This is a genomic window from Nitrosomonas marina, assembly GCF_900110145.1.
Lineage (GTDB): Bacteria > Pseudomonadota > Gammaproteobacteria > Burkholderiales > Nitrosomonadaceae > Nitrosomonas > Nitrosomonas marina.
In genome coordinates this window covers 1-84,700 of sequence record NZ_FOCP01000014.1, presented here as the reverse complement: position 1 = coordinate 84,700, position 84,700 = coordinate 1, and the positions used below count along the sequence as shown (strand labels likewise).

The following is an 84,700-nucleotide window of genomic DNA, read 5'->3' as shown; positions in this document are numbered from 1 at the left end:
CAGAATTACACATCATTGCGACATTCTTGAAACTGGCAATGATTCTTACCGTTTCAAGCATCGAAAACAATGCATAAAGACCGATTAACCAACTAAACAAGGTGGAAACTTTTCGACGCCGATAACTGGAAAATTTTCAATGCCGATTGACACCAGTAGCCATCGGCTTGTACTTTAAATCGGGTATTGTTCACCCAATTGCCCAGATGATGTTCAGTGCCATTAATCTTGTCCAGATAAACCGATGATGGTAATCGTGAGCTAATGGCTGTGTGGTGGATGATACGATTTCTGCGTGTATAAAATATACGCAGTGTTTCAAAACGCGGATCGCGAAGAATCTGCGCCATTACTGCCAACTCATGCGCAGATTTGATTCGCCGGTTCAGGAGTGTGGTTCCACCTTGTTCCTTGAAGTCCTTTGGGAAATTACAACCCAGTATCGCGCCACCTGCCCATCGAGCTTGAGCTTCGAGCAGTTCGATGTAAGCGTTTCTACCGGTTTCTTTTTGCGCTTCGCTGGTATCGGGACGAGTTTCAATATTGTCATAGAGATCACCTGTATTGGGTCTGGATGAATTTACAGGAATAGCTTGTTGATTGGCACGCATGATTAATCCTCCTGTCGGTGTTAAACCAATGCCCGTTTTTTTGCTTTTGTTTTGGTTTGTGGTTGGTCTTGGGTTTTGGCCTGTTGAAGCTGGGATTGGTGTTTTTGAATTGTATTTTGCTGAATTGCTTCCTCGATTGCTGCACCCACCTGTCGCTTGACGGCTTGCAGCCCCAATGCGCTTTTATTGGCCAGGTCGTTAAAATCACTCAATTTTTGCGATGTTTGTTCATTGAGCGCAAACACCGGAAACACCGCAATACCATTGACTTGTTGTGCTGCTTCTTGCGCTTTTTCCCTCCCGGTGTTTTTACCGTTGAGTGCGATTAAATGCTGATCGTCATCACCGGCAATCACAATGGGTTTGTTGGGATACTTGTCATGCAGTTGTTGTGCTACCGGTATAAGATTACCCGAATCGAATGCCGCCACAACCGGACAATTCATGGCCTGTGATACGGTATCGGCAGTGGAATAGCCTTCAGCAATGATGATGGCTTTGGTTTTGTCAAGTTGAGCAAGTCCCGTCAGTTCTTCGCTGTTGCCACTCACCACATGGAAGTGACCTTCCTTCTGACTGCCTGCAACAAAGAGTTTAGTGCCATTCGGCTGTATCGTCTGCGCACTCCAGAGTTTTCCTTGTGTATCATAAATCGGCAGCAGCAGATCACCGACAACAAATACAAGACTGTCAGGATGTTCATCACGCACCGTTCTGACTTCCTGCCTGTCCTGACAGATTTTGACGATGGAATCTTGTGGTAGACCATCCGTATTGTGTGGCACGACTTTTAATCCGTTCGGCCTTGCGTTTTTATCCTGCAAATAAGGATGATCAGCATTTGCAGGCGGTGCAATGGCTAATAATTCTTTGACGGCTTCTGCTACTTTGACGTACTGTGTCTGTTGCCCGGCTTTGCGTTCCTGTTGCTTGATCGCAACCTGTGCAGCAAAAGCCGCCTTTTGCGCTTCGGTCAATGAATAACCTTTTGCCTTCCAGCGTATCTCGACTTTGGTGCGATGATTATTAAAATATCCGGCTGGGTGACCGTCCATATGCACCACATAAAAACCGGATTTTTCACCGGGTCGATCTCCTTCTACCTTGATACGGTGTGACAGTCCATCCATGACAGGATGATTGCCGTCCACAATACAACCGTTGTCACGAAGCACAGTAGCAAATTCAGTTTGTGCATCGATGGCGGGATTTTGTTGTACGGTAACATTTTCCGGAAGCCAGCGCTGCAATGCACGGATATCTGCGTTTTCACCCACATACCACGCTTTGGCTACCTTATCCCAGCGTGCACCGGCAGCTTTGGCCTGATCTTTTTCGCTATACGGCACAGCCAGGTATTGGCGTGATGCATGTGATGTATGTTCACTTTCTTTAACAGTATGTTGGTTTCGATCTTTTTGAATCGACTCGTCCGTATTTTGTTGAACGGTATTGGTTTGATCGGTTTCCATAGTCTGCCTCCTTTTGTTAAAGTCTGCATCGTTTTGCATGGCCAGTGCTTCAGCGTGTTTGCGCTGTGCTTTAGCTACGTCAATTTCTTCTTCAGTGCTGCGTGGATTGTTACGAATCCGCAATTCATCAATGCGGGCAAGTTTTACGGCTTTTTCATATTCGTTGCGCTCGGACATGGCATTGATCAGCACGAGTTTCTCAGCTGTATCGACAGCCTGTTGTTGCACGTCGAAATCCGCCACCCAGGCCCAGGTCTGATCATTGCGCTGTGCGTAAAGCCCGAAGAATTCAGGTTCAATGCCTAATTCTTTTGCCGGTACAACATTGTTTTTACCGTCATCATTCTCATTTGTTTCAATTACGTTGCCCTGAATCTGCACACGTCCGTTCCAGTCGGCAGGGATGGACAAACCCAGTTTGTCCTGTGACGTTTCTTCAAACTCGAGATTGTCGATGCTCAAGTTCCTGCAGAATTTGAGTGCGTCGGCAACCAGATACAGGGCATTCTGTTGTTGTGTTGGCAAGTGCTCAATCAGTTTTTGCAGTTGCCGGTTGTTGTGCTGTGCTACTGTTGCAAGATCGGGTGCGAGATTAGCGGTATATGTTGCGATATTTTGTCTGATCTCATCCATTTTAATAGCCTCCTGTTCAACCAATTCCTGTTGTCTGGCAAATGCCATTACATAGACCTGGATTTTTTCTGCATCGGCTGCAGCACGGAATATTTCTGTGGGATCTTCTTCGAGTGCCTTGATCCATGATGCGACGTACGCGACATGCTGACCGGGATCGTGACCGATACCCAATTCATGCCCGAGTAACATACTCGCAATCTCGGCACGCAATTCTTCGCGCGCATAGCCTTCACTACCAAAAGGATGTGCGAGATCACGGTTCAAACGCGATTCATGACCCGTCCAGTGGCCGAGTTCGTGTAATGCTGTGGCATAGTAGCGATCCGGTGTTTCAAACTGGTGTTTGTGCGGCAGGTGTATCCGGTCGGTTGCTGGCAGGTAAAAAGCCCGGTCATATTCACCGTGTTCAATTGCGGCACTGGGCGCTTGCAATATCAGTTCCGCACGCTCAATCGGGTTCCAGTTAGGTGGATCGATGATCAGTTCGGGTAGGTTGTCTATCTGCTCGGCATTGAATACGGAGGCATAAAACACGCGTGGCCGTTCAAGCTTGACGGTTTCCTTGACTGGCTTGCCTTCACTGTTAAGTATCGTTTTGCGGTTATCGTCTTTTTTGATACGTTCATCGGTAAACTTCCAATATTGAATCCAGGTGCTCTTTTCACCTTTGCGTACCTGGGCTCCCAAACCGACAGCCTGTTTATAGGTTAGCCAGCGTGGATCGGCATAATCCTGGCTCATCAGATACAAGGCATTGATGCCCCGGTAGCGTTTTTGAGTAGTTGGGTTATGCGGAAACGATAACAACGGGTCGCCCGATTGCCAGGGTTTTTGCCATGGGGCTGTGCCTTGTTTCAATTGCGCGATCAGACTCTCGGCAACCTGTTCATGGTAGGCTTTTCTGGATTTGTCCATGTTATTGCCCTCCATCAACGGAATGCGGTTGATCGATACTGCTGTCTAACGCATCGTTTTCACTCAATGCGTCTTCTTTGAATGCGCCGAGCAGCTCCGCTTCATCAGGATCGAACTCAGCCTGGAATCCCGGTGTATGTGTATCAATCAGCTTTTGCGCTACCACCTGACGGCGCATTTCCCGATCATTCAGATTACTATCAGCGATATCTGCAATAGCCGCGATATCCAAAGTTGACGGAATATCAGGTGTATCAAATTTCTTGTCATCATCTGCAGGATTATTCATGGCAATCACTCCTCTTGAAGATTGAAGGTAAAAACGGGACGCACCACATGCACAATCTGTGCATGGTCGATGACGCCAAAGTAGCGTGCATCAAATGAGTGGGGATTCAGATCGGATAACAGCAGGTATTCAGATTCACCGAGTACCGCATTAAGCCGGTATTGCGGCAATGCGGCCCCATAGACATCGGTGGATAGCGGTACGCTGTTCGGCAGCCATTGGCCATTAACCGTAATACCGGTTTCATCAATCAAAATCGTATCACCGGCAACAGCATGCACGCGTTTGAGTAGTTGACCATAACCGCCGGGACAATCTCCCGGATTGAAATAGCCTCTGACTACAGCCCAGTCAAACACATCGCGTTGCGGTGGACAGAATGCAACGTATGCACCTTTTAAAACCGGTTCATCGACAATCCGGTACAAACCAACCGGCAAGCTCGGTGTGGTGTTGATATAAAATCCGCCAATCCGCAAGATAATGCTCAGCACAAACAGAACGATACTGAGAATCAGCACGCTAATTGCCAGGATTTTGAACGGCTTGTTCATGATCACAATCCAGAAGTGCCAACACCTGTGCCAGTGCCAGAATCAGCACCGGCACCATCAAAAGAGCCGGTCAGCCGGTCGCTCGATAACGGTGGGTCAACTTTTGCGCGTGCGGCAAATACTTCATCCTGGAAGTACAACGGCTGTACACCGTAAATCGCAGGGCATCCAGCAACATAGATAATCATATCGCCCGGTTTTGTAATTCTGCCGCTGGCATCTTTGGTTGCACCCGGCAAGCGCATGCTTTCATCCGGTGTCAATAAAGCACGCTGTGTTTCCTGCAGTGTGCGTGTGACATGGCCGTGCATCATTGATGACCGTCGACCACTCGTGGTGATCTGCTCCTTGATTACCGTGGTTTGGCCGGTGAGTTTGGATAAATGTTCTGCGGTTTCAATCCGATTGGGTGCAAATGCGGTCTGGATATGACAGTTCGATGTAATCGCTTCATCATGGCCGTAACCGGATTCCCGACTTTTAAGTTGATTTATGTCCTGACAGATCAGATACGCCTTGATACCGTAACCGGCAATAAACGCCAAAGATTCCTGGAAGATTTCCAGTTTACCCAAACTTGGAAACTCATCGAGCATGAGCAGCAACCGGTGTTTGAAGTGTGTTACCGGTTCGCCATTTTGAAATGCCATCTGACCGGCCAATTTCCTGACGATCATATTAATCAGAATACGGATTAATGGCCGCAAGCGTGATTTGTCGTTCGGGTGTGAAACAATGTAAAGGCTGACAGAATTATTCTGGTGCATTAAATCGCGGATACAAAAATCCGAATCGCTGATATTATTTGTCACAACCGGATCGCGATACAAAGCCAGATACGATTTCGCAGTCGATAACACACTGCCTGCTTCTTCCTCGGGTCGATCCAGCATGTCCTTGGCACTGGCTGCAATAACCGGATGCGCATTGCCATTTTCCGGCATGATCATTTCCATCCAGAGTTCACGGATATCACGATCAGGATCGGACAGTAACGCTTCAACTGCCGGTAACGTTGGAGAAGTGCCGTCACATTCCGATTTATGCAGCACATGCAAAATCAATCCGACCAAAAGCGCATGTGCAGTCTTCTGCCAGTGGGTCTCCAATCCCTTACCGTCTGGATCGACGATCAGATTTGCCAGGTTTTGTACATCGGCGACTTCAGTGCCGCTGCCGATAATGATTTCATCAAGCGGGTTCCAGTGACAGCTTGTTGTGGATGCCGGATCGAACCGTAACACGTTATTGTTTGCATAGTGCTTGCGCCATCCTGCAGTCAGCGCCCAGAGTTCGCCTTTAAGGTCGGTAATGACGGTACTTTGTGTCCATGACAACAAAGTCGGAATCACTAGGCTCACACCTTTACCGGAACGCGTCGGTGCAAAACACAGTACATGTTCCGGGCCACTGTGTTTGAGATAATGTGTTTTGCCGGACTTATCACGCCAGGCGCCGACATAAACCCCTTCACCGCCTTTGTTCTTTCTGGAAGACAACAAACCGGCTGCTTCGATATCCTTTTTGTCCGCCCATCGCGCTGAACCGTACAGATTCCGGTTCGCTCGAGAAGAATTGGCAAGCATCATCTTGACGATCAACACCAGAATCAATCCGACACTGGAAAACAGAATGCCGTAACCGGCGGCTAGGTCGAAGATGGCAGGGTATTGGTCATACCACTGATTACTCCACACAAGAATCGACCAGGGTACATAGAGTTGATTAAAATGTGCCCCGAGCTGGTCCTGATAATTGAACCGGTGCGCAAAATATTGTGTGGCTACCTGGAACCCGCCAATCAAAAAAACAATGGCGAGCAAGCGTATGATCAAAGCATCTTTCTTTGCGTTTCTGTTTTCCTGGAAACCGGGATTGTATTTGTTCATCACAGACTCCTTCGGCACATTGAAGTTTTGGATCGTTTTTGAAATACAATTTGTCTCGATAATTGCCTGCGGTGCAGTTCAAGTTCCGGATCATCGAAAGTGACATGGATGCGGTTTTGAACAGCAGCCTGCACAACAGACTTTCTAAAATCATCCGAACCGTTCACCGACAAGTGATTGCCGTACTTGTCGATAGCAAACTGCAGTACATCAGCCAAAGAATCATCTACATTATGCTTAGTGACAAACAACCGTTTGCCATCATCACGCACAGCCGAAGTACCGGTTTTGTAAAACACCGTGCCATCTTTGGTTATGGACTCAATTTTATCTGTTCTGGACTGATTGTTATCATATTCAATGCCCGCAAGATGATCACCCATAACTGCGCCACTTCTGTCGCCTCTTTTACTTCTGGCGCGCAATACCGCCAGCGCTTCGGTATTGCCGTTTCTGGCCTCAACAGTCAGCCAGTCGAGCCATGCCATTCTGCGGGAATCGGCTTTTAATTGTGCATAGGCTTCATGGTATTCGCGCTTAACTTCATCCAATGTTGTTTTGAATTGCAGGCTGATGGTTGCATACAAGGCTTTCTTGCCAAGCGGCCCGGTCTGCACATGTTTAATGATGCGACGCTTTGATCTTGCTTCCTGTTTGGCCCGCTCAATCAACAGGTCGCGCTGCTCCCGTAATTTGAGCCACTGTTCTTTGCGTAATAAAGCTGCATTAGCTTGTTGCTGCTGGTAACGTTCATGCAGTCCGGAAGTATCAACATTGTTTTGCAGCGGCTTAGGTTGATAGTGCTTGGCTTTTGATCTTGGTGTTTTGGCACTTTGAGTATTGTTTTGTGGTGTATCTAAAGCTGATTCAAAAGCACCCAGTCGTTTGATCAGATTCGGTTTCGATAATGACCGGTCTACGGAACTCGCTTTAACAGCAACACCATTGTTGGAAACAAACACCAGGCCGTTGCCACGTTCCCTGATTTCCAGACCATGGTTTTGCAGCACCAGATGCAAATCCTGCCATGCATTAACACGCTTGATGTCATCAAGGCATTCGCGCTTTATCCAGCCCAATAAGCTCTCGACACCAGCTTTGGCTTCGATGTCTTGTATGATTCGCTCTGTTTTATCAATTCTGGTTTCATGATTGACTTGGGTCAATCCGTATTCCTGTTCGATCTGTTCGCAAAGTGTCGCAACTTTCTTGTAATCGTAATAGGGATTGTGAATCGTCAGTTTCCTTGGATGAATCTTGTTGATCGCAATATGGATATGCAGGTTATCAGTGTCGTCATGCACGACGCTGATACGCTGATGCTCATGAAATCCCAATGCTTCACAAAACCGTTCTTCTATTTCATTCAGTTGATCATTGGATAATCGTTCACCTTCAGGAAAACTCAGTACCAGATGACAGGTTTTATCGGATTTGGCACGCTTGTTCATTTCCTGCGTATTCTGAATTTCCAATAGTACAGATATCAGTTCATCGGTGTAGCAGTTTTTAACTGATACTTGCCCAATACGCTCGGTTTTGCCTCGCGGGTCTGTTAAATACTTTACCAAAGCAGAGAAGTTGCTTTTGCGTATCGACTTGATGGGAATGATTTTAGCGATCATGGGTTTTAAGCGGCTTAAGTAAGTTTGATTATTCCGAATATCATTTCCTGAGCTTGATGATTTCGTTGAGCATCGCGCTTTGTGTCTCCCGGATTGCGTCCAGTGTCATATGTAATTGTGATTTGCCGATGTATTTCGTACGCCGGTCATTGGTGAGCCACAACTTGATCAATCCACCAAGCCGCCCCAAGTCGGCGTTAATTTTAAGCAGCGCATCCACCTGCCGGTTATCGATAACGCTGGGCACGGTATAACCCAGGCCCAGATTACGCAGATACTCGGCAATCGTTAAACCCGCTTCGGTTGCTTTTGCTTTGATCATCGCTTCTTCCTCCGGCAATACAGGAACTCTAAGGCGCTTGTCCCGTTTTGTACGTTTTGCGTACTTTGTTCCTTTATTAGCATCTACAGTCTTCTGTTTATCACCACTTCTTTGGCGCTCCAAAACTGTCATTTCCGCTTACCTCGTAGAGCAAGATCAACGTTGAGCAAAGAATTTGCGAATAAAGTTTGCGTGGAGATGGCCATCTCCACATATCTTGCCCTGTTGTGTTAGTTTTTTAAAATATACTACCACTATATTATAAGTTTGCACACAGTTTATTTTCGTTATATTATAATTTCAACCACTTTAAAAATGCTTTCAAGAAGCTTCTTTCAAGTAAAAGAAAGTACTTTTGAAACAAAAAGAAAGCAAAGAAAAGCAAAAGAAACGGATAGAAACTAAATGAAACTAAAAGCAACTTCAAGGCAAGTAAAAGAAACTTGAAAATGGAGTGGGAAATTTTTTTAGAAAAAAATAGAAAAACTCAAAAAAAACATTTCCGCCAAAGAATAATTTGATATGGGGAATATTGTGATGACCAAAACCTTATCAGAACGTATCGCGCTATTTACAGACAAGCACAAAAACACTGGTAAACAGTTTTTGCCGGTTTTTATCGCATTGAAATCGGATATCGAACAGGCATTACAGGACGGCTGGACGGTGCATCAAGTATGGATCACGTTGCATGACGAGGGAAAGATTAAATGTTCGTACCAGTGGTTCAGAACGTTGGTTAATCGCCATATCGCTGATGACAGTAAACAAAGGCTGCGCAATGTACCAGGAAAATCAGCAACCACTGATCAGGATGGATTTCGTTTTAATTCTGTAACTGAAAAAGAGGAGCTTATCTAATGGCCAAGATACATATGATTCTGCAAGGCAAAGGGGGCGTTGGTAAATCGTTCATTTCATCGACATTGGCACAGCATAGGATCGCCAAAGGTAAAAATCCTTTGTGCATCGATACTGATCCGGTCAATGCCACGTTTTATGGTTTCAAAAAACTCAATGTTAAGCAGATTAATGTGATGAATAACGATGAAATTGATCCCAGGAAGTTTGACGATTTGATCGAACTTATAGCCAATACAGAAACCGATGTCATTATCGATAACGGTGCGAGCACCTTCGTGCCGATGTCGCATTATCTGATCAGTAACCAGATTCCGGCATTACTGCTGGATATGGGGCATGAACTGGTTGTTCATACCGTGATTACCGGCAGCCAGGCTTTGCTTGATACGCTTAACGGTTTTGTGCATCTCGTGAAACAGTTTCCAAAGGAAGCATGGTTTGTTGTCTGGCTCAACCCTTACTGGGGCGAGATCACCATGAACGGCAAACAATTTGAGGAGATGAAGGCATATATCGACAACAAAAACAGAGTATCAGCGATTATCAGAATCCCGCACTATAAACCGGAAACCTTCGGCAAGGATTTGAGTGAAATCCTGCAATCGAAATTCACGTTTGACGAAGCGCTTAAAAACAGCACGCTACCGGTTATGGTTCGCCAGCGGTTAACCATCATTAGAAGACAACTGTTCACCAATCTCGAGAACGTGGCTGCGGTTTTGTCATGAACAACGACAGGCTGGATGCATTGATCAAACGAATCGCGTCAGAACACGGTATTGTTCTGACAAAAGATGATCCGGTACTGATGATGCATACGCTCAATGAAGTCTTACTGGAACAAAATGAAAAAGCGCATGCTGAACTGCTGAGCAAATATGAAGCGATTCTGCAGGAAAGCTTTAATCAATGGCATACAGTTGCCAGTAAAAAAACGAATGCACTGATTAATGCGCATCAAAATAATTCTGGTAGAAACCATGACCCAGTCACAGATCAGCATATGCAATTGATCAGCGAAAAAATCAGATTCGCAATTAATCAAGATATTCGTGGACTGGCCAGAATTTCTAGACAGGCAGCCATCATGAATTTGCTGGCTGCCGTTCTGGTTCTAGTTTCAGTGGTAATTTTTGTATTCATGCTGTTATAGCTTTTATTAAAAGGTTGAATAACCTATGAAAACCTTAAATCTGACAGAAGCGGCTCAGTTTCTAAAACTACATCCTGAAGAAGTGCGCCGCCGCGCCAAAGCCGGAATTATTCCCGGCGCCAAATTAGGAAAGCGCTGGGCATTTATTGAAGATGACCTTGCCGATCATATCCGCTCGTTATATGCTTGTACCCGGCAAGCGTTGCAAGTGGGACATGAGGAGAAAAAATTATGTCACTCTTTAAACGCGGTAAAACGTGGTGGATTCGATTCACCGCACCAAGCGGCGAGCGCATTAGATGCTCTGCTGCAACAGAAGACAAAGCCCAGGCGCAGGAATTCCACGACAAGCTGAAGGCAGAGTTTTGGCTGGTTCAAAGACTGGGCAATAAGCAAAAGCGCACATGGGATGAAGCGGCGTGCAAGTTTTTGTTGGAAACTCAACACAAAGCTACGCATGAACGCGACAAAGAAAAATTGCGGTGGTTACAGCAATTTTTACGCAACAAACTATTGAATGAGATTGATCGCATGCTGATAGATCATATTGCATATACTAAAGCTAAAGAAACTAGCCCTTCAACGGCGAATCGGCATTTGGCATTGATACGTGCAATTCTTCGCAAGGCATGCTACGACTGGGAATGGATCGATAAGGTTCCTAAAATCAGATTATTTCCGGAACCTAAACGTCGGGTGCGCTGGCTTACACCAGAGCAGGTCAGGGTGCTTCTCAACGAACTACCTACTCATCAGCAGGATATGGTGATTTTTGCTCTGACAACCGGGTTAAGGCAATCCAATGTTTTGAATTTAGAATGGAGCCAAGTTGACCTTGAGCGTAAAGCAGCATGGATACATCCTGATCAAGCAAAGGCAAGAAGGGCTATTCACGTCCCGCTAAATTCAATAGCTCTGGCTGTTTTATACCGCCAGATTGGAAAACATCCAAGCAGAGTATTTACCTACAAAGGGCGCTCAATTTCTTGGGCAAATACCAGTGCATGGAGAAATGCTTTAAAAAGAGCCGGAATAGAAAATTTCCGCTGGCATGACCTTCGCCATACCTGGGCAAGTTGGTTAGCCCAGCAGGGTGCACCAGTGAATGTATTACAGGAACTCGGCGGTTGGGAGTCAGAAGAAATGGTCAGACGGTATGCTCACCTGTCAAAACCTCAGCTTTTGGAACATGCCGAACTCGTCTCTAATGTCTTTATTGGCACAAATCTGGCACACCCCAAGAAAAAAGAGGCCAGAGAAAATCTCTAACCTCTTGATTTTATGGTGGGTCTGGTTGGACTCGAACCAACGACCAAGGGATTATGAGTCCCCTGCTCTAACCAACTGAGCTACAGACCCGAATCACATTATTTTATCCGCTACTTGTATCCAAGAAACTACGTAATCTCTCAGAACGCGCGGGATGACGCAATTTGCGCAAAGCTTTGGCTTCAATTTGACGTATCCGTTCACGCGTTACATCAAATTGTTTACCTACTTCTTCGAGCGTATGATCTGTGTTCATTTCAATACCGAAACGCATTCGTAACACTTTGGCCTCGCGCGGTGTTAAGGAATCAAGTATATCCTTAGTTACCCCTCTCAGGCTAGCATAAACTGCTGCATCGGACGGGGCCATTGTAGCCGCATCTTCGATAAAGTCACCCAGATGGGAATCTTCGTCATCCCCAATTGGCGTTTCCATGGAAATGGGCTCCTTTGAAATTTTCAGTATCTTGCGGATTTTTTCTTCCGGCATTTCCATTTTTTCAGCAAGTACTGCGGGCTCGGGCTCTTGCCCGGTTTCTTGCAGAATTTGTCGAGAAATGCGATTCATTTTGTTGATGGTTTCTATCATATGAACCGGAATCCGAATAGTGCGTGCCTGGTCCGCAATGGAGCGTGTAATCGCCTGTCGTATCCACCAGGTTGCATAGGTAGAAAATTTGTAACCGCGGCGATATTCAAATTTATCGACCGCCTTCATCAGGCCTATATTGCCTTCCTGAATCAAATCGAGAAATTGCAAACCACGGTTGGTGTATTTCTTGGCGATAGAAATGACCAGGCGCAGATTAGCTTCTGTCATCTCCCGTTTAGCACGACGCGCCTTGGCTTCCCCGGTTGACATTTTCCTGTTGATTTCTCTGAGGTCTTTAATTGAAATCCCTATCGTTTCTTTAAGCGACAACAATTTTTGCTGCTGTTCAATAATTTCCGGCTTGTAGTGCTCCAAAGCCTGGCTATATGGTTTGGCGGCGCTGATTTCCTTGTCAATCCAGTCAAAGTTTGTTTCATTACCAGGAAATGTTTTAATGAAATGACTACGTGGCATTTTCGACCTGGATACACAAAGTTCCATAATCTTACGTTCGTAGCTGCGCACATCACGCACCAAGCTGCGCTGTGTATCACAAAGTTTCTCAACTAATTTTGCTGAAAAACGGATGCACATCAACTCATTGGAAATTTTTTCCTGCAAATCCTGGTACTTGCGGCTTGTAGGGCCTTCTTCTTTGAGAACTGTTTGCATATCCGTGTAAAGTTCACGAACTTTCCCAAAATGTTCTAAAGCGCCGGCTCTTAGTTTCATCAAATCAGCACTGTCGATTGTGCTGCCATCCTCGGATTCATCATCTGAATCGTCATCATCGATGTCGCCGGAATCCAGATCGGAGCCCAATGACTCGCCCACCATTTCCTCGTTAACAATCTCAGAATCATCGGCATCAACCAGCCCATCAACCACTTCATCAACGCGCAACCTGTCATTTTCCACTTCTGATGCGAGTTTGATAATCTCCGCAATGATTGGTGGACAAGCGGAGATGGCTTGAATCATGTGTCGCAACCCGCCTTCGATTCGTTTGGCGATCTCAATTTCGCTTTCTCGGGTCAGCAAGCCGACCGAACCCATTTCCCGCATATACATGCGCACCGGATCGGTTGTCCGTCCAAATTCTGAATCTACAGAAGACAACGCAGCTTCCGCTTCTTCTGCAACGTCTTCATCAGCTACAGTAGTTGCCGCATCTGACATTAACAATGTTTCAGCGTCAGGTGCTTCATCATGGACAGAAATGCCCATATCGTTAATCATGCTGATAATGCCTTCTATCTGTTCGGCATCCAGCATATCATCGGGCAAATGATCATTAATTTCTGCATATGTCAGATACCCGCGTTCTTTACCGAGCACAATCAGTCTTTTCAAGCGCATGCGCCGCGCTTCTATATCTTGTGCCTGCAAATTATTTTCAGGTGACACAGCTGCAGATTCAAGACTGTTGAGCTGCTCTGTTATTGCGGCAGCTTTAGATTTTTTACTGACTCTTGTTTTTGTTTTTTTCAGGGTCTTGGACATTATGTCTTGTGTAACGGTTTTGGATTCTATATTTTCTACTGAATTTCTGGCTTTTTTTCTCGCCTTTTTCGCTGCTGATGATTGAGCTTTCTCTGTAGAATCCTGGGCTTGATCATCAACTAGTACGTTTTCCCCTTCATCAGCTTCAACAACAGGATTTTTTGTTGCTGTTCCACTCGTTTTATCCGGTTTTGTCTTTGACATATACATTACCAAAATTGGATGAATTAATTAAAAGTATAAAAGCCGAAAGCGTCGGATTATATCAAAATTCTCACTTACAGGCATTTTGACGATACATCTATGCCACTAATCTTCCGGTATTTTGTATACCGCTTCTGCCTAGAATACAAACCACCATCAATGCAATAGCATATCAATCATATCATGTAACCATTAGTGTGCAGTCAGGCGCTGGAGTTCGCGCTTTTCTTCATCAGTTAGCGATCCTAAAGGTTTGTTATGCAATTCTTTCATTCGATTTTTTCGTTGTATTTCCCGCAGTTTTTGGATTACCCCGTGAAATTCAGCTTCAAGATCCATTCCGTCGTCCCAATCCAGTATCTCGCTCTCGATTTTTTCCAAAAATACGCGATAAGGATTATCTTTTAAATATGAAAGAATCGACAATGCCGAGGAACTGTCAACAATATCGGGGCGATTGGTTAAAAAATCAACCAGATATTTTAAAGCGCCCAGTTCTTCATTATTTTCATTAACCAGCACCAGCGATTCTTTTTGCAGATCATGGAAAAATCCAGGATTATACATTAACAATAACATCAACCGGCGATAGGGGGAAGCAGGCTGTTTTCGCGGAGCGTTCCTGTTCACACGGGCAGAGGGAATTTGCTTTATCTGTAGTAGCGACGCCAGCTCATTCTGGTCCAGACCACTCAATTCCGATAACCGTTTTAACAACAACAGCACCAGCGCCGGTGCTTTGATTCGCTGCAACAGCGGCTTTGCTTCATGAATTAATCTTGCCCGGTTTTCATTCGTTTGCAAGTTTTGCCCGTTCATCAATGTCTGCAGCAAAAATTCAGATAACGGCGTTGCTTGTGCAATATGGTGTTCAAAAATCTCTTTTCCGTTCTGTCTTACAAAACTGTCTGGATCCTGACCATCAGGCAGAAATAAAAATTGTATGGTGTTACCATCGGTTAACAGTTCAAGGCTGTTTTCAAGTGCACGCCAGGCAGCTTTTTTACCGGCACTGTCTCCATCAAAACAAAAAACAATGTTATCGGATTGGCGCAACAGTTTCTGAATATGAACGCCTGTTGTCGAAGTACCCAATGTCGCAACGGCATTTTCAATATCATACTGTGACAATGCGACAACATCCATGTATCCTTCAACAACAATGACATAACCTGCCTCGCGAATCGCCTTGCGTGCCGAGAACAGGTTATATATCTCCTGCCCTTTTACGAACAAATTTGTCTCAGGCGAATTAAGATACTTCGGCTCCCCCTGTCCGATAGCGCGCCCCCCAAAAGCAATAATTTGACCTTTCTGATTCAGGATTGGAAACATTATTCGGTCTCTAAAACGATCATACCGATTTCCATCTTGACCCGAAATCACCAGCCCTGCTTTTATCAGTTTCTTTCCTGTGTTCTCAGATCTGTAATCGGTAAACAAGGCCGATAGTCCTTGCCAGTCATCAGGGGCATAGCCCAATCCGAATCGCGCGGCTGTTTTTCCGCTAACTCCACGGTTTTTCAGGTATTCGACAGCCTTTCCTGACTGCTTCAGTTGTTCCCGGTAAAACTGGGTCACCGAACGCATAGTCTGAAGTATATCTTGCGGGTCAGATTGTTCGGCAGTATCGAACACCTCACTAGAGGAGGTACTCAACTGACCCGTTCGTTTTTCCTGCTGAGCAGGTACCTGCATACCTACGGATAAGGCCAGTTCACGAACAGCTTCTACGAAGCTGATTCCACGATATTCAATCAGAAAGCTTATGGCATTACCATGAGCACCGCAGCCAAAACAATGGTAAAACTGTTTGACCGGACTGACTGTGAATGACGGTGTTTTTTCACTGTGAAAAGGGCAGCAGGCGACGTAATTTGCGCCGGCTTTTTTGAGTGAGACATGGCGGTCGATTGCATCTATGATATTGACGCGGTTTAGTAAATCATGGATGAATATCTGCGGAATCATCTCTTTCTCTATCGGTCAAGTTCGTCCGGTAAAAACGACAAACTGACAGATTTACTATAATACAAGGATAAATACTTGGCTATCCTAGCCGGAAATTTTTGCTTTCACAATTGCCGATACTTTTGCCATATCGGCACGGCCTGCAATATTGGATTTCAGGATTGCCATGACTTTTCCCATATCCTGCATGCCTTTTGCATCAACTGTTGATATAGCCTCAGCAACCAGTGTTTCTATTTCTTCATCCGCCAATCCCTTGGGCATATACACACTGAGTATGTTAACTTCTTCTTTTTCCGCAGCAGCCAGATCGCTGCGCCCGGCACCTTCATATTGCTCAATGGAATCCCGGCGCTGCTTTAACATTTTCTCAATTACAGTTACGATCGCAACATCATCCAACTCCTGGCGATCATCGACTTCCCTTTGCTTGATAGCCGCCTGTAAAAGTCGAATAGTATCACGCTGCCGAGTATCGCCTGTCCGCATTGCTGCTTTCATATCATCGGTAATTTTCTGTTTAAGACTCATGTTCCATGCTGCTGTTTGCAGTCTATATTAAGCACAAATTCAAATTAGATATATTGACAAAGTCCCATAAGAATTCTGAATAGTAAACCTTGATCAGCCATAAAGCTATTATTTCAAGCCACAGCAGACTATTGCGGGCTAAACCTCAAAAACTTTAATAAAGCTTAGGCGGCAAAAGCTGGCTACGAAGTCGTTTATAATTACGTTTGACAGCAGCCGCTAATTTACGCTTGCGTTCCGCTGTTGGTTTTTCATAGAATTCACGAGCACGTAATTCAGTCAACAAACCGGTTTTTTCAATTGTTCGCTTGAAACGACGCATTGCTACTTCAAAAGGCTCGTTTTCTTTGACTTTGATGGTTGTCATAAATCTTCAGTTTTCTCCTGTCTGTTAATAACTATCAATATATCCACCCGGACACACCAAAAAGCCTTATATACTATCATAATTCAATAAAAAAAACATTTCTCATGATTATCTTAGGTATAGAAACGTCATGCGACGAAACCGGTGTCGCACTATACGACACAGATCGCGGTCTTTTAAATCATTCATTATTTTCACAAATCAGCATGCACAGTGAATATGGCGGTGTCGTGCCGGAACTTGCCTCCCGGGATCACATCAGACGCATACTGCCGCTTATTAAACAGGTACTGAACAAAGCACAACGAGAACTCGACGATATTAACGCAATTGCTTACACGAAAGGACCGGGACTGGCGGGTGCCCTGCTGGTAGGCGCCAGCGTGGCGGCAGCACTGGGTTATGCGTTAGATATTCCTGTTCTAGGCATCCATCATCTTGAAGGACATCTGCTCTCACCACTGTTGTCAACGCCCGCACCGCAATTTCCTTTTATTGCATTGCTGGTTTCTGGCGGCCACACACAACTTATGCAGGTCAATGGGGTCGGACAATACCGATTGTTAGGCGAAACGGTAGATGATGCCGCCGGAGAAGCTTTCGATAAAACTGCAAAACTGTTGGGGCTTGCCTATCCCGGTGGCGCGGCCTTATCCGAGCTTGCCGGGCAAGGTCGATCCGGCAAATTTAAATTACCCAGACCCATGCTCAATAGCGGTGATCTTAATTTCAGTTTCAGTGGACTCAAAACCGCGGTACTGACTTTGATTAACAAACAAAGTATGGATCAGCAGGTCCGGGCCGATATTGCACTGGCTTTTCAGGAAGCCGTTGTTACTGTTCTTACCGAAAAAGCGCTTACCGCGCTATCGCTTACCAAATTAAATCGGCTGGTTGTTGCTGGCGGCGTCGGTGCCAATCATCACTTGCGCAAACACCTTACGCAAAAAGCTGCACAGACTGGTGCAACGGTCTTTTATCCTCGGTTGGAATTTTGCACTGATAATGGCGCCATGATCGCATTGGCCGGTGCGATGCGAATGCAAGCAAATGATACAACCACTAATGATCTAACAGGCAGTTTCACCGTACGCGCACGTTGGAATCTATCTCAGTTCCAAAACGATACTTTTAACAGCTAAATTAATATGTTAATTTATTTTTTGGAGATCAGCGCTTCGTATTTTGCGCGCAACTGCGATTTGCTTTCAACGACGTCCGGATTGAGAATGATGCAATCAACCGGACAGACTTCCACGCATTGCGGCACATCGTAGTGGCCGACACATTCGGTACATTTCCTGGAATCGATCATGTAAATCTCTTCGCCTTGTGAAATAGCGTCATTTGGACATTCCGGCTCACAAACATCACAATTAATACATTCGTCCGTTATGATTAATGCCATTTCTACCTCTAATAAACAGTTATTGTCTTACGATTTTATCGTGCAGTCGTTGCGCAACAATCGGGTGCACAAATTGATCAGCCTTACCTCCAAGTAACGCAATCTCCCGGACAATTGTTGCTGATACAAACATAAACTGCTCACTTGGTGTCATAAATAACGTTTCTACATCAGGATACATGCTGCGATTCATGCCCGCCATTTGAAATTCATATTCAAAATCTGAAGCTGCGCGCAATCCGCGCAAAATAATTCGACAGTCATGTTGTCGTAAAAAGTCCATTAGCAATCCTGAGAACGGGATCACCGCCACATTATTACAATCAGAAAAAACCTGCGTGGCCATATCCACGCGTTCGTCCAAAGAAAAAAACGGATTTTTTCCACTACTGTCAGCAACAGCCACAATCACTTCATCAAATAGATGTGAGGCGCGCCTGACAAGGCCTTCATGCCCCCGCGTTACCGGATCGAAAGTTCCAGGATAAACGACTTTATCCATAATTATTCAACATTCCCGACAATTCCAGTAACTGATAATTCACCTTGCCTGCTTTTCCTTTACGCCGTATATACCACAGTTCATCGGACATAATGCATTGATCACCTTCGAGATATACCATCCCACCCTGTTCAAGTCGTTGCGGCAGCTGTGACAATATACAGGACTGCAATTCCAACCGATAAGGAGGATCAATAAATACAAGGTCGAATCGCCGCCTGTCTGCTGCCAGGAAAGTCAATGCGTCCATCTGTATCAATTCGACATGATCCGCTTTTAATACTTTTTTGTTTCTTTGCAGCGCCTGAAATACGACTTTATCCGATTCTACCATCACCACCTTTGCAGCACCACGCGAGGCCGCTTCAAAGCCTAACGCACCGCTACCTGAAAAAAGATCAAGACAACGTAGCCCGTTTAACTCCTGACCAAGCCAATTAAACAGCGTTTCGCGCACTCTGTCGGGCGTTGGACGCAAATCGGATCGAACAGGAAAGTCGATCACACGGCTACGCCAACTGCCGCCGATGATACGCACCTTACCCTGACCTAACCCCATAGCATAGCTACGTTATTAATCAATAGCCCCAACGATGACAGTCACCATATTCTCCGGATGAATACGTCGAGAAAACGCGTCTTTTATTTGATCTGTAGTCACTGCTTCTACCGCTATTAAATAATCATCAAGATACGTCAGTGGTAGATTATAAAAGCCAATCATTGCAAGATAGCCCAGAATTTTTGAATTGCTGTCCAGCCTTAATGGAAAACCGCCAATCAAATTCTGTTTGGCCGCGATCAATTCCTGTTCGTTCGGTCCTTCGCTAATAAAATTTTTTAAAACTGATTGCGTCAATGCAAGCGCATCTTCCGATTGCTCTTTTTTTGTTTGCAGACCGATTTGGAACGGTCCTTTCTCGCGCAGCGGAGAAAAAAAGCTGTATACACTATATGCCAACCCTCTTTGCTGCCGTATTTCCTCCATTAAACGCGATACAAAACCGCCACCACCTAAAATGTAGTTACCAACGAGTAACGGGAAATAATCCGGATCACTTCTGCGCATGCCCGGATAAGCGATCTGAATATGGCTTTGCGATGCCGGATGGGCAATTCGTCTTATCTGCCCATTTGGGTCCTTAACAGGCGGCACTGGCTTGCTGACAGCTTTATCCGGCAGATGTGCCGTTAATGATTCAGCAATACGAGTCGCCTCCTGCTTACTTATATCACCAATAATAGCTATTACAGCATTGGAAGCCGCGTAGTTAGATTGATAGAATCTGGATAAATCCTCCTGTTGCAATGTAGCTACGGTTTCTACCTCGCCCGCCCCATTTAGTCCGTAAGGATGCTCCCCATACAGCATTTCCATAAGCGTGCGACCCGCCATGTAATCCGGCTTGGTACTCGATTCTTTGATACTGGCAATGATTCTGGTCTTCTCGCGCCGAAGAACATCCTGCGGAAATTCAGGATATTGTATTACCCGGGAAAAAATATCCAACGCCTGTTTTCGCTCGCGCGCATGACTTAATGTTCGTAGCGACATTCCCGCGCGATCGGCATCAAAATTTGCGCTCATTTGAGCGCCCACATCAGCGAGTGCGTTAGCGATTTCGTCTTCGGACATACCACCGGCACCGAGCTTTAACATCCGTCGCGTCAAATTTGCCAAACCTGATTTCTCAGGCGCGTCTTTACTACTTCCAGCGGCAAATTCAACGCTGATATCAACAATTGGCAAGGCATTATTTTCAACAAAATATACACGTGCACCAGTAGAAGTCTGCCAGAACTGAATTGCAAGCGAAGCTAATACACTTTGCGAGTAAATACTGATCAATAAAACAAAGATATATTTTTTCATATGCATAGTTAGCTCAGTAGCGTGTTGACATGGATCAGCCGCTGTTTCGCAGCCCTGAAGTCACACCATTAATTGTCAGATGAATTGAACGTTTTACCTCATCGCTGTCTTCACCGGACCGATACCGTCTTAGCAATTCCACTTGTAAATGATTTAACGGGTCAATATAGGGTGTACGATTATCAATACTGCGCGCCAGCGTTGGATTATCCTGCAACAGTTCAGTATTGCCGGTAATGGCGAAAAGCCATTTAATGCTGCGATCCCATTCTTGCCGGATACGCCCAAAAACATGATCGCGTAAAGCCGAATCGGAAACCAGTTCCGAATAACGGGAAGCAATACCCATATCTGTTTTGGCCAGCACCATATCCATGTTCGATAGCAATGTTTGCATAAACGGCCATGTTTGATACATCTCCTGCAATAACGCCAGACCATTTCCGGTTTTATCTTCCTGCAAGAAAGCTTCGACAGCCTGCCCAAAACCATACCACCCGGGAATCATGGCACGATTCAACCCCCAACTGAAAACCCATGGAATAGCGCGCAAATCCTCAATCTCATCTGAAGCCTTGCGGGATGAAGGTCTGCTGCCGACGTGCAGTCCGGAAATTTCGCGAATTGGAGTTGATTCCTGAAAATACTGTTTGAAACCGGGCGTCTCAAATACCAGGCTCCGGTAAGCCTTGAATGAGTGTGCTGCAAGACTTTCCATAGCCTGGTAATAGCGTCCTGCATTCTCCCCGATGGGATCATTTCCCAGTAGGGTCGATTCGATAGTAGCGGCAACCAGTGTCTCTAGATTACGCCGACCGATTTCTGGTTCAGCATATTTACTACTGATAACCTCGCCCTGCTCTGTGACGCGAATCTGACCATTCACACTGCCTGGCGGTTGTGCCATGATACCCTGATAGCTCGGGCCGCCCCCCCGGCCAACCGTTCCACCACGCCCATGAAAAAGTCTTAATTCGATTTGATGCCTGGCAAACACTTTGGCCAGTTCAATTTCAGCTTTGTAGATCTCCCAGTTGGAAGTAAGGAAACCGCCATCTTTATTACTGTCCGAGTATCCCAGCATGACTTCCTGCACATTGCCACGCGAAAAAAGAAGCTTTTTGTAGTATGGCAAAGAAAACAGTTGATCCATAATATTACCGCAACTGCGCAAATCCGCTATGGTTTCGAATAAAGGAATAATATTTAACCCCATGTGCGGATTTTCACCGGCCTGCAGCAAGCCAACCTCTTTTAGAAGCAACGCCACTTCCAATACATTAATAATATGCGTGGTCATGGAAATGATGTAATTGGGAATAGCTGCATGACCGAAACGTTGATGAATTTCTGCGGCCATTTGCAGGATACGCAACTCATTCTGGGTAGATTCAGAATATTCCAAATACGGCGAAAGCAATGGACGCGGACTACTGATTTCATCAAGCAGCCATCTAACGCGCTCATCCTCAGACATCGCGAAATAATCCTCTCCATGCGTTGCCTGCTCATACAGTTCGGCCACAACCTGCTCATGCACTTTACTGTGCTGACGCATGTCCAGCGGCGCCAGATGAAAGCCAAAAACATCCGCTGCCCGTCTCAAGTTACGCAAAGCACCTCGCGCTATCCAGTTTGCCTGATGATATTTGAGCGACTTAATAATCGTATCGAGATCATGCACGAATTCAGCACAATCGGCATATGGTGCAGCACCATCTACCAGTTCTTTACGCCAAACAGTATGGCCCAGCTGCTGACTGGTCGCCAACAGGCGTGCACTAATACCAATAAATGCACGGCGATACGGCTCATCTATACGGCAGGCAGGCACTTCCGGACATGCGGCTGCCAGCTCCTCCAGTTCATCGGTAATATTAATCAACCGCTCAGCAAGGCTCATGGTATGGCCGATTCTTTCCACTTCCTCGATATAATAATCGAGCGCCAGCGCCGACTGCTGCTCAATTGCGTACAACATCACCTGATGTGTAACAAAAGGATTGCCATCTCTGTCGCCGCCAATCCAGCTGCCAATGCGCAGAAATGAATTTACCCGGGGAGCTTTGTCGCCCATATGACGTTCCAGAAGATTCTCAATCTTCGCATAGATATAGGGCACTTGAGACAAAAAGGTGTAGCTGTAATACGCCAGACCATTATCAATTTCATCATGCACCGATAAACGTACAGAACGTAACATGCGTGTCAGCCATAAAATCTGAATCATGGTGCGCAAATTTTCTTCATTCTGGCGCATTTCATTCGGTGTTAACTGCGTCAGTGCACGCTCTTTCAATAAACGCTCTATTGTCAGCTGACAATCCAGGATACTTCTACGCTGAACCTCAGTGGGATGCGCAGTCAGCACCGGAGAAACAACCGCTTTTGAAAAAAACTTGGCCAGTGATACGCTATCGATACCGTTTTCCAATACCCGTTCCAACGCCAGCGTTACACTGCCGGCCTGAGGTGGAGAGCCCGCGCAAAGATGGGCGCGGCGGCGGCGATTATGGTGTACATCCTCAGCAATATTTGAAAGCTGAGAAAAATAACTGAATGCCCTTACGACCACAACAGTTGCTCTGTTGCTGAGTTTTGTAAGTATCTGATCCAGCTCCTGTCGTGCCTGTGGATCCTGTTCTCGGTGAAAACGTATGGCAGTTTGCCGGATTTTCTCAACCAGATCGAAAGACGCTTCTCCTTCCTGCTCCCGCAAAATTTCTCCCAATATGCGGCCTAATAAGCGAATATCTTCTCGAAGTGGCAAATCCTTATCATCTATGGATTCGTTTAGTGGATGATTTTCTAAACCTACAATATGCATACTGTTTCTTCGCCTTTACATTAAAATTTTTCAGATAATGCTTTTAATCAGTTCTGGAACGGTTTGTGTTTGTCCAAGCGAACGTGGCTCATGCTAAAATAACTACCGATCAATCGAGAAAACTTTTCATTTTTATTATTTTTTTTACTGCATGTCCAGCTCATTCTCCATCCCAAAACGCATTACTATCGCGTCCCGTGAAAGTCTGCTTGCTATGTGGCAAGCCAAACACATACGACAATGTTTGATCCAATTATACCCGCAAACCGAAGTTAACATACTCGGCATGACAACCCAAGGGGATCAGATACTTGACAAGTCCTTATCAAAAATTGGCGGAAAAGGTCTTTTTATCAAAGAATTAGAACAGGCCCTTGAAGACGGTCGCGCCGATATTGCTGTACACTCCATGAAGGACATGCCTATGAATGTACCCGAGGGATTTATTCTGGCGGCTATTACTGAACGCGAAGACCCCCGTGATGCGTTCGTTTCCAATCAGTATAAAAACCTTGAGGAACTGCCGTCGGGCAGTATAGTCGGCACATCCAGCCTGCGGCGAGAAAGCCAGCTACGCGCACAATTTCCCCATTTGAATGTCAATCCGCTGCGGGGAAATGTACAGACCCGTCTGCGCAAATTGGATGAGGGTCAGTATGCTGCAATTATACTGGCAGCCGCTGGACTTAAACGTCTGGAATTGTCAGACCGCATCACAGCATTGCTAAATCCCGAACAAAGCCTGCCCGCAGTCGGACAGGGCGCTTTAGGCATCGAATGCCGTCATGACCGGCCCGATCTTGTTGCGCTATTGCAACCTCTGCATCATCACAAAACAGCTTACTGCGTACAGGCGGAACGCGCGATGAGCCGTGTATTGGGCGGCAGCTGTCAGATTCCACTGGGCGCATTCGCAGAAATCGAGAATAATCAGTTGAAACTACGCGGCTTTGTAGCCAGCCCGGACGGCACACAATTTGTACGTGATGCGGTAAGCGGAAATCTGGAAAACGGGGAAGAAATGGGTAAAAATATGGCGCAAAACCTGATTGCACAGGGTGCTGATAAAATTCTTGCCGCCATCGAAACACAGCACAGCTGGTGACAATGAATCAGGCATCCAGGCCACTGCACAAAATCAATGTACTAGTAACCCGGCCTGAGCATCAGTGTGCTTTTTTGGCTGAAAATATCCGCAAAATGGGCGGTAATGCTGTCATTTTCCCGGTATTGGAGATAACTGACATCAAAAATAAAAAACCATTACTTGACCTCATCCAGCAGCTGGATACCTTTGAATTGGCAATTTTTGTCAGCCCCAATGCCGTCCACAAGGCCATGCCATTGATTCGATCACGCTACAAGACACCAGGCCCGTTGCCAGCACATGTAAAAATTGCCGCTGTCGGTAAAAGTACTGCACACGCACTAAAGGAATATGGTGTTGATCATGTCATCACACCAACAGAACGTTTCGACAGCGAAGCATTACTTGAACAAGATGCATTACTACACGTATCTGGAAAGCGCGTGATTATTTTTCGTGGCAATGACGGACGGCCGTTACTTGGCGAAACGCTGATTAAGCGTGGTGCATTGCTGGAATACGCCGAATGTTACCGACGCAGCAAACCGGATATCGACCCCAGCGAGCTTATCTCAAACTGGTCTCAGGGAAAAATAAATGCCGTTGTTATCACAAGCTCCGAAGGATTGCAAAATTTATTTGACATAATTGGTTCCCATGGCCAACAATTGCTGAAAATAACACCTGTATTTACTGCACACGAACGCATTGCCAGTATTGCGCGAAAAGCCGGTCTCAAGACAGTAGTACAGACTGCGGAGAGCGGCGATGAAGGTATACTGCAGGAAATGCAGGAATATTTTTGTGTTTATAACAAATAATAATTGTTTTTCTGTAACAATATTGTTCACATGAAACAGGGCTGGAATGCTTCATGCGAACAAACCAGGGAGCATCAAACGTTGTGATCGATTGATATACTAACTAGTAATGAAAAAACTGGACCTTGAACTGTATTGCTTCGAAGATTGAACACATGGATATCGCGACAACGGCATTAGGCACGTTTGGTCATATCCAGCAAATCTGAGCACAATCTGATTTTGGGTGCCAGCAATAACAAGGAGAAGATATGAGACTGATACTTTGGGTGTTAGTACTGTTTGCTGCTGCAGTTGCCGTTGCACTGGCAATCGAAGAGTATGGAACAGGTCATCTTGTCGTGGAAGTACCGCAATTTGAAAAAATTGAAGTGTCACTTGATTACGCCTTAGCTGGGTTAATTGCGGCATTTATTGTTTTTTACATTCTGGTCCGAATTTTGAACGGATTACTGAATCGCCGGGATATCAGAGCAGAATCTTTGATGCAGACTGGTATAAAAGCATTCTTTGAGGGTGATTACGATTATGCCAAAAAATGCGGTGCAAAAGGCTTTAGACTGGCAAAAACACCGCTCGTCAAAGCTATTAATTCGGTAATCGCAATTCGTTCGGCCCAGCAGACAGCAGATATTTCGACACGTAACAAACTACTGGAAAAAACGGCGAAAACCTTACAGGATGAAAGAGCCCTGCACTTGGTAACCAAAGCCGAAATGCTGCTCAATGATGGCAATTATCAGGATGCTTTGAATACTCTGCAGGAATTATATTCTAAAGGCGGCCTGCAGCCCACAGCCGTTCTGGAATTAGAAATGGAAGCGCAACGACAGTCCTGCAACTGGGATGCCGTGCTTGAAATCAGTCGCATTCTGATCCATCGTCACCCGCTGAACAAAAAACATTATGAAGCTATCCAGCATCAGGCGCACCTTGAAAATTTTAAAATCAAGACGACTGATCTCGGTGCACTGAACAAGTACTGGAACAGTTTATCTGAGACTGAGCAAAAAAGCAGTCGCGTGGCAGCCGCCGCAACGCGCGCTTATATCGCATTGGGCGACTGCGCTACTGCACATAAAATTGTGGAACAAAATGTGAAAACGGATTGGGATCCGGAATTAATCGCTTTGTATTCAGAATGTCTGAATTATCATGTCAACAGACAAATTGAATGCGCAGAAGTCTGGTTGAAATCAGAGCCAAATAATGCAGGCCTGCTATTAACACTTGGCAAATTATGCACACATTGCGAGCTTTGGGGAAAGGCGCAGAATTATCTTGAAGCCAGCCTGTCTGTCGAACCAACACCAATTGCACACTTCGCTTTGGCGCAACTGAATGAAAAGCTGGGTAAACATGAGCAGGCTATGGATCAGTACAACAAAGCTCTTGAATTGACTCTAAAACGGGGCTCCTCAAGCTAACCAGATCACCAAAACAGCTAACATACTGCTGATTTGTATCGGATACTGATTAAGTAAACAGCTATGATTGACTCGTTGAGGGCGTGAATACATCAGAAAAAAAGCCGTCTCTGGGAAGTTTACGTAAAGCGGTAAAATCCTGATAGGCGGCTTTAACCATTACCGGGGAACCACAGGCATACACCTGATGGCGCTCAAGTGTAGGAAAATCTTCCATAACTGCTTGATGTACAAAACCAGTTCTGCCTTGCCAATTGTCTTCAGGTAGTGCATCAGACAGTACGGGAATAAATGTGAAATTATCATGTTGCTGCTGCCATTGTTCAGCCAGCTCTGCCATATAAAGATCGGCCTTGGTGCGCACACCCCAGTAGAGTCGCATCGTGCGTTTGTGATCTTTGCCGGCCTCCTGATAAAAAACATGTTCAAGAATACTTTTTATCGGCGCAAAACCTGTACCGCCAGCAATGAAAATAATCGGCACATCGTCGTCGACAGTGTCACGCAGGAAAAATGAACCAAGTGGCCCTTCGAAGCGAAGAATGTCCTTTATCTTCATTTTGGTAAATACATGCTCTGCAAATACTCCCCCCGGATAATTGCGTGCATGCAATTGCAACACATCATCATCATGAGGCGCATTTGCAAGCGAGAAGCTGCGCCGCTTACCGTCTTTGAGCAGGATATCAATATACTGACCTGCAAGAAACTGAAGACGCTGGTTGGCGGGCAATTTGAGAGACACAATCATCACATCCGGTGCAACTCGTTCAAGCTTTTCAACACGGGTCGGCAATGTTTTAATCTCGATATCCTTAATTGCACCAATCTCATGACACTCGATGACCAGATCGGTTTGTGGTGACGCACAACAAAACAATGCGAGTCCGGCCTGTTTTTCGTCTTCTGTCAGCGTCTCCTCATCATAGTTTCCGTAATCGACAGAACCGCTTAGAATTCTGCCTTTACAGATTCCACAGGAACCATTACGGCACCCATAGGGCAATGAGAAGCCTTCCCGCAAAGCGGATTGCAAAATAGTTTCACCTGGTGCAACATGCAAAACATGCTCACTGGGCTTTATAATAATTCGACGCGACATGTGATTATTGAGCAAAGAACCAAAAATAAACAGGACGAAAACATACAATGAAAAAAACAGTGCTCATTGTCGGGTGCGGCGATATTGCGCTACGCACCGTACGGCTATTGCGAACTCACTACCGGCTGTTCGGCTTATTTCGTAAACCGGAAAAAGCTGAGCCTTTTCGTCTGTTCGATGTCGTTCCCGTCATAGGCGATCTGGACCAACCTGATAGCCTAGGTCGAATCGCAGGCATTGCACAAATTGTGATACATCTGGCACCCCCCCCACATCGCGGCACCCGGGATACGCGCACAGCTAATTTGCTCTCTGCACTATCAAAACAGACGAAATCCAAACATATGATTCTACCACAACGGTTTATCTATATCAGTACCAGCGGCGTATATGGAGATTGCCAAGGTGCCATGATTGACGAAACCAGGCCACTGAATCCTCTGAGTGACCGTGCCAGACGCAGGAAGAATGCTGAAACCCAAATCCGCAAATGGAGCATCCGCAATCACGTACCTGTTTCGATATTGCGCGTACCAGGGATTTACGCTGAAAGCCGTCTGCCCTTGAAGCGTATCCGGGAAAGTTTGCCGGCTTTTGTAGACAAAGATGACGGCTATACCAACCATATTCATGCCAATGATCTTGCGCATATTATCTGTGCAACGATACACCGTGCAAAACCCGGTAGAACTTACAACACAACTGACGACACTGAAATGAAAATGGGTGACTATTTCGACCTCGTTGCTGATCGGTTCGGCCTTCCCCGTCCTCCACGTATACCGCGTGATCAGGCTAATGGTCGCATCTCGCCGGCCATGCTGTCTTTTATGAATGAATCCAGACGTATCAGCAATTCCCGCATGAAGAAAGAGTTACGCATCAAGCTGCAGTACCCAACGGTGGTAGAGGGAATTCAAGATGCACTCCCATATACAGCAAAATAATCGACAACCCAATCTTTAGAAGTCCAGTCGATCGAAAAAACCGCGACTGATAATTGACAATCCTTGTAAAGAATAAAACGAAACGTATTTATCTATTAATAAAACTATCAATATCCAGATTTTAGTCAGTATTGGGAGTAACTCGAAACATTTTACAAAAATTCATGCGACATGCTTCTCTGAGGCAACTGCGAGCTTGTTTTTTCCGGAAGAAATCTACAAAACAATATAAATATGGTAACAATGCCTCATCAGAACGGCATGCGGCAATAAAGATGTTTACAATTTTGCAGCCCTGAAATTCGCGGAAAAACTTCTTCAGTGCCTCTCTTTTTAAATGAAATGAAATATCAGATTCCCAGGCACCCTGTCGAACTAAAGTTTCAATTGATTAAGTCGTAGAAAGAATTTTCTAACCAAAAATGTTGGGTTCGCCACTATGAAAATAAGCGTAAATTATAAATCTGGACAACGACAAACATTTATTGTACCAAAAACGATGCTAGCAACGGATTTTCGAAATCTGGCGGAGGGAATTGGTGGAAAAATAGAAAATATTGAATTCTCATTGGAAGACCAGCAAATAAGTCTTCGTAACACAGAATTACAAGAATCGCTGCACATAACCGAATAAAAAAGAACATATCGCCTGCCTGACAGACACAGGCCTGGCATGATCACAGGCCCAGCCTCCCATGCACTGCATTAGACTCACTTGTTGTCATATGCTCTAAAACGGTATGTCGTCTTCCATATCATCAAATCCATTACTACCCCTGTTGTATGTAGACTGATCGGATTTTGGCTCATTAGTATTGTCCGCGGATGAATCAAAACTGTCGCTGCCCGTCCGACCACCCAACATTTTCATGTCCGTGGCAATAATCTCGGTGGTATAACGGTCTACACCGTTTTTATCCGTCCATTTTCTGGTTTCCAGCCTACCTTCGACGTAAACCGGTCGTCCTTTCTTCAGATACTCTCCTGCAATTTCAGCCAGCTTTCGGTAAAAAGTAACACGATGCCACTCTGTTTTTTCCTGCTTCTCACCGTTTTTGTCTTTCCAGGTGTCTGTAGTCGCTACGGAAATATTCGTCACAGCATCGCCGTTAGACATATAACGCGTTTCAGGGTCCCTTCCCAGATTACCGATGAGTATAACTTTATTGACTGAAGCCATTAGCTTCTTCCTCCTTATCTTCCAGCAACTTATTCACACTTTCTTCATCAAAACCCGCCATGTCAACCTTCAGATATGCAACTCTCTCATTCGCCAGAACCAGCGCCTCGCGTACGCCGGATAATGCAGCCAGTTGCTCTGACAGTTTTTGAGACTCGCCCGTATCCATTTCCTGCACATGATACATCTTCGATCGAACCGCTGCTGGTGCTTTCATGGTGTATGCGAGTATTAACCATAATGCTAATAACCCACTGCAAAATGCATACAGCCCAAGATTACCGTGGTGTTCCATTAAATATCCTCCAATAGCGGCACCGGTAAAAGCCCCGAGAAACTGGGTGCTGCTATAGACGCCTATCGCCGTACCTTTTGCCCCAACTGGTGCAATTTTTGAAATCAACGAAGGCAGACTGGCCTCGAGCAAGTTGAATGCGGCAAAAAAAATCAGCAATGCAAACATTGTCCCCCGAATCGTGTCAACAGTCATCGCCAGGAATATTTGACCACATAGCAACAGCGCGATTGCGGCCACGAACACTTGTTTTAATCTGGCTTTCTTTTCTCCATAAATGATAGCCGGTATAACTAGCACCATGGAAAAAAACAAAACTGGCAAATAAATTTGCCAGTGATCTTCGACCGCCATTCCAGCCTCTCGTAATGTCAATGGCACGAGAAGCCAGAGCGCCATCAATGTGGCATGAAGCGCAAAAATGCCGTAGTTCAAACGTAACAGCTGCGCATTACGTAGTACACTGCCTAAACTGTCCGTTGACGCTTCTGTATCTGAGTGAAAGCGACTGATGTGCGGGTCCGGGATCAGCAGTTTAACGACCAAAATTGCGACCAACGCCAGAATGCCTGTCATCGCAAAAATTCCTGGAACGCCAATCCATTGATTCAGCGCAGGTGCAACGGCCAGTGACAAGGCAAAAACTGTCCCGATTGTCATTCCAATGACGGCCATCGCTTTGGTACGATGCTCTTCCCGAGTCAAATCCGCAGCCAGCGCCATTATCGCGGCTGAAATCGCACCCGCCCCCTGAATGATGCGTCCAAATATCACCCAGTAAATATCGCCTGCTACAGCAGCAACAAAGCTTCCAACGGCAAAAAGCATCAAACCAAAATAAATAACCGGTTTTCGTCCTATTCGATCAGACAGCCAGCCCATCGGTATTTGCAGAATTGCCTGCGTAAGGCCATAAGCACCCAGTGCAATGCCAACTAATGTATAGTTATCCCCCCCGGGCAAGTGTTCCGCATAAAACGCAAAAACAGGCAAAATAACGAACAATCCAAACATGCGCAAACCATAGATACCGGCTAATCCGGATGTGGCACGCCACTCTGTTCGCGACATTTTTTCAGATGATATTGAAGCAGACATAAATCAGGTTATGTGTTTTCTAAAAAGTTGGGTATATTATCAGGTTGACTCGTTCATAGATAGCCAATGGAATTGATTAGAATTCGTGGTGCGCGCACCCATAATCTGAAAAATATCAATCTTGATCTGCCGCGTAACAAACTTATCGTAATAACCGGGCTTTCCGGATCCGGGAAATCCTCGCTTGCATTCGATACACTTTATGCAGAAGGGCAACGGCGCTACGTGGAATCGCTTTCCGCCTATGCCAGACAATTTCTGCAACTGATGGAAAAACCCGATGTCGATTCGATTGAGGGTCTTTCACCGGCCATTGCCATTGAACAAAAAGCGACATCGCACAATCCACGCTCCACAGTAGGCACCGTAACTGAAATTCATGACTATTTGCGCTTGCTGTTTGCACGCGTGGGCGATCCGCAATGCCCAACGCATCATATCACGCTAACCGCGCAAAGCGTCTCACAAATGGTCGATCATGTGCTTGAACTGCCCGTCGATACACGACTGATGATTCTGTCGCCACTTATTGTTGGACGAAAAGGGGAACAGGCTGATTTATTTGACGAATTGCGTGCGCAAGGATTTATCCGTTTACGTATCGACGGCGATATACACGACATCGACGATTTACCCAAACTTCAAAAAAACAAAAAACATACTGTTGAGATAGTTGTTGATCGTTTGAAAATTTCACCAGATGCTAAGCAACGTCTGGCTGAATCATTCGAAACAGCCTTGCGCCATGCTGACGGACGCGCGCTCGCGGTAGAAATGGACAGCGGCAAGACGCACCTTTTCTCCGCAAAATTCAGCTGTCCAGTGTGTAGTTATTCGCTTTCAGAACTTGAACCCAGGCTGTTTTCCTTCAACAACCCAGTGGGAGCTTGCCAGCGGTGTGACGGCCTTGGCCAGATCACTTTTTTTGATCCGTCCCGCGTTGTGGCATTTCCACACTTATCATTGGCATCCGGCGCAGTAAAAAACTGGGACCGACGCAACCAGTTTTATTTTCAGTTGCTGACAAGTCTTGCAGGGCATTATGGCTTTGATTTAGAGACGCCTTTTGAGAAGCTGGACACGGCAATCCAGGAAATTATCCTGCATGGTTCAGGGCAGGAAAAAATACAATTCACTTATCTTAGCGAAGGCGGCAAAAAAAACAGTCAGAAACACGCATTCGAAGGCATCATCCCCAACCTTACCCGGCGTTATCACGAAACCGAATCGCAGACTGTACGCGAAGAACTCGGCAAATATCTGAATGCCAAGACATGTCCCGACTGTCAGGGCACCCGGCTTTGCGCAGCCGCACGCCATGTTTTGGTCGATAACAAAGCCATCTATGAAATCAGCGCGTTACCCCTCAAACAGACTAGAACATTCTTCGACCAATTGACTTTGCCCGGACACAAGCAATCCATTGCAGAAAGAATTGTCAAGGAAATCTCCAGCCGCTTGCAATTTCTGAATAACGTGGGACTGGATTACTTATCACTGGACCGATCCGCTGATACATTATCAGGCGGGGAGTCGCAGCGTATCCGACTGGCCAGTCAGATCGGTTCTGGCCTTACGGGTGTGATGTATGTTCTCGACGAACCGTCTATCGGATTACATCAGCGTGACAACGACCGTTTGCTCAAAACACTCGAACATTTGCGCGATCTGGGAAACAGCGTCATTGTCGTTGAGCATGATGAAGATGCCATCAAGTTGGCTGATTATGTTGTTGATATGGGGCCGGGCGCAGGCGAACATGGTGGTAAAGTGGTAGCCCATGGTGTGCCTGAATATATTCAAACACACCATGAATCCTTGACAGGTGCATACCTGGCCGGCAGATTGTCTATTAAAATTCCTGAGCATCGCACAGATCCGAACCGGAACAGAATGCTATGCATCAACGGCGCTTCCGGCAATAACCTGAAGAATCTGCATTTACACTTACCCGTTGGCCTGTTTGTTTGCATAACGGGCGTTTCCGGATCTGGCAAATCAACACTGATCAATGAAACGCTGTATCGCGCCGTTTCTCAGCATCTCTATGCGAGCACTGTCGGGCCGGCTCCTTATGAGAATATTCAAGGGCTGGAGTTTTTCGATAAAGTCATCAATATGGATCAGAGCCCTATCGGACGCACGCCAAGGTCTAATCCTGCGACCTATACCGGTTTATTTACACCAATTCGCGAGTTGTTTGCAGGTGTACCGCAAGCACGAGAGCGTGGCTACGCGCCAGGTCGTTTTTCATTCAATGTAAAGGGTGGACGTTGCGAAGCATGTCAGGGTGATGGTGTAATCAAAGTTGAAATGCATTTTTTGCCGGATATTTACGTGACTTGTGACGTTTGTCATGGCAAACGGTATAACCGTGAAACGCTGGAAATACAATACAAAGGCAAGAACATCAGTGACATTCTGCAAATGACTGTGGAAAGTGCATTTGATTTTTTTAACCCTGTACCTGTCGTTGCTCGCAAACTGCAAACACTGCTGGATGTCGGATTGGGCTATATTACTCTGGGGCAGTCCGCAACAACGCTTTCCGGCGGTGAAGCTCAGCGCGTCAAGCTATCACTGGAACTATCCAAGCGTGATACCGGCCGCACGCTGTATATACTCGATGAACCCACGACAGGTTTGCATTTCCAGGACATCGACATGCTACTCAGGGTACTGCACAGATTGCGTGATCATGGCAATACGGTAGTTGTCATCGAACATAATCTTGATGTCATTAAAACGGCTGACTGGATAATTGATCTGGGTCCCGAAGGCGGCGATGGAGGAGGATACATAGTGGCCGAGGGCACCCCCGAAGAAATAGCCATACATCGCGACAGTTATACTGGCCGCTATTTGCAGGATATATTGAAACGATGAATCTGCGCACCTGCTTGCTGGACAGTTTTCAGGCAGCTGTCGAGACAGCCAACCCGGCACACACCGTGCCACGCTATCTGCCCGATCCGGCCCATGTGAACGGACGCATGTTTGTTATCGGAGCAGGTAAGGCCTCTGCGGCAATGGCATTGGCGGTAGAGAGAAACTGGCCTGAAAACAAGGCGCTTGAAGGATTGGTGGTGACACGATATGGCTATGGTCAACCCACTCGAAGAATCAAAGTTGTAGAAGCCGGCCATCCTGTACCGGATTACAACGGCATGCTGGCCGCACAAATTATATTAAAGCAGGTTAAGTGCCTGACCGAACATGATTTTCTGCTGTGTTTATTCAGTGGTGGCGGCTCCAGTTTGCTGCCCCTGCCACCGGAAGGCATCACATTGGCGGATCTTCAGGAACTCACTGAACAACTTCTTCGTTGTGGCGCGAGCATTCAGGATATTAATACAATCCGCAAACATCTGTCCTGCATTCAAGGTGGCCAGCTCGCCGCCGCCTGTCGCGCTCCAGTTCGTGCGCTAATGATATCGGATGTCACCGGAGACGATCCCGCCCATATTGCTTCCGGCCCCTGCGCACCAGACCCAACGCATTTCTCCGATGCACTGGCAATACTGTCGTGTTACCAGCTTGACGTACCAGCCAGTATCAGAAATCGACTGACTGCCGGAGATCGGCAGCAACTGAATGAAACGCCTAAGCCCGGTGCTTCAATATTTAAACAGGTCGAAAATATTGTAATAGCCAGTGCTCACCAATCGCTCGCGGCCGCTAAAAATTTTTTTCAAAAACAGCATTTTAATACGTTGATACTGGGAGACACAGTAACCGGTGAGGCACGCGAAGTCGCAAAAGTCTTTGCCGCATTCATTAAAGAAATTCGCCGCCATCCGGATTTATTGAAACCGCCAGCAGCAATACTGTCTGGCGGCGAAACGACGGTCACGGTCAAAGGTAGCGGATGTGGCGGTCGCAACACAGAGTTTTTACTATCACTACTGATAGAGCTGGGTGGTCTGGATGGTGTTTATGCGCTGGCTTGCGATACGGATGGCATAGATGGCTCTGAAGACAATGCAGGCGCCCTGATAACACCCGATACTTTAGCGAGGGCCCGAGAAAAAAAAATTCAGGCCGGTGAATTACTGGCCAATAACGATGCATACCGTTTTTTTGAACAACTGGGTGATCTGGTGCTAACAGGCCCTACCTATACCAATGTGAATGATTATCGGGCGATGGTGATTGTTTAGATATCGAACAACCGATTAATTAACCGTGCAAGATCTCAGTTTGATCCACCTGTATGGAAGACACGAGATAGCCTGACTCATACCAGCGATGGATTATATATTCATAAAAAGCCTGGTTTCGCCGAATATCCTTTACTGATACCAGCGATTTTCCCCGTTCCGTCAAAATCACACAGCCAAGGTCAAGCTGATTATCCATATCGTTCTGAAAACCAATTTTGGTCGGCTTTCCACAATAAAACAACCGGGTATGCTTGCCAAATTTTTTTTTAACGAATCCACCAGGTTCATAGCTAACCAGCCCGCATGCTTCAAGCTGCTTGAGCGAATGCTCAGTAATCCCCTGATCGGTATAGACTGTTGCATTGACATCCAGTATGAGCGGCAGCGGTCCACCCTGTATCCAGATGAACTGATGCAGTACTGTAAACAGCCGTCTATTTTCCTCGCTCAATTCATGACCCGGTTGCGGCTGTGCATCCAGACAGGATTTCATCATTAGCTTCTATCGTTACAAGAATACTGTTGTAAAAAATACTTTCCCGTCAGCTTCTCAATCATTGTTTCATCGCACCCAAGATTGATTTTTGCTTATTTATCATTTTTTTGACTGCTGACATCGGTCACGTTTGAATCGACATCTGTTTCTTGTGTTTCACTTTGAGCGGTCTGGTCTGTTTGAATCTGTTTTTTACTTTTTTCAATCTCCTCATTTTTTGTTTTTGATTTGTCCGCTCGTTTCGCGCGATGCTTTAGCTCACTATTGATTTCATTGAGAAAATTGATGTTGTCCTGGCGGCGTTTCTCACCCTTGTACCAGGCGAGACAAGTCAACGACCCCATAACGATCAGTAATACATTAAGTACATCGACGCCATCAAAAAATATAAAAGCAATACCGGTCGAAACAGCGAAAGCACCGAGAAAGGCAGTAAAATGCCACATTTTATTTCCCGCTTTCTGGTAACGCTTGCTCAGCTCCTCAAGCTTATCGCGTGTTGAAATCAGCTCTTCGTCTGTCCATTTTTTCATGCTCATAGTGAGTAAATCTCCCATAATTCTTTTGTCGGTCCGACCGGGTTTACACATAGTATACCGATACGATACTGAGTGCTCTGTTTTCAATCTCGAAAATATTTTAATTCACTTCCACAGCTTTCTGTAATTCTAATTGCTTACCGTACCATTTGAACAAAGATCATATCTGAACGGGACAGTTCAGTCGTACCAATTGGTTGCTGAGGTAATGAAGGAGGATGCCGGAATGATCAAAATACTTCGGTTCCTGAAGCTATTTTTCATAAGAAACAAAAAAGGCACCTCAAAGGTGCCTTTTTTGTTTAAAACAATTTGTTCTTAGAAGTTGTGTCGTACACCAACTGTATATACGTTGCTGTCTCTAAAACCGGTAGCAACGTTGTTGTTATCAATCATGTTACGCTGGTAGCCACCGAAAAGGCTTGAGCGTTTGCTCAGATTGTGAATTGCACCTACTGTAAAAGTGCTGATTTCACGTTTTGAAGCAGCTGTTGTTGCTTCGGCCTCACCCATACCACCTTGTGCCAGCAAGCGGGTATTGCCGATTTCATACTCGCCACCCACAAACCAGAGATGTCCGTCACCGTTCACGTTCATGGCTGAATTACATTGTCCGCGCCCGCCATTGTTTGCACCTCCCAATGCTGTGCCACCCAATGCAGCTGCTGTTGTACAAGAGGCAGCACCGTTTATGCTAGCGTTGTTGATATTTTCATACTGACCACTCAAACGGAAACCCATGAAGCTCCAGGTAGCACCACCACGCCAGACTTCTTCGTCATCAGCGCCGATACCTTGAAAAGCTCTTTGGTTTGTACTGATATTATCTCTTGAGTAACCACCAAATACGCCAACGTTATGATCTGCTATGTTCGCTTCATACTTACCAGCGATCTGAAAATCCCATTCGCCATCTTCACCACCACTTGTGCTGTTAGGCGTGAAGTTGCTGGAATTAGGAACGCCGCCACCCAGTATAGGATCGAGGTTGTTAGAATCACCCGGCATCAACAAAGCTGCAAATGAAAAGCCTTCAACGGTTGGCGAATCATAACGGGCTGCACTGTTAACGAAACCTTGCGCGCCTGATCCCATACCATTTGCAGATGCAGTCATGGTACCACCGCTACCTGCTGCCTGGAGCGTAGTATAAGCGAATGGGTCAATTGTTTGACCACCGGCAAAATCCTTGAATGGAGATTGAACGCGACCGAATTTAACTTCACCCCAAGCATCATTAGCCAGAGCAACCCAACGTTCACGAGCAATGCCTATATCACCATTGCCGGTATTGAAACCAAACTCTAAATGGGCTTTTGCCTTCAGTCCACCACCAAGTTGCTCAACAACATGTACACCCCATCTTGAACGACCTGCTTCATCTCCGATCTGCGCCTGACTGCTCATACCATCGAAATCAATTGTAGAATATTCTGCCTGGACGCTACCAAACATAGTAACATTGGTTCCTTGTGCTGACGCAACCATTGGTGTTGCAAGCGCACCGGCAACTGCTAACGAAATAAGCTTCTTCTTCATAGGGAAGTTCTCCTTTAATGTTAAAACGACTGGGGGTCAACAATAAACCCAACTTTGTTCCGGTGGAATGCACCCCGCTTTTTTTCTGACCTCCCAATCTGGGAAGGTATGGATGGATTTTGCACAACACATCGCATTCCTGCAAGAAAAACAAATCTTTTTCTTGCAAAAAACAGACCAAATGTTGCTTTTGTGCAACACAATTGTTGTTTTTTCGCCTATAAAGGCTTTACGCTTAAATCACAATCCAGCCAACCAATCGAATAAAATATGTTTGTTTATGATTTTACTCGTAAAATTACTTGTTAAAGGAATATGCAAACCGTTTTTGGGCATCACGTATTACACAAAATTTCAATGAGCTGATCACCGTATTTATCCAGCTTATGCGCGCCAACACCGGCAACGCGCAGCAATTCATCCCTGTTTTGCGGGCTCAAACGCACTAGTTCCTTCAATGTCGCATCATGAAAAATAACATATGCGGGCACCCCATGTTCCCGGGCTGTTTTGGCACGCCAGTCGCGTAACTGATCCAGAAGTTGTTGCGCGCTTTGATCGAGGGTTGAAATGTTATTGACAGGCTGTTTTTTTTGCAGGGATTTTTTATGTTCGCGCTGTTGACGCAAAAAAACTTTTTGCTGACCTTTCAAAACAGCACGACTCGCATTTGTCAGACATAAGGCGCCATAACCATCATTGTCTGTTGTTAACAGACCAAGTGCTATCAATTGCCTGAATATTGCGCGCCAGGTTTTAACCGGCAAATCCTTTCCTATCCCGAATGTACTGATACATTCATGCTTCCAGTGCGTAACCTGTATTGTTTGATTGCCGCGCAGAACATCAATTAAATGCCCGGCGCCAAATTGTTGCCCGGTACGGTAAACGCAGGATAATGCCTTTTGTACAACGATAGTGGCATCCCAGGAATCCGGGGGATTCAAACAAACATCACAGTTACCGCAAGCCGTGAATGTAATCGATTCGCCAAAATAGTCCAGTAAATAAGCGCGACGACAGGTTGTTGTTTCACATAATGCCAGCATAGCTTCCAGTTTTTTGGTTGCAATCTGCTTGAATTGGGTCTGCGCCTCAGATTCTTCGATCATTCTTCGTTGCTGGATTACATCATTCAGCCCATAAGCCATCCAGGCGTTGGCTTTTTGCCCATCCCGACCGGCCCGACCTGTCTCCTGATAATAACCTTCGATACTTTTTGGCATATCCATGTGTGCAACAAAGCGGGCATCCGGTTTATCAATACCCATACCAAAAGCTATAGTTGCAACCATGACAATATTGTCTTCACGTAAAAATATTTCCTGATTCAGTGCTCGCTGATGTGGGCTCATTCCCGCATGGTAGGCCAAAGCATTTATGCCATGCGCGTTTAGCCATGCAGCGGTGTCTTCTGTTTTTTTTCGCGACAAACAATATACGATACCCGCATCATGCAAATGCTCGGATCGTATAAACGATAGCAACTGCTGCTTGCTGTTGACTTTATCAACTATCTGATAGTGGATATTGGGCCGGTCAAAACTGGACAGAAAGATTTCGGCATCATCCAGCGCCAATCGCTCGATGATTTCTTTGCGAGTAACATCGTCAGCCGTCGCCGTCAGGGCGATACGCGGCACATCAGGAAAACGTGTGTGAAGAACATTCAACTGACGGTACTCGGGACGAAAATCATGTCCCCACTGCGAAACGCAATGAGCTTCATCAATCGCAAACAATGCGAGCTGAATTCTGGCAATCAGGTCAAGAAAACGCCTGGTTAGCAGACGTTCCGGTGCGACATAGAGCAAATCGTAATCACCCGCCAGCAACTTTTGTTCGACGGCTTGCGCTTCTTCTACAGGAAGCGCCGAGTTCAGTACGGCAGCATCGATTCCTACCTCATTAAGCGCGGCCACCTGATTCTGCATCAATGAAATCAATGGAGAAACCACAATTGCAACACCTTTGCGCATTAGCGCGGGTATCTGATAGCAAAGCGATTTGCCTCCTCCCGTCGGCATCAATACCAGACAGTCATTTCCGTTAACCAGATGCTCGATAACATCGGCCTGCTGTCCCCGAAATGCCGGATATCCAAAAACTTCTTTCAGGATATTCAATGCATGCAACATATATTGACGTAGTTCGTGACTCTCGTGTTCGACTCTTTGAGTCGTCATTAACCTGTACGAAATAGAAAGTGTTATCCAAATACCAACGGAATCAATGTATATGACAACCCCGTCACCACAAGAATTGCTATAAGGTTAAGTTTAAAACCTGCCCGAGCCATTTGCGCAATTGTTACCTGGCCCGTTGAATACACGACTGCATTCGGGGCAGTCGCAACCGGCAGCATAAAGGCACAGCTTGCAGCCATCGCTGTGGGGGCAAACAATAGCATGGGATCAATACCGCTGGAAACAGCCAAAACGCCCAGTATCGGTAACAACGTAGCAGTGGTGGCAGTATTGCTGGTCAGTTCTGTTAAGAAAATAACCAGTGTGACGAGTACCAGCATCATCAGTATCAAATCGAGATGCGGCAACCCTGACAGGCTATCACCAATCCAGACGGCTAGACCGGTACTCTTGATAGCTGCAGCAAGGCTTAATCCGCCGCCGAATAACAGCAGCACACCCCAGGGTATCTGACTGGCACTCTCCCAATCCATAAGTGCCGTTTGCTTTTCCCGGGCCAGCAACATATCCTGGCCGGCTGGAATAATAAATAACAGCACGGCACCGCCAACCGCAATCATGGCATCGTTCAACCACAACACAATCCCAAACTGTTCTTGTATAGGCACCCGCAATATCCATGCTGATGCTATCAGAACAAACACATACGAAAGACGCTTCTCCGGCTGACTCAGCTTACCAAGTTTTCTGAGTTCATCATAAACTGCTGACAGTGATATACGTTCATCCTGCATATCGAAAGCGAAAACCCATCTAGTCAACACCCACCAGGCTGCAGCTATCATGATGATAACAACAGGAACGCCAAAAAACATCCAGTCTACAAAGCTGATATCGATTCCATAATTTTGTTTCATAAAACTGACTACGAACAGGTTCGGAGGCGTGCCAATGATGGTGCCCAGTCCGCCGATACTGGCCGAATAGGCAATTCCTAAGACCAGGCAGAGGATAAATTTGTGATGCTGGTCGATTTTGTTTTTAACCAGTTCTCCAGCAAGGGACAAAGCGATCGGAATCATCATTAATGTGCTGGCAGTATTGCTGATCCACATCGACAGCAACGCGGTTGTACTCATAAATCCTGCAATCAGAGCAGCCGGGCTGTCTCCTACGCGCACCAGAATATTCAACGCGATCCTGCGATGCAAATTCCATTTAGCCAGGCCGGTTGCAATAATAAACCCGCCCATCAGCAAAAAAATTGCCGGGGCTGCATAGGGCGCGGTACTGTCTTCGATGGGCATGATGCCCAGTGCGGGAAACAATAAAATCGGCAGCAGCGAAGTTACCGGAATCGGCAAAACTTCGGTGGACCACCACAGTGCCAGCAACAAAGCCACTCCACAGGTACGCCACGCAGCTTCTGACATTGCTGCAGGCGCCGGCAATACGATCGTCAACACTAAAAGCCCGACACCAGCGATCAGGCCGATTTTTTTTGGCTTTGTGAAAGGCAGCATTATTTTTTCAGAGTCACAAAATTCATATTGAAGTTAGCCTAGCATTATAGTTATATAAGCGAATGTGAGATAATCGCATTATCTCAAAATAAATTCACGACTATAATCAGTAAACCTGCTCATCTTTTCTGTGTTTCAAACCGGCATCAAAAGATTCATCAACCGGTTTGGTATAATACTGTCCAATGATTTAATATTTTTTTATAACGATGTTTGCCTGGAGAAAATAATGGCTGTATCTGATGTTTTGAAATTGATTCAAGACAGTAAAGTCAAGTTTGTCGATTTGCGCTTTTCCGATACCAATGGAAAAGAGCAGCATGTCACTATCCCGTCACATAATTTTGACGCAGACAAATTCGAAGATGGCCTTCCTTTTGATGGCTCATCGATAGCGGGGTGGAAAAGCATACAGGCCTCCGATATGCTGCTGATTCCAGACCCTGACACAGCCAACCTGGATCCGTTTATGGACGATCTCACACTGATTATGACTTGCGATGTCGTAGAACCGGCTGACGGCAAGGGCTATAGCCGTGACCCTCGATCACTGGCAAAACGTGGTGAAATTTATCTCAAATCAACCGGTATTGGGGATGTTGCCTACTTTGGCCCCGAACCGGAATTTTTCATTTTCGACTCCGTATACTGGCATACTGACATGTCCGGCTGCTCGGTAAAAATCGAATCCGAAGAAGCAGCTTGGAGTTCGGTGATCAAATATGACAGTGGCAATATCGGTCATCGTCCCGCGATCAAGGGAGGATATTTTCCGGTTCCACCGGTTGATTCATTGCAGAACATTCGTTCGACCATGTGCCAGACGCTCGAGCAGCTGGGCATCCCGGTTGAAGTACACCATCATGAAGTCGCAACAGCGGGTCAGTGCGAAATCGGAACGCGTTTTAACAGCCTGGTAAAACGCGCCGACTGGAATCAGTTACTCAAATACGTCGTGCATAATGTTGCACACTCGTATGGTAAAACAGCGACATTTATGCCCAAACCGATTGTGGGAGACAATGGTTCCGGTATGCATGTACACCAATCAATCTGGAAAGATGGCGAAAACCTGTTCTCCGGTAACGGTTACGCAGGATTATCGGAAACCGCGCTGTTTTATATTGGCGGGATTCTGAAACACGCCAAAGCGCTCAATGCTATCACCAATCCGGGAACAAATTCCTATAAACGACTGGTTGCCGGGTTTGAAGCGCCCGTAAACATGGCTTATTCAGCAAGCAACCGTTCTGCTGCAATCCGCATACCACACTCGAACAGTCCTAAAGGCCGACGGATTGAAGTGCGCTTCCCGGATCCGACCGCCAATCCCTATCTTGCTTTTACTGCCCTGATGATGGCCGGTCTGGATGGTATTCAAAACAAAATTCATCCAGGTGATCCAATGGACAAAAACCTCTATGACCTCCCTCCTGAGGAAGCGGCCAAAGTACCTAATACCTGCGCTTCGCTCGACGAAGCGCTGGCAAGTCTTGACCAGGACCGTGATTTTCTGATTCGCGGCGGCGTGTTTACGCACGACATGATTGATGCATATATACATCTTAAAATGGAAGAAGTCAGGCTGTTGCGCACGACTACCCATCCAGTCGAATTTGACATGTACTATAGTTTATAGCCTCCCAATGCGGAGGATGCCCGCCAGCCTGCGCAGCCGCGTTCAAAGGAAATAAACCAGTGACATCTGCTTTATCAAAAGAGCCCTGCAGCTGATACCAGCTTGACTGGAACCGACAGGGTAAAACAACCAAAAAGAAGAGATTATCGTTCTTTTTTTTGCTTTACCGCGTGATCTTAATTGATAAACTGTTGACTGTTTAATCAATTCATCGCAACTCGATTTGTTTTCTTGAACAATACTATGAGTAAGCCAGGTATAGTCATTTTTTTGGTGTGCATGGGCCTGTATAGTCTACCAGAGCTGGTTGCCGGTTCCGCTATTTACAAATATGTTGATCAGGACGGGAATATTACATTTACCAATCGTCCGATAAAAGGCGGAGAAAAACTGCAATCATCGCAGCAGTCGCCACAGTCATCCCGTAAAACTGTACTCCACGCCCCCAAACAATCTTACAACAGCACCGTCCAGATACAAAGCAAACGCGAACTCAAGCGGCGGGAGATTCTCGAACATGAACTGGCCACTGAAATGGTGTTATTTACTGACACCCGAAAAAACCTGTCTTTGCTGAATAATGATGCAGAGCTTCAGCTGCAAAAAGAAAAAATCCAACATTTACGCAGCAAAATGTTACGCCATAAAAATAATATTAAGGCTTTAAAAAAGGAACTTACAAAACTGTAGCGTATAAATCAGGTAAACGATTATGAAACCAAGTTATTTTTTCCTGCTGGCAATAATGCTAGTGAGTTATCCCGGACAATCTTTCTCAGGTGTTTACAAGCAAGTCGATGAACACGGCAATGTCACCTACTCAAATGTTCAATCCAGAGACGCCGAAAAAATCGACCTGCCACCGCTCGTTGTCGTTCCTTCAGTAAATAGCGATGGCGTAGACTCCAGAATCAGAAAAAGACGGGAAAACAAAGTTTTAAAAGGTCAACGTCAAGAACTCGAGCAGCAAATTGCAGAACAGGCACATCAGCTTGACAAGCTTAAACATGAATACAAAGATGGCCAGCCAGATCGCCTGGGCAGCGAACGCAATTACCAGAGATATCTGGACCGGGTCGATCGATTGAAAAAAGAAATCGGCTTTCGCGAAACCAACTTACAGGCTTTACAGCGCCAACTGGAAGAATTGCCGAACCCTAATTAAGCACGGAATGTCACTTTTCGTTAGCTGACTGGCTGAGCAGCCGAAATGCTCCTATCCCTCGCATCAACATTCACAAACCGGCATCAAGTATTTCATTTGATTTTCTGAGTAAATTACAGCACCATCTGATATTTAAAGTAAGAATATCGTTACGTTTACGGTAGTGATACTGTATGCCCATTCATTCCATTAATCCCGCGACTGGCGAAACAATACATTCATTTCCTGTTCTGCAGGACGATGCGATTGAATCGATCCTGGAAAGTGCCGCAACAGCTCAGCTTCAATGGAAAGCGCTGGATTTCAGTCAACGATCCGCATGTTTCAACAAGCTTGCCCAGATTCTACGCCAGTCCCGAGACAAATATGCTCATCTGATCACAGAGGAAATGGGTAAATTACTGAAAGAAGCCAGATCAGAAGTGGAAAAATGTGCGTTGGCTTGCGAATATTATGCTGAGCACGCGACTGCATTTCTGGCTGATGAACCAGTTGTATCCGATGCAGACCGAAGCTACGTTTCATACCAGCCTTTAGGTATTGTGTTCTGCATAATGCCCTGGAATTTTCCGTTCTGGCAAGTATTGCGCGCCGCTGCTCCGGCAATGATGGCAGGAAACACTGTTGTTTTGAAGCATGCATCAAATGTACCGCGTTGTTCACTGGCGCTGGAAGAGATATTTCGCGAAGCCGGTTTTCCTGAAAATACATTTCGAAGTTTATTAATCACATCTGCTCAGGTTGAACAGGTCATTGCAAGCGAGTATATCGCTGCGGTCACCTTAACAGGTAGTGAGACCGCGGGACGCAAAGTTGCCGCAGTGGCAGGCCATCATCTGAAAAAGTGCGTACTTGAGCTCGGCGGTTCAGACCCCTTCATTATACTCGCAGATGCGGACATTACATCCACAGTGAAACAGGCAGTCATTGGCCGATTTCAAAATATGGGGCAAAGCTGTATAGCTGCTAAACGTTTCATTATCGTTGAAACAATTGCCGATGAATTCATTTCATCTTTCAAGGATCTGGTGGGCCAGCTACGGTATGGCGACCCCAAAAATGACGCAACAGATATCGCCCCGATGGCCCGCACCGACCTGCGAGCTGACCTGCACAACCAGGTTGAACGCAGCTTGTCCATGGGCGCGAAATTAATTGCGGGCGGTACTTTTAAAAAAACGCAGGGCGCCTATTATGCACCAACAATTCTGGACCAGGTGCGCCCCGGAATGCCTGCATTTGATGAAGAACTGTTTGGTCCTGTCGCGGCATTCGTTCGGGTGCGTGATGTTGAGGACGCTGCCGCATTAGCCAACCGGACCCAATTTGGTCTGGGGGCCAGTATCTGGACAAAAAACACCACCCAGGGAGAAGCAGTGGCAAATAAGATTCAGGCAGGCTGTACGTTTATCAACGGTATCGTCAAGAGCGATCCACGTCTGCCATTTGGCGGGATCAAACAATCCGGTTTCGGGCGCGAACTGTCCTACCATGGCATTCGGGAATTCGTGAATGTCAAAACGATCTGGATCAAATAGCTTCGAATTCTATCTGCACCCGTACTCCATTGGGTGCTGTTACAACAGACATAGCCATCATCATCAAATTCCCCAAGTAATAAAAAATATCCGTTTTATTGTCCGGCTGCCGGATGATTGCTCATCATTTCCAGGTTTTGGATGGCGATACAATAATCTTCTGATTTCGATGCCATAGTCCACGCAGACAGAGAAACTTAGGATATTTTTTCTGCTACTATTAGCACATCATTCGATATATATGATTGATTAATGAATCGCATGCCATGCGATCCGCAAACGAGATATTTCCGACGTGACCAATCGTCCTGCTTTGAAACATTTTCCCCATGCTCTAGCTTTTTTTCGTAGCCTTATTTCAGCAACAGGACGCGAAGTGCCCGATACGACTATCGATAACGCTCTCAGGGCCAGTCTCTCGCCGGCTCTTTTTGATGGATCGACGGACCTGAATATTACCCGGCACCTTGGAACACTCTGTCACCGGCTCGGACTCACAATCAATCGTATCCTGGTCCATCCTGAGGAAGCAGTCAGTCTCGTTTCAGTGCGCCGGCCCGTCCTGTTAGTAATTCAACGGACACATGGTCGGGAACTGATGATGATGCGAGGAGGCAATGAACCGACAATAAAAGTGAATTTGCTCGACGCCAATCAGCAACACGAACTCCACCTGCCACGCATCAATGTCATCAGGGAACTTGAATTGTCCGATGGCAGGTTACTGGCGGCATTCAGCATCGAGGCAATGGCATGGACTGCCGGGTCAGCACCTACAACCACTAAACAACACCCACTTGCGCGGCTTTGGCAATTTGTCGAACCAGACCGTACCGAAATTCTGATTGTTGTCGGGTTTGCGATAGGCCTTGGCATACTCACACTGGCCATACCGATTGCAGTCCAGGCCATGGTCAATTTCGTTGCGTTCGGAGGCCTGATGCAGCCTTTAATTGTGGTTGGCCTTTTACTGTTTTTTTTCTGGCATTCGCAGGTGCGATTCGCATTTTCAAGTTTTATATCGTCGAGATTCTGCAAAGACGGTTATTTGTCCGTGTAGTTTCTGAATTATCTGCACGACTGCCGCGCGTACGTCGCGAAGCGCTAGATCGCAATCAGGGACCGGTACTCGTCAACCGGTTTTTCGAGGTAATAACAATCCAGAAGGCTGGTTCGGCGCTGCTGATCGACGGACTCGACATCGTGCTGCAGGCAAGCATTGGATTGCTTGTGCTTGGATTCTACCATCCCTTGCTGTTGCTGTTCGACGTACTATTGATCTCGTCAATCGTCTTTATTCTGTTTGTGATGGGACGCGGCGCTATCCGGACCGCTGTATCGGAATCTACCGCAAAACATGCGGTTGCAGGCGCATTGGAAGAATTACTTCGAATTCCGATTACCTATAAGCTTGCCGGCGCGTCTGAGTTTGCACGCGCTCGTCTGGCAGAGCTTTCCGGCAATTACATCCACGCGAGACGCAACCACTTTCGAGTAGTATTTAGTCAGCAGTGGGGTGCGGTGATCTTGCACACCGTGGCCGCAACCACGTTACTTACACTCGGTGGCTGGCTGGTAATCGAAGGACAGCTCACTCTGGGACAGCTTGTTGCCGCCGAGTTGATCGTATCTGTCGCACTGCTGTCATTTGTCAAGTTTGGCAAGCGTCTTGAGGCGTTCTACGATGTTGCAGCTGCAGCTGACAAGCTTGCTACACTGATGGACCAGCCACTGGAAGAAGACAGCGGCGAATCACTTATTCCGAATAATGCTGGAGTCGATTTAGAACTGCGGCGAGTCTCGTACAGGTATATGTCAGGTAATGACTGTATCAAGGATTTTTCGCTGTCTCTAGAACCGAATGCAAAAGTCGCAGTGTCCGGCCCGAGGCGCTCTGGAAAAAGTACACTGGCAGAACTTGTAACTGGCCTTCGTCACCCGGATTCCGGCGTCGTGCTATTTGATGGCGTTGATCTTCGAGATATCGCCGATGTGTCAATTCGTTCACAGCTCGAGCTGGTCAAGGATTTGGAAATAGTCGAAGGAACCATTCTTGACAATATCAGACTCGGACGCTCCGATGTCACCGCCACACAAATTCGCAGAATGCTGGACCGATTCGGCATTCTGGAAGAAATCACAGAACTTCCTCATGGATTAAGAACCCCATTATCTTCGACAGGCGCGCCATTGTCGCGCTCTACTGTACTACTGCTAATGTTGACGCGTGCTTGCGTTTGCCGTCCGCGGCTTATTGTAATCGACGATGCACTGGACCAGATCGATTCCGATTCTCTTTCGCGCGCCATGACAGTACTGACCGACCCGGCATCACCCTGGAGTCTGCTCGTTTTCACCAATCGTCCAGATGTGGTCGTGGCGATGGATAAGATTGTACAGCTCGATTCGCCTGCACTCCAGGGAAAGACGGGTAAGTTACATACAAACAGGGCAGATTGATGCGTAATTACACAGATTCTCGAGCGCTCGCGCCACTGTACAGCGTAGAGTTTTCTCGTTGGATCCGGCCAGCTGGAATTGCGCTTTTCAGCTTGTTCATAATTGCCCCTGCAATCGCATTATTCGCACCTTGGCAGCAAAATATCTCTGGGTCAGGCCGGGTTGCGGCATTCACCCCACTGGACCGACCTCAGGCAGTGCAGGCGCCTGTTAGCGGACGAGTCATAGACGTTTTCGTGGGTGAAGCTGAAGCAGTTGTCAAAGGTGATCCGTTATTAAATCTCGTCGACATAGATCCAAAAAAGATCACGCGTCTCGAGGCAAAGCTGGAAGCAACCCGTAATGACCTTCAATACACCACCCAGAATATCTCAACTTATAAAACACAAATGACAATTCTGGGCAATGTCCGCGATCTTGCCGTTAGAGCATTCACAGCCAAGGTGGAAATCGCAGAGGAACAACTACGCTCGGCCCGGCAGCGGCTGCGGGCAGCGCAAGCTGAACGCGATTTTGCAAAAGAACAGGAGACGCGGGTAGCGCGACTGTCGCCCGAATTTGTCGAAGAAATCAAATTACTTGAAGCAACGGCGCTACGCAAACGAACGGAAGCTGCAGTCGCAAGCACCAAAGCCGATGTTGAAGCTGCCAAGGCTTCGCGGCGTAACGCTATAGCTGAACTCGGCGAAGAACGCGAGATTGCCAATGCCAAGCTCGAAGAAGCCCGCGCTAAGATGCAAGAAGCTGCGTCCAAGGCTGCTGAAATCCGTGCGAAAATCGCCGATCTTGAAGGTGAACTGCGTGCACAGCAGACGCAGATGGTCACAGCACCGCGCGACGGACGGGTTTTTCGTCTGCGTGTCAACACTGAATCCTCGATCGTTAAGCAGGGCCAGGTGCTCCTTCAGATTGTTCCGGTTGCGCACCAGCCGGCTGTCGAGTTGTGGGTACGCGGTGTTGATGCACCGCTAATTCAACCTGGACGCAAAGTTCGCCTGCAGTTCGAGGGGTGGCCTGCAATACAGTTCGTCGGCTGGCCATCGGTCGCCGTCGGGACTTTTGGTGGCATCGTTTCTCTCGTCGATCCGACTGACAGCGGACATGGCCGCTTCCGGCTCCTCATCGTACCCGACCCCGATGACCAACCCTGGCCCGGCGAGCAGTGGCTTCGCCAGGGGGTTCGCGCCAAAGGCTGGGTGCTGCTTAACGAAGTGGCTCTATGGTATGAGCTTTGGCGTCAACTGAACGGCTTCCCACCCGTAATCGCATTATCCGAACCTGACTCGAAAAACTTTGACTCAGCGAAGACGCAATGAGTGCCGTTATTCGGATTTCAATGTTTTTGGTGATTGGTGTAACAGGCTGCAATCTCATGCCAGGCGGGCCCGGCCAGCTAGACTTGCCGTACGATGACGCGGTATCACGACTTAGGCAGCAATCGCTGGACGACGTTTTGATTGCAGAGCCAACGACCATTGATCAGGGCCTTGAAAACATTCGTCAGCGCCAACCTACCAAAAAAAGCGAACCGCCATACCTGGTACAAACATTCGAGCAGGATATCATGTCATTATCTATTGAAGATCTGCGTCTGATGGTCTTGCACAACAATCTGGATCTGCAGGTTTCATTGCTCGACCCGGAAATCGCTCGCACCCGCGTCAGTGCAGAAGAGGGCGCTTTTGATGCTTTAATCGGCGGGCGATTCGCTTATCGACATCACAATACTCCGCGTATCGATGGTCCCCTGGTTGATTTTACCTCGGCCAATTCCGCACTTGACGGTCAGGTTGTCAAATTAACTGAGCTCGACCAGCGTCGCGAACTGATCGATATGGACATCGGGCTTGAAATTCCATTACCGACCGGCGGTTCAATCTCAGTCGGCGGTCTGTTAAGTCAGAAAGACATCAAGGAACCGCAGCGTTTTGATCAGGTTCTCGCTGCTACGCGCTTCTCATTCAGTCAGCCGCTGTTGCGCAATGCCGGCACTGAGACCAGTTTCGCTTCAATTCGTATTGCACGTGTTGGACAACGGGTATCACAGGTTCGCACAAATCTCGCAGCGCTCCGCGTTCTTGCCGGGGCTGAAAAAGCCTACTGGCGGTTATACGCTGCACGTCGTTTCCTTGATGTTCGAACTGACCAATATCGAATCGCCTTCGAGAATCTTGAAATGGTTCGGCAACGCGTTGTGCAGGGTTTGAGCCCGCGCGTCGAAATCACACGTTCTGAACTGGGTGTATATGAGCGTCTGGAAGCATTGATCAATGCCGAAACTGCCTGGCGATTAGGACAACGCGATCTTAAAGTACATCTCAACAGCAAACACTTACCTTTGCGCGGCAAACCGATGATTGAAGCGACTGCAAAGCCCCGTCTCGCCGGGCTTGATCTCGATGCAGCAGCGCTTGTCGAACGTGCACTTAAAGATCGTCTTGAGCTTATTGAACTGGAACTTCAAATTGTTCGAGACGGAATCGAGATCGGTTTTCGTGAAAACCAGATTCTACCGATAGCAAATCTGGATTTTCGATACGGGACACTTCAACGGGGAAACTCGTTTGGGACTGCATGGGAGTCGCTAAGCGATTTTAACAACCCGGATTTCAGAGCCGGTATCACATTCGAAATGCCGCTGACCAATCAACGCAGACGCGCCCAACTGGACGAAGCGATGCTGATTCGTACTCAGCGGCTGGCTTCGAAACAGGCGCGCGAGTTAATGGTGCGCCGGGAGGTTCTTGATGCTATTGACGTCATTGAACGCAACTGGCAGCGGGTGCTGGCAGCACGCCAGAACGTTCTTGTCGCCGGTGTTAATTACGATGCGGAGCGGCGCCAGTTCCAACAGGGAATGCGCACCATGCGGGAAGTGCTCGAGGCGCTGACCGAACTGGGCCAGGCGCAAATACGGGAAATAAATGCTATCGTGGATTATCAGGTAGCCCAGATTGATCTGGCCTTCGCATCGGGTACGCTGCTTGGCTATGCACGTGTCGATTTTGAACCGCTCGAACTGCCCTCACCCACCATTCGCTGAATAAGCCGGGTTTAAATACCCCGTATTCTATTCCAACGATCCGTTTCAAAATTGTAATCACTTTTCAATTCAGAGTTAAGGAAGGATTGTAGTAAGTACAGCTAACTGATGTTCGCATTGATCGATGGTACGCCAGCAGAGGAATGCGCATAAAACAAAAAAACGATCAGTTTTCGCTGTAACAGTAACAATGAAAACTGACCGTGTTGTGCCAAACGCTATGATTTGGCAGTCAAGGCACTACAAAAGAGCAGATTTATTATTGTATATCAAAAATTCAAAAACAAATTAACCGCCAGAATATGTTGCATCTGATCTGGGCGCGGGCTGGATGGTCTGTTAAAGTATTGATTCAAATAACCAATCTCCCCAACTGTAAATTTGTTAAATCGGTATGCAAGTCCGCCAAAAATACGGTTTTGATTGAAACCGGCTTTTGCACCAGTATCCACATTATTCATGTTGACAAAGATTTCATCCCATATCGCCAGACTTAAATTAGGAGAGATAGATGGCATTGGTACGGTCAGCTTAAGAAATTGACGGAAACGATGTCCATGACCATCTGCTGTGTTGCCGGGCTGATCGAAGTCGAAAAAGCGTTGTTCAAGACGGGTACGGCTGGTGATAGTACCAAATGAAAACGTATCGCTCCAGAGCAGTTGTTGCCAGATCCTGTGCTCATTAAAAGGACTGCTCGCCGCAAAAGGTCTGCTGGTGGGAATCCAGGCATAACCAAACCACACACTGGTCTTGTCATTTAATGCATAGCCGACACCGGGCCTGATAATACCTTGAGAAAATCTTGAGGTATCATTTCCAAAACGTCCCTGTCCTTCCATCCACCATTTTAATTTTGGATTTATAGCAGAGAAAGTACCCGTAGCCGTAATATTTCCCCATGTTTGAAAATCCTCAACCACATCATCCGCGATGACTGAATTACTTAAAACAAGTGTAAGTACAAGCGTAGCCACCAAAAAATTCATTTTCTTTAGCATATTTATCCCCTTTTCCTTTCTTTTGAAGCTATTAAAGTTCATCATTTATTAATTATGATTAAAACACGTGTGAAATGAACGATTATGAACCAATAATCGTTCACACATCATTACATTGCTATATTATTTACTACAAAAAGATTGACTGAATTCTAATTAAAAATCAGTCTTATAGAACCAAAATCACTTTTGGCATAGTGCGTGCAAACGCAGAATAACACACCAAATGTCAAGAAATTGTCAAGAACACTCAAGAAAAAAGCGGCAGCCGATTTCATCCATTCGGGCTTTTAATACTCTACAATTGACTACATATTTTGAATAAAGCGCTGACTTTCAGAATTGCGCCAGCGACAAAAACCCGGAGGAAACGTCATTAATTCGCCATATAAAACAATCCAGATTGAATTAGCCAAATCCGGTTTCTACAAAGGTTTTAACAGATTCATGACCATTGCCAGCAAACTGCTGATTTCCGCGCTGGCTTTGTGGGCTGCGATTTTTCCAAACAAAGCACTGTCTGTTCTGGATGCCGCGAGCAGTTCGCTGCTGAATAGTTTTAATGCGTATTACGTTTACGTGGTTACACTATTTCTGTTTTTCTGCATTGCATTGACCATGATACCGTCAATTGCCGGGCAAAAACTGGGGGACGTGAGTGCCCAGCCCGAGTTCTCAAATTTCTCGTGGTTTTCCATGATGTTCGGCGCGGGCATGGGTATAGGATTAATGGTTTTTTCAACGGCGGAACCGCTCTGGCATTTTGGAGAAAACCCTGAAATTATCGGCGGCGATATCGAGCCACATAGTGACGAAGCCGTTCAATTCGCTTTCCGCTATGCTTTTTTACATTACGGTCTTCACCCATGGGGAATTTATGTTGTAACAGGGCTTTGTCTCGGGTATTTTGCACATCGTTATCATCTGCCGCTGACGATACGTTCAACACTGGTCCCCTTACTGGGGAAACGTCTCAATGGCTACATCGGTCATTTGCTCGATATCACAGCCATCATTGCGACGCTGCTGGGTATTGCCGTAACGATCGGTTATGGGATCAAACAGCTGATTGCCGGTTTTAATGAAATTACCGGGGTGGAGTGGATGATGATGGCAACCGAGATCAGCACCACGCCACAAGCAACAAAACCCGCGCTGCTGATGGCCTTATTTTTGGTGATGTTTCTGTCAATTGTTTCAGCTGCGACAGGTATAGGGCGAGGCATTCGGCTGCTCAGCAATATTAATCTGGGCCTGTCATGTCTGTTGTTACTGGTTTTTTTGATCTTTGGCCCATTGGTCTTTTTACTGGATCTTTATGGACGCGCAAGCATCGATTATCTGCTTGCATTGCCGGCCATATCAGTCGAACTCTTTGAACCGGACACCGCAAACGGCCAGTGGCAGGAACAGGGCACTATATTATATTGGGCATGGTGGATAGCTTTTGCACCATTTGTCGGATTGTTCCTTGCACGAATCTCGAAAGGGCGCACCATCCGTGAATTTATAATTGGCGCGATGCTGGCACCCGCGGCAATGTGTTTTGTCTGGATTACTTTGCTGGGTGGTACAGCGATTCATCTGGAACTATCAGGCATGGCTGATAAACGTATCATCGAAGCCCCCATGTCAGCGCAGCTTTTTGAGACTTTAAGCGTGTTGCTGTCTGAAAACATGTTCAGCGGATTTGCGCAACTTGTTTCCATGCTCACAGTTGCGCTGATTCTTACATTTCTGATCACCTCTGCCGATTCCGGGATTCTGGTCCTGAACACCATCATGACAGGTGGCGGCAATCAAGCCGGTTTGAAGCATAAAATCATCTGGGGACTGATTCTGTCTACAGTAATCGCAGTTCTGTTAATATCAGGAGGCGGCAGTCTGCAGGCATTGCAAAAAGCCATGATCATGGGTGCGTTACCTTTTTCCATGGTCATGCTGCTGATGTGCCTGGCGCTTGCCAAGGATCTGATTTACAGAAATCATATAAGCAATGATCCAACCAAATGATTTTCATTTGACAAAATATTACTGTACTCGGTAAGGTTATTGTCAAAGCATTGAATGATGGAGGGTTAACTGTCAGAAGATGCTGTTCTGCAATCGGATTCTGTTTCACACTATCTAATTTTTTGAAGTTTAAGGGAGCCAATAATGAAAAAAACAACTGTTGTATTAACGTTTTTTGCAGCAGCTGCGCTGATCGGTTGCGGCAGCACGAGTGACTATACCCCGCCTGCAGATGCATCGGGCGAACAAATCTTTAGCACGGCCTGTACGGAATGCCATAAACCGCTGAAAGGTGATGTGGCTATGATTCTGAGCGAAAAAGTGGCAAGCAAGGATGCGCTGAAAAACAAGTTTCAAAATGGCAGCATGAGAATGCCGGCATTCAAGAATATTCAAGGTGATGCGGCAGACCGCCTGGCTGATTATCTGCTGGCGAACAGCGAAGTGAAATAATATATTTATTGCAATTGATAATCGCCAGAGGACTTCTCATCCCTTTGGCGATTGAGCACCCTTGCCCTTTACCTTGCAAAGATCTGCCAGGCATTTTCAACAATCCACGGGAAAGGCCGCATTTCTCAATTCCTGAATTTACTTGTCAATGGCCAGAATTAATGAGGCCAGCATAACAACAAAATACGCTCCCCAGATGGCAGCTACGCTGCTTGAGCAAACTTTCAGCACCGTGTCCAGCAACGACACATTCGCCACAATATTTTCTCAGTCAGATCTTGGAAAAACTATCTCGCGAAGAAACCACTCGCCCGACAAGAATATCAACACAACAACGCATTAAAACAGTAGAATTATAAAAAAGAAAAATGGCGGTTATATTGATTTAGATCAATTAAACAAATAAAAAGCAAACACAGGCATACATCATAATAAGCGCGGTTGTTTTTACGTCCGGTAATACGGATAATACCGAGAAAGCATGCTGGCGGCAGTTTTATACAAAAAATGCACCAGCGCTCTCATGTCTGTTATGCCACTCTTCGGAAATTAACGCTTTGTTACAGGAAGGTTTTTTGTCGACAAATTTCGATATCGTGCAACTTCGCTCGAGTTGCGCGACGTGCAGTCTACGTGAATTGTGTCTGCCTGTTGGCCTCAATGATCAGGAAGTGCATTTGCTGGGTGAAGTCGTCAGTCATAAACGAAAAATCCGGCGCGGAGGATATCTCTATCACACGAGTACGAAATTTCAGACTTTGTACGCAATCAAAAGCGGTTTTTTTAAAACCTGCATTCTGGAAGAAGACGGACGTCAACAGGTAACAGGATTTCATATGACCGGCGAGTTACTCGGCCTGGATGCTATCAGCGGCGATTTGCATACTTGTGATGCAATTGCCCTGGAAAACAGCGAAGTGTGTGAAATTCCGTTCGGGAAATTGGAAGAAATCAGCCGAACAATTCCATCCCTGATGCGCCATTTTCATAAAATCATGAGCCGGGAAATTGTTCGCGATCACAGTATCATGCTGCTGCTGGGAAGCATGAAAGCAGAGGAGCGTCTGGCCTCGTTCCTGTTAAACATGTCGCGTCGTTTTGCGATTCGTGGCTACTCTGAAACCAGTTTTATTTTGCGGATGACACGCGAAGAAATCGGGAGTTATCTGGGACTGAAACTCGAAACAGTCAGTCGCGCCTTTTCAAAATTACAGCATGAGACCCTAATCACTGTAAATAATAAGCATATTCAAATCCTTGATCTTGATCGCCTGAAATTAAAAATGGGCAACACCTCCTGCCTGACATAAATTAACTCACTAGACATGCAATAGACTCTGTTGCCCTACAAATCAATAGATTCCTTTTATGTCAGCTTGAGTGACGGTCTGAAAATGCTATAATGCGCGGGTGATGGAGATTTATAATTGTTCTGGATTTATTGAAAAACAGTTTAAGTCAGCATCTATCAAGGAAGTATTTATTACACACATTCACCTGATTGATTAAATGAGGGTGCTTTGCAGCTTTCAGCCCCGTTCTGGAAACTGTCAAGTCACTTGGTGAATGGCGGCTCAACCCTTAAAGGAGAAATTATGTCAGTAACAATGCGTCAAATGCTGGAGGCAGGTGTTCATTTTGGTCACCAAACACGCTTCTGGAATCCCAAGATGGCTCCTTACATTTTCGGTCATCGAAATAAAATTCATATCATCAATCTGGAACGTACTTTGGAAAAGTACGAAGAGTCGATGAATTATGCCCGCCAACTGTCAGCGAACAAAGGCGTGATCCTGTTTGTCGGAACCAAGCGCCAGGCCCGCGACATTATACGCGAGGAGGCAATCCGGTGCGGCTCTCCATACGTTGACCAGCGCTGGCTGGGCGGTATGCTGACCAATTTCAAGACAATCAAGCAATCGATTAAGCGTCTGCATGAAATGGAAACGATGGTGCAGGAAGGCGTACTGGACAAAATGATCAAGAAAGAAGCACTGGATATGCAGCGCGAACTTGATAAATTGAATGCCAGCCTGGGTGGTATCAAAGAAATGAAAGGTTTGCCGGATGCGCTGTTTATTGTCGATGTCGGTTATCAAAAGGGTGCGGTTACTGAAGCAAGAAAACTGGATATACCGGTCGTGGGTGTAGTTGATACGAATCATAATCCCGAAGGCCTGCATTACATTATTCCGGGCAATGATGATTCCAGTCGGGCGATACGTTTATATGCGCGCGGCATGGCAGATGCGATTCTTGAAGGCCGCAATCAGGCAATTCAGGAAATCGTAGAAATGAGCGCCGCGGAATCGTTTGAGTAAAACGGTCAAGCCGTTATTCTCATTAATTAATTGATTTTATTATTATAATGAGCAAAGACTGTCGCTCCATTCTGCCTGCACGTGTTTTGTCCGCATGTGAAGGCTTGCATGAAGGAGATCCAACAATCAAAAACGCCCATTTGTAATAAATAGTTATACTTAAAATAAATTGTATCTGGAGTAAATAATATGTCAGCGATTTCCGCAAGCATGGTAAAGGAATTACGCGAACTAACAGGGCTTGGCATGATGGAATGCAAAAAGGCTCTAACTGAAACAAACGGTGACATGAAGGCGGCAGAAGATCTGCTCAGAATCAAGAGCGGCGCCAAGGCGAATAAAGCCGCAGGACGCGTTGCGGCAGAAGGTGTAGTAAGTATTTTTATTGCAGCCGACAATCAATCGGGAGCGCTGGTTGAAGTCAATTGCGAAACGGATTTTGTTGCCAAAAACGAAGATTTTATTAAATTTGCCAATGATCTGGCCAAGTTAGTCACCGATAAAAAAGTAACCGATGTTCAGCCTCTTAGTGAAACAGCTTTGCCTGAAGGTGAAACAGTCGAAGCAACACGTAAAGCACTAGTAATGAAACTCGGCGAAAATATCAGCATACGCCGCTGTATATTTCACACGACAGAAGGCCGTCTGGCGTCCTACTTGCACGGATCTAAAATTGGCGTTATGGTCGATTTTCAAGGCGGAGATGAAACGCTGGGTAAAGACCTTGCAATGCATATTGCTGCCAGCAAACCCATGTGCGTTTCCAAAGACCAGGTTTCTCCGGAGGTGCTCGCACACGAACGTCAGATTTTTGCGGCACAGGCTGCAGAAAGTGGAAAGCCGGACAATATTATTGAGAAAATGGTCGATGGACGTATTGCGAAATATCTGGCTGAGATTACTTTGCTGGGACAGCCTTTTGTCAAGGACCCGGAACAGACTGTTGAAAAACTGCTTGCAAAAAAATCCGCAACAGTCAACGCGTTTACATTGTTTGTAGTAGGCGAAGGTATCGAAAAGAAAACCGAGAATTTTGCGGAAGAAGTAAAAGCGCAAATGGGTCAGGCAAGATAAGCGTAATGGCTACTGCATTATTTTTCTAACAGCACGCTCATGTCTACTCAATATCGGCGCATTCTTCTCAAGCTATCGGGAGAAGCGCTTATGGGTGATGATAGCTATGGTATTAATCAAGCTGTAATCGGGCGTATTGTTTCGGAGATTGCAGAAATCAATGCGCTGGGTGTCGAAATTGCCATTGTTGTCGGTGGCGGTAATATTTTCCGAGGTATGAAGACAGCCAATGATGGACTGGATCGTGTAACAGCCGATTACATGGGAATGCTGGCAACCGTTATGAATGCGCTTGCACTGCAGGACGCAATGAAACAGGCAGGCCTTGTTCCTCGAATACAATCTGCTTTACGTATTGATCAGGTTGTTGAACCATATATCCGCGGTAAAGCGATACGTTATTTGTCTGAAGGCTGGGTAGTTATTTTTGCCGCCGGAACGGGAAACCCTTTCTTCACGACTGACACAGCTGCAGCCCTGCGTGGTATGGAAATGAATGTCGACATTATGCTCAAAGCGACCAAAGTCGATGGCATCTATTCCAGTGATCCTAATATAGATCCGCAGGCAACGCGTTTTCAGAAGATTTCTTTTGACGATGCAATTGCAAAAAACCTTCAGGTAATGGATGCAACTGCCCTGACATTATGCAGAGATCAGAAATTACCCCTCAATGTATTCAGTATTTTCAAGCCAGGAGCGCTCAGGCGCATTATTATCGGAGAAGATGAAGGGACCTTTGTCATGATTTAACCCGGCTCCGGCTGTAATATTCATTCGTTATCAATTACTGCAGGTGCGCAGCTTATGGAAAAATGATTATGATCGCTGATGTAAAGAAAACTGCTGAACAGAAAATGCAGAAAAGCCTTGAGGCCCTGAAAGTCGATTTGAGTAAAGTCAGGAGCGGACGTGCACATACCGGTCTGCTCGATCATGTAATGGTCGATTACTATGGTGCGCCCACTCCCATTAATCAGGTGGCCAATGTCAATTTGATTGATGCACGTACCATTGGTGTTACGCCATGGGAGAAAAAAATGGCTAGTGCAGTTGAAAAAGCCATACGTGAATCAGATCTCGGACTAAATCCCATGTCGGTTGGTGAAACCATACGTGTCCCAATGCCCCCGTTAACCGAGGAACGTCGAAAAGAACTGACAAAAGTCGTCAAGCAGGAAGCGGAAAATGTCCGTGTTGCCATGCGTAATATACGCCGGGATGCCAACTCTCATTTAAAAGAGCTACTGAAATCCAAGGAGATAACAGAAGATGACGAACGCCGGGGGCAGGATGAAATACAAAAATTAACGGATCATTATATTGCCGAAATCGAAAAAGTTCTGCAAACAAAAGAAGCGGAATTAATGGCCATTTGATATGTCTCAAGGTACAAGCTCCACGCGAGAAATACCTGAAACCGGACTGAAACCGAAGCATATAGCCATTATTATGGATGGAAATGGTCGCTGGGCAAGAAAGCGTTATTTGCCACGGATGGCTGGGCATAAGCAAGGCGTCGAAACAGTCCGCAATGTCATCAAATCCTGTTCTGATCACGGTGTCGAATACCTGACACTTTTTGCATTCAGCAGCGAGAACTGGCGGCGCCCGGCAGATGAAGTTTCATTCTTGATGCAGCTCTTTGCCGGTGCTCTGGAACAGGAAATATCCAAACTGCATGAAAATGGAATACGCTTCAAAGTGATCGGTGATATTTCCAGATTCGAATCCCGGATTATTCAGTTCATTAAAAAAGGTGAACAATTAACCGCAAAAAATTCCAAGCTTACACTGACGATTGCCGCAAACTATGGCGGACGCTGGGATATCATGCAGGCCATACAGCAAATGATGGAAAATTCATCTGAACTGCCGATTCAATTTGATGAAGAAAAACTTGCGCAGTACCTTTCCATGTATTACGCACCCGAACCCGACTTGTTTATACGTACCGGTGGAGAATGCCGCATCAGTAATTTTTTGCTTTGGCAGCTTGCCTATACGGAATTATACTTTACCGATACGCTTTGGCCGGATTTCGATGAAAATGAATTCAATATGGCAATACAATCTTATCAACAGCGGGAACGGCGTTTTGGACAGACCAGCGAACAGATTCAACAATGAACTGGCCATTCTGGTAATTTAATCCTAGACAAGTTAGATAATAGTTATGAATAATTTTATCAATTGTCATCAGAACGCGTTCCTGCAGTACTGAGAAAATCATGCTGAAAGCCCGCATCCTCACTGTACTCATCGCTTTACCGCTGTTTTTATCTGCATTATTCTATTTACAGGATATTTTCTGGGCCACCTTATTACTTGTCATCACAGTCATCGGTGCACGTGAGTGGTGTCATTTGGCACGCTTCTCGGTCAGAAATACGGTTATTTTCATGATCTTGACAACATTACTGGGCGGCGAATTACTGTTTTTGTTAAGCGAAGCGGTTCAAAGCACTCCCTATGCCTATACTGCAGTCTGGATTTATGTATTGTCAACGCTGTTCTGGATAGGCTGCGTGCCGCTGATGCTGAAAACTTCGACTGTTATGCATCACACTCTGGTGATGATGGGAATCGGATGGCTGGTACTGCTGCCGACAGCACTCGCACTGTATCAGTTACGCGCCATCAACCCGATGCTGCTGCTGGGGTTGATGGGAACCATATGGGTTTCTGACACGGCAGCCTATTTTACTGGCCGCGCATTCGGTCAACATAAGCTTGCCTATCACATCAGCCCAGGGAAAACCTGGGAAGGAGTGGCCGGTGCCATCTTTGCCGTATTGCTCTACGGACTCATTTGGGTATATTTTTTTGCAGATGGAGCGTATCTTCAGTCACTGGTACCACTGCTTCTGGTACTCGCCATTCTTGGCATTATCGGCGATTTGTTTGAATCACTGATCAAACGTCAGGCAGGGCTCAAGGACAGCGGTAGAATTCTTCCGGGACATGGTGGTATTCTGGACCGTATCGATGCATTAACATCCACTTTACCCTTCGCTATACTGGCACTACTGGTTTTTAATTCTTCTCTACTATGAATACATTACGCCATTTGACGATTCTGGGATCAACAGGCAGTATCGGTGAAAGCACACTTGATGTTGTTAACCGCCATCCCGATCTGTTCAGGATCACAGCGCTAACAGCAAATAACAATATTGATAAAATGCTAGCCCAGTGCAAACAATTCCGGCCACGTTATGCTGTAATGCTGGATACTGCTCAGGCTGAACACCTCAAACAGGCAATTGACCAAAGCAGTCTTGATACAACAGTATTATCAGGCGTTGAGTCGCTGGAGAAAGTTGCCTCGCTGCCCGACGTGGATGTGGTTATGGCGGCTATTGTCGGTGCAGCCGGTATACGTCCGACATTTGCTGCAGCACAGGCCGGAAAACTGGTATTGCTGGCAAATAAAGAAACGCTGGTCATGGCAGGACGTATCTTCATGGATATAGTCAAGCAGCACGGCGCGACACTGCTGCCGATAGACAGCGAGCACAATGCAATCCATCAGTCACTTCCCCATGATTTTGGCGGAGATCTTCCTGGCAAAGGCATTCGTCGCATATTATTGACCGCCTCGGGAGGACCTTTCCGGAACGCGCCGCTGGATTCAATGACAAATGTAACACCTGCACAGGCATGTGCTCACCCAAACTGGGACATGGGGCGCAAAATTTCTGTCGATTCAGCGACGATGATGAACAAGGGGCTTGAGGTTATCGAGGCGCATTGGCTGTTCAATGCAGCACCCGAACACATACAGGTCGTCATTCATCCGCAAAGTGTGATTCACTCTATGGTTGAATATATTGACGGCTCAGTTCTGGCACAACTTGGAAATCCGGATATGCGCACACCCATTGCGCATGCCATGGGTTATCCAAGAAGAATTGAAAGCGGCGTATCCCCGTTAGATATGTTTGAAGTCGCTCAGCTGGGTTTTGAGAAACCGGATTTTAAGCGCTTCCCCTGTCTGAAGCTGGCGTACAGAGCGCTGGAGATGGGTGATAACATGCCTGCAATTCTCAACGCTGCCAATGAAATCGCAGTCGAGTCATTTCTCGATGAAAAGATGCCTTTCACTGCAATTCCCGCCATGATTGAGCATGTCATGGATACTTTTGAGAAAAAAGCAATGCATTCGCTCGGTGATGTTCTCGAGGTTGACAGTAATGCACGTGATGCCGCCCGGGATTGGCTGGGCACCATCAGGCAGATTGCTTAAATTTCATGTTGTGTTGATTTTTCTAATGATAATATAGTGCGGTTTCTAACTGGCGACCCATGGATCAAGAATATACATATCATATCAAGCGGCCTCGGGATAACGATAACAAAATGCTCTGGCTCACACCCGATTTATTCAACGAATCTCAATAGCGATTTCACATTCTGAGCTGACATGTCAATATTTTTCACAATCATTTCTTTTGTCGTAGCCCTGGGCATTCTGATTACTTTCCACGAATTCGGTCACTACCTCGTTGCACGTTGGAATGGCGTTAAGGTACTACGATTCTCTGTCGGTTTTGGTCAGCCCGTGTTTCGAAAACGCATAGGCAGAGATCAGACCGAATGGGTTGTCGCGGCCATTCCACTGGGTGGCTATGTCAAAATGCTGGATGAGAATGAAGGCAAGGTCGAAAAAGAAGATTTACCGCGCGCCTTTAACCGCCAACCCGTCGGACGCCGTTTTGCCATTGTGGCCGCCGGACCCTTGGCCAATTTTTTACTGGCAATCGTTATGTACTGGTTCATGTTTGTTTTGGGTGTCGAAGGTATAAAACCCGTGCTTGGACCGGTCGTGCCCGACACGCCAGTAGCCAGGGCAAATTTCGAGCAAGGTGAAACCATCGTCCGTATTGGGAACGAACCGGTAGAAAGCTGGCAGGACGCGCGCTGGACATTGCTGCGCTTCGCAGTGGGGCGGTCAAGTGCGGTACCCATCGAAACAGTAAATCAGAACGGTGGTATCAATCGACGCCAACTCGATTTAAGCGGTATTCATCCTGACGACCTGGAGGGCAACGTACTGGGTATTATTGGTTTCAATCTCTTTCAGCCTGAAATCAAGCCGGTGATTGCAACAGTCATGGCTGATGGTGCGGGTGAACGCGCCGGAATACGTGCAGGCGATGAAATCCTGGCCGTCAATGACCGGGATGTTTATAGCTGGATTGAATTTGTACCCGAAGTACAGCAGAGTCCGGAGCAGCCGCTGATACTTGATATATTACGTGACGATCAGGTCATCACTTTGACCGTTACGCCCGACTCGGTTGTCGATAACGGAAAAACGGTTGGCCGCATCGGCATAATGCCGGAAATAGACCAATCGCTGTTTGATGAAATGCGTGTTATGGTTACCTATCCAGCTGGCGAGGCGGTCATCATCGCAATGAACAAAACCTGGGAAACTACGGTGCTTACGTTGAGCATGCTCTCTAAAATGATTACCGGCGACGTTTCCTGGAAAAATGTGAGTGGGCCGATTTCCATTGCGGACTACGCTGGCCAGTCCGCGCAGATGGGACTGGCTTCGTATCTTGCATTTCTGGCATTGATCAGCGTCAGCCTTGGCGTATTAAATCTGTTGCCAATCCCGATTCTGGATGGCGGACACCTGATGTATTATGTCATTGAAATAATCAAAGGTTCACCAGTCTCGGAGAAGACCATGATTATTGGTCAGAAAGTAGGCCTTTTAATGTTGTTTACCCTGATGACGTTTGCAATATATAACGATATACACCGACTGGTTACTGGTTAGATAATGAACTACAGGTATCTTGTCGCGCTTCTCAGCTTGTTATGCGCTGTATCAGTATGGGCCGGCGAGCCGTTTGTTGTTCAGGATATCCGGGTTGAAGGTATTCAACGCACCGAAGCCGGAACCGTTTTCAGCTATTTGCCTGTCAAGGTTGGTGATATCATTGATGAAGCCAAAGCTACCGAAGCAGTCAAAGCCTTATATGCAACGGGATTCTTCAAGGATGTACAGTTAAAAACTGAAGGGGGTGTGCTGATTGTTCAGGTCGAGGAACGTCCAGCGATAGCGCAGATTAACATCAATGGCGCCAAGGCATTTGAAAAGGACAAACTCAAGGAAGGGCTTAAACAGGCCGGACTGTCCGAATCGCGTATTTTCAGCCGCTCTTTACTGGACCGCGCCGAACAGGAACTAAAGCGGCAATATCTCAGCACCGGAAAATATGCCGTTAAAATCACCACCACGACGACACCGCTGGATCGTAATCGCATCGCTATTAATTTCGACATTGACGAAGGACGCACGGCCCGTATCAAATTAATTAATTTTGTCGGCAACGAAGCGTTTAATGACAAGGCATTGCGCGGCCTGTTTGTCTTGACTACACCCAATCTGCTCACCTGGTTTACCAAAAACGATCAGTATTCCAAGCAAAAGCTGTCCGCAGACCTGGAAACATTGCGTTCGTATTATCTTGACCGTGGTTACCTGGAATTCAATATCGATTCCACCCAGGTTTCGATTACGCCGGATATGAAGGATATTTATATCACCGTCAACATTACCGAAGGTGAACAGTATACCGTTTCTGATATCAAGCTGGCAGGTGATCTGATTGTGCCTGAAGAAGAACTGAAGGAATTTATACTGTTGCAGCCTGGCGACGTGTTTGCACGCGAGAAGTTGACCGAATCGGTGAAGCTGATTTCCGATCGTCTCGGCGATGACGGCTATGCTTTTGCAAATGTAAACGCAGCACCCGAACTGGATCATGAAAACAGACAAGCGGCTTTCACGTTTTTTGTCGATCCGGGACGACGGGTTTATATACGCCGAATCAATATTACCGGTAATGATCGCACCAAAGATGAAGTAATACGACGTGAATTCCGCCAGATGGAAGGTGGTTGGCACTCCACTTCGAAAATCAACCTGTCCAGGCAGCGCGTTGACCGACTGTTGTTTTTCAATAGCGTCAATGTGGAGACACCGCCCGTTCCGGATGCCCCCGACCAGGTCGATGTCAATGTCCACGTTGAGGAGAGACCGACCGGTGCAATCATGTTTGGCGCGGGCTTTTCAGACCGCGAGGGACTGATTCTGAATGGATCTGTTTCGCAAAACAACATATTTGGCACCGGGAATCATTTCAGTTTTCAGGTAAATACCGGCCGTATTAACCGCGTGTTTGCTATTTCGTTTAACAATCCTTACTTTACCGTCGATGGCATCAGTCTGGGTTTTGATATATTCAGACGAGACCTCAATACATCGCGCTTATCAAGGGTAAATGCTTTTAGAACAACGACATCAGGTGCTATCCTGAGATTCGGCCTGCCCATCGCTGAGAATGATATCATTTCATTCGGTGCAGGTGCTGAACAGACCAAGATCGGTGTTTTCGAAAACAGCCTTCCGAGAACAGTCAGATTTGTCGATGAGTTTGGCTCGACTACAAACAATCTGCCGTTTACCGTTAGCTGGGCGCGCGACCGGCGTGACAGTGCGATTTATCCGACATCGGGCACAACACACCGTTTATTCGGTGAAGTCAGTATTCCGGGGGTCGATCTGAATTACTACAAGGTCAGCTACAATCAGAAAACCTACTTCCCATTGACCAAAACATTTACGTTATTTTTAAATACCGAATTTGGTATCGGTGACGGTTACGCAGACAAACCGCTACCTTTCTTTAAAAACTTTTTCGCAGGCGGTAACAATTCCGTGCGCGGATACGATCTGAATTCACTGGGCCCGAGAGAACCGGTTCCGGGTTCTGACCGAACATTCGCACTCGGTGCCAGCAAACGCGTAGTTGCCAATCTGGAGCTATTGTTTCCCATGCCATTTATGAAAGACGACCGGTCTGTCCGTCTGGGTGCTTTTATCGATGGCGGCGCTGTATTTGATAGTTTCAAGCGTAAAACCGTAATGCTGGATGGATTCTCGGTAGATCAGGGCCTGCCCGATTTGTTACGTTTTTCTGCTGGAATTTCAGTAACCTGGGTATCGCCGATGGGGCCCTTGAAGGTCAGTCTCGCCAAACCACTCAATGACAAACCCGAGGATAACTTGCAGATGTTCCAGTTTCTGTTCGGGCAACAATTTTAGGCTGAGTTCGTACCGTTCAGGAGATTCTATTGAATATTAAATACCTGTGGTGGAAACTTCGCAGCCTTTTTATTCTGTCAGCAGCAGGTATTCTGCTGCTGTTTAGCCCGTTAAATTATGCCGAAAGTATTAAAATAGGCGTTGTGAATACGGAAAAGATTCTACGTGAGTCCATTCCGGCATTGAATGCTCAACAAAGAATAGACCAGGAATTCATACCGCGCGATGTTGAAATCAAGGAGATGGCACAGCAAGCCAAAACACTGCAGGAGAAGCTGGAAAAAAAAAGCGCCAACTTGAATGAAACCGACAGGCGGGAACTGGAACGAGAACTGGCGAACCTGAGCCGCAATTACCAGCGAGCGCAGCGCCAGATGCGCGAGGATTTGACTGTACGTCAAAATGAAGAGTATGGCGCCATTCTGGAGTTGACCGACAAAGCAATTCATTACATAGCCGAAAAAGAAAATTACGATCTGATTCTGCAGCTGCAGGATTCCGTGTACCGCAGTCAGCGCATCGACATCACTGACCAGGTCATTGAAACACTGAACACCAAAAAGGGAAAAAATTCGATTCAGCCATAATCAAGCCTCATCGAATCACAAATCTATACACTGCCCGGTTATACTGTGCGCAGCGAAAAAGTCAATGAATCCATAAGGGAAAACACATGAACACCATGGATATCCATGAAATTCTTAAATATTTGCCGCACCGCTATCCATTGTTGCTGGTGGATAAGGTGTTGTTGATTGAAACTGGAAAAAGCATAGTCGCAGTGAAAAGCGTCTCGATCAACGAGCCATTTTTTCAGGGCCATTTTCCGCATCATCCAGTGATGCCCGGCGTGTTGATTGTTGAAGCAATGGCACAGGCAGCAGCGCTGTTGACGCTTAAATCCGGTGGAGAATCCAATAAAGAAGATACGGTATATTATTTTGTCGGTATTGATAACGTCCGTTTCAAAAAACCGGTAATGCCTGGAGACCAGCTTATTCTCAAAGTATCTATCGACCGTGAAATAAAAGGGCTGTGGAAATATAGTGCCCGAGCCGAAGTTGACGATCAGCTAGTGACAGAAGCCAAATTGATGTGTACTGCGAGAAGTGTATAAGCGGCAACTTTAAGCGGAGACCGATTGTTGCAGACCATTGCAACTGTATCCCGCCAAGCCTGGCAGCTGGTTGGCGGCGTCGATGAAGCTGGACGCGGACCGCTGGCTGGGCCTGTAGTGGCGGCTTGCGTAGTGCTGGGCACACAGTTTGACTTGCCGGGTTTGACAGATTCAAAACAACTGAGTGAAAAAAAACGCAACAGCCTGGCAGCTGCGATCAAACAGCACGCCCGTGGCTGGGCGGTGGCATCGGCAACGGTAGCGGAAATAGACCAGCTGAATATTCTGCAAGCGACGCTGCTGGCCATGCAAAGAGCAGTCGCGCTGTTACCGGTGGCGCCCGATCTGGTCATGATTGACGGCACGCAGAGCCCGAAAATCGAAATCCCGACGCGCACCGTGATCAGGGGGGATAGCTTGGTTGCCGAAATCTCCGCCGCATCCATTCTGGCAAAAACCGCACGTGATGCCGAAATGATGGCGCTGCACCGGCGCTTCCCGGAATACGGTTTTGACCGACACAAGGGCTATCCAACCAGACGGCATATCGACGCTTTGCAAATGTATGGTATAACAGAAATACACCGACGAAGCTTCGCACCTGTTCAGGCAATTGCTCAATCTATCGTTAATCGCTGAATTATTCGTGAAGGAATCAATATGGAAACCCTGAAAGTACTGCATATACTGGGTGTTGTTATTTGGGTAGGGGGCATGTTCTTCGCCTATATGGTTTTAAGGCCGGTTGTCAACCAGCTGCTGCCATCACCACCGCAAATGCTTAAATTCTGGCAGATGGTTTTCGCCAGTTTTTTTCACTGGGTATGGCTGTCGATTACAGTGATTCTGGCAAGCGGTCTGCATATGATTTCCCAAATGGGCGGATTTAGAGCCCTGCCTTTTAATGTGTATCTGATGTTTGCCATCGGTTCCATGATGATGCTGATCTTCCTCTACGTGTATTTTACTGCTTACCGGAAACTGAAACGCTATGTGGCAGCTGAAGAATGGGAGTCGGCGGGTATCGCACTGATACAGATACGTGTTCTGGTCGGCTTGAATCTGATTCTGGGGTTTGTAACCATTGCCATTGCCATTCTGGACACCTAGGCAAAGCGTCGTTGCTTATTAATATGAAAAACTGGAGGTTGAACCAATATGCGCATAGAGAAAGATACAGTAGTGTCGCTTCAGTATGAACTGTCTGATTCGTCAGGTAATCTGATTGAAAAAACAGAAGAGCCGATCAACTATCTGCACGGCGGATATGACGGCATTTTCCCCATGGTCGAGGAAGCGCTGCATGAAAAAGAGATCGGTTACAGCTGTACCGTTTCAATGGAACCCGAACATACGTTCGGTGAGTATGACAGCAGCCTTGTTCGTCTGGAACCACGCAATGCTTTTCCTGAAAATGTCGAGGTAGGCATGCGTTTTGAAGGCGCTGCCGAGGATTCCGACGATTACCTGATATATACCGTGACCGATATTGCAGAAGACAAGGTTGTTGTGGATGGCAATCATCCACTGGCCGGCATGAAACTGAATTTCACCTGCACGGTGATCGACGTACGTCCGGCAACAGCTGAAGAAGTTGCGCATCAGCATGTACAAGGGCCGCAAGAACACCTGCATTAACGATCGCATCACTGCCCGGATTGTTCATCCAGCATCTGCCTGATTTTATAGAGTTGATCGAGCGCTTGCCGCGGCGTCAGCTCATCGGGTGAAATCGCTCTCAGCAAGGGGATTATCGGATTCTCCTGCGGTTCGATTTCGGCGTCCGATCCGGTTTCGTCAAAAACCAGATCGAGTTGTGGTGTTCTGTCGGCGCTGTGCTTCTCAAGTTCTGCCAGATGCTTTCGGGCCATGCGTATTGCCCGACCGGGAACACCCGCCAGCGCGGCAACTTGCAGGCCGTAGCTCTGGCTCGCCGGCCCTGCGGCGACTTTATGCAAAAATACGATGCGGTGCTTGTGTTCCACGGCTTCAAGGTGAACATTACGAATTTGCCTGAATTCCTCGGCCAGCCGCGTCAATTCAAAATAGTGCGTGGCAAACAGCGTACAGCTTTTATTTCTGGTCAGCAGATAGCGCGCAATCGCCAGAGCCAAAGCAAGCCCGTCAAATGTTGACGTGCCACGCCCGACTTCATCCATCAGCACCAGGCTTTGCGCCGTGGCGTTATGCAGAATATTGGCAGTCTCTGTCATTTCCACCATAAAAGTAGAGCGCCCGCCTGCAAGGTCGTCCGACGCGCCGATACGTGTAAAAATCTGGTCGAGCAGACCGATGTGCGCTTTCTGGGCCGGTACGTAGCTGCCGCAGTGCGCCAGCAGCGCAATCAGCGCAACCTGGCGCATATAAGTAGACTTGCCACCCATGTTAGGGCCAGTGATGATCAGCATCTGATGGCCGCCATGGTGCTGCGGACCCAGTTGCACGTCATTGGAAATATAGTTGTCCACCTGTTGCTCCACCACCGGATGGCGCCCCGCCTCGATATCGATTATCGAGTCCTGCGTTAACACCGGTGCAGTATAAGCGAGCGTCTGCGCTCGCTCGGCGAAAGCGCACAGAACATCGGCCGTGGCTACGCTGACAGCGGTTTGCTGCAACGTCTGCACCGATTCGGACAGCCTGTCCAGCAGCACATCGTACAGGAGTTTTTCGCGCGCCAGCGCGCGATCCTGCGCCGCCAGCGCCTTGTCCTCAAATGTTTTAAGCTCGGGCGTAATGTAGCGTTCGGCGCTTTTCAGCGTCTGCCTGCGACGGTAATCGTCCGGCACCTTGTCGCTGTGTGCATGCGTAACTTCGATATAAAAACCGTGCACACGATTATATTCCACTTTGAGATTCGGAATACCGGTGCGTTCCTTTTCACGGGTTTCCAGTTGCAGCAGATACTCTCCGCAGTTATGCTGCAAGGCACGCAATTCGTCGAGCTCTGCATCATAGCCGTCGGCAATCACATTGCCTTCGCGCAACACAGTACCGGGCTCGGGACGGATCGCTCGCTCCAGCAAGTCTATTAGCGCTGGATCTGGCTGCAGATCCAGCATTAATTGCGCAATGCAGCTTGCTTCGCATGCGGCAAGCACCTTTGCTGCCTCGGGCAACAGCTTCAGGCTGTCGCGCAGGCCAGATAAGTCTCTCGGGCGCGCCGTGCGCAGCGCGACGCGCGCCGTAATGCGTTCGATATCGACCACATGCCGCAAGCAATCTCGCACTGTCGGATATGCATTGTGCGCGATCAGGTCCGCCACGCTGTCGAGCCGCTGTTGAATTTCATATGGATTGCGTAGCGGATGATGCAACCAGAATTGCAGCAGGCGACTGCCCATGCTGGTGGCACAGGTATCGAGCAGCGACTGCAAAGTCGGGGCCCGCTCGCCGCGAATAGTCTCGGAAATTTCCAGATTGCGGCGGGTAGCCGCATCCATTCGCACATATACGCTGTCACGCACCGCCTGCAGCGACGTCACATGCAGTGCGGTGCTGCCCTGCGTCAGACGGGCATATTCGAGCAGCGCGTTGGCCGCACCCAGTGCCGTCGTTAAATCCGCGCAGCCAAAGCCGGACAAGTCGTGTGCTTCAAAGTGCCGCGTCAGGCTGCGGACGGCACTGTCGAGATCGAACTGCCACGGCGGCAGCGTTTTCAAAATCCAGCGATCGTTCAGGTCCGGCACCGAGCGCAGCGATTCCGGCAACAAAATCTCGGCCGGTTGCAACCGCTCCAGTTCGCTGACCAGCTGTTCGGGCACCGTTTCCATCACTCGTAGCTGGCCGGCTGCCAGATTCAGCCATGCCAGCCCGAGTGTGGATTCATGAATCGTCAGCGCCAGCAGAATGCAGTCACGCTTGTCTTCCATCAAAGCCGCGTCGGTCAATGTGCCAGGCGTGACAATACGCACTACTTCGCGTTCGACCGGCCCCTTGCTCGCAGCAGGATCCCCCACCTGCTCGCAAATTGCGACCGACTCGCCGAGCTTGACGAGCCGGGCCAGATACTGTTCGGCGGCATGATACGGCACCCCCGCCATCTTGATAGGTTCGCCTGCTGACGTACCACGCCGTGTCAGCGTAATATCCAGTAAACCGGCGGCTTTCTCGGCATCATCATAAAACAGTTCGTAAAAATCACCCATGCGATAAAACAGCAGCATGTCGGGATACTGTGCCTTGATACGCAGATACTGCTGCATCATGGGTGTGTGCTGCGGTTCTTTTTTCATCCAAATAACGGGGATTATGGGTGTAAAACGGTGCGGACTGATCGTGTCATGAAACAGGATTTTAGCATCGAATGACGCTAGACTAGAAACGCATTACAAGTTATCGGAAGTGATAACTGCATCCTGCGCAGGCTTCGTGATAGTGGTCATGAGTTATCAGGGAAACACCTCAACTCTGCGCTCTACCTTGATCTACCGCATATACGGCGGCAACGGTTCGCCGAAAAATTCGCGCATCAGAAAGTTTTCCAGTCCTTCCTGGTCTCCCGGCCGGGCGGATAGGACGATGACGCGGTTGAGGCGATGCGATTCCCAGTTGAAATCTTCCTGGTGGTACTGGCGAATGAGCTGAATCATGCGGCGGATCACGGCGCGTTCAATGTCGCCACCCGGTTCCGTTTCAACCTGGACGATTTCACGGCGCGGATTACTGATGCCGGTGGTCCAGGCGCGGAATGAAAAGCGCGCGTAAGTCGTGCGTAACTCGAGGATCTGGAAAATACCGCTGGTACCGGGTGTTTGCAGATTGCGCCGGACTTTCGCCATGCGGATTTCCTCCGCGGATGACTGCGGTTGCGTGTTGTTGTTGCTGGCATATTCGGGACCGTCAAAAATTCCGGCAGGACGCTCCGGGACGGCGTGTTGTTGCGGCTGCGGCCTCCTCTGGTTGATATATTCCGACAGATCAGCAGGTGTCTCGGCATTCTTGGATTGCGTGGCTTCTGTTGTGGTTTTTTTCTCGGGCTGTTGCGTCTTCGGTACTGTCACGGCATCGGATCTGACAGGCGGCGTCTGCGGACGAACAGGAGGCGGCGGTGGAGTTTTGACCGCCGGTTCGGGCTCAACCTGCGGTGGTGTCTCGGAAGGCGTTTCGACACCTTTACGCGGTGGCGGCACCGATTCCTGCGGCTGTGCCAGCTCGGGCAGTTCCAGAAATTCAGCTTCGATTGCATCCGGCACTGTAATAGCCACTTCAATCTCGTCATCGGATTCCGACAGGAAAAAACCAAACGTCCATATGAGCAGCAGCCAGATCAACGCCGACAGCGGCAGCGGCCACCACAGGCGGATTTCCCTGGACCTGGAGTCGGTCATTGTCGAAACAGGCGCGTGCATTATCAGCTTATTTATGCCGCACCGCGATCAGAAACTGTTGCACGCCCGCCTGCCGCGCGCGCAGCATTGCCTGTACTACGACACCCTGTGGGGCCTCGTTGTCCGCCGATACGATCAGTTTCTGCTGTGCATTCTTGAGCAGCGGTTTGAGTGTCACGGCCAGCGTGTCAAGCGTAACGGATTCTTTGTTGATAAAGATTTCACTGTCTTTGGTCAGCGTGAGCGTGACCGGTTTCTCGGCGCTGAGTTTCTCGGCCTGGCCTTGGGGCAGGTTAACCTGCAGAGAATCCAACTTCTGCATTGACAGCGAAGCCAGCATAAACGTCGCCAGCAGGAAGAACATGACGTCAATCATGGGTATGATCTGGATATAGCCTTTACGCGGCGTTCTGGTTTTACGCAGTTTCATGAATGTCTTCCTTTTGATCCAGGCGGATATGATCGATCAGGCGCGTGCCGAGACGTTCCATTTCATCCATGGTCTGTGATTGCAGCCGCGAAAAATAATTGAATCCGAACAGGGCAATCAGCGCAATCGACAGACCGACCACAGTGGCAATCAACGCTTCGGCAACACCGCCCGTGACTGCGGTCGGGTTGACGATGCCTTCACTGCCGATGACCTGAAAGGCGCGCATCATGCCGACAACGGTACCGACGAGTCCCAGCAGCGGGGCAGCGGTAACGATTGTTTCCAGCGCCCAGAGCCGGCGCGACAATGACGCTTCGATCATCTGCGCTTCGTCCGCCGCACGCGACTCGGTCCACCATGACGGCTGGTGCCGGTTGGCGATCACGACTTCGAAAAACCGCTTGTAATAATGTCGCCTGTCCAGCCCGGACAGAAATTTTTCCAGGTCTTCCCATTTGAAACCGTATGTTTCGATGAGGTTCAGCAGTTCGTTCGAAAGCCTTGCGAATCGCCAGTAAACAAACGCCTTTTCCAGCATGATCGCCAGCGCGATCACACCCAGCAACGACAGTGGCAGGATGATGATACCGCCCAGTTCCAGCATGACCCAGGCTTGGTTCAGATATTCCATACATTTACTCCAGATATCGAAAAAGCTATAACGTTACGACCCACACAGCTTGCACATGAATTCCCTTACTCGAGTATGTGCGGGTGTTTGAACATAAATACCGGCACGAATTCCCGGTACCGGAAAACCCACTATACTGCCATAGACGGTGCGCAGTTGTAGCATGAAAATCTGAATTGCTGAAAAGATAGCGAATACCAGACACGGACAGGCCGCTATGCCTTGGATATGCTGAAAAAACGAACTAGGATAATAGCCGAGGAAAACGCGGTGTTATGGATAACGTCACTTAATGATGGCGTGCAACTATTCCCTGAATTTGATAATAATCCGGCCGCGTGCCACCTGAATATGCTCGATACCTTCGGAAAAACTTTTCCAGAACCCCGGATCGCTACCGAATTCGCTCACCAGGTCAATATTCTTCAATCCACCCAACCAGGCATTCGGAATCGGTACGCCCATGATACTGATGCCGCTAAGGACAATTACCGGCTTGTCATTCCGATAGGTCATGCCGACACCGGCATTGACACGAAGCGTTTTACCGCCGAAAACCGGAAAATCCTCCTCGAACGGTACCAGCAGCTTGGCACTGACAAGTCCCTCGTCAAGATCGATGGCCAGCTTGCGAGCCAGTTCGGTATTTTTGGCCAGCATCGCATTCAGCTCGCGTTCGGTAAAACTGACTTCTCGTGTTGCACCCGCTTCGGAGTATGGCTCAGGTTTCAGATAGCCGTCTTCATGAAATTCGTCTTCAAGCGGCTGGTATGAATATTCCTGCTGATAAGAGGAAGATAACCCGGTACTCCTTGCATATCCCAGCTTGTCGAGCTTGTCATCAAGCGCCCGTTCTTCCGCTGCGCTAAGCGATACCGGAGTGAATGCAGTAGCGAAAACATACGTCTTGAGCACCCAGTAGGTGCCCGCGATAGTAATCAGGATGGTGATAAAGACAATGAGCAGCACTTGGGTCCAGTTCATAATCGCGCCGTCGAAAAAATACAGAATGATGATGGATCATTATTGATGATTGTCCATTTTAACTGATTTCAAGGGACGGCATGGTATAAACTGTTGCTACCAAATCATCAATCAGAACCAGTTTCGCTATGACAATACCTGATCGCTACTGCCCTATCGAGGATTACGGCCTGATCGGCAACCTGGAGACAACCGCATTGGTTTCAAAGTGGGGATCCATTGATTTTATGCCGTATCCACGCTTCGACTCACCGACCATTTTTACAGCGCTGCTCGACCGGAGCAGCGGAGGATCTTTTTCCATTGAAATACTGTGTGACGAAGTCAATCACAAACAGCTGTACCTGCCCGATACCGCCATTCTGATCACTCGATACCTGACCAATGTGGGTATCGCGGAATTGACCGATTTTATGCCGGTGGATGAAGAAAACAACCGTTTCGTACTGATCAGAATGCTCAAAATCATCAAAGGTGATCACACAGTGCGTGTCGAACTGAATCCACGCTTTGCCTATGGCAAATTCGGATTTGGTGTCACAAAACAAAACGGCACTCTGCTCATTCAAAGCAAAGGGGCGAATGAACAGGCATTTCGTTTGATATGTCCAGTTGATTTTGAATTGGAAGACGACCGGCTTGTGGCTGAAATTCATCTGAAAGCCCGGGATGAAATCTGCTTTGCGCTGTTGTCTGAAGATACTTCTGAATATCCGGGCACAGATGATGACCTGAAAGCATTTGCAAAAAAAAACTTTGACCGTACGTTGCATTTCTGGCGAAACTGGAATAATCAGTCGGCCTATAGCGGTCGCTGGCAGGATATCGTCAGGCGCTCCGCGATTACGCTGAAACTGCTCACATCCTGTCGTTACGGTTCAACCGTTGCCGCCGCCACATTCGGTCTGCCGGAACATATCGGTGGTCAGCGTAACTGGGATTACCGCTATACCTGGATCCGCGATGCAGCGTTTACCATGTATGCCTTCCTCCGGCTCGGATATAACCGCGAGGCACGACAGTTTATTCACTGGATACAGCAACGCAGCCTGGAAATCGACTCGGCTGACGAACTTAAGCTCATGTATCGGATCGACGGTACGTTCGATCTTGAAGAACATGAAATCCCGCATCTTGAAGGATACAAAGGCTCCACACCGGTGCGTTCAGGCAACGGCGCGTACAATCAATTCCAGCTCGATATCTTTGGCGAGCTGATCGACACGATTTATCTGTATAACAAGAATGCAGAGCCAATCAGTTATGATTTCTGGCTGAGTTTGACCAAATTCATCAATTTTGTATGCGAGAACTGGAAACAAAAGGGCCATGGTATCTGGGAAGTGCGTGATGGAGAAAAGGAATTTCTGATTTCCAAGGTAATGTCCTGGGTTGCCCTCGACCGCGGATTACGGATTGCCGAAAACCGCTCATTCCCGGCACCGCTCGAGCGGTGGCGGACAACACGTAACGAAGTGTTTAACGATGTCTATCACAATTTCTGGAATCCGGAACGCAAGGCCTTTGTGCAGTACCGCGGAGCGGATGCCCTGGATGCATCCGCCTTGCTGATGCCACTGGTACGCATGTTAAGCCCCAATGAACCGCGCTGGATATCGACACTTCAAGCCATAGAGAGTGAACTGGTCACAGATTCACTGGTTTATCGCTATAATCTCGACAATGGCGCCAGCGATGGCTTTTCCGGCGAAGAAGGGACTTTTTCGATGTGTTCGTTCTGGTATATCGAATGCCTGGCCAAATCCGGAAAGATCGATAAAGCCATTCTGTATTTCGAGAAAATGCTCGGATATGCAAATCATCTCGGGCTGTATTCAGAGCAGATCAACCTGAAAGGTGAACAGCTGGGCAACTTCCCACAGGCGTTCACACATCTTGGATTGATCAGCGCCGCTTACCAGCTCCAGCTACTGCTGTCACAGGATAACCACTGATGAACTCAACCGACCTATGACACATACAAATCGAATACAATCACTCAACAAAAAAATTGCCCTGATCACCGGTGCCGCTACAGGCATCGGCAAGGCCGTCGCCCTGCGTCTCGGACAGGAAGGCTGTCATGTCATTGTCAATTATCTCGAACGAAGGGACGATGCCACTGCTGTTGTCAATGCCATCAAGACGCAAGGCGGAGATGCCACCTGCTTGCAGGCGGATATCAGCCGTGAAGACGATGTCGTAAACCTGTTCACAGCCATCAGAAAGCAATTCGGCCGGCTTGACGTGCTGGTCAACAATGCCGGACTGCAGCGGGACAGCGATTTTATCGATATGACGCTGGACGACTGGAACACGGTAATCAATGTCGACCTGACCGGACATTTTTTGTGCGCACGTGAGGCCGCACGGCTTTTCATGCGGCAATCTCGGGACAACATCGACCGACCGCCGGGTGCCATGGTATTTATTACCTCGGTGCACCAGAACATCCCCTGGTCGCGGCGCGCCAATTATTGCGCCGCCAAAGCCGGTGCCGCAATGCTGATGAAAACGATCGCCCAGGAACTTGCCCCTTACCAGATCCGTGTCAATGCAATTGCGCCAGGCGCGGTCAAGACCCCGATCAATATTGATAATTTTCAGGATCCGGAATCCAGAAAAAAAATCATGCGAAAAATTCCCTATGGGCGTGCGGGAAAGGTGGAGGACATCGCCGCTGCCGTAGCCTGGCTGGCATCCGACGAGGCCGACTACGTCACCGGCGAGACTCTTTTTGTCGACGGCGGCATGGAACTGTTCGCCGATTTTGCTGACGGTGGCTAGATTCTGGCTGATTACCCGGAATCGTTAACAGATTGCTCAATCTTTTTTTTCGGGCCGGGTTAACTGGTAATAGCCATGGTGCGCACCGCCAAGATATTCGGCACGGGCGCTAAGGGTGTCACCCGGCCTGAAATTCTGAAAGTTTTCAAAAGAAAAACCTTCAACGGTTTTGCCGGGTTCGGCAAACTGCGGGCCGAAAACAACCGACGTCTCAATGATTTCAAAACTGAGCAGCCACTTGCGTGCGTCGTCTTGCGACTGACTGCAGGTAATTAGCCTGAGTTTAAGCAGGGACTCATTCGGTGCTGCAGTGACCGGACGGGATGGATTTTGATCATGCATGACTTTTGCGGGTTACAGTTTATTCATTCAAAACGACGCGCTTTAATACACCTGACTGTCTCATCAGCGTTTCGCTGATGAGACAGTCAGCCTCTCGGCTGATACATATCAGACACAGTTTCTGCGTCATACCATATACATCCGGTAGATCGTATTGTCATCGACATAGACGGTAACAGGGATATTATTGGCCTGCGCCTCGCATGCCATGATTAACAGATGTGTGACGCCATCGGGATGATCGGATTTAATTTTCCGCCACCCGGTGTTTTTGATATGCACCCATGCATTCTGCGTATGGTAACTGGTATAAGTACGGTCGATTATTTTATTGGCGAGCCATACCTGTGTCGAAACCGTGCCGACACTGATTGTTGCATTGATTGTATTTCCCGTCAGCCTGATTGCGGATACATCGACACTGGAGCTGCTGCCATCATTGGCCTTGCTGTTTGGCGTTGTGGTGTCATTAAAAACATTGTTCGCGCCGGACGGGAATGCATCACCGGTGTCGCCGCTGTTGGCGTTGGTATTCAGATCACGATTTCCATCAGCCTGCTCGATATCAACCAGATAATGGTTTTCGTCGGTATTGTTGGCCTGGTTATCGTCAACATGTTCAATAATACAGCCGCTGCCGGGCAGATAGCGATCAAATCCCTGTTGCTGACGGTTGGTTACCAGAAAATACTCCTTTGAGTTCACATCACCGATTGGCAACTTATACACATCGGCGCTACTGTGGTAAGGCTGAATATTGACATTCTGCGTATCGTTGAAAATAACCTTGGGCGCTATCCATCCGGCCTGCAGCTTGCACCAGGCTGTCGGATGCGCCGGTGTGTCACCGCCGTTATTCCAGCTGCCACCCGCCATCAGATCCCAGCGCCCTGTCCCCCTGGATGAGTAGTCCGTATCGTACAGGTCGGGCCATTGCATCAACAAATGACCAAGCTCATGCGCCATGACGCCCACACGTCCGTCTTCAGGCGCCATAAAGTAATTTCTGATCTGTACGCCATTGTATGTTTTTGGTGCAATGGACCATTTATGCGACCAGATGTCACTCCTGTTACCCGTGGCCTCACCGCCCGATCCTGCTGCGATGATAACCAGTGCATCGACGATGCCGTCACCGTCGTTATCATACTCGGCAAAATTGACATGGGGTGCGGCCAGATCAATCACGTCCTCGACCAGTTTTTGCGCGTTGCGCGGGTAACTGCCGAAGCCGTAGTCGTCGTTGGTGTAATATGCCTTGGTTTGCGGCGCGCGATACCAGCCCGCAGTCGGACCGCCGGTACCGCTGACTTCGCCGACGACGTCGAGTCTGCCATACGATGCTTCGCGGTAAAAATCACGCATGCTGCCGGTTGCATAGGTACCTGAAGAAAACAGCATGTCGCTGTAATGCTGTTGTGTCTGCGCAGCAGTTTTATCGGAAAAATCAACCAACAATACCAGCGCTTTTCTGACACCGACGATAGGACTGAATTGCTTGGTTGGAGAAATGAGCGTATGCGCCCTGGTTTTTGGCGGTCGCGTTAAAATCAACGCAGCGCTTTTTTGATCCAGTACATCCTTGTCAGTTTTACCTGGAAGGGCGATTCCCTCGCGTAAGCGTTGCTTGGACCGGATAATTTTTTCCTCCAATTCCGGTGAAGGAGGAGCTATACAACGTTCATAACACATTTGGCGTCCCTCTCATAAATATTAGAACGAGCGTCCTATAATGCAAACATTCAAACGCAGGCGATCATGTTACCTTTTGCAGTTGCAGCAGCATGTTATCGTGCCGGGATGACATATCGACTGCAAATGCCTGTACGGTGACCCAATCTCCACGACGGATTTCCGGCGTTTTGGACATACTGATATGCGCCCGGACGATTGTGTCGGAGTGCAGATTTTTAACGGTAAAATCCACCACAAACGGTAACGCACTCGTTTCGCCTTTCCGGTGTGATACATGGTCAATCCGCTCGACACCCAGCGGTACTGCCGATTCGTCCAGCATGCCCGCATCCTCGGCGTAAACATACAATGTAGCATCGTGAAATGTATCCACATCGCTATCAATCAAGACTTGACCTGCAACACGCATGATTCAATACTTTCTATCATTTCAATCCGGCGGCTATTTTTTTGCGCGCGATTGCCCGGCCGATTTTTTTTCTCTGGTTCTGGCGGCAGGTGTTGTTTCCATATCGGGCTCCGGCACGGCATCCGGAGTCTGCATATCGTCCAAATCGGGCGGTGGTGGTGCAGTTTCTGCAGACAAATTACTTATTCCCGAACCGCTCAGGTCGCTGGCTGACGGTGCAGGCGCCCAACCACTGGCTTGCGTTTCAATCATGGTCGCTTCCGGTCCGGGCACCATGTTGTCTGTTTGAAGCGTTGCTTCTAAGGGAAACTGCATATCGGGCCCTGGTGCGACCGCTTCTTCCCTCCAGCCGCCGCTGCCCTGCACGATCTCATCTGGTGGCGGAGCGGCTGACGCATCCGCAGATGAAACAGCATCGTTACCTGTGCCGAACTGGCCAATCATAGGAATTTTGATTGTAATTTCGTGATTCATGATCTGTTTCTCCTCATATCGCTGCCCACGCTGCCAGCCTTGGTGCCTTGGTAGCCTTGGGTCGGATGACAGCCCGGGCTGGAATAATTAGTTCAAGTAAACACGCTCGATCAGGTTGTCTACAATATAAACGTTTACAGACCGGCCATTCGCCTTTGCGGCACATAACAGTGCGAAAGTATTGGTGATGCCGTCTTGATTGCCTGTCCTGATTTTCCTCCAACCCAGGCCGCTGATATTTGCCCAGGCATTCTCAGTATGAAAAGTAGTGTATGTTTGAATGACAGATTGGTTGTTACTCCACATGGTCGTATCCTCGCTTTTGGTGGTTAAAAGAACATGCACAGTTGTCTGCTAATTCAGGTAAACGCGTTCAATTGTGCTGCCATCCGCATAAACATTGACTGTGCGGTTATTTGCCTTTGCTTCGCTGAGCGCAATTAGTGTATTGGTGACGCCATCCGGGTTACCCGTCTTGATTTTCCGCCATCCCAGACCCTCGACACGCGCCCAGGCATTTTGTGCGTGATACGTTGCATATATCTGGACTACTGATTTGTTCGTATGCCAGGTAGTATATATTGCATGGACTGCCGCGATATCGCCATCGCTCAACCCGCTGCGCTGGCCGATAGCGATGCCGGGCGGTATTGTCGTAATGGTGTCATTGCCATTTTTCGAAAAAGCTTTGGCCGGGTAATGCATGATCGAGCCATAGTCATAAGGGCCATAATCATCGCCATCGCTGATATGCTGGTTAAAATTATGTTCCTTACCGGATTCGATATTTTCCCAGTGAATCGCAACGTGAGTATCGCGGTCTTCCCGGCTTTGTTCGTGCCACAGGCCCCACGCGTGCCCTATTTCATGAATGGTATTGCCGGTGCTGCAGCCACTTGCAAGATTAATAAACTGCTGACCGCCACGCATGCCGATACTCGAGCTGCATCCGCTGCCCGATCTGAAACGGACATAGTTAGGATACCGGCCAGCGTTGCTGGCGGTACGTTCAACAAAATTCAGATTGGTCCTGCTGGTCCAGTGCGCAATCGCATCGGTAACCCGGTTTTTATTGGACAGGCCCGGATCTATTTCATAAGGCATCAGAGCATTCGGCCAGCGGTATTGCGCACCGGTGACGACCACGCCCCTCTGCAGGTGATCCTGAATGGCTTCCGCTTTTCCTGATAGTACTGCTTTGGTGTGTACGGCCATTTCATCAGCCGTACCGAGTATGATGTCCCCTTCAAAAAAAGCGAACCCGTTTACAACAGTATATTGAACAGGTTTGTTCTTGAAAGTCAGACCGGAAATAAAGCCCTTCAGGACTCGGTCTCCGGAAAGCATGCCGTCATTGTCGATATCTGTGTGATTTGCCATTTTCAACCTCCTGACATGCAAGTCGTCGAATATGAATAAGGCGTAATAGTAGTTTACATGGTATTGTGGATTTGTGCGCCATGCTGTGATAAAAATCACTCATACGTCAATTTTGCACTGATTCAACCATGGACAATTGCTGGTTTCACGTTATTCGGGCCAATGGTCCTGTCTGCCGATTTATTACCGCATATCTGAAAAATTCCTGATAACTCAATGATGTTAATGGTTTCACTTATAGCAGAATAATAATTATCCCAATATACGAAGGCGATTGACTTATATAGACTTGTACTCAAGTTGAGTTTTAAGGAGTAAACACATGAAAACAATCAAAGCAAAAGAATTTGTGATTGCTTTAGCGATTACCGCCGTGATGAGCGTTATTTCGGTAAATGCCTTCGCAGCATCACCGAACCATCAGGTCAGCCCGAATGCTGTGAATACAGCCTATGTTGATCATGAAGCGCTCGCAGATAAATATGAAAACATGGCGCATGCCATGCAGGAAAAAATAGAAGCGCAGCTGGAAGCGCTCAGTAACAAGCCGCGTAGCAGTTTTTTCGGCAGAAACGGACAACATATCAAAAAACATGTGGCCTATAAAATTAACGAATACGACAAAACTGCTCAGGAAAACATGCAAAAGGCGCTGTACCACAGAAAAATCGCTATGGAGAAATCTGCTCGCAAAACAGTTGCCGAATCAACGAATACCATGAATCAGCCTGTCAACAAGGCAGGTATGCAGGTAGATACTGCGCTTGACGCCCTGTAAATCACGTAACCAGTTTAACACGTAGCTCTCCAAACCCACTTCGGTGGGTTTTTTTTATTCAGTATGTAGTTTTCATGATACAAAAATTCATGCGTGTGATTGCCAGACGGCAACAAATGAATTGATTGAATTGACATAATCTTAGTAATATGTGACATATTCATAAATAATTTTTTGGCAGACTGACTTCAACAATTTGGTTTAAAACGTTTAATTGCGTTGGGATACTCAGATGAATGATGTATGGCAACAATTTGATCAACTAAAACTGGACCGCGAGTCGAGCCGGATCAAAAAAAGATTGATGCGAATGCTTATATCGCAATCAGTGTTCATTACCGTTTTTTTACTGCTGCAAGGTGTGCACTACGGAACACAAATAACCTTTGACACGAGAATGGTACATGGTCTGGCATTCCTTTTCCCGGTATTGGGTATCATGATGGGCACCTCCATACTGATCGCTAATTTTGCCACATATACCGGCGTTTACCGGGAGTTTGCATGGGTGAAAAAAAATACCGCGAAAGATAGCCCGGGTAATTCGATGGATAAGGAAAACAAAGCCGCTTTCCGCAGCCTGATTATCACAACCGGGATCGCTTTGTTTATTACGATTGCGTGGATAGCAATTCTGTCATCAATGACCTGTGCTTACCAGCTGCCCAATGACTTCATTGTTAAAATGAATGTGATATAAAACGCACTGGCGCCAGTCCTGTTCAAATGAACTTATACAGTGCCGCATACTGGTAAACAGGGATTGTTATCGCATATCGGCAGCTTCTGAAAACTGGTTCACGAAGAGTGGCAGTTCAAAGGAAGTTTCAGGATGGTCTCGCAGGTTATCAAAAAAACCTCTGGCAACACCAGAGGTTTTTTTCATCAAGATGCAGCTCTAGTTGTGACGATACCACTGGAACCGTGTTCAATGTAGCATTTGCCTGCGCTTTAAAAATTTGTCAGTCAGGAAAGCAATCAGTAGAAATGCCAGAATATAAGGGATTACGGAGATAAACAGGTTCGTATAATTGGTTGTCTGTATGCTCAGCGGATATTCGTAATGAAATGAAGGAATGCCCACTCCGGTTACAAGCAGGGTATAGTCCCCTTTGTCCAGATTAAACGCCCCTTTGATGACACCATCCGTGTGCTCCGTAGAATACATGGATGCCACGGTATCGCCGGTGGAATCACCACTTCCACGTACAATTCTGATGTCGATCGGCATCGTTCGCAATGCATGGTCGATAATATCCAGCACCCAGAATGTTTCCCCCTCATGCGGAATTTCGGTGCAGTATTCCGCCTGTGGATCGTATTGCGGTTGATAAGTACTCAAATGCACCATACTGCCGGCCATCATGCGTACACAAACATCATTTTCCAAAGGAACGTTCCCGTGCGCTGCTACGAAACCACTGTAAAAAAATGTGAAGAGTAATACACCTGTCATCCATATTTTTTTGATTTTTTTCATTCTGTAGACCTCCTGCCCCGGAAGATTTGATCATCCACGAAGCATTCTTTTTAAACCCCATGATCCGGACAAAAAATCATGGGGGACAATTACAAAACATTACATGTTCAAGGAACAATCCGGTTGTCAAGGATTTCTTTGCTCTGGTTGTTCCAGATAACGTCCGTCAGGTTAGAGTAGCGCGTAATAATCTGCGCAGCTATACCACCCGAGAAAAGTCCGGCCCAGCCCAGTATCACAAAGCCCCAGTGCAACGGCGCGCTAAACAGCTCTTCCATGAACCA

At 47.3% G+C, this 84,700-nt stretch carries 81 protein-coding genes and 1 tRNA gene; 42 read left to right on the top strand and 40 right to left on the bottom strand.

Features of this window, described 5'->3' with window-relative positions; genetic code table 11:
- Positions 1–92 precede the first annotated feature (92 nt).
- Genes BMX44_RS10685 through traJ form a run of 7 tightly spaced genes read right to left on the bottom strand, consistent with a single transcriptional unit; the run spans position 93 to position 8,445 of the window.
- Positions 93–611 (bottom strand): hypothetical protein, encoded by a 519-nt coding sequence (locus tag BMX44_RS10685; protein WP_177167731.1) that lies wholly within the window; start codon positions 609–611, stop codon positions 93–95.
- A gap of 20 nt (positions 612–631) precedes the next feature.
- The gene (locus tag BMX44_RS10680; RefSeq protein WP_090632771.1) at positions 632–3,634 is read right to left on the bottom strand and encodes a zincin-like metallopeptidase domain-containing protein; all 3,003 of its coding nucleotides are present in this window, start codon (positions 3,632–3,634) and stop codon (positions 632–634) included.
- A 1-nt stretch (position 3,635) separates the two neighbouring features.
- On the bottom strand, positions 3,636–3,923 hold the full coding sequence (locus BMX44_RS17260) for a hypothetical protein (RefSeq protein ID WP_090632769.1): 288 nt from the start codon (positions 3,921–3,923) through the stop codon (positions 3,636–3,638).
- Between the two features lie 5 nt (positions 3,924–3,928).
- Positions 3,929–4,477 carry a conjugative transfer signal peptidase TraF gene (gene traF / locus BMX44_RS10670; protein ID WP_090632767.1) on the bottom strand — a complete coding sequence of 183 codons (549 nt, stop codon included), beginning with the start codon at positions 4,475–4,477 and terminating at the stop codon, positions 3,929–3,931.
- Between the two features lie 2 nt (positions 4,478–4,479).
- Complete coding sequence (locus BMX44_RS10665; RefSeq protein WP_090632764.1) at positions 4,480–6,366, bottom strand: type IV secretory system conjugative DNA transfer family protein; 1,887 nt, start codon at positions 6,364–6,366, stop codon at positions 4,480–4,482.
- Positions 6,366–7,991, bottom strand: coding sequence for a TraI/MobA(P) family conjugative relaxase (gene traI / locus BMX44_RS10660; protein ID WP_090632761.1), 1,626 nt, complete (start codon positions 7,989–7,991; stop codon positions 6,366–6,368). The genes BMX44_RS10665 and traI overlap by 1 nt, the downstream gene beginning before the upstream one ends.
- Before the next feature lie 40 nt (positions 7,992–8,031).
- Positions 8,032–8,445, bottom strand: coding sequence for a conjugal transfer transcriptional regulator TraJ (gene traJ / locus BMX44_RS10655; protein WP_090632757.1), 414 nt, complete (start codon positions 8,443–8,445; stop codon positions 8,032–8,034).
- A 405-nt stretch (positions 8,446–8,850) separates the two neighbouring features.
- Here traJ and BMX44_RS10650 point away from each other — a divergent pair, with 405 nt between their 5' ends.
- Genes BMX44_RS10650 through BMX44_RS10630 form a run of 5 tightly spaced genes read left to right on the top strand, consistent with a single transcriptional unit; the run spans position 8,851 to position 11,599 of the window.
- Entirely contained in the window at positions 8,851–9,174 is a 324-nt protein-coding gene (locus tag BMX44_RS10650) for a TraK family protein (protein WP_143056919.1), read from the top strand.
- Complete coding sequence (locus tag BMX44_RS10645) at positions 9,174–9,905, top strand: nucleotide-binding protein (RefSeq protein ID WP_090632754.1); 732 nt, start codon at positions 9,174–9,176, stop codon at positions 9,903–9,905. Before BMX44_RS10650 ends, BMX44_RS10645 begins: the two co-directional genes overlap by 1 nt.
- Complete coding sequence (locus BMX44_RS10640) at positions 9,902–10,330, top strand: conjugal transfer protein TraM (protein ID WP_090632752.1); 429 nt, start codon at positions 9,902–9,904, stop codon at positions 10,328–10,330. The genes BMX44_RS10645 and BMX44_RS10640 overlap by 4 nt, the downstream gene beginning before the upstream one ends.
- Positions 10,331–10,355: 25 nt before the next feature.
- Complete coding sequence (locus BMX44_RS17255; protein ID WP_090632750.1) at positions 10,356–10,685, top strand: helix-turn-helix domain-containing protein; 330 nt, start codon at positions 10,356–10,358, stop codon at positions 10,683–10,685.
- Positions 10,595–11,599, top strand: a complete 1,005-nt coding sequence (locus BMX44_RS10630; RefSeq protein ID WP_143056920.1) for a tyrosine-type recombinase/integrase — start codon at positions 10,595–10,597, stop codon at positions 11,597–11,599. The genes BMX44_RS17255 and BMX44_RS10630 overlap by 91 nt, the downstream gene beginning before the upstream one ends.
- A 13-nt stretch (positions 11,600–11,612) precedes the next feature.
- On the opposite strand, the gene BMX44_RS10625 is transcribed toward BMX44_RS10630, so the two are convergent.
- The 5 genes from BMX44_RS10625 to rpsU all read right to left on the bottom strand — a co-directional run bounded on the left by BMX44_RS10625 (position 11,613) and on the right by rpsU (position 16,767).
- Positions 11,613–11,689, bottom strand: a tRNA-Ile gene (locus BMX44_RS10625).
- A 13-nt stretch (positions 11,690–11,702) separates the two neighbouring features.
- Entirely contained in the window at positions 11,703–13,550 is a 1,848-nt protein-coding gene (gene rpoD, locus BMX44_RS10620) for an RNA polymerase sigma factor RpoD (protein WP_245738907.1), read from the bottom strand.
- A gap of 540 nt (positions 13,551–14,090) precedes the next feature.
- Positions 14,091–15,869, bottom strand: coding sequence for a DNA primase (dnaG, locus tag BMX44_RS10615; protein WP_090632746.1), 1,779 nt, complete (start codon positions 15,867–15,869; stop codon positions 14,091–14,093).
- Positions 15,870–15,953: 84 nt separating this feature from the next.
- Positions 15,954–16,400, bottom strand: a complete 447-nt coding sequence (locus BMX44_RS10610) for a GatB/YqeY domain-containing protein (protein ID WP_090632744.1) — start codon at positions 16,398–16,400, stop codon at positions 15,954–15,956.
- A gap of 154 nt (positions 16,401–16,554) precedes the next feature.
- Positions 16,555–16,767 carry a 30S ribosomal protein S21 gene (gene rpsU, locus BMX44_RS10605; protein ID WP_090632742.1) on the bottom strand — a complete coding sequence of 71 codons (213 nt, stop codon included), beginning with the start codon at positions 16,765–16,767 and terminating at the stop codon, positions 16,555–16,557.
- Positions 16,768–16,871: 104 nt separating this feature from the next.
- Here rpsU and tsaD point away from each other — a divergent pair, with 104 nt between their 5' ends.
- The gene (tsaD, locus tag BMX44_RS10600; protein WP_090632740.1) at positions 16,872–17,909 is read left to right on the top strand and encodes a tRNA (adenosine(37)-N6)-threonylcarbamoyltransferase complex transferase subunit TsaD; all 1,038 of its coding nucleotides are present in this window, start codon (positions 16,872–16,874) and stop codon (positions 17,907–17,909) included.
- Positions 17,910–17,923: 14 nt separating this feature from the next.
- On the opposite strand, the gene BMX44_RS10595 is transcribed toward tsaD, so the two are convergent.
- Genes BMX44_RS10595 through ppc form a run of 5 tightly spaced genes read right to left on the bottom strand, consistent with a single transcriptional unit; the run spans position 17,924 to position 23,377 of the window.
- A complete protein-coding gene (locus tag BMX44_RS10595; protein ID WP_090632738.1) occupies positions 17,924–18,175 on the bottom strand; it encodes a YfhL family 4Fe-4S dicluster ferredoxin in 252 nt (83 codons plus the stop codon).
- 19 nt (positions 18,176–18,194) lie between these two features.
- The gene (gene coaD, locus BMX44_RS10590; RefSeq protein WP_090632736.1) at positions 18,195–18,677 is read right to left on the bottom strand and encodes a pantetheine-phosphate adenylyltransferase; all 483 of its coding nucleotides are present in this window, start codon (positions 18,675–18,677) and stop codon (positions 18,195–18,197) included.
- Complete coding sequence (gene rsmD, locus BMX44_RS10585; RefSeq protein WP_090632734.1) at positions 18,670–19,236, bottom strand: 16S rRNA (guanine(966)-N(2))-methyltransferase RsmD; 567 nt, start codon at positions 19,234–19,236, stop codon at positions 18,670–18,672. Before rsmD ends, coaD begins: the two co-directional genes overlap by 8 nt.
- A 15-nt stretch (positions 19,237–19,251) precedes the next feature.
- The gene (locus BMX44_RS10580) at positions 19,252–20,556 is read right to left on the bottom strand and encodes a M16 family metallopeptidase (RefSeq protein WP_090632732.1); all 1,305 of its coding nucleotides are present in this window, start codon (positions 20,554–20,556) and stop codon (positions 19,252–19,254) included.
- A gap of 28 nt (positions 20,557–20,584) precedes the next feature.
- A complete protein-coding gene (ppc, locus tag BMX44_RS10575; RefSeq protein WP_090632730.1) occupies positions 20,585–23,377 on the bottom strand; it encodes a phosphoenolpyruvate carboxylase in 2,793 nt (930 codons plus the stop codon).
- 151 nt (positions 23,378–23,528) lie between these two features.
- Here ppc and hemC point away from each other — a divergent pair, with 151 nt between their 5' ends.
- The 3 genes from hemC to BMX44_RS10560 all read left to right on the top strand — a co-directional run bounded on the left by hemC (position 23,529) and on the right by BMX44_RS10560 (position 26,712).
- Positions 23,529–24,482, top strand: coding sequence for a hydroxymethylbilane synthase (gene hemC / locus BMX44_RS10570; RefSeq protein WP_090632727.1), 954 nt, complete (start codon positions 23,529–23,531; stop codon positions 24,480–24,482).
- A 2-nt stretch (positions 24,483–24,484) separates the two neighbouring features.
- Positions 24,485–25,285: a uroporphyrinogen-III synthase gene (locus tag BMX44_RS10565; RefSeq protein WP_090632725.1), complete on the top strand. Its 801-nt coding sequence runs from the start codon at positions 24,485–24,487 to the stop codon at positions 25,283–25,285.
- 251 nt (positions 25,286–25,536) lie between these two features.
- Positions 25,537–26,712 (top strand): heme biosynthesis HemY N-terminal domain-containing protein, encoded by a 1,176-nt coding sequence (locus BMX44_RS10560; protein ID WP_090632723.1) that lies wholly within the window; start codon positions 25,537–25,539, stop codon positions 26,710–26,712.
- A 61-nt stretch (positions 26,713–26,773) separates the two neighbouring features.
- On the opposite strand, the gene BMX44_RS10555 is transcribed toward BMX44_RS10560, so the two are convergent.
- Complete coding sequence (locus BMX44_RS10555; protein ID WP_090632790.1) at positions 26,774–27,814, bottom strand: CDP-6-deoxy-delta-3,4-glucoseen reductase; 1,041 nt, start codon at positions 27,812–27,814, stop codon at positions 26,774–26,776.
- Between the two features lie 47 nt (positions 27,815–27,861).
- On the opposite strand from BMX44_RS10555, the gene BMX44_RS10550 reads away from it, so the two are divergent.
- Both BMX44_RS10550 and BMX44_RS17430 read left to right on the top strand, forming a co-directional pair.
- Positions 27,862–28,761, top strand: a complete 900-nt coding sequence (locus BMX44_RS10550; protein WP_090632721.1) for an SDR family oxidoreductase — start codon at positions 27,862–27,864, stop codon at positions 28,759–28,761.
- Between the two features lie 499 nt (positions 28,762–29,260).
- Positions 29,261–29,395 carry a hypothetical protein gene (locus BMX44_RS17430; RefSeq protein ID WP_281246248.1) on the top strand — a complete coding sequence of 45 codons (135 nt, stop codon included), beginning with the start codon at positions 29,261–29,263 and terminating at the stop codon, positions 29,393–29,395.
- Between the two features lie 96 nt (positions 29,396–29,491).
- On the opposite strand, the gene ssb is transcribed toward BMX44_RS17430, so the two are convergent.
- Together ssb and BMX44_RS10535 are read right to left on the bottom strand one after the other, a co-directional pair.
- Positions 29,492–29,941, bottom strand: coding sequence for a single-stranded DNA-binding protein (gene ssb / locus BMX44_RS10540; protein ID WP_090632717.1), 450 nt, complete (start codon positions 29,939–29,941; stop codon positions 29,492–29,494).
- The gene (locus tag BMX44_RS10535; RefSeq protein ID WP_090632787.1) at positions 29,925–31,307 is read right to left on the bottom strand and encodes an MFS transporter; all 1,383 of its coding nucleotides are present in this window, start codon (positions 31,305–31,307) and stop codon (positions 29,925–29,927) included. The genes ssb and BMX44_RS10535 overlap by 17 nt, the downstream gene beginning before the upstream one ends.
- A 93-nt stretch (positions 31,308–31,400) precedes the next feature.
- Between BMX44_RS10535 and uvrA the strand changes: the two genes are divergently transcribed.
- Positions 31,401–34,220, top strand: coding sequence for an excinuclease ABC subunit UvrA (gene uvrA, locus BMX44_RS10530; protein ID WP_090632715.1), 2,820 nt, complete (start codon positions 31,401–31,403; stop codon positions 34,218–34,220).
- Positions 34,217–35,494 carry a glycerate kinase type-2 family protein gene (locus BMX44_RS10525; RefSeq protein WP_090632713.1) on the top strand — a complete coding sequence of 426 codons (1,278 nt, stop codon included), beginning with the start codon at positions 34,217–34,219 and terminating at the stop codon, positions 35,492–35,494. The genes uvrA and BMX44_RS10525 overlap by 4 nt, the downstream gene beginning before the upstream one ends.
- Before the next feature lie 19 nt (positions 35,495–35,513).
- On the opposite strand, the gene BMX44_RS10520 is transcribed toward BMX44_RS10525, so the two are convergent.
- From BMX44_RS10520 to BMX44_RS10495, 5 genes are all read right to left on the bottom strand, one after another.
- Entirely contained in the window at positions 35,514–35,993 is a 480-nt protein-coding gene (locus BMX44_RS10520) for a hypothetical protein (RefSeq protein ID WP_245738906.1), read from the bottom strand.
- 92 nt (positions 35,994–36,085) lie between these two features.
- The gene (locus BMX44_RS10515; protein WP_090632708.1) at positions 36,086–36,532 is read right to left on the bottom strand and encodes a hypothetical protein; all 447 of its coding nucleotides are present in this window, start codon (positions 36,530–36,532) and stop codon (positions 36,086–36,088) included.
- A 318-nt stretch (positions 36,533–36,850) separates the two neighbouring features.
- A complete protein-coding gene (locus BMX44_RS10510) occupies positions 36,851–38,071 on the bottom strand; it encodes a porin (RefSeq protein WP_090632706.1) in 1,221 nt (406 codons plus the stop codon).
- 335 nt (positions 38,072–38,406) lie between these two features.
- A complete protein-coding gene (recQ, locus tag BMX44_RS10500; RefSeq protein WP_245738905.1) occupies positions 38,407–40,257 on the bottom strand; it encodes a DNA helicase RecQ in 1,851 nt (616 codons plus the stop codon).
- Between the two features lie 23 nt (positions 40,258–40,280).
- Positions 40,281–41,741, bottom strand: coding sequence for an SLC13 family permease (locus tag BMX44_RS10495; RefSeq protein ID WP_090632700.1), 1,461 nt, complete (start codon positions 41,739–41,741; stop codon positions 40,281–40,283).
- A gap of 229 nt (positions 41,742–41,970) precedes the next feature.
- Between BMX44_RS10495 and glnA the strand changes: the two genes are divergently transcribed.
- The 8 genes from glnA (at position 41,971) to BMX44_RS10455 (ending at position 51,586) form a co-directional block, all read left to right on the top strand.
- Positions 41,971–43,380 carry a type I glutamate--ammonia ligase gene (gene glnA / locus BMX44_RS10490; protein ID WP_090632785.1) on the top strand — a complete coding sequence of 470 codons (1,410 nt, stop codon included), beginning with the start codon at positions 41,971–41,973 and terminating at the stop codon, positions 43,378–43,380.
- Positions 43,381–43,623: 243 nt separating this feature from the next.
- On the top strand, positions 43,624–44,070 hold the full coding sequence (locus BMX44_RS10485) for a DUF4124 domain-containing protein (protein ID WP_090632698.1): 447 nt from the start codon (positions 43,624–43,626) through the stop codon (positions 44,068–44,070).
- Between the two features lie 22 nt (positions 44,071–44,092).
- Positions 44,093–44,545, top strand: coding sequence for a DUF4124 domain-containing protein (locus tag BMX44_RS10480; protein ID WP_090632695.1), 453 nt, complete (start codon positions 44,093–44,095; stop codon positions 44,543–44,545).
- 173 nt (positions 44,546–44,718) lie between these two features.
- The gene (locus BMX44_RS10475; RefSeq protein ID WP_090632692.1) at positions 44,719–46,083 is read left to right on the top strand and encodes an NAD-dependent succinate-semialdehyde dehydrogenase; all 1,365 of its coding nucleotides are present in this window, start codon (positions 44,719–44,721) and stop codon (positions 46,081–46,083) included.
- 295 nt (positions 46,084–46,378) lie between these two features.
- The gene (locus tag BMX44_RS10470; RefSeq protein WP_090632690.1) at positions 46,379–47,143 is read left to right on the top strand and encodes a hypothetical protein; all 765 of its coding nucleotides are present in this window, start codon (positions 46,379–46,381) and stop codon (positions 47,141–47,143) included.
- Between the two features lie 143 nt (positions 47,144–47,286).
- Positions 47,287–48,543 (top strand): ATP-binding cassette domain-containing protein, encoded by a 1,257-nt coding sequence (locus BMX44_RS10465; protein ID WP_090632688.1) that lies wholly within the window; start codon positions 47,287–47,289, stop codon positions 48,541–48,543.
- Positions 48,543–49,859, top strand: coding sequence for an HlyD family secretion protein (locus tag BMX44_RS10460; RefSeq protein ID WP_090632686.1), 1,317 nt, complete (start codon positions 48,543–48,545; stop codon positions 49,857–49,859). Before BMX44_RS10465 ends, BMX44_RS10460 begins: the two co-directional genes overlap by 1 nt.
- The gene (locus BMX44_RS10455) at positions 49,856–51,586 is read left to right on the top strand and encodes a TolC family protein (RefSeq protein ID WP_090632684.1); all 1,731 of its coding nucleotides are present in this window, start codon (positions 49,856–49,858) and stop codon (positions 51,584–51,586) included. Before BMX44_RS10460 ends, BMX44_RS10455 begins: the two co-directional genes overlap by 4 nt.
- 269 nt (positions 51,587–51,855) lie before the next feature.
- Here BMX44_RS10455 and BMX44_RS10450 read toward each other — a convergent pair whose 3' ends face one another.
- A complete protein-coding gene (locus tag BMX44_RS10450; protein ID WP_245738904.1) occupies positions 51,856–52,632 on the bottom strand; it encodes a DUF2490 domain-containing protein in 777 nt (258 codons plus the stop codon).
- Positions 52,633–52,929: 297 nt separating this feature from the next.
- Here BMX44_RS10450 and BMX44_RS10445 point away from each other — a divergent pair, with 297 nt between their 5' ends.
- The 17 genes from BMX44_RS10445 to BMX44_RS10365 all read left to right on the top strand — a co-directional run bounded on the left by BMX44_RS10445 (position 52,930) and on the right by BMX44_RS10365 (position 69,331).
- On the top strand, positions 52,930–54,600 hold the full coding sequence (locus BMX44_RS10445) for a BCCT family transporter (RefSeq protein ID WP_218143954.1): 1,671 nt from the start codon (positions 52,930–52,932) through the stop codon (positions 54,598–54,600).
- A gap of 144 nt (positions 54,601–54,744) precedes the next feature.
- Positions 54,745–55,053 carry a c-type cytochrome gene (locus BMX44_RS10440; protein WP_090632678.1) on the top strand — a complete coding sequence of 103 codons (309 nt, stop codon included), beginning with the start codon at positions 54,745–54,747 and terminating at the stop codon, positions 55,051–55,053.
- A gap of 575 nt (positions 55,054–55,628) precedes the next feature.
- Positions 55,629–56,363, top strand: a complete 735-nt coding sequence (gene fnr, locus BMX44_RS10435) for a fumarate/nitrate reduction transcriptional regulator Fnr (RefSeq protein ID WP_177167729.1) — start codon at positions 55,629–55,631, stop codon at positions 56,361–56,363.
- A gap of 285 nt (positions 56,364–56,648) precedes the next feature.
- A complete protein-coding gene (gene rpsB, locus BMX44_RS10430; RefSeq protein WP_090632673.1) occupies positions 56,649–57,374 on the top strand; it encodes a 30S ribosomal protein S2 in 726 nt (241 codons plus the stop codon).
- Positions 57,375–57,563: 189 nt separating this feature from the next.
- The gene (gene tsf / locus BMX44_RS10425) at positions 57,564–58,448 is read left to right on the top strand and encodes a translation elongation factor Ts (RefSeq protein WP_090632671.1); all 885 of its coding nucleotides are present in this window, start codon (positions 57,564–57,566) and stop codon (positions 58,446–58,448) included.
- 39 nt (positions 58,449–58,487) lie between these two features.
- The gene (pyrH, locus tag BMX44_RS10420) at positions 58,488–59,201 is read left to right on the top strand and encodes a UMP kinase (RefSeq protein ID WP_090632669.1); all 714 of its coding nucleotides are present in this window, start codon (positions 58,488–58,490) and stop codon (positions 59,199–59,201) included.
- A gap of 68 nt (positions 59,202–59,269) precedes the next feature.
- Positions 59,270–59,827 (top strand): ribosome recycling factor, encoded by a 558-nt coding sequence (gene frr, locus BMX44_RS10415; protein WP_090632667.1) that lies wholly within the window; start codon positions 59,270–59,272, stop codon positions 59,825–59,827.
- A gap of 1 nt (position 59,828) precedes the next feature.
- The gene (locus BMX44_RS10410; RefSeq protein ID WP_090632665.1) at positions 59,829–60,578 is read left to right on the top strand and encodes an undecaprenyl pyrophosphate synthase; all 750 of its coding nucleotides are present in this window, start codon (positions 59,829–59,831) and stop codon (positions 60,576–60,578) included.
- A gap of 101 nt (positions 60,579–60,679) precedes the next feature.
- On the top strand, positions 60,680–61,504 hold the full coding sequence (locus BMX44_RS10405; protein ID WP_090632663.1) for a phosphatidate cytidylyltransferase: 825 nt from the start codon (positions 60,680–60,682) through the stop codon (positions 61,502–61,504).
- Positions 61,501–62,697, top strand: coding sequence for a 1-deoxy-D-xylulose-5-phosphate reductoisomerase (gene ispC / locus BMX44_RS10400; protein ID WP_090632661.1), 1,197 nt, complete (start codon positions 61,501–61,503; stop codon positions 62,695–62,697). Before BMX44_RS10405 ends, ispC begins: the two co-directional genes overlap by 4 nt.
- A gap of 177 nt (positions 62,698–62,874) precedes the next feature.
- The gene (gene rseP / locus BMX44_RS10395; RefSeq protein WP_090632658.1) at positions 62,875–64,242 is read left to right on the top strand and encodes an RIP metalloprotease RseP; all 1,368 of its coding nucleotides are present in this window, start codon (positions 62,875–62,877) and stop codon (positions 64,240–64,242) included.
- A 3-nt stretch (positions 64,243–64,245) separates the two neighbouring features.
- Positions 64,246–66,576 carry an outer membrane protein assembly factor BamA gene (bamA, locus tag BMX44_RS10390; RefSeq protein WP_090632656.1) on the top strand — a complete coding sequence of 777 codons (2,331 nt, stop codon included), beginning with the start codon at positions 64,246–64,248 and terminating at the stop codon, positions 66,574–66,576.
- 29 nt (positions 66,577–66,605) lie between these two features.
- Positions 66,606–67,163, top strand: a complete 558-nt coding sequence (locus BMX44_RS10385; protein WP_245738903.1) for an OmpH/Skp family outer membrane protein — start codon at positions 66,606–66,608, stop codon at positions 67,161–67,163.
- 86 nt (positions 67,164–67,249) lie between these two features.
- The gene (gene fabZ / locus BMX44_RS10380) at positions 67,250–67,693 is read left to right on the top strand and encodes a 3-hydroxyacyl-ACP dehydratase FabZ (RefSeq protein ID WP_090632653.1); all 444 of its coding nucleotides are present in this window, start codon (positions 67,250–67,252) and stop codon (positions 67,691–67,693) included.
- Positions 67,694–67,717: 24 nt separating this feature from the next.
- Complete coding sequence (rnhB, locus tag BMX44_RS10375; protein WP_245738902.1) at positions 67,718–68,332, top strand: ribonuclease HII; 615 nt, start codon at positions 67,718–67,720, stop codon at positions 68,330–68,332.
- Between the two features lie 21 nt (positions 68,333–68,353).
- The gene (locus tag BMX44_RS10370; RefSeq protein ID WP_090632650.1) at positions 68,354–68,803 is read left to right on the top strand and encodes a CopD family protein; all 450 of its coding nucleotides are present in this window, start codon (positions 68,354–68,356) and stop codon (positions 68,801–68,803) included.
- Between the two features lie 48 nt (positions 68,804–68,851).
- A complete protein-coding gene (locus tag BMX44_RS10365) occupies positions 68,852–69,331 on the top strand; it encodes an FKBP-type peptidyl-prolyl cis-trans isomerase (RefSeq protein WP_090632646.1) in 480 nt (159 codons plus the stop codon).
- 8 nt (positions 69,332–69,339) lie between these two features.
- On the opposite strand, the gene mutS is transcribed toward BMX44_RS10365, so the two are convergent.
- From mutS to BMX44_RS10340, 6 genes are all read right to left on the bottom strand, one after another.
- A complete protein-coding gene (gene mutS / locus BMX44_RS10360) occupies positions 69,340–71,928 on the bottom strand; it encodes a DNA mismatch repair protein MutS (protein WP_090632643.1) in 2,589 nt (862 codons plus the stop codon).
- A gap of 192 nt (positions 71,929–72,120) precedes the next feature.
- Positions 72,121–73,023, bottom strand: a complete 903-nt coding sequence (locus BMX44_RS10355; protein WP_090632774.1) for a hypothetical protein — start codon at positions 73,021–73,023, stop codon at positions 72,121–72,123.
- Between the two features lie 28 nt (positions 73,024–73,051).
- Positions 73,052–73,453: an ExbD/TolR family protein gene (locus BMX44_RS10350; protein ID WP_090632639.1), complete on the bottom strand. Its 402-nt coding sequence runs from the start codon at positions 73,451–73,453 to the stop codon at positions 73,052–73,054.
- The gene (locus BMX44_RS10345; RefSeq protein WP_090632636.1) at positions 73,440–74,087 is read right to left on the bottom strand and encodes a MotA/TolQ/ExbB proton channel family protein; all 648 of its coding nucleotides are present in this window, start codon (positions 74,085–74,087) and stop codon (positions 73,440–73,442) included. The genes BMX44_RS10350 and BMX44_RS10345 overlap by 14 nt, the downstream gene beginning before the upstream one ends.
- 33 nt (positions 74,088–74,120) lie before the next feature.
- On the bottom strand, positions 74,121–74,252 hold the full coding sequence (locus tag BMX44_RS17425; RefSeq protein ID WP_281246247.1) for a hypothetical protein: 132 nt from the start codon (positions 74,250–74,252) through the stop codon (positions 74,121–74,123).
- 141 nt (positions 74,253–74,393) lie between these two features.
- The gene (locus BMX44_RS10340) at positions 74,394–75,071 is read right to left on the bottom strand and encodes an arginine N-succinyltransferase (protein ID WP_090632632.1); all 678 of its coding nucleotides are present in this window, start codon (positions 75,069–75,071) and stop codon (positions 74,394–74,396) included.
- A gap of 128 nt (positions 75,072–75,199) precedes the next feature.
- Between BMX44_RS10340 and BMX44_RS10335 the strand changes: the two genes are divergently transcribed.
- Positions 75,200–77,026 (top strand): glycoside hydrolase family 15 protein, encoded by a 1,827-nt coding sequence (locus tag BMX44_RS10335; RefSeq protein ID WP_090632628.1) that lies wholly within the window; start codon positions 75,200–75,202, stop codon positions 77,024–77,026.
- Between the two features lie 16 nt (positions 77,027–77,042).
- Positions 77,043–77,858 (top strand): SDR family oxidoreductase, encoded by an 816-nt coding sequence (locus BMX44_RS10330; protein WP_090632624.1) that lies wholly within the window; start codon positions 77,043–77,045, stop codon positions 77,856–77,858.
- Between the two features lie 36 nt (positions 77,859–77,894).
- Here BMX44_RS10330 and BMX44_RS10325 read toward each other — a convergent pair whose 3' ends face one another.
- The 6 genes from BMX44_RS10325 to legP all read right to left on the bottom strand — a co-directional run bounded on the left by BMX44_RS10325 (position 77,895) and on the right by legP (position 82,158).
- Complete coding sequence (locus BMX44_RS10325; RefSeq protein WP_090632621.1) at positions 77,895–78,200, bottom strand: hypothetical protein; 306 nt, start codon at positions 78,198–78,200, stop codon at positions 77,895–77,897.
- 126 nt (positions 78,201–78,326) lie between these two features.
- Positions 78,327–79,892, bottom strand: a complete 1,566-nt coding sequence (locus BMX44_RS10320; RefSeq protein WP_090632616.1) for a M6 family metalloprotease domain-containing protein — start codon at positions 79,890–79,892, stop codon at positions 78,327–78,329.
- Positions 79,893–79,956: 64 nt separating this feature from the next.
- Positions 79,957–80,304 (bottom strand): hypothetical protein, encoded by a 348-nt coding sequence (locus BMX44_RS10315; RefSeq protein ID WP_090632612.1) that lies wholly within the window; start codon positions 80,302–80,304, stop codon positions 79,957–79,959.
- Positions 80,305–80,337: 33 nt separating this feature from the next.
- A complete protein-coding gene (locus BMX44_RS10310) occupies positions 80,338–80,778 on the bottom strand; it encodes a hypothetical protein (protein ID WP_090632608.1) in 441 nt (146 codons plus the stop codon).
- 87 nt (positions 80,779–80,865) lie between these two features.
- Positions 80,866–81,084, bottom strand: coding sequence for a hypothetical protein (locus tag BMX44_RS10305; protein WP_090632604.1), 219 nt, complete (start codon positions 81,082–81,084; stop codon positions 80,866–80,868).
- A gap of 48 nt (positions 81,085–81,132) precedes the next feature.
- Positions 81,133–82,158: a Dot/Icm T4SS effector Zinc-dependent metalloprotease LegP gene (gene legP, locus BMX44_RS10300; protein WP_090632601.1), complete on the bottom strand. Its 1,026-nt coding sequence runs from the start codon at positions 82,156–82,158 to the stop codon at positions 81,133–81,135.
- A gap of 322 nt (positions 82,159–82,480) precedes the next feature.
- Here legP and BMX44_RS10295 point away from each other — a divergent pair, with 322 nt between their 5' ends.
- Positions 82,481–82,936, top strand: coding sequence for a hypothetical protein (locus BMX44_RS10295; protein ID WP_090632598.1), 456 nt, complete (start codon positions 82,481–82,483; stop codon positions 82,934–82,936).
- A gap of 232 nt (positions 82,937–83,168) precedes the next feature.
- Positions 83,169–83,636, top strand: coding sequence for a hypothetical protein (locus tag BMX44_RS10290; protein WP_090632595.1), 468 nt, complete (start codon positions 83,169–83,171; stop codon positions 83,634–83,636).
- Positions 83,637–83,864: 228 nt separating this feature from the next.
- Here the strand turns inward: BMX44_RS10290 and BMX44_RS10285 are convergent, their stop codons facing one another.
- Positions 83,865–84,416 (bottom strand): hypothetical protein, encoded by a 552-nt coding sequence (locus BMX44_RS10285; RefSeq protein WP_090632591.1) that lies wholly within the window; start codon positions 84,414–84,416, stop codon positions 83,865–83,867.
- 107 nt (positions 84,417–84,523) lie between these two features.
- On the bottom strand, positions 84,524–84,700 hold a 177-nt coding region (locus BMX44_RS10280; protein WP_218143949.1), incomplete at its 5' end, for a methane monooxygenase/ammonia monooxygenase subunit C.

Bases quoted from the DNA above. Each gene is read 5' to 3' on its own strand.
- BMX44_RS10685 (WP_177167731.1), bottom strand. From the start codon at position 611: ATGCGTGCCAATCAACAAGCTATTCCTGTAAATTCATCCAGACCCAAT.
- BMX44_RS10680 (WP_090632771.1), bottom strand. From the start codon at position 3,634: ATGGACAAATCCAGAAAAGCCTACCATGAACAGGTTGCCGAGAGTCTG.
- BMX44_RS17260 (WP_090632769.1), bottom strand. From the start codon at position 3,923: ATGAATAATCCTGCAGATGATGACAAGAAATTTGATACACCTGATATT.
- traF (WP_090632767.1), bottom strand. From the start codon at position 4,477: ATGAACAAGCCGTTCAAAATCCTGGCAATTAGCGTGCTGATTCTCAGT.
- BMX44_RS10665 (WP_090632764.1), bottom strand. From the start codon at position 6,366: ATGAACAAATACAATCCCGGTTTCCAGGAAAACAGAAACGCAAAGAAA.
- traI (WP_090632761.1), bottom strand. From the start codon at position 7,991: ATGATCGCTAAAATCATTCCCATCAAGTCGATACGCAAAAGCAACTTC.
- traJ (WP_090632757.1), bottom strand. From the start codon at position 8,445: ATGACAGTTTTGGAGCGCCAAAGAAGTGGTGATAAACAGAAGACTGTA.
- BMX44_RS10650 (WP_143056919.1), top strand. From the start codon at position 8,851: ATGACCAAAACCTTATCAGAACGTATCGCGCTATTTACAGACAAGCAC.
- BMX44_RS10645 (WP_090632754.1), top strand. From the start codon at position 9,174: ATGGCCAAGATACATATGATTCTGCAAGGCAAAGGGGGCGTTGGTAAA.
- BMX44_RS10640 (WP_090632752.1), top strand. From the start codon at position 9,902: ATGAACAACGACAGGCTGGATGCATTGATCAAACGAATCGCGTCAGAA.
- BMX44_RS17255 (WP_090632750.1), top strand. From the start codon at position 10,356: ATGAAAACCTTAAATCTGACAGAAGCGGCTCAGTTTCTAAAACTACAT.
- rpoD (WP_245738907.1), bottom strand. From the start codon at position 13,550: ATGCGCTTGAAAAGACTGATTGTGCTCGGTAAAGAACGCGGGTATCTG.
- dnaG (WP_090632746.1), bottom strand. From the start codon at position 15,869: ATGATTCCGCAGATATTCATCCATGATTTACTAAACCGCGTCAATATC.
- BMX44_RS10610 (WP_090632744.1), bottom strand. From the start codon at position 16,400: ATGAGTCTTAAACAGAAAATTACCGATGATATGAAAGCAGCAATGCGG.
- rpsU (WP_090632742.1), bottom strand. From the start codon at position 16,767: ATGACAACCATCAAAGTCAAAGAAAACGAGCCTTTTGAAGTAGCAATG.
- tsaD (WP_090632740.1), top strand. From the start codon at position 16,872: ATGATTATCTTAGGTATAGAAACGTCATGCGACGAAACCGGTGTCGCA.
- BMX44_RS10595 (WP_090632738.1), bottom strand. From the start codon at position 18,175: ATGGCATTAATCATAACGGACGAATGTATTAATTGTGATGTTTGTGAG.
- coaD (WP_090632736.1), bottom strand. From the start codon at position 18,677: ATGGATAAAGTCGTTTATCCTGGAACTTTCGATCCGGTAACGCGGGGG.
- rsmD (WP_090632734.1), bottom strand. From the start codon at position 19,236: ATGGGGTTAGGTCAGGGTAAGGTGCGTATCATCGGCGGCAGTTGGCGT.
- BMX44_RS10580 (WP_090632732.1), bottom strand. From the start codon at position 20,556: ATGCATATGAAAAAATATATCTTTGTTTTATTGATCAGTATTTACTCG.
- ppc (WP_090632730.1), bottom strand. From the start codon at position 23,377: ATGCATATTGTAGGTTTAGAAAATCATCCACTAAACGAATCCATAGAT.
- hemC (WP_090632727.1), top strand. From the start codon at position 23,529: ATGTCCAGCTCATTCTCCATCCCAAAACGCATTACTATCGCGTCCCGT.
- BMX44_RS10565 (WP_090632725.1), top strand. From the start codon at position 24,485: ATGAATCAGGCATCCAGGCCACTGCACAAAATCAATGTACTAGTAACC.
- BMX44_RS10560 (WP_090632723.1), top strand. From the start codon at position 25,537: ATGAGACTGATACTTTGGGTGTTAGTACTGTTTGCTGCTGCAGTTGCC.
- BMX44_RS10555 (WP_090632790.1), bottom strand. From the start codon at position 27,814: ATGTCGCGTCGAATTATTATAAAGCCCAGTGAGCATGTTTTGCATGTT.
- BMX44_RS10550 (WP_090632721.1), top strand. From the start codon at position 27,862: ATGAAAAAAACAGTGCTCATTGTCGGGTGCGGCGATATTGCGCTACGC.
- BMX44_RS17430 (WP_281246248.1), top strand. From the start codon at position 29,261: ATGCTAGCAACGGATTTTCGAAATCTGGCGGAGGGAATTGGTGGAAAA.
- ssb (WP_090632717.1), bottom strand. From the start codon at position 29,941: ATGGCTTCAGTCAATAAAGTTATACTCATCGGTAATCTGGGAAGGGAC.
- BMX44_RS10535 (WP_090632787.1), bottom strand. From the start codon at position 31,307: ATGTCGCGAACAGAGTGGCGTGCCACATCCGGATTAGCCGGTATCTAT.
- uvrA (WP_090632715.1), top strand. From the start codon at position 31,401: ATGGAATTGATTAGAATTCGTGGTGCGCGCACCCATAATCTGAAAAAT.
- BMX44_RS10525 (WP_090632713.1), top strand. From the start codon at position 34,217: ATGAATCTGCGCACCTGCTTGCTGGACAGTTTTCAGGCAGCTGTCGAG.
- BMX44_RS10520 (WP_245738906.1), bottom strand. From the start codon at position 35,993: ATGATGAAATCCTGTCTGGATGCACAGCCGCAACCGGGTCATGAATTG.
- BMX44_RS10515 (WP_090632708.1), bottom strand. From the start codon at position 36,532: ATGAGCATGAAAAAATGGACAGACGAAGAGCTGATTTCAACACGCGAT.
- BMX44_RS10510 (WP_090632706.1), bottom strand. From the start codon at position 38,071: ATGAAGAAGAAGCTTATTTCGTTAGCAGTTGCCGGTGCGCTTGCAACA.
- recQ (WP_245738905.1), bottom strand. From the start codon at position 40,257: ATGACGACTCAAAGAGTCGAACACGAGAGTCACGAACTACGTCAATAT.
- BMX44_RS10495 (WP_090632700.1), bottom strand. From the start codon at position 41,741: ATGCTGCCTTTCACAAAGCCAAAAAAAATCGGCCTGATCGCTGGTGTC.
- glnA (WP_090632785.1), top strand. From the start codon at position 41,971: ATGGCTGTATCTGATGTTTTGAAATTGATTCAAGACAGTAAAGTCAAG.
- BMX44_RS10485 (WP_090632698.1), top strand. From the start codon at position 43,624: ATGAGTAAGCCAGGTATAGTCATTTTTTTGGTGTGCATGGGCCTGTAT.
- BMX44_RS10480 (WP_090632695.1), top strand. From the start codon at position 44,093: ATGAAACCAAGTTATTTTTTCCTGCTGGCAATAATGCTAGTGAGTTAT.
- BMX44_RS10475 (WP_090632692.1), top strand. From the start codon at position 44,719: ATGCCCATTCATTCCATTAATCCCGCGACTGGCGAAACAATACATTCA.
- BMX44_RS10460 (WP_090632686.1), top strand. From the start codon at position 48,543: ATGCGTAATTACACAGATTCTCGAGCGCTCGCGCCACTGTACAGCGTA.
- BMX44_RS10455 (WP_090632684.1), top strand. From the start codon at position 49,856: ATGAGTGCCGTTATTCGGATTTCAATGTTTTTGGTGATTGGTGTAACA.
- BMX44_RS10450 (WP_245738904.1), bottom strand. From the start codon at position 52,632: ATGATGAACTTTAATAGCTTCAAAAGAAAGGAAAAGGGGATAAATATG.
- BMX44_RS10440 (WP_090632678.1), top strand. From the start codon at position 54,745: ATGAAAAAAACAACTGTTGTATTAACGTTTTTTGCAGCAGCTGCGCTG.
- rpsB (WP_090632673.1), top strand. From the start codon at position 56,649: ATGTCAGTAACAATGCGTCAAATGCTGGAGGCAGGTGTTCATTTTGGT.
- tsf (WP_090632671.1), top strand. From the start codon at position 57,564: ATGTCAGCGATTTCCGCAAGCATGGTAAAGGAATTACGCGAACTAACA.
- pyrH (WP_090632669.1), top strand. From the start codon at position 58,488: ATGTCTACTCAATATCGGCGCATTCTTCTCAAGCTATCGGGAGAAGCG.
- frr (WP_090632667.1), top strand. From the start codon at position 59,270: ATGATCGCTGATGTAAAGAAAACTGCTGAACAGAAAATGCAGAAAAGC.
- BMX44_RS10410 (WP_090632665.1), top strand. From the start codon at position 59,829: ATGTCTCAAGGTACAAGCTCCACGCGAGAAATACCTGAAACCGGACTG.
- BMX44_RS10405 (WP_090632663.1), top strand. From the start codon at position 60,680: ATGCTGAAAGCCCGCATCCTCACTGTACTCATCGCTTTACCGCTGTTT.
- ispC (WP_090632661.1), top strand. From the start codon at position 61,501: ATGAATACATTACGCCATTTGACGATTCTGGGATCAACAGGCAGTATC.
- rseP (WP_090632658.1), top strand. From the start codon at position 62,875: ATGTCAATATTTTTCACAATCATTTCTTTTGTCGTAGCCCTGGGCATT.
- bamA (WP_090632656.1), top strand. From the start codon at position 64,246: ATGAACTACAGGTATCTTGTCGCGCTTCTCAGCTTGTTATGCGCTGTA.
- fabZ (WP_090632653.1), top strand. From the start codon at position 67,250: ATGAACACCATGGATATCCATGAAATTCTTAAATATTTGCCGCACCGC.
- BMX44_RS10370 (WP_090632650.1), top strand. From the start codon at position 68,354: ATGGAAACCCTGAAAGTACTGCATATACTGGGTGTTGTTATTTGGGTA.
- BMX44_RS10365 (WP_090632646.1), top strand. From the start codon at position 68,852: ATGCGCATAGAGAAAGATACAGTAGTGTCGCTTCAGTATGAACTGTCT.
- mutS (WP_090632643.1), bottom strand. From the start codon at position 71,928: ATGAAAAAAGAACCGCAGCACACACCCATGATGCAGCAGTATCTGCGT.
- BMX44_RS10355 (WP_090632774.1), bottom strand. From the start codon at position 73,023: ATGACCGACTCCAGGTCCAGGGAAATCCGCCTGTGGTGGCCGCTGCCG.
- BMX44_RS10350 (WP_090632639.1), bottom strand. From the start codon at position 73,453: ATGAAACTGCGTAAAACCAGAACGCCGCGTAAAGGCTATATCCAGATC.
- BMX44_RS10345 (WP_090632636.1), bottom strand. From the start codon at position 74,087: ATGGAATATCTGAACCAAGCCTGGGTCATGCTGGAACTGGGCGGTATC.
- BMX44_RS17425 (WP_281246247.1), bottom strand. From the start codon at position 74,252: ATGCTACAACTGCGCACCGTCTATGGCAGTATAGTGGGTTTTCCGGTA.
- BMX44_RS10340 (WP_090632632.1), bottom strand. From the start codon at position 75,071: ATGAACTGGACCCAAGTGCTGCTCATTGTCTTTATCACCATCCTGATT.
- BMX44_RS10335 (WP_090632628.1), top strand. From the start codon at position 75,200: ATGACAATACCTGATCGCTACTGCCCTATCGAGGATTACGGCCTGATC.
- BMX44_RS10330 (WP_090632624.1), top strand. From the start codon at position 77,043: ATGACACATACAAATCGAATACAATCACTCAACAAAAAAATTGCCCTG.
- BMX44_RS10325 (WP_090632621.1), bottom strand. From the start codon at position 78,200: ATGCATGATCAAAATCCATCCCGTCCGGTCACTGCAGCACCGAATGAG.
- BMX44_RS10320 (WP_090632616.1), bottom strand. From the start codon at position 79,892: ATGTGTTATGAACGTTGTATAGCTCCTCCTTCACCGGAATTGGAGGAA.
- BMX44_RS10315 (WP_090632612.1), bottom strand. From the start codon at position 80,304: ATGCGTGTTGCAGGTCAAGTCTTGATTGATAGCGATGTGGATACATTT.
- BMX44_RS10310 (WP_090632608.1), bottom strand. From the start codon at position 80,778: ATGAATCACGAAATTACAATCAAAATTCCTATGATTGGCCAGTTCGGC.
- BMX44_RS10305 (WP_090632604.1), bottom strand. From the start codon at position 81,084: ATGTGGAGTAACAACCAATCTGTCATTCAAACATACACTACTTTTCAT.
- legP (WP_090632601.1), bottom strand. From the start codon at position 82,158: ATGGCAAATCACACAGATATCGACAATGACGGCATGCTTTCCGGAGAC.
- BMX44_RS10295 (WP_090632598.1), top strand. From the start codon at position 82,481: ATGAAAACAATCAAAGCAAAAGAATTTGTGATTGCTTTAGCGATTACC.
- BMX44_RS10290 (WP_090632595.1), top strand. From the start codon at position 83,169: ATGAATGATGTATGGCAACAATTTGATCAACTAAAACTGGACCGCGAG.
- BMX44_RS10285 (WP_090632591.1), bottom strand. From the start codon at position 84,416: ATGAAAAAAATCAAAAAAATATGGATGACAGGTGTATTACTCTTCACA.